105 protein-coding genes and 2 pseudogenes (1 of these 107 only partly in view) are annotated in these 114,180 nt (G+C 72.3%); 53 read left to right on the plus strand and 54 right to left on the minus strand.

From position 1 onward, the window contains the following. Nucleotides 1–425: 425 nt before the first annotated feature. From VFZ92_RS31015 to VFZ92_RS31035, 5 genes are read right to left on the minus strand one after another with little or no spacing between them, the layout of a single operon-like run. Nucleotides 426–1,460, minus strand: coding sequence for a pyridoxal-phosphate dependent enzyme (locus tag VFZ92_RS31015; RefSeq protein WP_330879621.1), 1,035 nt, complete (start codon nucleotides 1,458–1,460; stop codon nucleotides 426–428). A 16-nt stretch (nucleotides 1,461–1,476) separates the two neighbouring features. Beyond that, nucleotides 1,477–2,286: a Rossmann-like domain-containing protein gene (locus tag VFZ92_RS31020; RefSeq protein ID WP_330879622.1), complete on the minus strand. Its 810-nt coding sequence runs from the start codon at nucleotides 2,284–2,286 to the stop codon at nucleotides 1,477–1,479. A 52-nt stretch (nucleotides 2,287–2,338) separates the two neighbouring features. Beyond that, a complete protein-coding gene (locus VFZ92_RS31025) occupies nucleotides 2,339–3,106 on the minus strand; it encodes an ABC transporter ATP-binding protein (RefSeq protein ID WP_330879623.1) in 768 nt (255 codons plus the stop codon). Further along, complete coding sequence (locus VFZ92_RS31030) at nucleotides 3,103–4,194, minus strand: iron ABC transporter permease (RefSeq protein ID WP_330879624.1); 1,092 nt, start codon at nucleotides 4,192–4,194, stop codon at nucleotides 3,103–3,105. The genes VFZ92_RS31025 and VFZ92_RS31030 overlap by 4 nt, the downstream gene beginning before the upstream one ends. Next, nucleotides 4,187–5,182, minus strand: coding sequence for a helical backbone metal receptor (locus VFZ92_RS31035; protein ID WP_330879625.1), 996 nt, complete (start codon nucleotides 5,180–5,182; stop codon nucleotides 4,187–4,189). The genes VFZ92_RS31030 and VFZ92_RS31035 overlap by 8 nt, the downstream gene beginning before the upstream one ends. A 125-nt stretch (nucleotides 5,183–5,307) precedes the next feature. On the opposite strand from VFZ92_RS31035, the gene VFZ92_RS31040 reads away from it, so the two are divergent. After that, the gene (locus VFZ92_RS31040; protein WP_330879626.1) at nucleotides 5,308–6,495 is read left to right on the plus strand and encodes an MFS transporter; all 1,188 of its coding nucleotides are present in this window, start codon (nucleotides 5,308–5,310) and stop codon (nucleotides 6,493–6,495) included. Here VFZ92_RS31040 and VFZ92_RS31045 read toward each other — a convergent pair. Further along, nucleotides 6,469–7,863 (minus strand): MFS transporter, encoded by a 1,395-nt coding sequence (locus VFZ92_RS31045; RefSeq protein WP_330879627.1) that lies wholly within the window; start codon nucleotides 7,861–7,863, stop codon nucleotides 6,469–6,471. The genes VFZ92_RS31040 and VFZ92_RS31045 overlap by 27 nt on opposite strands. 191 nt (nucleotides 7,864–8,054) lie before the next feature. Between VFZ92_RS31045 and VFZ92_RS31050 the strand changes: the two genes are divergently transcribed. Beyond that, a complete protein-coding gene (locus VFZ92_RS31050) occupies nucleotides 8,055–8,669 on the plus strand; it encodes a TetR/AcrR family transcriptional regulator (protein WP_330879628.1) in 615 nt (204 codons plus the stop codon). Nucleotides 8,670–8,687: 18 nt separating this feature from the next. Here the strand turns inward: VFZ92_RS31050 and VFZ92_RS31055 are convergent, their stop codons facing one another. After that, nucleotides 8,688–8,903: a hypothetical protein gene (locus VFZ92_RS31055; protein ID WP_330879629.1), complete on the minus strand. Its 216-nt coding sequence runs from the start codon at nucleotides 8,901–8,903 to the stop codon at nucleotides 8,688–8,690. 67 nt (nucleotides 8,904–8,970) lie between these two features. Continuing rightward, the gene (locus VFZ92_RS31060; RefSeq protein WP_330879630.1) at nucleotides 8,971–9,951 is read right to left on the minus strand and encodes a helix-turn-helix transcriptional regulator; all 981 of its coding nucleotides are present in this window, start codon (nucleotides 9,949–9,951) and stop codon (nucleotides 8,971–8,973) included. 91 nt (nucleotides 9,952–10,042) lie between these two features. Between VFZ92_RS31060 and VFZ92_RS31065 the strand changes: the two genes are divergently transcribed. Beyond that, nucleotides 10,043–10,465, plus strand: coding sequence for a VOC family protein (locus tag VFZ92_RS31065; RefSeq protein WP_330879631.1), 423 nt, complete (start codon nucleotides 10,043–10,045; stop codon nucleotides 10,463–10,465). A 42-nt stretch (nucleotides 10,466–10,507) separates the two neighbouring features. Here the strand turns inward: VFZ92_RS31065 and VFZ92_RS31070 are convergent, their stop codons facing one another. After that, nucleotides 10,508–11,476 (minus strand): NmrA/HSCARG family protein, encoded by a 969-nt coding sequence (locus VFZ92_RS31070; RefSeq protein WP_330879632.1) that lies wholly within the window; start codon nucleotides 11,474–11,476, stop codon nucleotides 10,508–10,510. A 123-nt stretch (nucleotides 11,477–11,599) separates the two neighbouring features. Here VFZ92_RS31070 and VFZ92_RS31075 point away from each other — a divergent pair, with 123 nt between their 5' ends. After that, nucleotides 11,600–12,583, plus strand: coding sequence for a GlxA family transcriptional regulator (locus VFZ92_RS31075; protein WP_330879633.1), 984 nt, complete (start codon nucleotides 11,600–11,602; stop codon nucleotides 12,581–12,583). A gap of 6 nt (nucleotides 12,584–12,589) precedes the next feature. On the opposite strand, the gene VFZ92_RS31080 is transcribed toward VFZ92_RS31075, so the two are convergent. Further along, nucleotides 12,590–13,180 carry a TetR family transcriptional regulator gene (locus tag VFZ92_RS31080; RefSeq protein WP_330879634.1) on the minus strand — a complete coding sequence of 197 codons (591 nt, stop codon included), beginning with the start codon at nucleotides 13,178–13,180 and terminating at the stop codon, nucleotides 12,590–12,592. A 93-nt stretch (nucleotides 13,181–13,273) separates the two neighbouring features. Here VFZ92_RS31080 and VFZ92_RS31085 point away from each other — a divergent pair, with 93 nt between their 5' ends. Continuing rightward, nucleotides 13,274–14,314 (plus strand): NAD(P)-dependent alcohol dehydrogenase, encoded by a 1,041-nt coding sequence (locus VFZ92_RS31085; RefSeq protein ID WP_330879635.1) that lies wholly within the window; start codon nucleotides 13,274–13,276, stop codon nucleotides 14,312–14,314. Here the strand turns inward: VFZ92_RS31085 and VFZ92_RS31090 are convergent. After that, nucleotides 14,278–15,177 (minus strand): GNAT family N-acetyltransferase, encoded by a 900-nt coding sequence (locus tag VFZ92_RS31090; RefSeq protein WP_330879636.1) that lies wholly within the window; start codon nucleotides 15,175–15,177, stop codon nucleotides 14,278–14,280. The genes VFZ92_RS31085 and VFZ92_RS31090 overlap by 37 nt on opposite strands. 149 nt (nucleotides 15,178–15,326) lie before the next feature. After that, nucleotides 15,327–15,959: a class I SAM-dependent methyltransferase gene (locus VFZ92_RS31095; RefSeq protein WP_330879637.1), complete on the minus strand. Its 633-nt coding sequence runs from the start codon at nucleotides 15,957–15,959 to the stop codon at nucleotides 15,327–15,329. A gap of 45 nt (nucleotides 15,960–16,004) precedes the next feature. On the opposite strand from VFZ92_RS31095, the gene VFZ92_RS31100 reads away from it, so the two are divergent. From VFZ92_RS31100 to VFZ92_RS31145, 10 genes are all read left to right on the plus strand, one after another. Next, entirely contained in the window at nucleotides 16,005–16,568 is a 564-nt protein-coding gene (locus VFZ92_RS31100; protein WP_330879638.1) for a GNAT family N-acetyltransferase, read from the plus strand. A 67-nt stretch (nucleotides 16,569–16,635) separates the two neighbouring features. Beyond that, entirely contained in the window at nucleotides 16,636–17,217 is a 582-nt protein-coding gene (locus tag VFZ92_RS31105; RefSeq protein WP_330879639.1) for a pyridoxamine 5'-phosphate oxidase family protein, read from the plus strand. Further along, complete coding sequence (locus VFZ92_RS31110) at nucleotides 17,217–17,768, plus strand: NADAR family protein (RefSeq protein WP_330879640.1); 552 nt, start codon at nucleotides 17,217–17,219, stop codon at nucleotides 17,766–17,768. The genes VFZ92_RS31105 and VFZ92_RS31110 overlap by 1 nt, the downstream gene beginning before the upstream one ends. 261 nt (nucleotides 17,769–18,029) lie before the next feature. Further along, the gene (locus tag VFZ92_RS31115; protein WP_330879641.1) at nucleotides 18,030–19,322 is read left to right on the plus strand and encodes a hypothetical protein; all 1,293 of its coding nucleotides are present in this window, start codon (nucleotides 18,030–18,032) and stop codon (nucleotides 19,320–19,322) included. Continuing rightward, on the plus strand, nucleotides 19,319–20,287 hold the full coding sequence (locus VFZ92_RS31120) for a glutamate ABC transporter substrate-binding protein (protein WP_330879642.1): 969 nt from the start codon (nucleotides 19,319–19,321) through the stop codon (nucleotides 20,285–20,287). Before VFZ92_RS31115 ends, VFZ92_RS31120 begins: the two co-directional genes overlap by 4 nt. 6 nt (nucleotides 20,288–20,293) lie before the next feature. Continuing rightward, nucleotides 20,294–21,076, plus strand: coding sequence for a hypothetical protein (locus VFZ92_RS31125; protein ID WP_330879643.1), 783 nt, complete (start codon nucleotides 20,294–20,296; stop codon nucleotides 21,074–21,076). Continuing rightward, nucleotides 21,073–23,478, plus strand: a complete 2,406-nt coding sequence (locus tag VFZ92_RS31130; RefSeq protein ID WP_330879644.1) for a serine/threonine-protein kinase — start codon at nucleotides 21,073–21,075, stop codon at nucleotides 23,476–23,478. The genes VFZ92_RS31125 and VFZ92_RS31130 overlap by 4 nt, the downstream gene beginning before the upstream one ends. A 2-nt stretch (nucleotides 23,479–23,480) precedes the next feature. Next, entirely contained in the window at nucleotides 23,481–24,461 is a 981-nt protein-coding gene (locus tag VFZ92_RS31135) for a PP2C family serine/threonine-protein phosphatase (protein ID WP_330879645.1), read from the plus strand. Further along, nucleotides 24,451–25,731 carry a vWA domain-containing protein gene (locus VFZ92_RS31140; RefSeq protein ID WP_330879646.1) on the plus strand — a complete coding sequence of 427 codons (1,281 nt, stop codon included), beginning with the start codon at nucleotides 24,451–24,453 and terminating at the stop codon, nucleotides 25,729–25,731. The genes VFZ92_RS31135 and VFZ92_RS31140 overlap by 11 nt, the downstream gene beginning before the upstream one ends. After that, the gene (locus VFZ92_RS31145; protein WP_330879647.1) at nucleotides 25,731–26,333 is read left to right on the plus strand and encodes an FHA domain-containing protein; all 603 of its coding nucleotides are present in this window, start codon (nucleotides 25,731–25,733) and stop codon (nucleotides 26,331–26,333) included. Before VFZ92_RS31140 ends, VFZ92_RS31145 begins: the two co-directional genes overlap by 1 nt. Before the next feature lie 259 nt (nucleotides 26,334–26,592). Here the strand turns inward: VFZ92_RS31145 and VFZ92_RS31150 are convergent, their stop codons facing one another. After that, entirely contained in the window at nucleotides 26,593–28,530 is a 1,938-nt protein-coding gene (locus tag VFZ92_RS31150) for a glycoside hydrolase family 44 protein (RefSeq protein ID WP_330879648.1), read from the minus strand. A 325-nt stretch (nucleotides 28,531–28,855) separates the two neighbouring features. After that, a complete protein-coding gene (hrpA, locus tag VFZ92_RS31155; RefSeq protein ID WP_330879649.1) occupies nucleotides 28,856–32,785 on the minus strand; it encodes an ATP-dependent RNA helicase HrpA in 3,930 nt (1,309 codons plus the stop codon). 102 nt (nucleotides 32,786–32,887) lie between these two features. Between hrpA and VFZ92_RS31160 the strand changes: the two genes are divergently transcribed. Further along, nucleotides 32,888–33,469, plus strand: coding sequence for a DUF4240 domain-containing protein (locus VFZ92_RS31160; protein ID WP_330879650.1), 582 nt, complete (start codon nucleotides 32,888–32,890; stop codon nucleotides 33,467–33,469). A 387-nt stretch (nucleotides 33,470–33,856) separates the two neighbouring features. Then, a complete protein-coding gene (locus VFZ92_RS31165) occupies nucleotides 33,857–35,434 on the plus strand; it encodes a M4 family metallopeptidase (RefSeq protein WP_330879651.1) in 1,578 nt (525 codons plus the stop codon). Nucleotides 35,435–35,495: 61 nt separating this feature from the next. Here the strand turns inward: VFZ92_RS31165 and VFZ92_RS31170 are convergent, their stop codons facing one another. From VFZ92_RS31170 to VFZ92_RS31185, 4 genes are all read right to left on the minus strand, one after another. Then, the gene (locus tag VFZ92_RS31170; RefSeq protein ID WP_330879652.1) at nucleotides 35,496–36,005 is read right to left on the minus strand and encodes a GNAT family N-acetyltransferase; all 510 of its coding nucleotides are present in this window, start codon (nucleotides 36,003–36,005) and stop codon (nucleotides 35,496–35,498) included. Nucleotides 36,006–36,071: 66 nt separating this feature from the next. Further along, complete coding sequence (locus tag VFZ92_RS31175) at nucleotides 36,072–36,761, minus strand: histidine phosphatase family protein (protein ID WP_330879653.1); 690 nt, start codon at nucleotides 36,759–36,761, stop codon at nucleotides 36,072–36,074. A gap of 65 nt (nucleotides 36,762–36,826) precedes the next feature. Then, on the minus strand, nucleotides 36,827–37,648 hold the full coding sequence (locus VFZ92_RS31180; protein ID WP_330879654.1) for an undecaprenyl-diphosphate phosphatase: 822 nt from the start codon (nucleotides 37,646–37,648) through the stop codon (nucleotides 36,827–36,829). Beyond that, entirely contained in the window at nucleotides 37,645–38,694 is a 1,050-nt protein-coding gene (locus VFZ92_RS31185; protein WP_330879655.1) for an LLM class F420-dependent oxidoreductase, read from the minus strand. Before VFZ92_RS31185 ends, VFZ92_RS31180 begins: the two co-directional genes overlap by 4 nt. A 130-nt stretch (nucleotides 38,695–38,824) precedes the next feature. Between VFZ92_RS31185 and VFZ92_RS31190 the strand changes: the two genes are divergently transcribed. Next, entirely contained in the window at nucleotides 38,825–39,802 is a 978-nt protein-coding gene (locus VFZ92_RS31190) for an aldo/keto reductase (protein ID WP_330879656.1), read from the plus strand. 61 nt (nucleotides 39,803–39,863) lie between these two features. Here the strand turns inward: VFZ92_RS31190 and VFZ92_RS31195 are convergent, their stop codons facing one another. Next, complete coding sequence (locus VFZ92_RS31195; RefSeq protein WP_330879657.1) at nucleotides 39,864–40,928, minus strand: M48 family metalloprotease; 1,065 nt, start codon at nucleotides 40,926–40,928, stop codon at nucleotides 39,864–39,866. Nucleotides 40,929–41,123: 195 nt separating this feature from the next. Between VFZ92_RS31195 and VFZ92_RS31200 the strand changes: the two genes are divergently transcribed. Next, the gene (locus tag VFZ92_RS31200) at nucleotides 41,124–42,095 is read left to right on the plus strand and encodes a hypothetical protein (RefSeq protein ID WP_330879658.1); all 972 of its coding nucleotides are present in this window, start codon (nucleotides 41,124–41,126) and stop codon (nucleotides 42,093–42,095) included. Beyond that, a complete protein-coding gene (locus tag VFZ92_RS31205) occupies nucleotides 42,092–42,304 on the plus strand; it encodes a DUF5703 family protein (RefSeq protein WP_330879659.1) in 213 nt (70 codons plus the stop codon). Before VFZ92_RS31200 ends, VFZ92_RS31205 begins: the two co-directional genes overlap by 4 nt. A 303-nt stretch (nucleotides 42,305–42,607) precedes the next feature. Here VFZ92_RS31205 and VFZ92_RS42590 read toward each other — a convergent pair. The 4 genes and pseudogenes from VFZ92_RS42590 to VFZ92_RS31220 all read right to left on the minus strand — a co-directional run bounded on the left by VFZ92_RS42590 (nucleotide 42,608) and on the right by VFZ92_RS31220 (nucleotide 48,896). Further along, nucleotides 42,608–43,489 (minus strand): annotated as a pseudogene (locus VFZ92_RS42590) (IS982 family transposase). 661 nt (nucleotides 43,490–44,150) lie between these two features. Then, entirely contained in the window at nucleotides 44,151–45,296 is a 1,146-nt protein-coding gene (locus VFZ92_RS31210) for an SWIM zinc finger family protein (RefSeq protein ID WP_330879660.1), read from the minus strand. Further along, nucleotides 45,293–48,037, minus strand: coding sequence for a DEAD/DEAH box helicase (locus VFZ92_RS31215; RefSeq protein WP_330879755.1), 2,745 nt, complete (start codon nucleotides 48,035–48,037; stop codon nucleotides 45,293–45,295). The genes VFZ92_RS31210 and VFZ92_RS31215 overlap by 4 nt, the downstream gene beginning before the upstream one ends. Nucleotides 48,038–48,305: 268 nt before the next feature. Then, on the minus strand, nucleotides 48,306–48,896 hold the full coding sequence (locus VFZ92_RS31220) for a PadR family transcriptional regulator (protein ID WP_330879661.1): 591 nt from the start codon (nucleotides 48,894–48,896) through the stop codon (nucleotides 48,306–48,308). A 100-nt stretch (nucleotides 48,897–48,996) separates the two neighbouring features. On the opposite strand from VFZ92_RS31220, the gene VFZ92_RS31225 reads away from it, so the two are divergent. The 3 genes and pseudogenes from VFZ92_RS31225 (at nucleotide 48,997) to VFZ92_RS31235 (ending at nucleotide 51,539) form a co-directional block, all read left to right on the plus strand. After that, nucleotides 48,997–50,172, plus strand: coding sequence for a winged helix DNA-binding domain-containing protein (locus VFZ92_RS31225; protein ID WP_330879662.1), 1,176 nt, complete (start codon nucleotides 48,997–48,999; stop codon nucleotides 50,170–50,172). Nucleotides 50,173–50,181: 9 nt separating this feature from the next. Continuing rightward, on the plus strand, nucleotides 50,182–50,589 hold the full coding sequence (locus VFZ92_RS31230) for a PPOX class F420-dependent oxidoreductase (RefSeq protein ID WP_330879663.1): 408 nt from the start codon (nucleotides 50,182–50,184) through the stop codon (nucleotides 50,587–50,589). Nucleotides 50,590–50,645: 56 nt separating this feature from the next. Continuing rightward, a pseudogene (locus tag VFZ92_RS31235) lies at nucleotides 50,646–51,539 on the plus strand (IS5 family transposase). A gap of 23 nt (nucleotides 51,540–51,562) precedes the next feature. Here the strand turns inward: VFZ92_RS31235 and VFZ92_RS31240 are convergent. Continuing rightward, a complete protein-coding gene (locus VFZ92_RS31240; RefSeq protein ID WP_330879664.1) occupies nucleotides 51,563–52,417 on the minus strand; it encodes a CPBP family intramembrane glutamic endopeptidase in 855 nt (284 codons plus the stop codon). A gap of 44 nt (nucleotides 52,418–52,461) precedes the next feature. Between VFZ92_RS31240 and VFZ92_RS31245 the strand changes: the two genes are divergently transcribed. After that, the gene (locus VFZ92_RS31245; protein ID WP_330879665.1) at nucleotides 52,462–53,130 is read left to right on the plus strand and encodes a TetR/AcrR family transcriptional regulator; all 669 of its coding nucleotides are present in this window, start codon (nucleotides 52,462–52,464) and stop codon (nucleotides 53,128–53,130) included. Here VFZ92_RS31245 and VFZ92_RS31250 read toward each other — a convergent pair. Together VFZ92_RS31250 and VFZ92_RS31255 are read right to left on the minus strand one after the other, a co-directional pair. Continuing rightward, the gene (locus VFZ92_RS31250; protein WP_330879666.1) at nucleotides 53,102–53,821 is read right to left on the minus strand and encodes a hypothetical protein; all 720 of its coding nucleotides are present in this window, start codon (nucleotides 53,819–53,821) and stop codon (nucleotides 53,102–53,104) included. The two genes, VFZ92_RS31245 and VFZ92_RS31250, sit on opposite strands and share 29 nt — an antisense overlap. Before the next feature lie 4 nt (nucleotides 53,822–53,825). Continuing rightward, nucleotides 53,826–54,170, minus strand: a complete 345-nt coding sequence (locus VFZ92_RS31255; protein WP_330879667.1) for a hypothetical protein — start codon at nucleotides 54,168–54,170, stop codon at nucleotides 53,826–53,828. A 129-nt stretch (nucleotides 54,171–54,299) separates the two neighbouring features. On the opposite strand from VFZ92_RS31255, the gene VFZ92_RS31260 reads away from it, so the two are divergent. The 8 genes from VFZ92_RS31260 to VFZ92_RS31295 all read left to right on the plus strand — a co-directional run bounded on the left by VFZ92_RS31260 (nucleotide 54,300) and on the right by VFZ92_RS31295 (nucleotide 61,239). Beyond that, a complete protein-coding gene (locus VFZ92_RS31260; RefSeq protein WP_330879668.1) occupies nucleotides 54,300–54,743 on the plus strand; it encodes a helix-turn-helix transcriptional regulator in 444 nt (147 codons plus the stop codon). Between the two features lie 10 nt (nucleotides 54,744–54,753). Further along, the gene (locus tag VFZ92_RS31265) at nucleotides 54,754–55,164 is read left to right on the plus strand and encodes a VOC family protein (protein WP_330879669.1); all 411 of its coding nucleotides are present in this window, start codon (nucleotides 54,754–54,756) and stop codon (nucleotides 55,162–55,164) included. 132 nt (nucleotides 55,165–55,296) lie between these two features. Continuing rightward, nucleotides 55,297–57,684, plus strand: a complete 2,388-nt coding sequence (locus VFZ92_RS31270) for an excinuclease ABC subunit UvrA (protein ID WP_330879670.1) — start codon at nucleotides 55,297–55,299, stop codon at nucleotides 57,682–57,684. Between the two features lie 62 nt (nucleotides 57,685–57,746). Beyond that, entirely contained in the window at nucleotides 57,747–58,508 is a 762-nt protein-coding gene (locus VFZ92_RS31275) for a helix-turn-helix transcriptional regulator (protein WP_330879671.1), read from the plus strand. 236 nt (nucleotides 58,509–58,744) lie between these two features. Beyond that, nucleotides 58,745–59,302, plus strand: coding sequence for a hypothetical protein (locus VFZ92_RS31280; RefSeq protein ID WP_330879672.1), 558 nt, complete (start codon nucleotides 58,745–58,747; stop codon nucleotides 59,300–59,302). A gap of 122 nt (nucleotides 59,303–59,424) precedes the next feature. Then, nucleotides 59,425–59,802, plus strand: a complete 378-nt coding sequence (locus VFZ92_RS31285; protein ID WP_330879673.1) for a hypothetical protein — start codon at nucleotides 59,425–59,427, stop codon at nucleotides 59,800–59,802. Nucleotides 59,803–59,813: 11 nt separating this feature from the next. Further along, nucleotides 59,814–60,770, plus strand: coding sequence for an EamA family transporter (locus VFZ92_RS31290; protein WP_330879674.1), 957 nt, complete (start codon nucleotides 59,814–59,816; stop codon nucleotides 60,768–60,770). A gap of 55 nt (nucleotides 60,771–60,825) precedes the next feature. Continuing rightward, nucleotides 60,826–61,239, plus strand: coding sequence for a hypothetical protein (locus VFZ92_RS31295; RefSeq protein WP_330879675.1), 414 nt, complete (start codon nucleotides 60,826–60,828; stop codon nucleotides 61,237–61,239). On the opposite strand, the gene VFZ92_RS31300 is transcribed toward VFZ92_RS31295, so the two are convergent. From VFZ92_RS31300 to VFZ92_RS31310, 3 genes are all read right to left on the minus strand, one after another. Further along, nucleotides 61,226–62,227, minus strand: a complete 1,002-nt coding sequence (locus tag VFZ92_RS31300; RefSeq protein ID WP_330879676.1) for a PQQ-binding-like beta-propeller repeat protein — start codon at nucleotides 62,225–62,227, stop codon at nucleotides 61,226–61,228. The two genes, VFZ92_RS31295 and VFZ92_RS31300, sit on opposite strands and share 14 nt — an antisense overlap. A 32-nt stretch (nucleotides 62,228–62,259) precedes the next feature. Further along, nucleotides 62,260–67,332: a phosphotransferase gene (locus VFZ92_RS31305; RefSeq protein ID WP_330879677.1), complete on the minus strand. Its 5,073-nt coding sequence runs from the start codon at nucleotides 67,330–67,332 to the stop codon at nucleotides 62,260–62,262. A gap of 143 nt (nucleotides 67,333–67,475) precedes the next feature. Further along, on the minus strand, nucleotides 67,476–68,411 hold the full coding sequence (locus tag VFZ92_RS31310; protein WP_330879678.1) for a HEAT repeat domain-containing protein: 936 nt from the start codon (nucleotides 68,409–68,411) through the stop codon (nucleotides 67,476–67,478). Nucleotides 68,412–68,711: 300 nt separating this feature from the next. On the opposite strand from VFZ92_RS31310, the gene VFZ92_RS31315 reads away from it, so the two are divergent. Further along, nucleotides 68,712–69,515 (plus strand): fibronectin type III domain-containing protein, encoded by an 804-nt coding sequence (locus tag VFZ92_RS31315; protein WP_330879679.1) that lies wholly within the window; start codon nucleotides 68,712–68,714, stop codon nucleotides 69,513–69,515. 176 nt (nucleotides 69,516–69,691) lie between these two features. Here the strand turns inward: VFZ92_RS31315 and VFZ92_RS31320 are convergent, their stop codons facing one another. After that, entirely contained in the window at nucleotides 69,692–70,288 is a 597-nt protein-coding gene (locus VFZ92_RS31320; protein ID WP_330879680.1) for a TetR/AcrR family transcriptional regulator, read from the minus strand. A 57-nt stretch (nucleotides 70,289–70,345) separates the two neighbouring features. Between VFZ92_RS31320 and VFZ92_RS31325 the strand changes: the two genes are divergently transcribed. The 6 genes from VFZ92_RS31325 to VFZ92_RS31350 all read left to right on the plus strand — a co-directional run bounded on the left by VFZ92_RS31325 (nucleotide 70,346) and on the right by VFZ92_RS31350 (nucleotide 77,102). Then, the gene (locus VFZ92_RS31325; RefSeq protein ID WP_330879681.1) at nucleotides 70,346–71,569 is read left to right on the plus strand and encodes an amidohydrolase family protein; all 1,224 of its coding nucleotides are present in this window, start codon (nucleotides 70,346–70,348) and stop codon (nucleotides 71,567–71,569) included. Then, the gene (locus tag VFZ92_RS31330; protein WP_330879682.1) at nucleotides 71,566–72,420 is read left to right on the plus strand and encodes an alpha/beta hydrolase; all 855 of its coding nucleotides are present in this window, start codon (nucleotides 71,566–71,568) and stop codon (nucleotides 72,418–72,420) included. The genes VFZ92_RS31325 and VFZ92_RS31330 overlap by 4 nt, the downstream gene beginning before the upstream one ends. Nucleotides 72,421–72,436: 16 nt before the next feature. Next, nucleotides 72,437–73,720 carry an FAD-dependent oxidoreductase gene (locus tag VFZ92_RS31335; protein ID WP_330879683.1) on the plus strand — a complete coding sequence of 428 codons (1,284 nt, stop codon included), beginning with the start codon at nucleotides 72,437–72,439 and terminating at the stop codon, nucleotides 73,718–73,720. Nucleotides 73,721–73,848: 128 nt separating this feature from the next. Next, nucleotides 73,849–74,364 carry a DinB family protein gene (locus VFZ92_RS31340; RefSeq protein ID WP_330879684.1) on the plus strand — a complete coding sequence of 172 codons (516 nt, stop codon included), beginning with the start codon at nucleotides 73,849–73,851 and terminating at the stop codon, nucleotides 74,362–74,364. 652 nt (nucleotides 74,365–75,016) lie between these two features. Then, nucleotides 75,017–76,504 carry an MFS transporter gene (locus tag VFZ92_RS31345; protein WP_330879685.1) on the plus strand — a complete coding sequence of 496 codons (1,488 nt, stop codon included), beginning with the start codon at nucleotides 75,017–75,019 and terminating at the stop codon, nucleotides 76,502–76,504. Further along, nucleotides 76,491–77,102: a class I SAM-dependent methyltransferase gene (locus VFZ92_RS31350; protein ID WP_330879686.1), complete on the plus strand. Its 612-nt coding sequence runs from the start codon at nucleotides 76,491–76,493 to the stop codon at nucleotides 77,100–77,102. The genes VFZ92_RS31345 and VFZ92_RS31350 overlap by 14 nt, the downstream gene beginning before the upstream one ends. A gap of 134 nt (nucleotides 77,103–77,236) precedes the next feature. Here VFZ92_RS31350 and VFZ92_RS31355 read toward each other — a convergent pair whose 3' ends face one another. The 10 genes from VFZ92_RS31355 to VFZ92_RS31400 all read right to left on the minus strand — a co-directional run bounded on the left by VFZ92_RS31355 (nucleotide 77,237) and on the right by VFZ92_RS31400 (nucleotide 86,462). Further along, nucleotides 77,237–78,757, minus strand: coding sequence for an RICIN domain-containing protein (locus VFZ92_RS31355; protein ID WP_330879687.1), 1,521 nt, complete (start codon nucleotides 78,755–78,757; stop codon nucleotides 77,237–77,239). 368 nt (nucleotides 78,758–79,125) lie between these two features. Next, entirely contained in the window at nucleotides 79,126–79,269 is a 144-nt protein-coding gene (locus VFZ92_RS31360) for a hypothetical protein (RefSeq protein ID WP_330879688.1), read from the minus strand. Next, nucleotides 79,257–79,517, minus strand: coding sequence for a hypothetical protein (locus VFZ92_RS31365; protein ID WP_330879689.1), 261 nt, complete (start codon nucleotides 79,515–79,517; stop codon nucleotides 79,257–79,259). Before VFZ92_RS31365 ends, VFZ92_RS31360 begins: the two co-directional genes overlap by 13 nt. Before the next feature lie 58 nt (nucleotides 79,518–79,575). Beyond that, nucleotides 79,576–80,430 carry a TauD/TfdA family dioxygenase gene (locus VFZ92_RS31370; protein ID WP_330879690.1) on the minus strand — a complete coding sequence of 285 codons (855 nt, stop codon included), beginning with the start codon at nucleotides 80,428–80,430 and terminating at the stop codon, nucleotides 79,576–79,578. A gap of 650 nt (nucleotides 80,431–81,080) precedes the next feature. Next, the gene (locus VFZ92_RS31375) at nucleotides 81,081–82,073 is read right to left on the minus strand and encodes a hypothetical protein (RefSeq protein WP_330879691.1); all 993 of its coding nucleotides are present in this window, start codon (nucleotides 82,071–82,073) and stop codon (nucleotides 81,081–81,083) included. Between the two features lie 96 nt (nucleotides 82,074–82,169). After that, nucleotides 82,170–82,778 carry a DedA family protein gene (locus tag VFZ92_RS31380; RefSeq protein ID WP_330879692.1) on the minus strand — a complete coding sequence of 203 codons (609 nt, stop codon included), beginning with the start codon at nucleotides 82,776–82,778 and terminating at the stop codon, nucleotides 82,170–82,172. 73 nt (nucleotides 82,779–82,851) lie between these two features. After that, the gene (locus VFZ92_RS31385) at nucleotides 82,852–83,160 is read right to left on the minus strand and encodes an NIPSNAP family protein (RefSeq protein WP_330879693.1); all 309 of its coding nucleotides are present in this window, start codon (nucleotides 83,158–83,160) and stop codon (nucleotides 82,852–82,854) included. A gap of 10 nt (nucleotides 83,161–83,170) precedes the next feature. After that, complete coding sequence (locus tag VFZ92_RS31390) at nucleotides 83,171–83,632, minus strand: nuclear transport factor 2 family protein (RefSeq protein ID WP_330879694.1); 462 nt, start codon at nucleotides 83,630–83,632, stop codon at nucleotides 83,171–83,173. Continuing rightward, the gene (locus VFZ92_RS31395) at nucleotides 83,629–85,347 is read right to left on the minus strand and encodes a CocE/NonD family hydrolase (protein ID WP_330879695.1); all 1,719 of its coding nucleotides are present in this window, start codon (nucleotides 85,345–85,347) and stop codon (nucleotides 83,629–83,631) included. The genes VFZ92_RS31390 and VFZ92_RS31395 overlap by 4 nt, the downstream gene beginning before the upstream one ends. Then, nucleotides 85,344–86,462 carry an FAD-dependent oxidoreductase gene (locus VFZ92_RS31400; protein ID WP_330879696.1) on the minus strand — a complete coding sequence of 373 codons (1,119 nt, stop codon included), beginning with the start codon at nucleotides 86,460–86,462 and terminating at the stop codon, nucleotides 85,344–85,346. Before VFZ92_RS31400 ends, VFZ92_RS31395 begins: the two co-directional genes overlap by 4 nt. A 164-nt stretch (nucleotides 86,463–86,626) precedes the next feature. Between VFZ92_RS31400 and VFZ92_RS31405 the strand changes: the two genes are divergently transcribed. Then, nucleotides 86,627–87,529: a LysR family transcriptional regulator gene (locus tag VFZ92_RS31405; protein ID WP_330879697.1), complete on the plus strand. Its 903-nt coding sequence runs from the start codon at nucleotides 86,627–86,629 to the stop codon at nucleotides 87,527–87,529. Between the two features lie 12 nt (nucleotides 87,530–87,541). Here the strand turns inward: VFZ92_RS31405 and VFZ92_RS31410 are convergent, their stop codons facing one another. The 3 genes from VFZ92_RS31410 to VFZ92_RS31420 all read right to left on the minus strand — a co-directional run bounded on the left by VFZ92_RS31410 (nucleotide 87,542) and on the right by VFZ92_RS31420 (nucleotide 90,613). Then, nucleotides 87,542–88,759, minus strand: coding sequence for a GAF domain-containing SpoIIE family protein phosphatase (locus VFZ92_RS31410; RefSeq protein WP_330879698.1), 1,218 nt, complete (start codon nucleotides 88,757–88,759; stop codon nucleotides 87,542–87,544). Nucleotides 88,760–88,925: 166 nt separating this feature from the next. Next, complete coding sequence (locus tag VFZ92_RS31415) at nucleotides 88,926–89,378, minus strand: MarR family winged helix-turn-helix transcriptional regulator (RefSeq protein ID WP_330879699.1); 453 nt, start codon at nucleotides 89,376–89,378, stop codon at nucleotides 88,926–88,928. Then, complete coding sequence (locus VFZ92_RS31420) at nucleotides 89,375–90,613, minus strand: FAD-dependent oxidoreductase (RefSeq protein WP_330879700.1); 1,239 nt, start codon at nucleotides 90,611–90,613, stop codon at nucleotides 89,375–89,377. Before VFZ92_RS31420 ends, VFZ92_RS31415 begins: the two co-directional genes overlap by 4 nt. Nucleotides 90,614–90,723: 110 nt before the next feature. Between VFZ92_RS31420 and VFZ92_RS31425 the strand changes: the two genes are divergently transcribed. Then, the gene (locus tag VFZ92_RS31425) at nucleotides 90,724–91,368 is read left to right on the plus strand and encodes a dihydrofolate reductase family protein (RefSeq protein ID WP_330879701.1); all 645 of its coding nucleotides are present in this window, start codon (nucleotides 90,724–90,726) and stop codon (nucleotides 91,366–91,368) included. A 130-nt stretch (nucleotides 91,369–91,498) separates the two neighbouring features. Here the strand turns inward: VFZ92_RS31425 and VFZ92_RS31430 are convergent, their stop codons facing one another. Continuing rightward, a complete protein-coding gene (locus VFZ92_RS31430; protein ID WP_330879702.1) occupies nucleotides 91,499–92,167 on the minus strand; it encodes a GntR family transcriptional regulator in 669 nt (222 codons plus the stop codon). Between the two features lie 93 nt (nucleotides 92,168–92,260). On the opposite strand from VFZ92_RS31430, the gene VFZ92_RS31435 reads away from it, so the two are divergent. Continuing rightward, a complete protein-coding gene (locus tag VFZ92_RS31435; protein ID WP_330879703.1) occupies nucleotides 92,261–92,692 on the plus strand; it encodes a VOC family protein in 432 nt (143 codons plus the stop codon). A 57-nt stretch (nucleotides 92,693–92,749) separates the two neighbouring features. Here VFZ92_RS31435 and VFZ92_RS31440 read toward each other — a convergent pair whose 3' ends face one another. Both VFZ92_RS31440 and VFZ92_RS31445 read right to left on the minus strand, forming a co-directional pair. Continuing rightward, nucleotides 92,750–92,944 (minus strand): DUF397 domain-containing protein, encoded by a 195-nt coding sequence (locus VFZ92_RS31440; protein ID WP_330879756.1) that lies wholly within the window; start codon nucleotides 92,942–92,944, stop codon nucleotides 92,750–92,752. An 11-nt stretch (nucleotides 92,945–92,955) separates the two neighbouring features. Continuing rightward, nucleotides 92,956–93,840 (minus strand): Scr1 family TA system antitoxin-like transcriptional regulator, encoded by an 885-nt coding sequence (locus VFZ92_RS31445; RefSeq protein WP_330879704.1) that lies wholly within the window; start codon nucleotides 93,838–93,840, stop codon nucleotides 92,956–92,958. A 194-nt stretch (nucleotides 93,841–94,034) separates the two neighbouring features. Here VFZ92_RS31445 and VFZ92_RS31450 point away from each other — a divergent pair, with 194 nt between their 5' ends. Both VFZ92_RS31450 and VFZ92_RS31455 read left to right on the plus strand, forming a co-directional pair. Then, a complete protein-coding gene (locus tag VFZ92_RS31450; protein ID WP_330879705.1) occupies nucleotides 94,035–94,853 on the plus strand; it encodes a hypothetical protein in 819 nt (272 codons plus the stop codon). Between the two features lie 124 nt (nucleotides 94,854–94,977). Further along, nucleotides 94,978–95,694 carry an SDR family oxidoreductase gene (locus VFZ92_RS31455; protein WP_330879706.1) on the plus strand — a complete coding sequence of 239 codons (717 nt, stop codon included), beginning with the start codon at nucleotides 94,978–94,980 and terminating at the stop codon, nucleotides 95,692–95,694. A gap of 144 nt (nucleotides 95,695–95,838) precedes the next feature. On the opposite strand, the gene VFZ92_RS31460 is transcribed toward VFZ92_RS31455, so the two are convergent. Then, nucleotides 95,839–97,941, minus strand: coding sequence for a M6 family metalloprotease domain-containing protein (locus VFZ92_RS31460; RefSeq protein WP_330879707.1), 2,103 nt, complete (start codon nucleotides 97,939–97,941; stop codon nucleotides 95,839–95,841). A 73-nt stretch (nucleotides 97,942–98,014) separates the two neighbouring features. Between VFZ92_RS31460 and VFZ92_RS31465 the strand changes: the two genes are divergently transcribed. From VFZ92_RS31465 to VFZ92_RS31475, 3 genes are all read left to right on the plus strand, one after another. Then, nucleotides 98,015–98,203 (plus strand): hypothetical protein, encoded by a 189-nt coding sequence (locus tag VFZ92_RS31465; protein WP_330879708.1) that lies wholly within the window; start codon nucleotides 98,015–98,017, stop codon nucleotides 98,201–98,203. Between the two features lie 475 nt (nucleotides 98,204–98,678). Next, nucleotides 98,679–99,395: a MerR family transcriptional regulator gene (locus tag VFZ92_RS31470; RefSeq protein ID WP_330879709.1), complete on the plus strand. Its 717-nt coding sequence runs from the start codon at nucleotides 98,679–98,681 to the stop codon at nucleotides 99,393–99,395. 51 nt (nucleotides 99,396–99,446) lie between these two features. Then, nucleotides 99,447–100,931 (plus strand): alpha/beta hydrolase, encoded by a 1,485-nt coding sequence (locus VFZ92_RS31475; protein WP_330879710.1) that lies wholly within the window; start codon nucleotides 99,447–99,449, stop codon nucleotides 100,929–100,931. A 67-nt stretch (nucleotides 100,932–100,998) separates the two neighbouring features. On the opposite strand, the gene VFZ92_RS31480 is transcribed toward VFZ92_RS31475, so the two are convergent. Together VFZ92_RS31480 and VFZ92_RS31485 are read right to left on the minus strand one after the other, a co-directional pair. Continuing rightward, entirely contained in the window at nucleotides 100,999–101,622 is a 624-nt protein-coding gene (locus VFZ92_RS31480; protein ID WP_330879711.1) for an SRPBCC domain-containing protein, read from the minus strand. Between the two features lie 79 nt (nucleotides 101,623–101,701). Next, entirely contained in the window at nucleotides 101,702–102,220 is a 519-nt protein-coding gene (locus VFZ92_RS31485; protein ID WP_330879712.1) for a MarR family winged helix-turn-helix transcriptional regulator, read from the minus strand. Nucleotides 102,221–102,325: 105 nt separating this feature from the next. Here VFZ92_RS31485 and VFZ92_RS31490 point away from each other — a divergent pair, with 105 nt between their 5' ends. Together VFZ92_RS31490 and VFZ92_RS31495 are read left to right on the plus strand one after the other, a co-directional pair. Continuing rightward, complete coding sequence (locus tag VFZ92_RS31490) at nucleotides 102,326–102,967, plus strand: hemerythrin domain-containing protein (RefSeq protein WP_330879713.1); 642 nt, start codon at nucleotides 102,326–102,328, stop codon at nucleotides 102,965–102,967. Between the two features lie 31 nt (nucleotides 102,968–102,998). Then, the gene (locus VFZ92_RS31495) at nucleotides 102,999–104,069 is read left to right on the plus strand and encodes an alkene reductase (RefSeq protein WP_330879714.1); all 1,071 of its coding nucleotides are present in this window, start codon (nucleotides 102,999–103,001) and stop codon (nucleotides 104,067–104,069) included. A gap of 123 nt (nucleotides 104,070–104,192) precedes the next feature. Here the strand turns inward: VFZ92_RS31495 and VFZ92_RS31500 are convergent, their stop codons facing one another. Then, a complete protein-coding gene (locus VFZ92_RS31500; RefSeq protein ID WP_330879715.1) occupies nucleotides 104,193–104,606 on the minus strand; it encodes an Imm1 family immunity protein in 414 nt (137 codons plus the stop codon). A 20-nt stretch (nucleotides 104,607–104,626) separates the two neighbouring features. Next, on the minus strand, nucleotides 104,627–105,481 hold the full coding sequence (locus VFZ92_RS31505; protein ID WP_330879716.1) for an alpha/beta hydrolase: 855 nt from the start codon (nucleotides 105,479–105,481) through the stop codon (nucleotides 104,627–104,629). A gap of 139 nt (nucleotides 105,482–105,620) precedes the next feature. On the opposite strand from VFZ92_RS31505, the gene VFZ92_RS31510 reads away from it, so the two are divergent. Further along, nucleotides 105,621–106,241 (plus strand): DUF998 domain-containing protein, encoded by a 621-nt coding sequence (locus VFZ92_RS31510; RefSeq protein ID WP_330879717.1) that lies wholly within the window; start codon nucleotides 105,621–105,623, stop codon nucleotides 106,239–106,241. Here the strand turns inward: VFZ92_RS31510 and VFZ92_RS31515 are convergent. Beyond that, the gene (locus tag VFZ92_RS31515; protein ID WP_330879718.1) at nucleotides 106,238–106,723 is read right to left on the minus strand and encodes an XdhC family protein; all 486 of its coding nucleotides are present in this window, start codon (nucleotides 106,721–106,723) and stop codon (nucleotides 106,238–106,240) included. The genes VFZ92_RS31510 and VFZ92_RS31515 overlap by 4 nt on opposite strands. Nucleotides 106,724–106,936: 213 nt before the next feature. Between VFZ92_RS31515 and VFZ92_RS31520 the strand changes: the two genes are divergently transcribed. Then, the gene (locus tag VFZ92_RS31520; RefSeq protein WP_330879719.1) at nucleotides 106,937–108,133 is read left to right on the plus strand and encodes a beta-1,3-glucanase family protein; all 1,197 of its coding nucleotides are present in this window, start codon (nucleotides 106,937–106,939) and stop codon (nucleotides 108,131–108,133) included. Nucleotides 108,134–108,528: 395 nt separating this feature from the next. Continuing rightward, nucleotides 108,529–111,102 carry a chitobiase/beta-hexosaminidase C-terminal domain-containing protein gene (locus VFZ92_RS31525; RefSeq protein ID WP_330879720.1) on the plus strand — a complete coding sequence of 858 codons (2,574 nt, stop codon included), beginning with the start codon at nucleotides 108,529–108,531 and terminating at the stop codon, nucleotides 111,100–111,102. Nucleotides 111,103–111,176: 74 nt separating this feature from the next. Here VFZ92_RS31525 and VFZ92_RS31530 read toward each other — a convergent pair whose 3' ends face one another. Next, nucleotides 111,177–112,028 carry an endo alpha-1,4 polygalactosaminidase gene (locus VFZ92_RS31530; RefSeq protein WP_330879721.1) on the minus strand — a complete coding sequence of 284 codons (852 nt, stop codon included), beginning with the start codon at nucleotides 112,026–112,028 and terminating at the stop codon, nucleotides 111,177–111,179. Nucleotides 112,029–112,148: 120 nt separating this feature from the next. On the opposite strand from VFZ92_RS31530, the gene VFZ92_RS31535 reads away from it, so the two are divergent. Further along, complete coding sequence (locus VFZ92_RS31535) at nucleotides 112,149–112,532, plus strand: VOC family protein (RefSeq protein WP_330879722.1); 384 nt, start codon at nucleotides 112,149–112,151, stop codon at nucleotides 112,530–112,532. Nucleotides 112,533–112,563: 31 nt separating this feature from the next. Here VFZ92_RS31535 and VFZ92_RS31540 read toward each other — a convergent pair whose 3' ends face one another. After that, a protein-coding gene (locus tag VFZ92_RS31540) for a glycoside hydrolase family 76 protein (protein WP_330879723.1) crosses the window boundary here: on the minus strand, nucleotides 112,564–114,180 show its 3' portion. It continues 201 nt past the right edge of the window; 1,617 of the gene's 1,818 nt are visible here — the last part of the coding sequence; the start codon falls outside the window, past its right edge — the gene reads right to left on this strand; its stop codon occupies nucleotides 112,564–112,566.

Here is a 114,180-nt window from a genome sequence, read left to right on the forward strand (position 1 = left end):
GTGGGCGCCTCGTCCGAGCCGGACGCGATGACGCCGAAGGCGCCCGCGCGGGTGATGTCCCGGGCGACGTGCGGACCGATCGGGAACCACGGCGACCGGGTCGCGACGGAGGACGACCCCGCGCATCGCGGCGAACAGCACCCCCGGCAGGACGGAGATCCTGGACCGGCGGAGCCGACGCCTGCCCCGTGGCGGGGGTCGTGGGCGTCCAGGGTGCCGGGGTCGTCCACCGGAAACCCGACCCCGGCCGCGGCCTGCCGGGGTCGAGCCGCGAGTGCGGCAGCGCGCGCGGCTCGACGCCGGTGGGTGGCCCGCGCGCGTTCAGGACGGGTGCTGGACGTGGTGCTCCCCCTCGTGACTGGTCTGATCCGGTCCCACCGAACGGCGCCGCCGTCGCGTCGGCGAAACCTCTGTGGACCGCCTGTTCACGAGGCCGCCGGGACCACCCGCGACGCGACGGCCGCCGGTGGTGCGGGCGCACGGTTCCACGGCATCCGGGACCACGGCAGGGCCATGTCGCCCAGGTCGCCGATCTGGTGGGGCCGCAACCGGCCGAGCGGTTCGGCCTGCCGGTGCCGGGAGTAGGCGGCGTCGACGTAGCGGTGCCCGGTGTCGGGGGCGAGGAACACGACGTGCCGCTCGGGGGCCGACCGCCGTTCCCAGCGGGCCGCCAGGTAGGCCGCGCCCGCCGACAGGCCCGCGAAGACGGCGTGGTCGCGCAGCAGCGCGACGCTGCCCGCCAGCGCGGCGTCGAACCCGACCCAGTGCAGGGTGTCGTAGAGCGCGTGGTCCACGTTGGCGAACGGGATCGAGCTGCCGATGCCCGCGATGATGATCTCGGGGTCCCGCACGTGCTCGCTGCCGAACGTGACGCTGTCGAACGGCTGCACCCCGACCAGCGTGGTGTCGGGATCGGTCTCGCGGAGGAAGCGGGCGAGCGCGCCGGTCGAGGCGCCCGTGCCGACGCCGCCGACGAGGGTCAGCGCGGCGGTGCCCAGCTCGTGTCGCAGGAGGTCCGCGATCGGCCGGTAGCCGAGGTAGTGGGTGTCGTCGTGGTACTGCCGCATCCAGTGGTGGCGCGGGTTGTCGCGCAGGATCTCCCGCACGCGCGCCACGCGGCGGCTCTGGTCGAGCTTGAGGTCGGGTGTGGGCGGCATCGGTTCCACGGTGGCGCCCAGGACCTCGAGCTGCACGCGCAGCGTCGTGTCCACCGTGGTGGAGGCGACGATGTGGCACTTGAGGCCGTGGCGGTGGCACGCCAGGGCGAGGGCGTGGGCGTAGATGCCGCTGGAGCTGTCCACGAGGGTGTCGCCCCGCGCGACCTCGCCCCGGTCGAGCAGGTGCCGCACGGCGGTGAGCGCCGAGGCGACCTTCATGGTCTCGAAGCGCACGCAGGTGGTGCGCTCGTCCAGGCGCAGCAGCGCGGGGCGGCTGAGCGCGTCGGTGATGTGGTGGTCCACGTCGTACCTCGGTCCGTCAGGAGTGGGCGCGGTAGCGGTACAGGACTGTTTCCTCGGCGCTGAACTGGGAGAACGGGAACGGTTCCGCGGACAGCGCGGTCACGCCCGCGCCGAGGAAGTGGCGGGCGACGGCGCTGCCGGTCTGGGCGTAGACCACCAGCGGGACGCCCCGGTCGCGGCAGGTCGCCAGGATCTCGTCGAAGGTGCCGTTGCCGATGGTCATCCCGGTGGCCACGACGGCGTCGGCGACGTCGAGCACCTGCCGCATGTCGGTGGTCACCGGGTCGCCCCACTGGGTGGTGCGCAGCACCAGGTCGCACGGCAGGCACTCGGCTCCGCGCTCGCGGATGGCCGCGACGAGGGGGTTGACCACGCCGATGAGGGCCACCTTCGCGCCGGGCGGCACGTCGAGCAGCCCGGCCACGGCGGCGTCCCTGGCCGCGGCCCTGGTCTCCGGTGTCCCGGCGGGCAGGACCACGCGCTCGGCGCCGGAGTCGCGGTGGGGGCGGGCGTGGGCGAGGTAGGCGTCGAGCACGGCGACGCGCACGGGAGCGGGCGCGTCGGCGAGCAGGTCGGCCACGGAGGCGCCGGAGGCCTCGGCGCACAGGGCGGGGTCGACCTCGCCGTCGGCGAACGCGCAGCCGCCGATCGCGGTGCCGACGCGGGCCAGCACGTACTGGTTGCGGTAGGTGGTGCCGCCGCCCGCGAGCCTGGTGCCGTGGTGCACCCAGAACACGCTGGTGGCGGCGGTCGTCCTCGGATCGGGTCCGTGGACGCCCGCGCGCACGGATGCGACGAGTTCGTCCACTGCGGTCGTTGCGGTCACGCTGTCCCCCTGGTGGGTCCGAACGGGAATGTGGTGGGCACGGGCGGTGCGGTCAGCGCGCGGGGCCGCGGTAGGCGACGGCGAGGCGGCCCGCGTCGTCGCGGTCGACGTCGGCGTCCACCTCGAACACCTCCCGCAGCAGTTCGCGCGTGAGCACCCGCTCCGCGGAGCCGTCGGCGACGACGGTCCCGCCGTGGAGCAGCACGAGCCGGTCGCAGTAGCGCGCGGCCAGTGCGAGGTCGTGCAGGGCGATGACCACCGTCTGCCGCGTCGAGGCGACCAGCTCCAGCAGTTCGAGCTGGTGGCGCACGTCGAGGTGGTTGGTGGGCTCGTCGAGCAGCAGGCCCCACGTGCGCTGCGCCAGCGCGCGGGCGAGGTGGGTGCGCTGCCGTTCGCCGCCGGAGAGCCGGGTCCACGGCCGGTCGGCCAACCCCGTCAGGTCGAGGCGGTCGAGCGCGGCGGCGGTGATCGCGCGGTCGGTGGCGTCGGGCGCCCGCCACGGCGAACCGTGCGCGGTGCGGCCCAGCACCACGACCTCGCCGACGGTGAGGTCGCTGTCGGTGTCGGCGGTCTGCTCGACGAACGCCACGTGGCGGGCCCTGGTGCGCGCGGACCACCCGGCGATGTCGGTGCCGTCGTAGCGGACCCCTCCCCCGGTCGGCGCGCGCAGTCCGGCCAGGCAGCGCAGCAGCGAGGACTTGCCCGATCCGTTGGGGCCGATGAGCCCCACCGTCTCGCCCGGCTCCACCACCAGGTCGACGTCGCGCACGATGGTGCGGCCCGGCACGCCCCAGCTCAGGTGCCGCGCCTCGATCCTCACAGCTCACCCCGCTTGCGCAGGATCAGCAGGAACAGCGGGACGCCGAGCAGCGCGGTGAACACGCCCACCGGCACCTCCAGCGGAGCGAACGCCACGCGCGCCAGCGCGTCGGTCCACACCAGGAACGTCGCGCCCACCACCGCGGACAGCGGCAGCAGGACCCGGTGCAGGGGCCCGACCAGGAAGCGGACGCCGTGCGGCACGATCAGCCCCACGAACCCGATGGCGCCCACCGCCGCGACGGCGACGGCGGTCAGCAGCGAGGTCGTCACCAGCAGGACCATCCGCACGGTGCGCACGTCCACGCCCAGCGACGTGGCGGTGTCCGCGCCGAAGGCGAACCCGTCCAGGGCGGGCGAGTGCAGCCACACGACGAGGAGGCCGACGGCGCAGGCGAGCGCGCACAGCACGACCGACTGCCAGCGGGCCGGTGCCAGCGAGCCGAGCAGCCAGTGGGTCAGGGCGCGGGTGCTGTCGGCGTCACCGGAGGACATCAGGATCAGCGAGGTGATGGCGGTGAACAGCTGCCCGACCACGACGCCGGTCAGCACGATGCGCACCGAGTCCAGGCCGCGGCGGCGCAGCAGGAACACCAGCAGCGCGAACGACACCAGTGCCCCGAGGAACGCGCCGCCGGTCATCCCCAGGTGCGAACCGGCGAACCCGAGGAGCACCACGACCACCGCCCCGGTGGACGCGCCGGAGGACACGCCCAGCAGGTACGGGTCGGCCAGGGCGTTGCGCGTCACGCTCTGGAGCGCCGCGCCGCAGACCGCCAGCGCGGCCCCGACGAGGGCGGCCAGCAGCACCCTGGGCACCCGCAGGTCCCAGATCAGCGAGTCGGCCAGCCTGGGCAGCGGCGGCACGGGCAGGCCGAGCCGGGCGCCGACCGCGCGGCCGATCTCGTCCCACCCCATCCCGCCGCCGAGGCCGACGCGCACGGCGGCCACCAGCGACACCGCCAGGACGAGCAGGGACAGCAGCAGCACGGCCACCCGGCGGCCACCGCCGGAACCCGGTGCGGCCACGGAGGACGGCGTGACCTCCGGCTCCACGGCGGGGTCGAGGAGCCCCGCGCGATCAGCCACGGGAGGTGATCTCGTCGAGCCGGGTGGTGAAGGTGCGCAGGGCGTTCACCGTGCGCACGGAGGGGTCCATCTCGATGCCGGGCAGTTCGACGACCTTCCCGTCGCGCAGGGCGGGCAGCTGCGACACCGCGGGGTGCTCGCGCATCATCGCGAGCTTCTCCGCCGCGCTGTCACCGGGGTTGCCGCGCTCGGACAGGTCGCCGATCACGACGACGTCGGGCCCGCGCGCGGCGATCTCGTCCCACGAGACCTCCGGCCACTCCTGGTCGACGTCGTCGAAGACGTTGTCGACCCCGGCCAGCGCGCTCATGTGGCTGGCCATGCCGCTCTTGCCCGCCACGTAGGGGATTCCGTTGTAGACGGAGTACACCCACACGACCTTGAGCCCGGCCGGGCGCTCCTCCCCCGCGGCACGGGCCTGGTCCACGACCGCGCGCTGGTCGGCCACCAGCTTCCCCGCCTGCTCGGAGACCCCCAGTGCCCTGCCCAGGTCGGTGAAGTCGCGGAACATCCGCTCGAACGGCTCGGTCTCACCGTCCGGGCAGTTGACCGCGCTGACGAACGTGGGCACGCCGAGCTGCTCCAGCTCGTCGCGCGTGCCCGCGCGGTCGGCGGTGAACAGCTCCTTGAACGACGCCACGACCAGGTCGGGATTGGCCGCCCGCAACGGTTCCGCGGTCAGGACCTTCGGCGACAGCACCGGGATCCTCCCGTACGCCTCGGCGTACTGCGGCGACACCCTGGTCTTGAGGTTGGCGGTGCCGACGACGCGGTCCCCCACTCCCAGCGCCAGCAGCGTTTCCGTGGACGACTGGTCCAGGGCGACCACGCGTTCCGGCGCGCCGTCGAAGGTGAGCCGCTTCCCGCAGCTCTCGACCTCGACCGCCCCGGAGGACGCGGCGGTGCTCGGGGCGTTCTCCGGTGTGGCGCACGCGGCGGCCAGCACCGCTGCGGCGAAGACGGACATCAACCGGGCAGAACGTGACATGGACCCCTCCGCTGCTCAACATCGACTCCGCTACCCTGAATGATAATCATTTCCAAATCAAGCCCCAGCGAAGAGGAGTCCGTGTGGCGCACGACGCAGTCCCGACCGAGGCGAGGTCCGCATCGGTGTTGCGAAGCCCGTCCTTCCTCCGGCTCTGGACGGGCACCACGGCGTCCGGCATCGCCACGTGGGCGCTGCCGTTCATCCTCGGCCTGGCGGTGCTCGACCGGTCGATCACCGCGGTGGAACTGGGCGTCGTGCTCGCCGCCCGCACCCTCGGCTTCCTCGCCGCCGTCCCCGTCGCGGGCGTGCTGGCCGACCGGCACGACCGGCGGCGGGTGGTGCTGTGGGCGGGCCTGGTCGCCGGGCTCGCGGCACCGGTGATCGCCGCGGGCGTGGGCCGGTCGGTCGTGCTGATGGCCGTGGCCGCCGCGGTCGTCGGCGCCGGGCAGGGCGCCTGCCGACCCGCGTTCCAGGCCCTGACCGCCGAGGTCGTCGCCGAGGACCAGCGGCAGCAGGCCAACGCGGCGCTCACCCTCTCCGTGCGGGTCACCACGCTCGTGGCCCCAGGGCTCACCGCGCTGCTGGCCGTCTTCGTCGACACGCGGGTGCTGCTGCTCGCCACCGGCGTGCTGTGGCTGGGCGCCGCGCTCATCCCCCCGGCGGGCACGGGCAGGCCGCGGACCGAGCCGGACGGCGCCGGAACGCGCTTCACCGCCGACTTCCTCGACGGCATCGCGGAAGCCCGCAGGCACCCGTGGTTCCTGGCCGGGCTGGGCGCGCTCACCGCCGTGATCGCCACCGGCTACTCCGCGACCGGCGTGGTGCTGCCCCTGGTGAGCCGGGACCGCTACGGCACCGAGGCCGTGCTCGCCTCCGCCCTCACCGCCTACACCCTCGGCGCGCTCGTCGGCGCGGTCCTCGTGGCCCGCTGGAAGCCCCGCGCGCAGGGGTGGGCCGCCCTCGCGGGCCTGGCCTGCTACGGGTTCGCGCCGCTGAGCCTGCTGCTGCCCGTCCCGGCCGCGGTGGTCGTCGCCGCCTACGTCCTGGCGGGCCTGGGGATCGAGCTGTTCAACGTGCCGTGGTTCACCGCCACGCAGCGCGAGGTCGACCCCCGGATGCTGGCGCGGGTGTCCTCATTGGACTTCCTGATGTCCTACGGCCTGGCCCCCGTCGGCCTGGCCCTGATCGCCCCCGCCATCGCCCACTTCGGCCCGGAACCGGTGCTCGCGGTGTGCGCGGTCATCTGCTTCGCCGCACCGGCCGCGGCGGCACTCGTGCCGTCCTCACGCGGTTTCCGCGCGGTGCGGTGACCGCCGCGCGCGGACCGTCCCCCAGGCGACGAGCGCCGCGGCGGCGGTCGCGAGCAGCAGGCTCGCGACCGTGACCGCCTCGCGGAACTCCGCGGTCTGGCGAGGACTCCAGTCCGACGCGGCGATGTCGCCGGTGAACAGGGCCGCGAGAACGGTGCCCGTGACGGCGATGGCGACGCCGGAGGTGACCTGGGAGGCGGTGTCGACGAGCGCCGCGCCGATCGTGGTGCGGTTCTCCGGCAGGCCGCGGAGCACGGTGACGCCCGCGACGACACCGACCACGCGCATCCCGGCGGCCACGAGCACGAGCGAGAGGGCGACCCACGCGTACCCGAACCTGCCCAGCAGGCCGTGGACGACGAGCCCGGACACGACCGCCGCGGCGCTGAGCCACGCCGCGCGGTCGAGTCCGACCCGCCGCACGACCGGACCGACGACCGCCCCGCCCGCGATGAGGACGACGACCTGCGGCAGCATCCCGAGCGCGGCGAGCGCGGGCGTCCACCCCCAGTCGAGCTGGAGCTGGAGCGTCACCACGTAGCCGAGGCAGGCGGTGGCCAGCCCGGCCGCGGCCTTGAACGCCAGGCCGCTGGAGACCAGGGGATGGGCGACGAGGGCGAGGTCGAGCATCGGGTGGCGCACCGTGCGCTCGCGCAGGACGAAGAGCACCGCCGCCACGACGGCCGCCGCCGCGACCGCCCACGGGGCCGCGGATCCGGCGCCGTCGTCGACGAACAGCGTCGGCGCGACGAGCGCGAGCACGACCGCCGCCGTGCCCAGCAGCGCGCCGACGCCGTCCACCGGGTCGCGGTGGAGGTCGGCGGCGGCGTCCGGGGCGATGCCCGCCCGGACGCCGACGATCGCCAGCAGGGCGATCGGGACGTTCACCAGCAGCAGGGCCTGCCACGGCGCGACGGTGAGCACGAACCCGCCCGCGGTCGGGCCGAGCGCGAGCCCGACCAGCCCCACCGTCGAGATCAGGGTCGTCGCCCGGACGCGGAGGCCGTCGTCGGTGAACAGCCGGAACGCCAGCGCCAGCGACCCCGGCGTCGTCATGGCGGCGGCGACCCCCATCGCGACCCGGACGGCGATGAGCTGGTCCGCGGTGGCGACGAAGGCGGTCGCCGACGAGGCCGCGGCCAGCAGGACGAGTCCGACGAGCATCGTCCGGCGCCTGCCGAACCGGTCGGACAGGGCGCCGAACGCGAGCATCAGGCCGCCGAACACGACGGCGTACGCGCCCGTGACCCACTGGAGCGCGGTCGTCGAGGCGTGCAGCTCGCGTCCGATCGTGGGCAGCGCGACGGTGAGGATCGAGTTGTCGAGCATCTCGACGAGGAAGACCGCGGACAGCCCCGTCAGGGCCACCCACGCCTCTCCGAGTGAACGCGGGGACCGACCCGCGACCTGGTTGGGCACAGGGGACTTCCCGTCTGGTCGCGGGCGAGGGCCGCCGCTCCGGGGCGGCCCTCGCCGGATGAGAATGGCCCTGGTCCGATCCGAGGGCCCGCCACGTAAGTTACGTGACTAAGTTTATTCACACAAGGAAGTGGGGCCTCATGCCCAGGACCGGGAAGCGGGGTGGGCCGCAGACGCGCGCCCGGATCTCCGAGGTCGCGACGCGGGTGTTCCTGGAGCGCGGGTTCGACGCGGTCACGGTCGCCGAGGTCGCGCGGGAGGCCGGGGTGTCGAGCGTGACGGTCTTCAACCACTTCCCGCGCAAGGAGGACCTCCTCCTGGACCGCGTGGGCGACGCCGTCGACCTCCTGCGCTCGGCGGTGCGCGACCGCGCCCCCGGCACCGACGTGCTGACGGCCCTGCGCGCGACGACCGTCGACCTCGTCGACACCCGGCACGCGCTGTCCGGCGTCAAGGACGGGTCGGCCCCGTTCTACCGGACCGTGGCGGCCTCGCCCGCGCTCCTCGCGCGAACCAGGGAGATCGCCGCCGAACTCCAGGCCGTCCTCGCCGAGGAGCTGGAGCGCGACGAGGCCTTCGACGGCGACGGCACCCTGCTCGCCGCCTTCTTCACCGCCGGCTACGGCACCGTGGTGGTGGGGACCGCGCGCCGCCTCATCGCGGGCGAACCGCCTGCCGCCGTGGTGGACGACCACCGCGCACGCCTCGCCCGGCTGTTCGACGCCCTGCGCGACGGGCTCGGCCCCCGAGCCTGAGAGCGGGGGCCGAGCCGCTCAGACGTGCGCGCGCAGCAGCGGAACGCGGCGGTCGCGGGCGTAGGAGACGACCTCGCGGACCTCGTCCGTGGTGTGGATGCGCACCGACACCGTGTCGAACTCGCGCGCGGCCACCTTGAGCGGCCAGCCCCGCATTCCCGGTGCGGGGACGTGGAGGAACCACTGCCCCTCGCCCAGCTCTTCCGCCGCCACCGTGGACTCGTTCTCGATCATCCGCGCACGCTAGCAACGAGCACCGACAGAAACCGCTTCCCCCGCTCACGGTCGACGTTCGCCGAGGTCAGGGGCTTTCGGTGAACGTCGCGGCCGTTCTGGCGAACCGCTCGGCCAGGCGCGCGCAGGCCCGCGCCAGCTCCGGCGGGCCGACCACCTCGACGTCGGCGTCGAAGCGGGCGACGGCGGCGGCCAGGCTCGGCCACGACCAGGAGCCGAGGGTGAGCGCGCAGCGGTCGGGGCCGATCTCCTCCACGACGCCGTCGCGGGTGTGGAGCGCCACCGTGGCGGCGGGCAGGTCGAGCACGACCGTCCCCCGGCACGGCCAGTCGCCGGAGTCGTCGGCGGAGCCCCGGAAGCGGCTGGTGACGAAGGTGGTCACGTCGCCTCCCGGCAGCGCCCTGGGGGTGAAGCGGGGCCCGTTGGGCGTGCGCGGGACCATGCGGTCGACGCGGAACGTGCGCCAGTCCGCGCGGTCGAGGTCCCACGCCACCACGTACCACCGGCCTGCCAGGGTGACGACGTGGTGCGGCTCGGCCCGGCGCGGCGGACCGTCCTCGGTGCCGTAGTCGAAGCGCAGCACCTCGTGCGCACGGGCCGCGGCGCTGATCGCCAGCAGCGCGCCCCCGTCGACCGGCCCGGCGGGCCTGCTGCCCGGTTGGTCGACCGAGCTGACCCGCAGGGCGTCGACCCGGTTGCGCAGCCGGGCGGGCAGGACCTGGCGGATGGTGTTCAGCGCCCGAGCGGCGGCGTCCGCGAGGCCGTCGCCGGGCCTGGTGGCGGCGACCTGGAGCGCGACGGTGAGGGCGACGGCCTGCTCGTCGTCGAACAGCAGCGGCGGCAGTTCGGTGCCCGCGCCGAGCCGGTAGCCGCCGTCGGGCCCCTTGACCGCGGCGATGGGGTAGCCGAGTTCGCGCAGCCGGTCGACGTCGCGGCGCACGGTGCGCAGGCTGATGTCGAGCCGGTCGGCCAGCAGGGTGCCCGGCCAGTCGCGGCGGGTCTGCAACAGCGACAGCAGGGCCAGCAGGCGGGCGGAGGTCTTCGGCATGAATCCCAGTGTGCCGCGGTAGGTGCCACAACCTGTCACCTACCGCTGCGAGCCTTGCTCCTGTCACCGAAGAACACCGACAGGAGTCATCGTGAGCATCACCACCACCGTCCACCTGAACTTCCAGGACGAGGCCCGCGCGGCGCTGGAGTTCTACCAGTCCGTCTTCGGTGGGCGGCTCGTCGCGTTCACCAACGCCCAGGCGGGTCACGTCCAGCACCCGGCGGACGCCGACCGGATCACGTGGGGCGAGGTCCGGGCGGACAACGGCTTCCACGTCATGGCCTACGACGTGCGCGAGGGGCAGTCGCACGACGTGGGTGACCGGTCGTTCTTCGTGTCCGTGCGCGGCCAGGACGTCGACGAGGTCACCGGCTACTGGAAGGGCCTGTCCGACGGCGCCACCGTCGTCGAGGACCTCGGCCCGGCGGGCTGGTCCCCGCTCTACGGGATGCTGACGGACCGCTTCGGCGTCACCTGGGTCCTCGACGTGGCCGTCGAGCGGGCGGGCTGATCCGCGCGGGTGCGCGGCACGCGTGCCGCGCACCCGCGACGGCTACCCGTCCCGGCGGGTGCCGTCCCAGCCGGACGTCCGCAGCCAGTCCTCGAAGGACAGCAGGCCGGGGTGCAGGTCGCGCAGGGCGGGCAGGTCCCGGTCCAGCCCGACGAGGTCGCGGGTCGCGAAGAACTCGAACATCGCCGCGAAGTCGTGGCCGAAGTCCGGGTCGCCCGCCCGCACCGCGTCGAGCGGAACCGGGACGTACGCCGCGGGCGTCCCGGTGACCCGCTCGAACGCGGCGGCGATCTGCTCGCCCGTCAGGCTGTCGGCCGCCACGGCCAGGTCCCGCCCGCCCCACGTCTCCCACCGGTCGAGGACGTGGACCGCGAACCAGGCGATGTCGTCGAGCCCGATCAGCGGGTACCTCCCGCTGCCGAGCGGGATCTCGAACAGCAGCCCCTCGCGGCCGTCGGGCAGCCGACCGGGCCGCGGGGCGAGCCGCGACGGGAAGTTCTCGAAGTAGGGCGCCGTGGTCAGCACGGACACGTGCCGCGAGTACCAGCCGTCGGTCTCCCGCCTCATCACCTCGTCCGAGCGCCGCAGGCCGATGTGCGCCGCGACGGCGCCCTTGCCGTCGTAGTGCGGCACCGGCAGCCTGCCGCCGGTGAGCACGGCGGCGTGGTCGAGGGAGGACCAGACGAAGCGGTCGACGTTCGCCGCGCGCGCCGCGTCGAGGATCGCGAGGCCCTGCTCGTACTCGCCCACCACGGAGCCGGTGGAGAAGAAGTCGGTGTTGCAGAACACCGCGTCGACCAGCTCCAGTCCCTCGTGGAGGGTCGCGGGGTCGCCGACGTCGCCGCGGAGCAGCCGGACCCGGCCGCCGCCCAGGTCCGCCAGGCGTTCCGCCCTCGGCGAGTCGGGGTCGCGGGTGAGGACGAGGACGTCGTCGGAGGTGGCCTCCAGCAGGCGGAGCACCACACTGCCGCCCATCGCCCCGGTGCCGCCGATGACAAGCGCTTCGCTCATGGTGCTGTTCGATTCCCCTCTGGTGGTCGCGAGGGCCCCGTGGCCCGGTCGCACCGCCCATCCTGGCGATCGTCGACACCGGCCGACATTGGCCGGGAAGACAACCGTGGTAAAAATCCGGCCATGCCCCATCGCGTCGCCGTCCTCGCGCTGGACGGCGCCAAGCCGTTCGACCTCGGCATCCCCGCGCAGGTGCTCGGACACGCCTTCGCCCCGTCGGGCGCGCCGCTGTACGAGGTCACGACCTGCTCCCTCGGCGGCAGACCCGTCACCACGAGCCAGGACTTCGTCCTCGACGTCCGCAACGACGAGTCGGCGCTGACCACCGCGGACACCGTCGTCATCGCGACGCAGGACCGCGACCGGGACCTGCCGGGGCCGGGCGGGCTGAGCGACGAGCTGGCCGCCGCGCTGGTGGGCATCGCCCCGACGACGAGGGTGATCAGCCTGTGCACCTCGGCGTTCGTGCTCGCCGCGTCCGGGATGCTCGACGGGCAGGGCGCGACCACGCACTGGGCGCTGTGCGAGGAGTTCGCCCGCCGCTTCCCGCTGGTCGACGTGAACCCCGGCGTGCTGTTCGTCGACAACGGCCGCGTCCTGACCTCGGCGGGCGCGGCGGCGGGCATCGACCTGTGCCTGCACGTCGTGCGCCGCGACCACGGGGCGGCCGTCGCCAACGCCACCGCGCGCCGGTGCGTCGTCGCCCCCTGGCGCGAGGGCGGACAGGCCCAGTTCATCGAGCGCCCGCTGCCCGCGCACGGCGACGCCTCGACGTCGGCCACCCGCCGGTGGGCCCTCGACCGGCTCGCCGAGCCGCTGGCCCTGGCCGACCTCGCCCGGCACGCGAACATGAGCGTCCGCACCCTGACCCGGCGGTTCCGGACCGAGGTCGGGCTGTCCCCGCAGCAGTGGGTGGTCCAGCGGCGGGTCGACCACGCCCGCCTGCTGCTGGAGTCGACCCGGTTGAGCGTCACCGAGATCGCCCACGCCTCGGGCTTCGCCGACCCCGTGCTGCTGCGCAAGCACCTGCGGACGGCGGTCGGCCTCACCCCGAACGCCTACCGGCGGGCGTACTCGTCCACCCCGCCCGCCCCCGAGAACACCTGACGGTCCTCAGCCCGCGGGCGCGACGGCCGCCCGGACGCACTCGCGCAACAGCGCCCGACGACGGTCGTGCGCCTCGGCGGGCTCGTCGGCGGTGGCCGCGTAGACGTTGCTCACCGGCGACCACGCCATCGACATCGCGATCACCACCGCCATCAGGTCGAACGGATCCCCCGCACGCACCAACCCCGCCGCCTGCGCCTCCGCGATGGCCCGCAGCTTGCCGTCGTCGAGGCGGTCGACGTGCTCGACGAGGTGGCCGGTGGGCCGACGCTCCAGACGCGCCCACGTGGCGAGCCGGATGAGGTCCGGGCGACGCAGGTACTCGTCGTAGAGGCGCACGGCCCAGTCCGCGAGGTCGGTGGCGTCGATGGGGACGACGTTGACGATCCGCTCCAGCGAGCCGTGGAAGATCGCGTCGAACAGCCCTTCCTTGCTGCCGAAGTAGGCGTAGAGCTGGGCCTTGTTGGTGTTCGCCGCGACGACGACCCGCTCGATGCGGGCCCCGGCGATGCCGTGCTCGGCGAACTCGCGGGTGGCGACGTCGACGATGCGCTGCCGCGTGGCCGCGCCGCGGGCGGTCAGGTGCCGGTCGGACATGGCCACACCCTACAGACAGAACAGTTGGTTTGCTTTTCCCCCGAACCTGACCTAGCTTCTGAACAAACCGAACAGTCTGTTTGAGGAGAGCTCATGAGGAGCACCACCGGCTGGCGGGCGAACGGCCCGACGACCGACCTGCACCGGGTCTCGATCCCCCGCCGCGACCTCAGGCGCGACGACGTGGCGGTGCGCGTGGACTTCTGCGGCGTCTGCCACAGCGACCTGCACGCCGTCCGCTCGCTGCCCGAGGACGGGCCGGGGCTCGTGCCCGGCCACGAGTTCACCGGCGTGGTGACCGAGACCGGCCCGGACGTGACCCGCTTCCGCGTCGGCGACCCCGTCGCCGTCGGCAACATCGTCGACTCCTGCGGCGCGTGCCCGATGTGCGAGGCGGGCCAGGAGAACTTCTGCCGCGACTTCCCCACGCTGACCTACGGCGGCACCGACCGCCACGACGGGTCGACGACGCTGGGCGGCTACGCCCGCGAGTACGTGGTCCGCGACCGGTTCACCCACCCCCTGCCCGCCGGGCTGGACCCGGCCGCCGCGGCGCCCCTGCTGTGCGCCGGGATCACGGTGTGGGAGCCGCTGCGCGCGCTCGGCGTGGGGCCGGGCACCCGCGTCGCGGTGAGCGGCCTCGGCGGGCTGGGCCACCTCGCGGTCAAGTTCGCCGCGGCGCTGGGCGCCGAGGTGGCGGTGATCAGCCGGTCGGCGGACCGCACGGCCGAGGCTGCCCGGCTCGGCGCCCACGACCTCGTCGTCTCCTCCGACCCCGGCCGGATGGCCGCGGCCCGCGACCGGTTCGACGTCGTGATCGACACCATCCCCGTCCCCCACGACGTCAAGCCCTACCTGGGACTGCTCGCCCTGGACGGCACCCTCAGCCACCTGGGCAACCTCGGCCCCGTCACCGTGGAGGCGCTCGACCTGCTCATCGGCCGCAAGAAGCTCAGCTCGGCGGGCAGCGGCGGCCTGCCCGCCACCGCCGAGATGCTCGACTTCTGCGCGGCCCGCGGCATCACCGCCGACGTCGAGGTGCTCCCGTCCGCGCGGGTGGCCGACGCCCTCGACCGCCTCGACCGCAACGACGTCCGCTACCGCTTCGTCCTCGACCTGTCCGACCTGTCCTGAGCGGAGCGCTCAGGCGGCCGGCCGCGGTCGCGCAGCTCCGGGAGCCGCTCGAAGCCCGCCGACCGGTAGGTGGCGACGGCGCCTGCGTTGGCGCTCGGGGTGCAGACGACCGCGCTCGACGACCCCAGTTCGCGCAGCGCCGCCGCCGCGGCGACGGTGATCGCGCGGCCGTGACCGCGGCCCCGGTGGTCGCGGTGCACGCCCATCGGCTCCAGCAGGCCCGGCCTGCCGGGACCGGCCGACCACACCGTCACCGCGGCCACCGCGTCGCCCCGCTCGTCGAGGGCGATCAGGCACCGGGCGTCGGCGTAGAGCGGCCCGGCCGCCATCGCGCGCCAGCTCGCGTCGGTGAACGTCGACCCGTCGAACGACGCCCGCTGCACGGCGGTCCGCTCGGCCACCCGCTCCGGCCCGACCACCTCGATCCGCACGCCGGGGTCCTCCACCGGCTCCGCGAGGTCCCGGCGCAGCGGCGTCCACGGCTCGGCGGCCGTCCAGCCCTCCAGGGCCAGCAGGTCCCGGACCAGGGCGTTCCTCGGCGCTTCGACGGCCTCGGGCACACCGCACCCCTGGCCGGTCAGGTCCTCGGCCAGCCGCCGCGCCAGCTCCTCGTCCCGCTGGACGTCGGGTGCGGTCGTCAGCCGCACCAGCCCCGGCCCGTCGAGCAGCCCGACGGCGACGACCCGCCCGTCGCGGCTCCAGGTCCGGACCGCCGCGGCCGTCGCCCCCGGGCCGAACCGCCAGAACCAGCCCAGGTCCCCAGGGTGCAGCTGCACCGGCGTCCCCTCGTGCTGCCACTCCCGCAGCGCGTCCACGACCGCGCCCAGCCCGTCGACCCCCGGCTCACCCACCACGATCGCCACGCCCGCGATCACACACCACCGCCCCGACGGTCCGCACGCGGTTTTCCGGCGGCCTCACCTCACCGCGGCGGTGGACGCGTGGGCCCCGGAGGCGGTCCCGCGGACCGCGTACCCGGCTTCCGCGCACCCGACCGCCCCGTGCCCCGCCGTCACTTCCGCACCAGCAGGTAGGCCTGCGGCGTCTTCTCCGAGGCCTCCGGCTCGCGCACCAGGCGGGCGTTCAGGGTGAACCCCGCCTCCACCAGCAGCTCCTCGACCACCGCGGGCGGGAGCCGGTGGGCGTTCAGGTCGACGTCGTGGCCGTAGCCGCGGGTGACGTGCACGGTCTCGTCGCCGACCTGGAACGCGAGCAGGAGGTGACCGCCGGGCGCGAGGACGCGGTGGAACTCGGCGAACACCGCGGGCAGCAGGTCCCTCGGCACGTGGATGATCGAGTACCACGCCACGAGCCCGCCCAGGCCGTCGGCGGGCAGGTCCAGCTCCAGCATCGAGCCGACCTCGAACCGCAGGTGCGGGTACGCCCGCCGGGCCACCTCGACCATCCCCGGCGACAGGTCCACGCCGAACGCGTCCAGGCCGAGGCCGTGCAGGTGCTCGGTGACCCGGCCGGGACCGCAGCCGATGTCGCCCACCGGACCGCCGGTGACGTGCTCGGCGAACACGCCGAGCATCGCGCGGTCCACCGGGCCGCGCTCCGCCAGGTCGCCGACCAGCTCGGCGTAGTCGACGGCGACGGTGTCGTAGGAGGTCCTGGTGTCGCGGAGGAAGTCCGGTTCGGTCACGGGCCAGCACCCTAGGCCACCGCCGGATGGACCAGGATCACGGTCATGGCACCCGCGATCGACCCGGTGGAGCTGACCGTCGGCGGCCTCCTGCTGCGACCGCCCGACGCGCGCGAGGCCGCCGACGCGCTGGCGATGGCCCGCGACCCGGAGACGGCCCGCTGGAACCCCGTGTCCTCGGTGGTGGACCTGGCGAGCGCGCGGGAGTGGTGCGAGCGGCTCGCGGACTGGTCGAGCGGCGACCACGCGACGTTCTCGGTGCTCGACGCGGGCACCGGGCGGCTGCTGGGCAACGTGTCGCTGCACGAGCTCGACCTCGGCAGGTCGAGCGGGGAGATGGGCTACCGGGTCGCGCCGTGGGCCCGTGGGCGCGGCGTCGCGACGGCGTCGGTGCGGGTGGTGACGGACTGGGCGTTCGCGGCGCTGGGGCTGCGCCGGGTGCAGCTGTTCCACGCGGTCGCGAACGGGGCGTCGTGCCGGGTGGCGGTGAAGGCGGGCTACCCGACCGAGGGAACGCTGCGGTCGGGATCGGTGTACGGGGACGGCCTGCGCCACGACGAGCACCTGCACGCGCGGGTGGCGGAGGAGCCCGGCCGGGGCGAGTGCTGACGGCGTTATGCCCACGCTGTGGAAAAACCGGGGTTCAGAGCGGGCACCCCGGACCATAATCGGGGGTATGGGAAAGATCTACGACCGGATCGACGGCAGGCTGCGGGAGTTCATCGAGGCGCAGCCGGTCTTCTTCACCGGCACCGCTCCGCTGACCGGCGACGGGTTCGTCAACGTCTCCCCCAAGGGCAGGTCGGGGTCGCTGCGGGTGCTCGACGAGCAGACGGTGGCCTACCTGGACTTCGGCGGCAGCCACGCCGAGACCATCGCCCACCTGCGGGAGAACGGTCGGATCACGCTCATGTGGTGCGCGTTCACCGGGCCGCCGAACATCGTGCGGGTGCACGGCACGGGGGTGCCGGTGTTCCGCGACGACCCGCGCTTCGCCGAACTGGTCGCCGGGTTCGGCGACGCGGACGCGCCGGGGCTGCGGGCGGTCGTCGTGGTGACCGCGCGGCAGATCAGCGACACGTGCGGGTTCGCGGTGCCGTTCATGGACTACCGCGAGGAGCGGACGCTGCACGCGGAGTACTTCGGCCGCAAGTCCGACGAGGAGTTCCGCGCCTACTGCGAGGGCAAGGACTTCAACGGCGTGAGCATGGACGGGCTGCCCGCCCTGCCGCTGCCCGTACCGCCGAGGGCCCCGTGATGACGATCCGCGACCTGGACAGCGCCCGCCGCGCCGAGCACAACGGCGTGCCCATGGCGTTCGTGTTCTTCTGGGGGCCGAAGTCGGCGGGCGACCTGGGCTCGGAGTGCCTGAGCCAGTGGTTCGAGTCGCCGTTCGACGTCGAGGGCACGACGTACGCGACCGCCGAGCACTTCATGATGGCGGGCAAGGCGCGGCTGTTCGGCGACGAGCAGGCCGCCGAGCGCGTGATGACCGCGCGCACGCCCGCCGAGGCGAAGAACATCGGCAGGCAGGTGCGCGGGTTCGACAGCGCCGTGTGGGACGCCCACCGGGTGGGGATCGTGGTGGCGGGGAACGTCGCGAAGTTCGGCGCGGACCCGGCGCTGCGGGACTTCCTGCTGCGCACGGGCGAGCGCGTGCTGGTCGAGGCCAGTCCGCTGGACCGGATCTGGGGCATCGGGCTGCGCGACGACGACGAGCGCGCGCTGACCCCGTCCACGTGGCGCGGCCTGAACCTGCTGGGGTTCGCGTTGATGACGGCGCGCGACGAACTCAGGGCCGCGCGCTAGACCGGTCGGGTTCATCCGTTCGTCCCACCGGACCTCACCCGGTCGGCCGCGTCCGGTTCCGACGGCGGCACGAGGGGGCCCGCGTCCCCTGAACGCGTGTCTCAGCGGGGTGAATCCGGAGATCTCCGGCCCGCTGGGGGTGGTGGACCGCGTCCGCCCAGTGGATCATCACGTTTGGGCCCCACGGTGACCAGGCTGTATCTACGCTTGTGGGACAGCCCGCGGGTGGTGAGGACGTGGTTGCGGCGGAAGGGGACCCCGATGACGGCCGTGGTCACCGCACCGACCTCGCGCCGGGTCACGGGGTTGGTGAAGAGCACACCGGGGCGGCTGAGCCTGATCGCCCTGCTGCTGGTCGCGGTCACCGTCGTCGTGGGCGCCCTCACCGCGTGGAGCGTGCAGACCCGCTCGGCCGCGCTGGAGGAGCTCGCGAACCGCAGCGAGCCGCTGAGCTTCGCCGCTCAGGAGGTCTACCGGTCGATGGCCGACGCCGACGCCACGGCGGCGTCGGCGTTCCTCTCGGGCGGCGTCGAGTCGCCCGCCCTGCGGTCCCGCTACGAGGCGGACATCGCGAAGGCCGCCGCGGCGCTGTCGACCGCGACCGGTGAGACGTCCCGCTCCCCCGAGGTCGGCACCGCGCTGTCGACCCTGGCGGGCCAGCTCCCGGTGTACACCGGGCTGGTCGAGACCGCGCGCACGCACAACCGGCAGGGCAACCCCGTCGGCGCCGCCTACCTGCGCGAGGCGTCCAGCCTGATGCGCGCCCAGCTGCTGCCCGCCGCGCAGGGCCTCTACCGCGCCGAGACGGCGAACGTGGTCCGCGACCAGGACAGCGCGGGCGGCGGCCCGTGGTCGGAGCTGCTGCTCGGCCTCGTCGCGCTCGCCTCGCTCGGCTTCGCCCAGTGGTACGTCACCCGCCGCTCCAACCGGGTGTTCAACGTCGGTCTGGTGGTCGCGACCGGGCTGGTGCTGGTGTCGCTGCTGTGGGTGAGCATCGCGAGCGCGGTCGTCGCGACCACCGTGTCCGACAGCCGGGAGAACGGGTCGGCCCAGGTCGACGTGCTGGCACGGGCCCGCATCGCCACGCTGACCGCGCGCGGCGACGAGACGCTGACGCTGGTGGCGCGCGGCAGCGGCGCGGCCTACGAGAAGCGCTACGGCGAGGTCTCGGGCGAGCTGGGCGAGCTGCTCGCCCGAGGCAGGTCGCTGGCCACCGCGCCCGCGGTGCGCGACGCGGTCACGTCCGCGGAGAAGAACTTCCAGGCCTGGCAGGAGGCCCACCGCCGGATCAGGGAGGCCGACGACAGCGGCGACTACACCACGGCGCTGGGCGCGGCGATCGGTCCCGACCAGGGCGGCGCGGCGGTGGCGTTCGACAACCTCGACCGCGACCTGGTCACCGCGATCACGCAGGCCCGCACCGCGTTCACCGGGTCGGTCGCCACCGCGCGGGGTGCGCTGACCGGCACGGTCGCCGTGGTGGCGCTGCTCGCGCTGGGCGCGGCGGCGGCGTCGGTGATGGGCGTGTGGCAGCGCCTGAAGGAGTACCGATGAGACGACTGGTGGTCCTGCTGCTGCTCCTGCTGTCGGCCGCGTGCGCGCCGGTGCCCAGTTCCGCGCCGGACATCACGGTCGGGTCGGCGGGCGCCCCCACGCCGGGGGACGCGGCCGAGGTCGGCGGGCCGCCGAGCAGCGCCGCGGCGGTGCCCCCGTGCGACGCGACGGCGAGCCTGCGGCCCTCCGGTCCGCTGCCGCAGCCGGGGGCGATGCCGCCGGGCTCGACGATGGAGAGGATCGCGGCGCGGGGCAGGCTCATCGCGGGCGTGGACCAGAACACCTACCTGATGGGGTTCCGCAACCCCGAGTCCGGCGCGATCGAGGGGTTCGACGTCGACATGGCCCGCGAGGTCGCGAAGGCGGTCTTCGGGGACCCGAACCGGATCCAGTTCAAGGTGCTGACCTCCGACCAGCGCATCCCGGCGCTGGAGCAGGGCGAGGTCGACGTCGTGGTGCGCACGATGACGATCAACTGCGAGCGGGCCCAGAAGGTCGCGTTCTCCAGCGTCTACTACCAGGCCGGGCAGCGGGTGCTGGCCGCGCGCGGGTCCGGCATCACCGGTCCGGACTCGCTCGGCGGCCGGAAGGTGTGCGCCACGAAGGGGTCCAGCTCGCTGGCGAACGTCGCGAACATCGCCTCGAAGCCGGTCGTGGTGGCCGTGGCGAACTGGACGGACTGCCTGGTGATGCTCCAGCAGGGGCAGGTGGACGCGGTGTCCACCGACGACACGATCCTCGCCGGGCTGGCCGCGCAGGACCCGTACACGGAGATGGTCGGCCCGCAGTTCACCCAGGAGCCGTACGGGATGGGCATCCCCAAGGCGAACGAGGACTTCGTCCGGTTCGTCAACGGGGTCCTGGAGCGCATCCGCTCCGACGGCACGTGGGCGGGGATCCACCAGCGGTGGCTGGGCGCGCTGGACCGCGGCGCCGCGCCACCCGCGGCGAAGTACCGGGACTGAGCGGCCGTGGACCGCGACGAGGTGGACGAGGTGCTGGCGCGGCGGGTCGCGGAGAGCGACCGGATCGCGCAGTCGCTGCTGGCCATGGACGACCACCCCGGTCACGCGCTGCTCGTCGGCGCCGAGCGCGAGGCCGTGGCGGGCCTGTGGGCGCAGTTCGACGCCTACCGGCGGCTGCTGGACGAGGTGCGGGAGGTGCGCGCCCGCACCGAGAGGCCGTCGCCCGCCGACCTGGCCGAGCTGACCGAACTGCTGACCGGGCGGGCCGTCGAGCTGGACAGCCGCTCGGTGCCGCTGTCGCGGCGCGGTCTGACCGGGCCCGCGGTCATCGCGGAGCGGGTCGCGCTGGACGACCTGGTCACGCGGATGCGGGAGGGGTACGCGCACGTCGTCGACCTCCTGGCGCGGGCCGTGGACCGGCGGACCGCGACCGAGGACGACCAGCGGGAACTGGTGCGGGTGCGGGAGCAGGCGCACCGGCTGCGGGCGCTGGTCGCGGAGAAGATCGCCGTCGGCGCCCTGCCCGAGGTGCCGGACGCGCTGCCGGAGTGCCGCGCGCTGGTGGCGAACCTGACCGGGCTGCTGGACCGCCGCACCGAGCTGCGCGGACGGCTGGAGGCCTACCGGGCGAAGGCGACCCGCCTGGGGCACGCCGAGGACGCGGCCCTGGCCGCGGTGCACCGCGCGGCGCACGACGTCCTGTTCACCGCACCGTGCGACCTGCCGGAGGCGACCCGCGCGGTCGGCCGCTACCAGCAGGCCGTGCTCGACCTGGCGGAGGCGAGATGAGCGCGTGTCGACGATCGGGGTGCGGGGGGACCATCGACCCCGACGGGTTCTGCGACCACTGCGGGCTGGAGGCGCCGTCGGTGCTGCCCGCGAGCGGGGGCGCGTTCACCACGACGCGGCCCGCCGAGGCCACGGCCGACTCCGGGACCACGGGCACGCGGGGCTCGGAGCCGCCGAGCGCACGGGGACCAGGCACGCGGTCGCAGAGCACCCAGGGGCAGAGCACCCAGGGGCAGAGCACGGGCGCGTTCACCGGCCCGTCGACCGGACCGGGCACGGCGCCGTGGACGAGCACCGTGAGCCCGTCCGGCCGCAGCCGCCGCGCGTCCACCCGGTCCACGGCCCGCGGCAGGCTCGGCGCCGGGCTGGTGGAGGTGCCGCGCGTGCCCTACCGCGACCCGAAGTCCGCGGTGCTGGCGAACCCCGAGGTGCCGGAGGCGAAGCGGTTCTGCAGCGCGTGCGGCAAGGAGGTCGGGCGCAGCCGCGAGGGCAGGCCGGGCCGCGTGGAGGGGTTCTGCCCGCAGTGCGGCCACCACTACTCCTACACGCCGAAGCTGGAGCCGGGCGAGGTCCTGCACGGCCAGTACGAGGTGCTGGGCTGCCTGGCCCACGGCGGCCTCGGCTGGATCTACCTGGCACTGGACCACGCGGTCAGCGACCGGTGGGTGGTGCTCAAGGGCCTGCTCGACTCCGGTGACGCGGACGCGATGGCCGCGGCGATGGCCGAACGCCGGTTCCTCGCCGAGGTCGAGCACCCGAACATCGTGAAGATCCACAACTTCGTGCAGCACGCGGACCGCACGACCGGCGACCTCGTCGACTACATCGTCATGGAGTACGTCGGCGGCCAGTCGGTCAAGGACATGATCAAGGAGCTGCGCGGCCGGGGCGGCGGCACGGAGTCGCTGCCGCTCGCGCAGGCCATCGCCTACGCGCTGGAGGTCCTGCCCGCGCTGGGCTACCTGCACGGCGTCGGCCTGCTGTACTGCGACTTCAAGCCGGACAACGTGATCCAGACCGAGGAGCAGCTCAAGCTGATCGACCTGGGCGCGGTGCGGCGCATCGGCGACAACCGCAGCGCCATCTACGGCACGATCGGCTACCAGGCGCCGGAGATCGGCACGATCGGCCCGTCGGTGGCCTCCGACCTGTACACCGTGGGCCGCGCGCTCGCCGTCATGAGCTTCTCGTTCGACTTCCGCCGCAAGTACCGGGCCAGTCTGCCCAGCCCGGCGGTGGAGCCGCTGCTGGCGCGGTTCGAGTCCTACCGGCGGTTCCTGCACCGGGCGACCGACCCCAACCCGGAGCTGCGGTTCACCTCGGCCGAGGAGATGGCCGAGCAGCTCACCGGCGTGCTGCGCGAGGTGCTGGCCGCCGAGGACGGCAACCCGCGCCCCGGCCTGTCGCGCCAGTTCACGCCGGAACGGCGGTGCTTCGGTGCCGAGCGCGACCCGGACCTGCCGACCGCCGCGGCGGCGCTGCCGGTCCCCCAGGTCGACGCCACCGACCCGGCCGCCGGGTTCCTCGCCACCGCCACGACCGGTGAGGCCGCCGAGCGGATCGCCGCGCTGCGCGCCGCCCCCGTGACGACCGCCGAGGTGCGGCTGCAACTGGTGCGCGCCCTGATCGACTCCGGCCAGTCGGAGGAGGCGACCCGCGAGCTGTACGGGCTGACGGCGACCTCGATGTTCGACCCGGACGACCCGTCCCTGGTGGACTCCGACGACTGGCGGCCCATCTGGTACCGCGGGCTCGCGGCACTGGTGGAGGGCAGCCCGACCGACGCGCGGGCGGCGTTCGAGACCGTCTACGACGTGCTGCCCGGCGAGGCCGCGCCGAAGCTCGGCATCGCGCTGTGCGCCGAGGCGACCGGCAACCTCGACGAGGCCGCGCACTACTACGAGCTGGTGTGGCGCACGGACCGCTCCTCGGTGTCGGCCGCGTTCGGCCTGGCCCGCGTGCTGCTGGCGGCGGGGACGCCCGACCGGGCCGTGGCGGTGCTGCACACCGTTCCGGAGACCTCCAGCCACCACGTGGCCGCGCAGGTGTCCGCGATCCGGGCGCAGACCGACAAGGCGCACCACCGGGCGGGTGGCGACCCGGCGATCGCGTCGATCTCGGGGGCGGCGGAGCGGTTGGCCGCGCTGGAGCTGGACGTGGCCCGCAGGGCGAGGCTGAGCGTCGAGGTGCTCCAGGCGGCGTTCGACTGGCTCGCGAGCGGTGGTGGCGGAACGTCGGTCAACGGGCACGGGGAGCTGCTGGGGTGCGAACTGACGGACCGGGGCCTGAGGCTTGGTTTGGAGCGCCACTACCGGACCCTCGCGCGGCTCGCCGACACGCCAGAGGAGCGCTTCGCCCTCGTGGACCGGGCCAACGCCGTGCGACCGCGGACACTGGTGTGACCATGACCAACTGCCCCGAGTGCGACGCGCCCGTCGGCGCCCAGGACCGGTTCTGCGAGGAGTGCGGCCGCAACCTGCTGGTGCGCACGACCCCCGTCGGCGGCCCGGACGGGTCCGCGGCCGCGCAGTGCGCGTGCGGCAGCGAGGACATCGACTCCGACGGCTTCTGCGAGCTGTGCGGCCGGTCCCAGCCGACCGGGCGGGACCGGATGGAGTTCGTGCTGCCCACGCTCGCCGGGATCAGCGACCGGGGCAGGCGCCGGGCGCGCAACGAGGACTCGATGGCGTTCGGCCAGGTCCACGCGCGCGGGGTCGCGGCGATCGTGTGCGACGGGGTCGCGTCCTCCGAGCGGTCCGACGAGGCGTCGCAGGCCGCCGTGGACGCGGCGAACGCCGTCCTGGTCGACGCGCTGGTCGAGGGTTCCGACCCGGAGCGGGCGACCGTGCTGGCGGTGGCGTCGGCCAACCGCGCGGCAGGCGAGCTGGCCCGTCCGGAGGCGCCGGACGTGGCGCCGTCGTGCACCTACGTGTCGGCGATGCGGACCGAGAGCGGCGTGGTGGTGGGCTGGGTCGGCGACAGCCGCGCGTACTGGCTGGCCGACGACGGCGCGAAGACCCCGTCGCGGCGGCTCACCAAGGACGACACGTGGGCGGCGCAGCTCGTCGCCGACGGGGTGCTCACCGAGGCCGAGGCGGTCAACGACCGCCGCTCGCACGTGCTGTCGCGCTGGCTGGGCGGCGACTCCGGGCAGGTCAGCCCGCACGTGGTGACGCTCGTCCCTGAGGAGACGGGGATCGTGCTGCTGTGCAGCGACGGCCTGTGGAACTACCTTCCGGAGGTGGAGGACCTCGACGCGGTCCGCCCCCGCGGCGCGGCCCCGCTGGAGGTCGCGCGGCACCTGGTCGACACCGCCCTGGAGGCGGGTGGGCACGACAACATCACCGTGGTCGTCATCGAGGTGGGGGGTGCGGATGACCGCTGAGTTCGCCGTGGAGGTCTTCCAGAACGAGTACCTGCCGGAGGGCGCGCGCGAGGTCGACGCGATCGTCACGGTGTCGGCGAGCGGCGGCTCCTCGGCCCCGGTCTCGTCCACCGACGTCGCCCAGGTGATCATCGTCGACTGCTCGGGGTCGATGCGCTACCCGCCCGCGAAGCTCAACGCCGCCAAGCACGCGACCGTCACCGCGATCGACGCGCTGCGCGACGGCGTGTCGTTCGCCGTCGTCGAGGGCACCGACACCGCCCGCATGGTCTACCCGCGCGAGGAGGGCCTCGCGGTCGTCAACGACCGCACGCGGCTGGAGGCCAAGCGGCTCGTGCGCGGCCTCACCGCCGACGGGGGCACCGCCATGGGCCGGTGGCTCACGCTCGCCGACCGGGTCCTGGCCCGGCACCGCGGCGGTCTCAAGCACGCGATCCTGCTGACCGACGGCCAGAACCAGCACGAGACGCCCGCCCAGCTCTCCCGCACGCTCGCGTCCGTCAGCGGCCGCTTCACCTGCGACTGCCGGGGCGTCGGCACGGACTGGCAGGTCGAGGAGCTGCGCAAGGTCGCCGAGGCGATGCTCGGCTCCGTCGACATCGTCGCCGACCCGCAGGGGCTGGCCGACGACTTCCGCGCCATGACCGCGACCGCGATGGGCAAGGCCGTCGGCGGGGTGTCGCTGCGGCTGTGGACGCCGGAGGGCGCGACGGTCGCGTTCGTGAAGCAGGTGTCCCCCACCGTCCTGGACCTGACCGACCGGCGCACCGAGTCAGGGCCGCGCACCGGCGACTACCCGATCGGCGCGTGGGGCTCGGAGAGCCGCGACTACCACGTGTGCGTGCGGGTGAAGGCCGCCGGCGTGGGCGACCGGATGCTCGCGGGCCGGGTCAGCCTGCTCACCTCGACCGGCGACGTCCTCGGGCAGGGCAGGGTGCTGGCGGTGTGGACCGACGACAGCGCCCTGTCCACGCGCATCAACCGCGAGGTCGCCCACTACACCGGGCAGGCCGAGCTGGCGGAGGCCATCCAGGACGGCCTGGAGGCCCGCAAGTCCGGCGACGTCGAGACGGCGACCGCGAAGCTCGGGCGCGCGGTCGCGCTCGCGACCTCGTCCGGCAACACCGACACCGCGAAGCTGCTGGCCAAGGTCGTCGACGTGGTCGACCCGGTCACCGGGACGGTCAAGCTGCGGCCCAAGGTCGAGGACGCCGACGAGATGACCCTCGACACGCGGTCGACCGTGACCAAGCGGGTCGGGAGACCCTGATGCCGACCTGCTCCTCGGGCCACGACAGCGCCACCGACGACTACTGCGACGTCTGCGGCACACCGCTGGCGGCCCCGGACGAGCCCGCCCCGCCACGGGTGTGCGGCTCGTGCGGCACACCGCAGGTCGGCCGGTTCTGCGAGGAGTGCGGCCACGACTCGCTCGACACGGCCACCGCGGCCCCGGCACCGCCGACACCCGCGGCGTGGCACGCCGTCGTCACGGCCGACCGCGACTACTTCGAGCGGGTCGTCGCCGCGGGCGGCCCGGACTCCGCCGCGATGGAGTTCCCGCTCTACTGCCCGGAACGCCGCTTCGTGCTGCACGACGACCGGATCAGCATCGGCCGCCGCAGCCGCTCGCGCGGCATCTTCCCCGACATCGACCTGATCGGGCCGCCGGAGGACCCCGGTGTCTCCGCGAGCCACGCGATGCTCGTGCGGACCGCGGGCGCGTGGGCGGTGGTCGACCTGGACTCCACCAACGGCACCACGGTCAACGGCGCCACGAACCCGCTGCCCCCGAACGCCCCGCGTCCGCTGTCCGACGGCGACCGCGTGCACCTGGGCGCGTGGACCACGCTGACCATCCGCCTGGCGTGACTCGGTCGAACCCCGATCGCGCCGTCGTCTCCATGAGGAGCGCGAACAATCGGGGTCCGGCCGGGGAAAGGGTTGGGAAGGGCGGAGAGGGCTGGTCGGTCACGGGGATGGATGGGTGTGGGCCGGGGGCCGGTCGGGTCCAGGTCGGTCGGGTCCCAGGACCGCGAAGGACCCGCGTCTGGTACGCCGACAACCAGGTCGAACTGGTCGGCCAAGGCTTCATGGCACCAGAGCGCACTGGACGGACTGGCGGCCCTGCTCAGGTGGGCGTGCAGGTCAACCGTGGTGTCGCTGCCCCGCCGGTGGCCTGGAACCCGAACGTGGTGGAGCCGCCCGCACCGATCGAGCCGTTCCACCCGGCGTCGGTGGCGACCACGCCGGCCGCGTCCTGGTTGAGGGCGGCGTTCCAGGAGTTGCCGACCTGCTGACCGGCAGGCCACGTCCAGTTGACCCGCCACCCGGTCAGCGCCGTGGCGCGGTTGTTGGTGACGGTCACCGTCGCGACGTGTCCCGTGCCCCAGTCACCGTTGACCTGGAGGCGGGCCGAGCACCCGGCGGGCGGCAGGACCAGCAGGGTGATCGAGTTCGCCGGGTACGTCGCCTCGACCCGGTCGTCGCCGACCTGGAGATCGGCTCCGCGCACGATGGCGCCCAGGTTCGCCGGGCCGTAGGTGAACCGCTGTGCCGCACCAGCGCTGTCGAACCCGGACAGGGACAACGGCGAGGTCAGGTCGTCCGCGGTCTTGTTGACGACCACGACGGTCAGCGCCTTGTCGGAGGTGCGCTCCGCGGCGTACACCGCCAGCCGGTCCTGGTCGGCGGAGTTCGCCGACACGCTGACGTCGCCGAACCGGCCGCCGGCACCGTCGTAGTTGCGGTACATCCGGAACGCGTACGCGCCGGGATCGCTCGGCTTGGGCTCGCCCCACATCGTGGCGAGGTCCAGGCCCTCACGGCCGAAGACGCCCAGGACGTCGGCCTGCGCGAGTGCGCCGTTGATGTCGTCCAGCGCGCCCCAGTTGTACTCCGTGATCGCGGTCTTGGTGCCGGGGTAGTACTGGGCGATCCACGACTTCATCGTGCGGATGAACTGCAACGGCGGCGCGTTGACCCCACCGGGGCCGATCCACGACTCCTCGACGTACGTCGGGTCCCACAGCGACCGGACGGACCGCAGCCGCCAGGCGTTGGTCGCGGGATCCTTGCCACTGCTGATCTGCGGGTAGAAGTGCTGGTCGAAGTAGTCCAGGTAGCGCCTGCCGCCGTGGGCGTCGCCGTAGTCCTTCATGTTCTTCAGGTACCACTGCGACAGGTTGAGGCCGCCGTGCGCGGCCGAGTCGGCACCCGGCCCGCAGCCGTCCACCCCGGACGCGACCCACTCGCAGTACCCCCACCCGGACGGGCCCAGCACGGCCGCGCTCGGGTCGGCGGCCTTGATCGCCGCGGCGGTCGCCGTGCCCTTGCCGCCCAGCTCGTCGTAGCCGACCAGTTCGGGATGCACATCGCGGTGCGTGTGGGCCCACAGCACCGGCTCGTTGTCGAGTTCGTAGATCGGCACACCACCCCGTGCCGCCGTGCCGAACCTGTCCACCAGGTGAGCCACCATCTCGCCCGCGAACGCCGCGTCCGCCCTGACCGAGGTGTCCTCGGGCACGCCGATGAGGTTCTTCCCGTCCTGCTGACCGTTGCCGCAGTTGGGATCCCACGTGTCGAACCCGTCCTGCACCGGGAACCGGGTCGCCGGAAAGCCGCACGCGAACGGGTGCGAGGAGGGCGAGTCCTTGGCCACCCAGCCGACCATGGGCACGGTGACGACCGGCTTGATCCCGCGGCCGAGGTTTGAGCCGACCACTCCTTCGAGGGAGCGCTCCTCGGCGGCGACGATGTTCTCGAAGAACCAGTCGCTGCCGGTGTTGTAGGTGCGGTTCTTGAAGTTGTACCGGCTGCTCGCGTTGCCTCCCCACCGCGCCACCGACTGGCCGATCTCGGCGCTGAACGCCGGGTCACCGCCGTTCAGCCCGTAGATGTCCGGGCTGATCGCGTGCCGGGCGGCCGAGAAGTCCACCGACAGCGCGGGTCCGTCGGTCACCGCCGCGGCGCCCGCGGCCGGTTGGCCCGTGAACACGGCCGCCACGAGGGAGGCCGCCGTGGCGCCTGCCGCGACCGACCGCGCCTTCCGCTGTCGCCGACTGCCCATCACAGACGCCCCCGCCCGAGTCAGTGCCTCACCAGTTGTCCACGACGCTCGCGCCGGACGGGGGCACGAGTCAAGTGCGCCGGGTGGATTCGACGGGCGTTCGAGTGGATTCGACGGGTGTTCGAGTCGCAGCGGGAGACTCGGAGGAGCCCGTCGCCCTCGCGGCGCAGCGCCGCGAGGGCGGCCTCGATCCCGCAGGTCGGCGGGAACACCACCTCGACCCGGTTGCCCGCGGCCCAGTCCGGTGAAGGTGGATCGCCTGGTCGTCGCCGGTGGTCCGCGCCAGTTTCCGGCCGTCCCCCACCGACGACGGCCGGACGAGCACCTACGGCAGCACCACCGCGTCCAACGCCTTGAAGATCCGCTTGTCCGACACCGAGTACCGGGTGCCGATGGTCTGCGCGAAGTAGCTCAACCGCAGCTCCTCGATCATCCACCGCACCTCGTCCAGCGCCTCGTTCGGCTCGTCGGCGGGCACCTGCGCCCGCAGCTCGCGGTACTCCTGGTGCACCTGGTGGACGCGGTCCATCCACTCCTGGTCGCGCGCCGCGTTCTCGACCAGCTTCTCCAGCCGCCGTTCGATCCCGCGCAGGTAGCGGACCACGTCCGGCAGCCGCGCAGCGCCGACCCGCGTGACGAACCCCTTGTGCACCAGGCCCGCGAGCTGCGCCTTCACGTCCGCCACCGACGGACCGAACACCGGGGCCTTGATGCCGGACAGCCGCAGCTCGACGTCGTGCGCGGCGACCAGCACCTTGCGCACGTCGCCGACGACGGCGAACACGGCCGCGTTGAGGTTGGTGCGGACGTGCTTGAGCAGCCGTTCGTACCCGGCCTCCGTCCACGCGGGACCGCCCGCCTCGGCCATCAGCCGGTCGACGGCCGCGGAGATGCAGTCCGCGAGCAGCGCGGCGACACCGCCGTGCGGGTTGCGGGTCAGCGCGAGCTTCGCCGCGTTGTCGAGGGTCCGCTGGAGCACCTTCACCGGCGACGGCACGGCGAGCAGCAGCAGCCGCCGGGTGCCGCGCCACATCGCGAACGCCTGCCGGCCGGGGGTGTCGACCACCCGGATCGCCACGGTCTCGCCCTCGTCCACCAGCGTCGGGTACGCCGTCACCACGATCCCGGACTGGCTCTGCTCCATCGTCCTGGGCAGCTTGCCGAAGCTCCACGACGTCAGCCCGGACTTCTCCACGTCCACCGCGGCGGCGGTCAGCGTGGCCCGGACCTCCTTCACGAGCTGCTTCTTCAGCACCCCCAGGTCCTTGCCCAGCGCCAGCTCGCGGTTGTTCTCGTCCACGACCCGGTAGGTGAGCTTCAGGTGGTCCGGCACCTGGTCGAGCTGCCACGCCTCGCGCGGCACGACCACACCGGTCAGTGCGCGCAGCTCCCGTTCCAGCGCGGGCAGCAGCGGATCGTCGGTGGAGATCCGCTCCAGCACCGCCTTCGCCACGTCCGGCACCGGCACGAAGTTCCGCCGGACCGGCTTGGGCAGCGACCGGATCAGCGCGATCACCAGGTCGAGCCGCAGGCCGGGGATCTGCCACGAGAACGCCTCGTCGCCCAGGGTCGTCAGCGCGGGCAGCGGGAGCTGCACCGTCACGCCGTCCGTGCCCGCGCCCGGTTCGAAGTGGTAGGACAGCGGCAGCGACAGCCCGTTCTGCTGCCAGGAGTCCGGGTAGGCCTGCTCGCTGACCTCCGCGCGCTCGTTGATCAGCATCGACTTGGTGAACGTCAGCAGGTCCGGCTGCTTCTGCCGGGTCTTCTTCCACCACGTGTCGAAGTGCCGCACCGACACGACCTCGGCCCCGACGCGCTGCTCGTAGAACTCGTAGAGCGTCTCGTCGTCCACCACGATGTCGCGGCGGCGGGCCCGGTTCTCCAGCTCCTCGACCTCGGCGAGCAGCGCGCGGTTGGCGTGGAAGAACCTGTGGTGCGTGGTCCACTCGCCCTGCACGAGGGCGTGGCGGATGAACAGCTCCCGCGACAGCTCCGGGTCGATCCGCCCGTAGTTGACCTTGCGGGCCGCCACGATCGGCACCCCGTAGAGCGTCACCTTCTCCAGTGCCACCACGGAGCCGCGCTTGATCTCCCAGTGCGGTTCGCTGTAGTTGCGCTTCACCAGGTGCGGTGCGAGCTGCTCGGCCCACTCCGGCTCGATCCGCGCCACGATCCGGCCCCACAGCCGCGAGGTCTCCACGAGTTCGGCGACCATCACCCACTGCGGCGGCTTCTTGAACAGCGCCGAGCCGGGGAACACCGCGAACCGCGCGCCGCGGGCGCCCACGTACTCGGTCGAGGCGCGCTTGCCGGGGTCCTTCTTCGGGACGTCCTTCACGCCGATGTGCGACAGCAGACCAGACAGCAGCGAGATGTGCACGCGCTGCGGGTCGGCCACGTCCTCGCCGACGGTGAGCCCCAGCGTCTTGGCCACCTGCCGCAGCTGCGAGTAGATGTCCTGCCACTCCCGCACCCGCAGGTAGTTCAGGAACTCGGTGCGGCACATCCGGCGGAACTGGTTGGAGGACAGCTCCTTCTGCTTGTCCTTGAGGTACGTCCACAGGTTCACGAACGACAGGAAGTCCGAGGTGGGGTCGGCGAACCGCGCGTGCTGCTCGGTGGCCGCCTGCTGCTTGTCCTGCGGACGTTCCCTCGGGTCCTGGATGGACAGCGCCGCCGCGATGATCATGACCTCGCGGACGCACCCGTTGCGGTCGGCCTCGATCACCATCCGGGCCAGCCGCGGGTCGACGGGCAGCTGCGCGAGCTTGCGCCCCAACGGCGTGAGCCGCTTGCGCACGTCCGTCTCGGCCGGGTCGATCGCGCCCAGCTCGTGCAGCAGCTGCACGCCGTCGGCGATGTTGCGCGAGTCAGGCCCGTCGATGAACGGGAACGCGGCGATGTCGCCCAACCCGATCGACGTCATCTGGAGGATGACCGACGCCAGGTTCGTCCGCAGGATCTCCGGATCGGTGAACTCCGGCCGCGACTCGAAGTCGTCCTCGGTGTACAGCCGGATGCAGATGCCCTCGGACACGCGCCCGCAGCGGCCCTTGCGCTGGTTCGCCGACGCCTGCGACACCGGCTCGATCGGCAGCCGCTGCACCTTCAGCCGGTGGCTGTAGCGCGAGATGCGGGCCGTTCCGGGGTCGATGACGTACTTGATGCCCGGCACCGTCAGCGACGTCTCCGCCACGTTCGTCGCCAGCACCACCCGGCTCCCCGAGTGCGCCTGGAAGACCCGGTGCTGCTCGGCGAACGACAGCCGCGCGTACAGCGGCAGGATCTCGGTGTTCCGCAGCTCCAGCTGGGTGAGCGCGTCGGCGGTGTCGCGGATCTCCCGCTCGCCCGACAGGAACACCAGGATGTCGCCCGGCCCCTCGGCCTGGAGTTCCACCACGGCCTCGGCGATGGCCGAGGTCTGGTCGCGGTCCGGGTCGACGAACTCGTCGTCCGGGTCCACGATCGGGCGGTACCGCACCTCCACCGGGTACGTCCGCCCCGACACCTCGATCACCGGCGCGTCGGAGAAGTGCCGGGAGAAGCGCTGCGGGTCGATCGTCGCCGAGGTGATGACGACCTTGAGGTCGGGGCGGCGCGGCAGCAGCTGCTTGAGGTACCCGAGCAGGAAGTCGACGTTCAGGCTGCGCTCGTGGGCCTCGTCGATGATCAGCGTGTCGTAGCGGCTCAGGTCGCGGTCCGACTGGATCTCCGCGAGCAGGATGCCGTCCGTCATCAGCTTGACCAGCGTGTCCTCGCCGGACTGGTCGCTGAACCGCACCTTGTAGCCCACCGCGGACCCCAGCGGTGTCTTCATCTCCTCGGCGACCCGCTCGGCGACCGTCCGCGCCGCGAGCCGCCGGGGCTGCGTGTGCCCGATCTGCCCCCGCACCCCGCGGCCCAGCTCCAGGCAGATCTTCGGCAGCTGGGTCGTCTTGCCCGACCCCGTCTCGCCCGCCACGATCACGACCTGGTGGTCGCGGATCAGCGCGAGGATCTCGTCCTTGTGCTTGCTGACCGGCAGCTCTTCGGGGTAGGAGAGCGTCGGCACGCCCTCGCGCCGCAGCGCGAGCCGCAGCTCGGCGTCGTCGATCTCCCCCGCGATCTCCGCGGCTATGGCGCGCTTGGACAGCGGGTCCTTCACCCTGCGGGCACCATCGAGACGGCGTTGCAGCCTGCGCTGGTCGCGAAGCATCAACTCGGGCAGGCGTTTGTGCAGGTCAGCAAGTGGTGACCCGGCGAGCGGCGTGTCCATACTGCGTCCAGGATAGATCCCCGCGCGCGGGCGAGCCCGCCATTAAAGCCCCGCACCCGATAGCAAGATCAACTGTCGGACCCGACGCCTACCGTCGACGCCATGGACGAAGCCTCCTTCTGGGCCCTCATCGAGCGCTCCGCCGCCGCGACCCGCACCCCGGCCGAGCGGCTGACGTGGCTCACCACGCACCTGGCGAGCCTGCCCCCGCCCGACATCACCGACTTCCAGGTCCTGCTCGACCACGTCCGGGGCCGGGCCGACACCTGGCGGCACTGGGGAGCGGCGAACCTCGTCCTGGGCGGCTGCTCCGACGACGGCTTCTTCTACTTCCTCGCCTGGCTCGTCGGCCTCGGCCGCGCGGGCTTCACCGCGGTCGCCGCCGATCCGGACGCGCTCGCCGACCTCGCCCCGGTCCAGCGGCTCGCCACCACCGACCCCGACGCGTGGCCCACCGACGAGCCGCTCGACTGGGAGGGCCTCGACTACGTCGCCCGCGAGGCCCACCGGCGGCGCACCGGCGACCACGACGGCCTGGACGCCGACCTCGCCGCCCGCCGCCACGCGTCCATGGTCAGCCCCGAGCCCGACGGCGAGCCCTGGGACTTCGACGCGCTCCCGGAGCTCCTGAGCAGACTGCCCCGGCTGAGCGCGCTCTTCGCCGACCGCGTCGCCCACGGCTAGCACCCGTCCGGTCACCGCGATCGTGCGTGACCGAACGACCACGGCCGGTCATTAACTCTCAACACGTCCCAGACCAACGGACGCCACCGAAAGGCCCAGCGCGATTCATTCCCCTGCCCGCTTGCGCGCTTTGTTCCGCCGTCGTTTCCGGCCCCGCTGAGCTGGCCTTTCATCCGCAATCCGGATTAGTCGGACAGCCCTGACCAGCAGGATCGCTCGAAATCTGAGACTTTCCCACGATGTGGGAGACGATTTACCTCCGCAGAGGCAGCCATAACATCGATTTCCTGGTCAACGCGCTGTTGGCCGAGATGTTCCTCGGTGTTCGTCTCATTCGCGGATTTCGTGGACGAGCCGAACTCCCCCTGCACCGGAACAGGAGCGTCCATGAAGCGCACCACCCTGGGCTACGCGGCGCTGGTCTCCGCCGCGCTGGTGACCGTCAGCGGCCTCACCGCCACCGCGGCGCCGCCCACCTCCACACCCTCCGCCGCGCCCGACCGCGAGAGCACCCTGAGCCTCGCGGCGTCGCAGGCCGGAGCGGTGAGGTCGGCACTGGGCCTGAGCGGCCAGGAGCAGCTCGTGGTCAAGGACGTCGTCACCGACCCCGACGGCACCCGGCACGTCCGCTACGACCGCACCCTCGACGGCCTGCGGGTCGTCGGCGGCGACATGGTCGTGCACCGGTCCGGCACCGGCGCGATCAGCTCCGTCGACCGCGCCACCGACGCGGCGCTGACCGTGTCCACGACGCCCGCGATCCCCGCCGCCACCGCGGCGTCCTCGGCACGGGTGGCCGAGGCCGGCGCGACCTGGACGAAGGCCGAACCCCAGCTCGTGGTGTTCGCGATCGACCGGGCCCCGACGCTGGCGTGGGAGGTCGTGCTCACCGGGACCAAGGCCGACCGGTCGCCCAGCGAGCTGCACGTCTACACCGACGCCGCCACCGGCGAGGTGCTGATGAGCGAGGACCGCGTGATGCACGTCGAGGGCTCCGGCGTGAGCCAGTACAGCGGCACGGTGAAGCTGGAGACGACCAGGTCCGGGTCGACGTTCCAGCTCAAGGACCCGCTGCGCGGCAACCAGACGGTCACCAACGCCAACAACACCTCCGGCACGGGCACGCTGTTCACCGACGCCGACAACAAGTGGGGCAACGGCGCGATCAGCGACAAGGCCACGGCCGGTGTCGACGCGGCCTACGGCGCCGCGGTCACGTGGGACTACTACAAGAACGTCCACAACCGCAGCGGCATCAAGAACAACGGCGTCGGCGCGACGAGCCGCGTGCACTACGGCAACGCCTACAACAACGCGAACTGGAGCGACAGCTGCTTCTGCATGACCTACGGCGACGGCGTGGGCAACCAGAAGCCGCTGACCGAGCTGGACGTCGCGGGCCACGAGATGTCGCACGGCGTCACGTCGGCCACGGGCAACATGGTGTACTCCGGTGAGCCCGGCGGTCTCAACGAGGCCACCAGCGACATCTTCGGCACCACGGTCGAGTTCAGCGCGAACAACAGCAGCGACGTCGGCGACTACCTCATCGGCGAGAAGATCGACATCCGCGGCACGAGCGCTCCCCTGCGCTACATGGACAAGCCGTCCAGGGACGGCAAGTCCGCGGACTACTGGTCCTCCACGGTCGGCAACCTGGACGTGCACCACTCGTCCGGCATCGCCAACCACTTCTTCTACCTGCTCTCGGAGGGCAGCGGCCCCAAGACGATCAACGGGGTCGCCTACGACAGCCCGACCTACGACGGCCTGCCCGTCACCGGCATCACCAGGGCCAAGGCCGAGAAGGTCTGGTACCGGGCGCTGACCACGAGGTTCACCTCCAGCACCAAGTACGCCGCCGCGCGCACCGGCACCATCGCCGCCGCCACCGAGCTCTACGGAGCGGGCAGCGCCGAGGTCGCCGCGGTGACGAGGGCGTGGGCGGCGGTCAACGTCAAGTAGGCCCCGCCCGGTACTCCGGGGCCCGGACCGCCCCCCTGCACGGTCCGGGCCCCGGCACGTCTCACCCCAGCGGCACCCACCAGTCCTCGCACCGCGTCCAGGTGCCCGCCGGGTACTCGATGTCGTGCTCCCCGCGCAGCGCGAACCCGGCCTTGCGGCACACGCCGACCGACGCCGTGTTGGCCACCGGCGGGAACGCGTGCAGCTCCTCGTGGTCGCCCTCGGCGGCGGCGATCCGAGCAACGGCGACCGCGGCCCGCGTCGCCACCCCGCGCCCCTGGAACTCAGGCAGGACGTGCCAGCCGGTCTCGTAGACCGACGCGCCGTCCCACTCCTTCTCCCAGAACCCGATCGACCCCGCGACCACCGAGTCGGGCCCGAGCAGCACCACGTACATCCGCCCAGTCCCGCTCGCGGACAGCTCGACGTACCGGCGGTGCCGGTCGAGCACGGCCTCCTCGGACTCCGGCCCGCCCAGGTGGACCAGCATCTCGGGCGTGTTCTGCGCGCGCAGCAGCCCCAGGTCGCCCTCGGCCCACGGCCGCAGGCAGATCGCGTCGACCTCCGTCATGGCCGAGACCCTAGAACGGCGGTCCGACAATTCGGCCGTACCGCCGTTCGGGTGCCCGCCGTCGGACTACGCGGCGCCCGCGCCGCCGCCGACCACGGCGTCGGAGGACGGCTCGTGCTCCGGCGGCGGCACGATGCCCGCCAGGTCCCCACCGTTGTCGTTGGAGCGCAGCACGAAGGGCCTGGTCTCGGTGTACTGGACGACCGACACCGAGGCGGGGTCGACGACGATGCGCTGGAACCCGTCGAGGTGCAGGCCGAGCGCGTCGGCGAGCACGGCCTTGATGACGTCGCCGTGGCTGCACGCGATCCAGACGGCACGGGGGCCGAACTCGGCCGTGACGCGGGCGTCGTGGGCGCGGATCGCGGCGACGGCCCTGGCCTGCACGGCCGCCAGGCCCTCGCCGTCGGGGAACACGGCGGCGGACGGGTGCTGCTGCACGACCGTCCACAGGGGCTCCTTGAGGAGGTCCTTGATGGCGCGGTTGGTCCAGCTGCCGTAGTCGACCTCGGCGAGGTCGGGTTCGGTGACGGCGGTGAGGCCGCGGTCGGCGAGGAACGGCGCCACGGTCTGCAGGCAGCGATCCATGGGCGAGGCCACGACGGCGTCCACGGGGACGCCCTTGAGGCGGTCGACCAGCCCGAGCGCCTGCGCCTCGCCCTTCTCGCACAGGGACACGCCCGGTGTGCGGCCGGCGAGCACGCCGGAGCCGTTGGCGGTCGAACGGGCATGTCGCAGGAGGATCACGGTGGCCACGGGACCACCCTAGATGCCGTGAGGGCCACCACGCGGACGTGGTGGCCCTCACGGGTGACGGGGGTTCAGTTCGCGGGGAGCAGGTTCATCGACAGCAGGCCCATGAGGACGATGCCGAGCATGACCCGGTACCAGACGAACGCCGAGTAGCTGTGCTTCGAGACGTACTTGAGCAGCCACGCGATGGTGGCGTACCCGACCGCGAACGCGATGATCGTGGCCACGACCATCTGCGGGACCGAGGCGTCGTTCGGGCCCCGGTCCAGCACGTCCGGGATGCTGAAGATGCCCGCGCCGAAGACGGCGGGGATCGCCAGCAGGAACGAGTAGCGCGCCGCGGCCGCCCGGTCGAGCCCGAGGAACAGGCCCGCGGTGAGCGTGCCGCCGGAGCGGGAGACGCCGGGGATCAGCGCGAGGGCCTGGGCGAGGCCCATGCCGACGGCGTCCTTCATCGTCAGCTCCGACCGCGAGTGCTTGGCGAGCTGGTCGGCGAGGCCGAGCAGCAGGCCGAACACGATCAGCATCGTGGCCGTGATCCACAGGTTCCTCGCGGAGGTGCGGATCTCGTCCTTGAGCAGGTAGCCCAGCACGCTGATCGGGATCGACCCGATGATCACGTACCAGGCCAGCCGGTAGTCCTTCTCCTTGCGCGCCTCCGCGCTGAAGAGGCCGCGGAACCAGGCGGAGACGAACCGCCCGATGTCCTTGGCGAAGTAGATCAACACCGCCAGCTCGGTACCGAGCTGGATGACCGCCGTGAACGACGCGCCCGCGTCGTTGCCGAAGAACAACGTCGACGTGATCCGCACGTGCGCCGACGAAGACACGGGTAGGAATTCGGTAAGCCCCTGAACCAGTCCGAGGACCAGAGCCTGCAACCAGCTCAACTACCCACTCCTGCCAGATCCAGAGCTTCCACCGCGGTGCGCAGCGCCGCGACTCCCTGCTCCAGATCTTGCAGCATCGGCGTGATGGTCAACGTGGTGACCCCGGCTTGCGCCAGGACCTGCATCTTCTCGGCGATCCGCTCCTTGGTGCCGAGCAGCGACGTGGCGTCGAGGAACTCGACCGGGAGCGCGGCCATCGCGCCCGCGTAGTCGCGGTCCAGGTACTTGTCCTGGACCTCCTGGGCCTCCTTCTCGAAGCCCATCCGGCCGGCGAGGTCCTTGTAGAAGTTCTGCTTGCGGCTGCCCATGCCGCCGACGTAGAGCGCCGCGTACGGGCGCACCTGGTCGGCCAGCGTGCGCCAGTCCTCGCCGACGAACAGCGGCACGGTCGGCACGACGTCGAAGCCGTCCATGGTCTTGCCCGCCTTCTCGCGCCCGGCCTTGACCGCCGCGAGGGACTCGGTCGAGTGCTCGGGGGAGAAGAAGATCGCGAGCCAGCCGTCGGCGATCTCACCCGCGAGTTCGAGGTTCTTCGGGCCGACGGCGGCGAGGTAGATCGGGATCTCCTCGCGGACGGGGTGCACGGTCAGCGTGAGCGCCTTGCCGGGGCCGTCGGGCAGCGGCAGCGTGTAGTGCCGACCGTCGTAGCGCAGCTTCTCGCGGCGCAGCGCCGTCCTGACGATGTCCACGTACTCCCGCGTGCGGGCCAGCGGCTTGTCGAAGCGCACGCCGTGCCAGCCCTCGGACACCTGCGGCCCGGACACGCCGAGCCCCATCCGGAAGCGGCCGCCGGACAGGGTGTCCAGCGTCGCGGCGGTCATCGCGGCCATCGCGGGCGTCCGCGCGGGGATCTGGAGGATGGCGCTGCCGACGTCGATGCGCTCGGTGTGCGCGGCGACCCACGACAGCACCGTGGGCGCGTCCGAGCCGTAGGCTTCGGCCGCCCACGCCACCGAGAAGCCGAGCCGGTCGGCCTCCTTGGCGAGTTCGAGGTTGTCGGCGTCGTTGCCGGCGCCCCAGTATCCGAGGTTCAGTCCCAATCGCACGCGCTGACCGTACCGATCAGTAACAACATTCGGCGCAGCGGGCACCCGTGACGCCGGTCACACCCGGCGCGACCGGCCAAGATCCACGACGTTCCCAGCTCAGCGCCGTCGTTGCCCTTAGTCTCGACCGGTGGAACACCGACAGCTCGGCCGCAGCGGCCTGCGCGTCTCCCGGATGGCGCTGGGCACGATGACCTGGGGCCGCGACACCGACGCCGACGAGGCCGCCACCCAGCTCATGGCCTTCACCGAGGCGGGCGGCACGCTCGTGGACACCGCGGACGTCTACGTCGAGGGCGAGAGCGAACGCATCCTCGGCGGGCTGCTCGGCGAAGTGGTCCCCCGCGACGACCTCGTCATCACCACCAAGGCCGTGGCCCGCCGCAACGACGGCCCGTTCGGCGGCGGCGCCTCCCGCGGCGCGCTCCTCGGAGCCCTCGACGGCTCCCTGCGCCGCCTCGGCGTCGACCACGTCGACCTGTGGCAGCTCCACGCGTGGGACAACTCGGTCCCCCTCGAGGAGACCCTCGGCGCGCTCGACTCGGCCGTCACCAGCGGCAAGGTCCGCTACGTCGGCGTCTCCAACTACTCCGGCTGGCAGCTCGGCACCGCCGCCGCCCTCCAGCGCGCCCTCCCCGGCCGCACCCCGCTCATCTCCACCCAGGTCGAGTACTCGCTGCTGGAACGCGGCGTCGAACGCGAGGTCGTGCCCGCGGCCGCACACCACGGCCTCGGCCTGCTCCCCTGGGCCCCGCTCGGCCGCGGCGTGCTGACCGGCAAGTACCGCAACGGCACCCCGCCGGACTCCCGCGGCGCCTCGGCCCACATGGCGGGCTACGTCGAGCAGCACCGCACCGATCGCGCCTCCCGCATCGTCCAGGCGGTCGTGACGGCGGCCGACGGCCTCGGCACCTCACCGCTGTGCGTCGCCCTCGCGTGGGTCCGCGACCGACCCGGCGTCGTGTCCCCCGTCGTCGGCGCGCGCGACACGAACCAGCTGCTGGGCGCGCTGGTGGCCGAGAGCCTCACGCTGCCGCCCGCCATCCGCTCCGCGCTGGACGACGTGAGCGCGGTCGAACTGGCCTACCCCGAGCGCCCGATGGGGTAGAGCGCGACGGGCCCGGTGGCCGAGCGCCGGGCCGTTCGCCGCCCAGCCGAGCGGGCCCCGTTCACGCTTCGACGTCGACCATGCGGAACCACTCGAGCACCCCCGGCACCCGGTCGTCCAGCCAGGTCGCGACGTCGGCGGCGACGGCGATGGACTCCGACGTCCGGAGGTGCGCGGCGAGGTGCCCCACCAGCGACTGGATGCGCAGCAGCGGCGGCGGGTGGCTGCCCGCGAACGGCAGGCTCCGGCCGGTCGCCTCGGCCAGCACCGCCACCACCTCGTGCAGGGCCAGCACCAGCAGGACCGACCCGACCAGGTAGGGCTCGATCGTGTCGCGCTCCCACGGGCTCACCTCGGCCAGGCTCGCCAGCATGATCCCCGCCGCCACCTGGTCGGCCTCGTACTCGCGCGGCCACCCGACCGCCTGCGTGTCCAGCGCGCCGACCGGGGTGTTCGGGTCGGTCTGCCGCCACGACGCGAGCAGGTGGCCCGCGTGCACGTGCGCCATCTCGTGCGCGACGACGAACTGCACCGCCCGCCTGCTCATCAGCCTCAGCAGGTCGCGCCGCTGCCCCGCCAGCTCCGGCAGCACCCGCGCGCCCGCCGCGCCGTTGCCGAACAGGTGGGCGTTGAACACCTCCGCCAGGGCGGGCGCGGCCACCGACGGCTCCAGCAGCGGCTCCTGCCCGAACGCCGACCGCGACACGATCATGATCTTCAACACGTCCGGCACCAGGTGCAGCAGCCCGGTGTCCACGAGCACCAGCACCCCCGCGCCCGGCATCGGACGGCACAGCGCGTTCATCGACCCGGTCGGGAACACCCCCGCGAAGAACGGCGTGCGCACCGCCCGCCCCGCCAACTCGGCGAAGTCCACCAGCTCGGCCGACTGCGCGTCGAGCAGCTCCTGCGACGCGCACAGCTCCGCGACCGAGTACGCGTCAGGACGCAGCCGCAGGGCGCTCAACCGGTGCAACCTCGCAGGTGAGGGCTCCGCGGCCACCTGCGACCACGTGTAGTAGCGGTCGCCGCGGTCGAGCTTGCGCCGTCCGCGCACCAACCCGTCGGCGACCCGGTGCTGCCGGAGCAACTCGACGTGCCTCTCCCGCAACGCCCCGACCGTCATAGCGCACCTCGTCTCACCCACGTCGATGGTCGCGCTCCGGCCTCCGGCGGTGCGGCGGACGGCCCGACTATCACCTTCAAGGACCAACGGGTACACCCGCCCCCCGGCGTGACCACGGCGGTTTCGTCGTGGATGCTGGAGGGGCGTTTCGCGAATGGGGTACCGGGGTCACCCGGCCGCTTGGGAGGTTCCACGTTGCGTCGACTGGCCGCTGCACTGCTCGCCGGGGCGGTGATGGTCGGTGGCTGCGCCACGAGCGAGGAGCCCAACGACCCGCTCCAGGTCGCGGCCACCCTCGTGGCGGCGACTCCCCCGCCCTCGCCGGACCAGTCGGCCACCCCCGCGGGCACCGTGCTCCCCCTGACGGGCAGGGCCACCGCCGTGGCCTTCGCGGCGGGCACGCTGGCCGTCGCCGTGCAGGACCCGCCGTCCGTGCTGCTCTACGCGCTGCCCGACCCGACACCCAAGACCGTCGCCCTCCCCGGCCCCGCCGCCCGGCTCGTCGTCGCCGGTGACCGCGTCGAGGCGCCGGTCCCGACCAGCGGCGTCATCGTCAGCATCTCCCCGGCCGACGCCACGACCACCAGCACCGCGGTCGACGGCGGCCCGGTCGACGTCGCCACCCTCGGCGACAAGACCCTCGTCGCCCGGCGCGACGCCCGCTCCGTCAGCGTCGGCGACCACCGGGTGGGCCCCATCACCAGTCCCGACCAGGTCCTCGTCACCGACGGCCACATCGTCGTCCTCGACAGGCTCCGCAGCGCCGTCTTCGACGTGGACCCGACCACCGACACCCTCGGCGCGGGCCTGCGCGCGGGCGACGGCGCCACCAGCGCCGTCACCGACCGCTTCGGCCGCGTCCTGGTGACCGACACCCGCGGCGGCGAACTCCTCGCCTTCTCCGCGGACCCGCTGATCATGCGTCAGCGCTACCCCGTGCCGGGCGGCCCCTACGGGCTCGCCTACGACCCGCGCACCGATCTGGCGTGGGTGACGCTCACCGAGAAGAACGAAGTGGTCGCCTACCACGTCGCAGGCGGCGAACCGGTCGAGAAGTTCCGGTTCCCCACCGTCCGCCAGCCCGATTCGGTGGCGGTCGATCCAGCTGGTGGTCGGGTGTTCATCGCATCCGCGAACGGCCAAGGGATACAGGTGATCTCGCCGTGAACGAAGGAGTGACCGACGGGGACTGGGAGTACAGGCCGTTGCGGCTGCCTCCCGGCGTCTCCCGTCGCACCGCAACGACCCAACTAGGCACCCTCGCCGAGTTCGCGGGCTGGGAACTCTCCCGCGTCCTCCTCTACGGCGACGGAACCCGCAAGATCTGGCTGCGCCGCCGCCGCACGGCGGCAACCGTGCCAGGTCTGAGCATCTAGCCTCCCGAGGCCACCCACGCTCAGGTAGCCCGACCTGAGCGCCCCACCCACGCGCCCACCACGACGTGCCGCCGGACCGCCATGGAGCGCGACCAGCTGAGCCTCGGCCGCGCCCGACCGGCGACCGCTCCTGCCGCAATCCCAGGACGGCGCCAAGACCGTCGACGACACGGCGGCGGCCGACATCCGGGCGCAGCGACATCGAGCAGCGACATCAGGTACCGAGAGCGGCAGCGACCGGTGGCCGCCACCGGCTACTGCAAGGTCACCGACTTCCGGCTAGACGAGTAGTTCCTAACTCGGTCAGTGGTCGTAGGCGGTCAGGGACCGGTGACGGGCCGGCCGGTGGCCCGGTTGTGCCAGATGGCCGCGGTGAGGGCCAGGAGTCGTTGGGCGATGCGGACTCCGACTCCCTCGATGGTGCGTGCAGCGTGTTGTTCGAGGTTCCACTGGCCTTCGAGGGTGTCGTTGACCGATCGATGAGCGGGCGGACCGACTTGAGCAGCGGCTCACCGGGGTGCGGGGTCCGGTTGCGGGAGGACGGTCCGATCAACCGGACGCCGCGTTGGGTGAGGTAGGGGTCCAGTTCGCGGGAGACGTATCCCCTTGTCGGCGATGATCAGCAGACCGGGGCGGTCGGCGAGCAGTCGGGATCCGTGGCCGCGCAGGGCCATGAGCACCTGCCGCTCGTCGATCTTCGGGTCCGCCAGGGCCCAGGTGACCGGCAGTCCGGCCGGGGTACGGGCGCAAGCCCCAGAACCAGCGGGAGTGCGAGCGGCAGCAACCGTATTTCGCCCAGCAGGCCAGCTCCGACCGTTTGACGGTGGACCGGGATCGGCCGCATTCCACCGGGGTGGAGTCGACGATCCAGGTGGTGTCGGTCCACAGGTCGGTGTCGGTGGCCACCAGTCTCACGACCTGTTTGACCAGGGGTCGCGCGGCGCGCGGGCGGCGGTTGTAGCCGGACCGGCCGGGCAGGTGCGGGAAGGCGCCGGGCACCCGGACGGGCAGGAATCGCAGCCAGACGGGCCTCGGAGGTGACCCCGAGCAGTGCTCGGGCCACGGCGGGGGTGGCCGGCTCCGCGTCGGTGAGTTGGGACGGTCTGCCGATGCGGCTCCTGCCCGCCAGGTGGTCGTCGATCTGACGTGGAGTGCGGTGGGAAGGGTGTTCAGGTCGGTCGTCACACACTGATCTCGGACACCCTTCGTCCGTCTCCGGCTACCGCCTCGACTTACGCATCACTCGTCCAGGGCTGACCGAACGCGGTCCGACCTCCGCGCAGGCCGTCAGCCCGACCACCCCGCCCACGCGGTGCCGACCACCACGGCCCGGACCGCGCTGTCCCGACAAGCCGACCGATCTCCAGGCACGGGCCAGCACCGCCGGACGCTCGGCTGGCCGTTCGTGCTCTGGCTGCACACGACCCGGAAGTCCCAGGCACTCCGACCACGAGCCTGCGGGAAGCTGACCGAACCCTCGTTCGGGCCGCCGACCGGAGCCTGTCCGACCGCCGGCTGCCAGTCGGATGGCCGTCCGGCACGACTGACCCCACCGCCTACCGGCTCTCGACCGGGCACGCCGGCATCCGGCTGCGGGATGCGACAGGCCAAGATCCGCCGGCGGATCAAGCAGACCAGCGAACTCGACGACGGGCCCGGTCCGAGCCACCGCGAGGGCCGTTCCCCGCTCTCCCCGCCTGGACGGGCGTCCGCCACACCTGACGACACCCCGTCCGGACCCGGCCAGGTACGTCCGGAGCTGCCCACCCCAAGCCCGACCAAGCCCACGACCGCCGGACGATCGGCCTCCGATCCACCACACGTGTGGTACCACGGGCGTGGTGGATCAGCCCATCAGCTCGGACAACGCCGCGGCCGGGTCGCGGTCCGGTGGACCTGCGGGCCACCAATCACCCCCTTCCTCGCGGTAGGGGTACCAGCGGCCGTCACGGCCGAAGCGGAGCTGCAACCCCTCGGCCTCCACGGTCCAGCGGTTCCGCCACACGGTCGCGACCGGCAGTTCCTCGCCCTCCCACGCCCGTCTGGCCCTGGCCGTCTCGGCCTTCGACGGCGACCACGGGGTGTCGAGCACGGCCAACGCAGCCGACCCGCCGTAGCTCCACGCGCACATCGCCCGCGGCAGTCCGGGACCGACGGCGGCGAGTCTGGCGGTCAGGCGGGGATCGGCGACGGTGCACGCCATCCGCACCCGGTCGTGCCACTCGTCCAACACCGGCAGCTCACCGGTCACCAGCAGCTCCCTGGCCCGCGCCGCCGCGTCGGCCACCAGCCACCGCAGCGCCTCCACGTCGACGCCCGGCACGGGGTCGAACACCGGCAGCGGCCCCAGCTCGACGAGCGGTGGAGGCTCGGGCAGCGGCACCGGGGGCGCGGCGAACACCTCCGTCGCCAGGTGCCCGACCGTCGGGCTCTCCTCGGCGTCGCTGAGCCGCAGCTCCGCCAGGACCTCGGCCTGCTCACGGCCGCGCAGGAGCAGCAGCACCCACGGGTCGGCGTCGAGCAGCCACGACGCCTGCGTGCACAGCGCCGCCGCGTGCCTGCACGGCAGCTCCCAGCCGGGGCAGGTGCACTCCGGGTCCAGGTCGCCGATGCCCGGCAGCAGCTGCACGCCCGCGTCGTCGGCGGCCGCGACCAGGTCGTGCGGCACGTCCCCGTCGATGAGCGCGGCGATGTGCCCCGCCTTGGCCGCCACCTGAGCCAGGAACCTCCCCCACTCGGCGTCCGACAGCGGTGTGAGCGACACCGACGTCTGGTAGGTGTCCTCGGCGTCGTAGACCGCCGCCGCCAGCCTTCCGGGGCTCACGGTGATGGTGCCGACGACGCCCGCGACCGAGAACTTCCGCCCCAGCCGCATCTGCCCCTGGTCGAGGGAGGTGTCCTCGACCGCCTGCAACCACGCCTTCCCCCACCACGTGCGGGCCCGCCGCGGCCCCTTCGGGAACGCCGGATAACCCCTCACCCGATCGGTCATCGCCCACTCCTCAGCTCGACCAGGTCGGCCAGTTCGGCGTCGGACAGCTCGGTCAGCGCGGCCTCGCCACCCGCGAGGACCGCGTCGGCCAGCTGCCGCTTCGCCGCCAGCATCTCCGCGATCCGGTCCTCGACGGTGCCCTCGGCGATCAGCCGGTGCACCTGCACCGGCCTCGTCTGCCCGATCCGGTAGGCGCGGTCGGTCGCCTGGTCCTCCACCGCCGGGTTCCACCAGCGGTCGTAGTGCACGACGTGGTCCGCGCGCGTCAGGTTGAGCCCCGTGCCCGCCGCCTTCAGCGACAGCAGGAACACCGGCACCTCCCCGTCCTGGAACCGCCGCACCAGGTCCTCCCGCTTCGCCACGGGCGTGCCGCCGTGCAGGAACTGCGTCGCCACGCCCCGATCGGCGAGGTGGCGTTCGATCAGCCGCGCCATCGTCACGTACTGGGTGAACACCAGCACCGCGCCGCCCTCGGCCAGGATCGTGTCCAGCAGCTCGTCGAGCAGCTCCAGCTTCCCGGACCGACCGACCAGCCGCGGACCGCTCTCCTTCAGGTACTGCGCCGGGTGGTTGCAGATCTGCTTGAGCCCGGTCAGCAGCTTCACGATCAGCCCGCGCCGGGCCATGTCGCTGCCGCTGCTGCCCGCGATCTCGGCCATCAGCTCCCGCACCGTCGCCTCGTACAACGCCGCCTGCTCACGGGTCAGCGCGACCGGCTGGTCCGTCTCCGTCTTCGGCGGCAGCTCCGGCGCGATACCGGGATCGGACTTCTTCCGGCGCAGCAGGAACGGGCGCACCAACCGGCCGAGCCGGTCGGCGGCCTCGCTGTCCGAACCACCCTCGATGGGCTTCGCCCACCGCGACCGGAACGACGCCAGCGAGCCCAGCAGCCCCGGCGTGGTCCAGTCGAGGATCGCCCACAGCTCGGACAGGTTGTTCTCCACCGGCGTGCCCGTCAACGCCACCCGCGCCCGAGCCTGGATCTTCCGCAGCGCCTTGGCCGTCCCCGACCTCGGGTTCTTCACGTGCTGCGCCTCGTCTGCGACCAGCAGCCCCCAGTCGACCTCGCCCAGCCGGGCCGCGTCCAGCCGCATCGTGCCGTAGGTCGTCAGCACGAACCCCGACTCCACGCCCTCGACGGTCCGCGCGCCTCCGTGGAACCGCCGCACCGGGACGCCGGGTGCGAACCGCGTGATCTCGCGCTCCCAGTTTCCCAGCAGCGACGCCGGGCACACCACCAGCGTCGGACCGCTCGCCCGGTGCAGGTGCAGGGCGATCAACGTGATCGTCTTGCCCAACCCCATGTCGTCGGCCAGGCAGCCGCCCAGCCCGAGCGACGTCATCCGCGCCAGCCACCGCAGCCCGCGCAGCTGGTAGTCGCGCAACACCGCCCGCAGCGCGGGCGGCTGCTCCACGGCCTCCACGCCCTCGTCCGGCGTCTCGATCCGCTCGCGCAAGGCTTCCAGCCAGCCGCTCGTCGCCACCGGCACCAGCTCGCCGTCGACCTCGGCCGTGCCCGTCAGCACCGCGCCCAGCGCGTCGATCGCCGTCAACGGCTTGATCGACCGCTCCCGAGCCCGCCGCGCCAGCTCCGGGTCGACCAGCAGCCACTGGTCGCGCAGCCGCACCACCGGCCGGTGCGCCTCCGCCAGCTGGTCCATCTCGGCCTCGCTCAGCGGGTCGCCGCCCAGCGCCAACTGCCAGTCGAAGCCCAGCAGCCGCCCACCGCCGAAGAACGACGGCACGTCCGACGGCGGGCCCTGCCCCTCCACGACCGCCCTCGACGTCAGGTCGCGCACGAGGTCCTTCGGCCAGTGCAGGTCGACACCGACGCCCGCGAGCCTGATCGCACCCCGCACCAGCAGGTCGGCCACGTCCTCGTCGCCCAGCTCGACCTCCGCGGGCACCGACGCGTCCAGCAGCTGCTCCAGCGGCGCCCACGCCCGCGCCGCCCGCCGCACCGCCACCGCGGCGTCCAACCGCGCCCGGCCAGCCGCCCGGTCGGCCCACAGCCGGTCGGCGTCCACCACCAGCGACGGGTCGGCCAGGCTGTGCACCTGCACCACCGCCCGGAACCGGCCGGTCACGAAGTCGCCCTCGATCCGCAGCGAGATCCGCACGCCCTGGTCGGCCCACGACCTCAGGTGCGGCACCCTCTGCGGCGCGGCGGCCGCGAACACCGGCGCACCCGCGGCGTGCACGGCCGCCGCGCCCCGCGGCATCCCGTCCGCCACCGCGTCGATGAACCCCCGCACCAGCGCCTCGGCGTCGGCCAGCTCGGCGGGCTCGCGCCCCGGCAGCGGCACCGCCCTGGCCTGCGGCGGCATCGCGGCGGCCAACGCGCGCACGACCTCGACGTCCATCGTCTCCAGCGGCCCGACGCGCCACGCGTCGAACTCGCCCTCCGTCACCGACGGCAGCAACCGACCCCGTGCCACCAGTTGCATCGCCACCACGACGGCCGCCCCCCAGAACGAGGCCGCCGGGTGCGCGTCGCCCGCGCGGCGCGCCCGGCTCAACACCGGCACCGCCTCGGCGACCGGTACGCGCACCGCGGGCACCGTCCGCACCCAGCCGTCCGCGTCCGCGATCGTGACCTCGCCGTACTCCCCCTCCGGCAGGTCGGCCCCGTAGAACGCCACGGTCGACGTCCTCGGCGGGTCAGCCGCCTCGAACACCGCCGCACACCGTTCCAGTCCCACGACAAGCCCCTCCCACGCGATTCGGACGGTGCCGACCATCAGCCCCACCACGGCGAGCACCATCCCGAACAGGTCCGACAGTTCTGCCCCTCGAACGGCCGGAACCGACGCCGAGCGCACCCCTGATGTCACCCGACCGGGAGACAGGTGAGTCGCACCGTCCCAGGTGGAGGCCCCGCCTCCACCTCCAACGGGTGAAACGTCCGGGCCGCTCCCCTCGCGGCCCCACGAGTGTGCCCGAAACGGCCACACTATTCAAACTTGAGTAAGGCACAGGGGGACGATCAGGTCAACGACAAGAGGACAACTACGGGTGGCGGCCCAGGGACGGGTCGTGCCAGCTCCCCGCGGGTCCGGGCGAGCCGGGCTCCCCCATCATGGGGTACTCGCCCGACTCCAGGCGTTCGACCAGCCCGCGCGTCCACGCGGCGTCACCGGCGGCGGTGTGCTCCCACAGCCCGAACAGCTCCTTCACGTGCGTCGGGCGGCCCCAGGACTCGCGCAGCCCGCGCGCCGAATCGCGCTTGCCCTCCAGCGCCTCCAGCCGCTGCCGCAGCAGCCCGATCGCCTCCGCGCGCGTCAGCGAGGGCAGCAGGGCGAGTCCGGCCCCGAGCGTGTCCGGCCGCACGTCGGGCAGCCTCAGCGCGTCCCGCAGCAGCCTCAGGTACTCGACCTCGCCCTTGTCGGTCAGCCGGTAGTCCGTCCTGGCGGGCGGCACGAGCGACTCGGACAGGCAGCCCTCCTTGGTCAACTGCTTGAGCGCGTGGTAGATCGACCCCCACTTGACGTTCGCCCACTCGTCCGCGCCCCACGACACGAGGTCGGTGCCCACCAGGTAACCGTGCGCGCTGCCGTAGCCGCGCACCACGCCGAGCACCAAGAGCCGCGTCGCCGACATCGAAGTCCCACCCGTTCGCACCGTGCCTGTCGGGCGCCAGCGTAGATCCACCCGGCGCGGTGGCCCGACGCCCACTCCGCGCGGCTGGTTGGATGACCCGGTGGCACCTCCCCGGATCGACGTGCGCCAGCGCCGGGCCCGGCTGGGCACGCGGCACCTCCTCGCACCGTCGGCGCACGTGGACCGTGTCGAGGAGGTCGCGGACGCCCTCGTCGCCGTGCACGCCACCGACCCGGCCACCGTGTTCCTGTCCATCGCGGCCAGGCTGCGGACGCCGGGTCACGAGCCCGTCGAACGCGCGCTGTACGACGACGTGACGCTGCACCGCCTGCTCGCCATGCGCCGCACCATGTTCGTCGTGCCCGCCGACCTCGCTCCCCTGGTGCACGGCTCCACCGGAGTCACGATCTCGGCGCGGGAACGCGCGAAGCTGCTCACCTACCTCAGCGAGGGCGTCGGCTGGGACGCGCGGCGGCTCGCCGAGGTCCAGCAGGCCGTCCTGGCCGCCCTGCGCGCCAGGGGCGAGGCGACCGCGGCGCAGCTCGGCCAGGACGTGCCCGCGCTGCGCGAGCAGGTCGTCGTCGCCGCGGGCAAGCCCTACGAGACCAAGCAGAACGTGTCCAGCCGGATCATCCGCACGCTCGCCTGCGACGGCCACATCCGCCGCGCCCGACCGCGCGGTTCCTGGATCAGCAGCCAGTTCCGCTGGACCACCGCGACCCCGTGGCAGGAGGTGCCCCTCGCCGACGCCCAGGCCGAGTTGGCCCGCCGGTGGCTCGCCTCCCACGGCCCGGCGACGGTGGCGGACCTGAGGTGGTGGACAGGCTGGTCGCTCACCGCGACCCGGAAAGCGCTGGCGGGCATGGAGGAGGTCGTGATCGACGAGGGCACGGGGTACGTCGTGCCCGGCGACGCGGGCCCGGTCGCCGAGCCCGAGCCCTGGGTGGCGCTGCTGCCGGGGCTGGACTCGACGACGATGGGGTGGCGCGACCGGGACTGGTACCTCTCCCCCGCGCACGTGCCGTCGTTGTTCGACACCACGGGCAACGCCGGGCCGACGGTCTGGTGCGACGGGCGGGTGGTCGGCGCGTGGGCGCAGCGGGCGGACGGCGAGATCGTCTGGAGCCTCCTGGAGGACGTGGGCACGGAGGCCGAGGCGCTGATCGCCCGCGAGGCGGCGACGGTGGCCGGGTGGCTGGGGGCGGTGCGGGTGCGGCCGCGGTTCCGCACCCCGCTGGAGCGCGAACTCTCCCGCCACCGCGGAGTCGGCCGATAACGTGCCTGCATGGCCTTCACCGATGAGGAGATCGCGTACCTGCGGGCACAGCACCTCGGTCGGCTGGCGACCCTGGGCGGCGGCGGGCAGCCCGACGTCGTCCCCGTGGCCGTCGAGTTCGACGGGACGCACCTGTGGATCGGCGGCGGTGCGACCGTGCGCGGTACCCGGAAGTTCCGCAACGTCGCGTCAGGACACCACAAGGTCGCGCTGGTGGTCGACGACCTCGTGTCGCTCGAACCGTTCGTCGCTCGGGGCATCCGCGTGTACGGCACCGCCGAGCAGCCGTTCGAACGGGTCGGTCTGGTCGGGCCGGGCACCTACCTGCGCATCACGCCCACCGTGTCCTGGAGTTGGAACCTCGCGGGTGAACCCGCCGGTGACACGTGGTACCCGTCGCACAAGACGCTCCACTAGGAGCTGTGTGGAGTTCGGATCTAGGTAGAAGCCGCTAGGGCTGGTAGAACCCGGATGTGGCGCGTTGTGATCTGACCGATGCCGAGTGGGCACTGATCGAGCCGCATGTGCCGGTGGCGGCCACGGGGCCGTTGCCGCGGCGGGTGCGGGACCAGTTCAACGGGATTTTGTGGCGGTTCCGTACCGGATCGGGTTGGCGTGATGTCCCTGAACGGTATGGGCCTTGGTCCACCGTCTGCTCCCGGTTCAACGCCTGGGTCAGGCCGGGGTGTTCCAGGTGTTGGTGGACGAGCTGATCGCCGGAGCCGCGTCTCGTGGGCAGGTCGGGTGGGAACTGGTCAGCCTGGACTCCACGATCGTGCGGGCCCACCACGGATCGGCCGGGCTCGCGGTTGCCGGTGAGACCCTCGATGCGCTGGAACAGGCGCTGGCCGAGGAAGAGAGGGCTCCGTTGCCTGCTCGGCCGGTCCCGAGGCGGGCTGAGCAGCAGGATCCACGCCGTGGTCGACGCGGGCGCAATGCCGTTGGCGTTCGCGCTCACGCCTGGTCAAGCTGGGGACTCACCGCGGTTTCAGGCCGTGCTGAACAAGATCCGGGTCCCGGGCGAGGTCGGTCGGCCCCGTACCCGTCCGGGCGCGGTGGCCGCGGACAAGGCCTACTCCTCCAAGACTAATCGGGCTTGTCTGCGTCGTCGTCGGATCACGGCGGTAATCCCGGAGAAGACCGACCAGCAGGCCAACCGGAAGAGGAGAGGTTCGGCCGGCGGACGCCCGGTCTCGTTCGATCCCGTGCGCTACAGGCAGCGCAACACCGTCGAACGCTGCTTTCAGAAGATCACGACATGGCGTGGCTTGGCCACTCGCTACGACAAGTCAGCGGAAAGCTACGAGGCCGGGTTACGTCTACGAGCTGCGGTCATGTGGTTGAAGGCCCTGACCTCGACCACATGATCTAAACCCCAAACAGCTCCTAGCTACAGCAGTGCGAGCAGGGTCGGTGCGACGTTCATCGCGCCGTGGACGGTCAGGATCGGCCACAGAGTGCGGTACCGGCTCCACAGGTAGCCGAGGAAGAGCCCCTGAACGCCCTGGTTGACCACGGCCGAGGCGAGATCGGCGGGCAGGGCGCCGCTGCCCTGGATGCCGACGTGCCACACCGCCCACAGCAGGGAGGCCACGACGATGCCCGGCCACGCTCCCAGGAGGACTTCCCAGCGGGTCTGGAGCCAGCGGCGGTAGAAGACCTCCTCCAGCAGGCTGTTGACGGCGAAGACGATGACGACGGTGAGCACCAGGGTCAGGGCGTCGTCACCGCCGACCGCACCCCTGGTGGGAACGGCGACCGGACTGGCGTGCGCCAGCACCAGCCACGCCGCCACGGGCACGGTCGGCCCCCAGCGGCGCCACGCCCCGGTGACGTCGGGGACGCCGATCGGGGCGGCTCCGCCGCGCCGCCGCGTCACGCGGAACACGACCAGCGGGACCGCGAGCAGCAGCGGCAGCTTGAGCGCCGTGTGGGCTGGTTCGCCGCCACCGGCGAGCCACAACCCCACCGCGAACAGCACGGCCGTGGCCGCGAGGACCAGCGCCTCACCGCGCACGGTGCCGGCGGGCTCGGTGACGGCCCGACGGCTGGTTCGCGGAGGCACCAGCCGGACGAGGGCGATGCCGACGAGGGCCGGGACCCACCGGTGCCAGAACGGGATGGTGTCGGTGTGGTCGGCCGAGTACCGCACCTCCCCGGTGCCGGTCAGCGTGAGCGCCAGTGCGGACACGGCGATCGTGGCCAACCCGCCGACGGTGACGAGGAACGACAGTTTATTCCGCACGCTTGTACGGTAACAGGACCGCACAAGCGTGCTATAACGGTGGTGTGCCCAAGGTGGTCGACCACGACAAGCGTCGCGCCGAGATCGTCCGCGCCGTGTGGGACGTCATCGGACGACACGGCATCGAGGGCGCCACGGTGCGGCGGGTCGCCGAGCACGCGGGCATCTCCATGGGCGGTCTCCGGCACTACTTCGAGAGCCAGCACGGCCTCCTGCACTTCGCCGCCCTCGCCATCGGCACCAACGTCAGCGCCCGCGTCGAGGCACAGCTCCACTCCACGGCCGACGCCGCGGACCGCGCTTCGCTGCTCCTGGAAGCGATGCTGCCGCTGGACGACGAACGCCGGGGCGAGGCGGACGTGTGGCTGGCCTTCCTCGTCCGGTCCCACGTCGACGACACGCTGCGAGACCTGCGGAGCCAGGCGTGGACCGGCACCCGGCACGTCTGCCGCCTCGCGGTCGGTCTGGTCCGCGACGTCGCCGCGCCGGAGACGGTCGGAGGTGAACTGCCCGACGTCCACCTCGAACAGTGGGCCGAGCACCTGCACGTGGTCATCGACGGACTGACCCTCCAGGCGACCAGCTACCCCGACCGGTTCTCGGCCGACGACCTGCGCGCGACGGTGCGCAGGCACCTGAGCCTCGTGGCAGGCGCGAACCTCGCCCCTGACCGAGGGCGCGACTCTAGGACAGCGCCGCGTCCAGCTCCGTGAAGAGTCCGACCGGGACGGGACAGCCGAGGGCGAGCCACAGCTCCCGCCCGACCCGCCAGGCCGCCGCCGGGCTCGTGACGTCCAGGCGCGCCAGCAGGTCGGGTGACAGCTCGGCCTCGGCGAGCCTGGACGGTGTGAGCCAGTGCTCGATCGACCCCTCGGCCAGCCGCCCCATCCACAGCAGGTGGCGGCGGACGTGCGCCATCGCGTCGGCCGCGCGCAGCACCTCTCCCCTGGCCTGGACGTGGTGGGCGAGCACCAGCCAGTTCACGAATCGACCGCACAGCTCACCCGCCTCGGGCAGCACGGGCCGCAGCGGCACCCGTTCCAGCGCGGCCCGCAGCGCACCGCGGCGGTCGACGACGACCATCGCGTCCACGGAGGCGCCGCGAGCGGGCCACTCCGCGACCACCGCAACGTCGTGGGCGAAGTGGAACTCGCCGCGCACCAACCCCTCGAAGAACACGACGTCGGCGCCGAACTCGTTGCGCACGTGGTGGGTGATCGGCGCGATCCGGGCGCACCACGCCTCGGCGTCGATCTCCACCTCGGAGAAGAGCCAGAACTCGACGTCGCTGTGCTCGTCGCCGCTTCCCTGGGCGAACGAGCCGTAGCGCAGCACCGCGTCGAACCGCTCGTCGGCGCGACACAGCGCGACGACCCTGGTGATGAGGCGTTCCTGGGGCAGCACCCGATCATTGTCGCCTCCGGCGCGACGACAGCGGCAGCCACAGGCTCGACGGGCTCGCCCTCGCCAGCGTCGGCGCACCCGGCTCGCCCGGTTTCGGCAGTTCGAGCAGAGCCAGGGCCGTGTCGACCGCGCTGCCCTCGTAGCTCCACACCACGTTCCCGCTGAACGGTCGGTGATCGCTCCGCTCCCGTGCGGCGACGGCCTCGTCCTCGCCCCACACGTGGATCCGGTCGAAGTACCCGTGCCAGCCGTACGAGCCGACGACGACCTCGATCTCCCCCCGTTCGTCCGACAACGCCTGGAAGAAGAAGCCGCGGTTCACCAGCGCCGCCAACGATTCCATGCTCACGTGTTCATGACATCCCAATCCCGGTGGTCACACAATTGCCATATGTCCTCCCATCGAGCGATCTAGCAGCGACAACGCCCTCGGAGCCGACGGCGTGAGAGCACGTCGGGCGTGTGGCACGATCTCGGGGTGAGCAGCAGATCGGCCGAGTCCCAGCGCCTGGGCGACCTCGCGCGGCTGCGGCGCGTCCGCGACCGGATCGACCGGGAGCACGCCCAGCCGCTGGACGTCGAGGCTCTCGCCCGCGGCGTCAACATGTCCGCCGGGCACCTCAGCCGCGAGTTCCGGCGCGCCTACGGCGAATCGCCCTACTCCTACCTGATGACCCGGCGCATCGAGCGCGCGATGGCGATGCTGCGCCGCGGCGGCACGAGCGTCACCGAGGTCTGCTTCGCGGTCGGCTGCTCGTCGCTCGGGACCTTCAGCACCCGCTTCAGCGAACTGGTCGGGGTGTCGCCCAGCGCCTACCGCGCACAGATGGCCCCGGCCGCTCCGGAGATGCCGCCGTGCGTGACGAAACAGGTGACCAGACCGGTCAGGAATCGAGAAGCGCGGTCCCCCAGCCGGACCTAGTCTCACCGGCATGGACATCGTGATTCACTCGAGCTTCCTCCCCCACGACGACCCGGACGCCGCCCTGGCCTTCTACCGCGACACCCTCGGTTTCGAGGTCCGCGGCGACGTCGGCCACAACGGGATGCGCTGGATCACGGTCGGCCCCGTCGACCAGCCCGGCACGTCCATCGTCCTGCACCCGCCCGCCGTCGACCCCGGCATCACCGAGGACGAGCGCCGCACCATCGTCGAGATGATGGCCAAGGGCACCTACGGCGGCATCAACCTGGCCACCAAGGACCTCGACGCCACGTTCGCGAAGCTCCAGGCGAGCGGCGCCGACGTGGTCCAGGAGCCGACCGACCAGCCGTACGGCGTTCGCGACTCCGCGTTCCGCGACCCCGCGGGCAACCTCATCCGCATCCAGGAACTGCGCTGACGACCGGATCCGGTCGGGCGCGCCGCGTGGCCGCGGCCCGCCCGATCGGGTAGACACCGGACCGGCGCCGACCAGCACGAGCCAGGCGACGACGGGCCGCGGGAGCGGCCCCGCCCGACAGAGGGAGAAACGATGAGCAAGAGGACGGACACGCAGTCGCCTGCGCCGCACGAAGCCGACACGCACGACCTGATCCGCGTGCACGGCGCGCGGGTGAACAACCTCAAGGACGTCAGCGTCGAGATCCCCAAGCGCAGGCTGACGGTGTTCACCGGCGTCTCCGGGTCGGGCAAGAGCTCGCTGGTGTTCGGCACGATCGCCGCGGAGTCCCAGCGGATGATCAACGAGACGTACAGCGCCTTCGTGCAGGGCTTCATGCCGACGCTGGCGCGGCCCGAGGTCGACGTGCTCGAGGGGCTGACGACGGCGATCATCGTCGACCAGCAGCGGATGGGCGCCGACCCGCGCTCCACGGTCGGCACCGCGACCGACGCCAACGCGATGCTGCGCATCCTCTTCAGCAGGCTCGGCGAGCCGCACATCGGGTCGCCCCAGGCGTTCTCGTTCAACGTCGCGTCGATCAGCGGGGCGGGCGCCGTCGTCGTGGAACGCGCGGGCCGGACCGTGAAGGAGCGGCGCGAGTTCAGCATCACCGGCGGCATGTGCCCTCGCTGCGAGGGCAGGGGCGCGGTGTCCGACATCGACCTCACGCAGCTCTACGACGACTCCAGGTCGATCGCCGAGGGCGCGTTCACCATCCCCGGCTGGAAGTCCGACAGCTTCTGGACGGTGCGGACCTACGCCGAGTCCGGCTTCCTCGACCCGCACAAGCCGATCCGGAAGTTCACCAAGAAGGAGATGAACGACTTCCTCTACCGCGAGCCGGTCAAGGTGAAGGTCGAGGGGGTGAACCTCACCTACGAGGGGCTGATCCCGAAGATCCAGAAGTCGTTCCTGTCCAAGGACAAGGAGGCGCTCCAGCCGCACATCCGGGCGTTCGTGGACCGGGCGGTCACCTTCACCACCTGCCCCGAGTGCGACGGCACCCGGCTCAGCGAGGCGGCGCGGTCGTCCAGGATCGAGAAGCTCAACATCGCCGACGCGTGCTCGATGCAGATCAGCGACCTGGCCGAGTGGGTGCGGGGGCTCAGCGAGCCGTCCGTCGCGCCGCTGCTGGAGAAGCTGGCGCACACCCTCGACTCGTTCGTGGAGATCGGCTTGGGCTACCTCTCGCTCGACCGGCCCGCGGGCACGCTGTCTGGTGGCGAGTCGCAGCGCGTCAAGATGATCCGCCACCTCGGTTCCTCGCTCACCGACACCACCTACGTGTTCGACGAGCCCACGATCGGTCTGCACCCCCACGACATCCAGCGGATGAACACCCTGCTGCTGCGATTGCGGAACAAGGGCAACACCGTGCTGGTGGTGGAGCACAAGCCGGAGACGATCGTGATCGCCGACCACGTGGTCGACCTCGGTCCCGGCGCGGGCACCGCGGGCGGCACCGTCTGCTTCGAGGGCACCGTCGAGGGGCTCCGGTCCAGCGGCACGATCACCGGGCGCCACTTCGACGACCGGGCGGCGCTGAAGAAGTCCGTGCGGACGCCCACGGGCGCGCTGGAGATCCGCGGCGCGTCGACGCACAACCTGCGGAACGTCGACGTGGACGTCCCGCTCGGCGTGCTCGTCGTCGTCACGGGTGTCGCGGGGTCCGGCAAGAGTTCGCTCGTGCACGGGTCGATCCCCGCCGGGCAGGACGTGGTGTCGATCGACCAGGGCGCGATCCGCGGCTCGCGGCGGAGCAACCCGGCGACCTACACGGGCCTGCTCGAACCGATCCGCAAGGCCTTCGCCAAGGCCAACGGGGTGAAGCCCGCCCTGTTCAGCGCCAACTCCGAGGGGGCGTGCCCGGCGTGCAACGGCGCGGGCGTGATCTTCACCGACCTGGCCATGATGGCGGGCGTCGCCACGACGTGCGAGGAGTGCGAGGGGAAGCGGTTCGACTCGTCCGTCCTGGAGTACCGCTTCGGCGGCCGTGACATCAGCGAGGTGCTCGCGATGTCGGTGACCGAGGCCGAGGCGTTCTTCGGCGACGGCGAGGCCCGCACCCCCGCCGCGCACGCCGTGCTCACCCGGCTCGCCGACGTCGGGCTGGGCTACCTGAGCCTGGGGCAGCCGCTCACGACGCTGTCCGGCGGTGAGCGGCAGCGGCTGAAGCTGGCGACCCACATGGCCGAGAAGGGCGGCGTCTACGTCCTCGACGAGCCGACCGCGGGTCTGCACCTCGCCGACGTCGAACACCTGCTCGGTCTGCTCGACCGGCTCGTCGACTCCGGCAAGTCGGTCATCGTCGTCGAGCACCACCAGGCGGTCATGGCGCACGCCGACTGGATCATCGACCTCGGTCCCGGCGCGGGCAACGACGGCGGCCGGATCGTCTTCGAGGGCACCCCCGCCGACCTCGTCGCCACCCACTCCACCCTCACGGGCAAGCACCTGTCGGCCTACGTCGGCGGCTGACCCCGGTTCTTGTCGGTGGTCGCCGATACAGTCCTCCCGAGCGGCACGAGAAGGGGGGCGGTATGTCCGAACAGGATCCGAGGCGGGAGTCGACGACGCGCAGTCGCGGGCTCGGCGGCGAGTTGCGGCAGAAGCGGCTCGCGGCCGGGTGGAGCAGCGGTGTGCTCGCCGCCGCGCTCGGCTGGAGCCTCGGCAAGGTGTCGAAGCTGGAGGCGGGTGTGCGCGGCGCGTCGGCGACCGACGTGGCGGCGTACTTGGCGCTGTGCAAGGTGAAGGGCGCCGAGTTCGCGCGGCTGGTGGAGCTGTGCCGTGAGTCCGGGAAGGACACGTGGGTCCGCCCGTTCGGGGGCGACGGGCGGACCGCGGTGGCCGAGCACGAGCGGGCGACGGCGATCACGTGCTACGCGTGCACGGTGATCCCCGGTCCACTTCGGACACCGGACTACGCGCGGGCGCTCCGGTGCGGCGAGGTGCCTGGTCGGGCGGGAGCCGTGTTCTACCTGGAGGAGCAGGCTCTGCGCAGACCTGTCGGCGGGCCCGCGGTGATGCACGACCAGCTGATGCACCTGCTGCTGGTGCCCGCCGTGGTGCGGGTCGTGCCGACCGGCGCGGGTGGGCACGCGGGGGTGCCGGGGCCGTTCGCGCTGCTCGACGCGGCTGGCGGGCGATCGGTGGTGCACCTGGAGAGCATGGTGGCCGACGTGTTCCTGGAGAACCCCGAACACGTCGCCGGGTACCGGGCGGCGCTGGAGGGGATCTCGGCCGTGGCGCTCGACGTGGCGGGGTCGCGGGAGGTGATCAGCGGGTTGGCGGGGTGCGGGTGAGGTGCGGTCGCCGGCGGCCGGGCGAGTGGAGGGGTAGGTCTCGTGGGGAAGCAGCGGGGGTGGCCGGGTAGTGCCGGTAGGGTCGCTCACCCAACCGCCGCTTCACCGTGACCGGAGCGGTCGTGGATGCGAGGAGGTCGTGGATGCGCCTGCATCCGGGTGAGGTTCTCGGCACGGGGTGGCGGGTTGAGGCGTTGGTCGACGTTGTGCGGCGGCTGCGTGAGGCGGCGCCTGACGTGACCGGACGTCCGCTGGTCATCGCGGTCGACGGGCGTGGTGGTGCTGGGAAGTCGACGCTCGTCGAGCGGCTGCGGCGCGTCGTGCCCGCGTCCGGCATCGTGCACACCGACGACGTCGCCTGGAACCACGCGTGCTTCGACTGGGCGGCGCTGATCATCGAGCACGTCCTGCGGCCCCTGCACCGGGGTGAGGCCGTGGCGTTCCGGCCGTCGGCCTGGGTGGAGCACCAGCGGCCCGGTGTGATCGAGGTGCCCGCCGGGGCGGAGGTCGTGTGGGTCGAGGGCACCGGGAGCATTCGCGAGGAACTCGCTCCGTGGACCGACGCGTCGATCTGGGTCCAGGGCGACCTCGACGAGCAGGGGCGCCGCCTGGTGGCGCGCGACGGTGATTCCGCCGCCCAACGGCGGCACGTCACGGCCTGGCTGGCCGAGGAACTACCGTTCATGCTCCGCGAACAGCCCTGGAGGAACGCGACGATCGTCGTGGCGGGCACGACCGGACTGGCCCACGACCCCGTCACCGAGCTCGTCACCGCCGATCCGGTGAGTTCCTGAACGCCATCCGTGATCGCACCACGAACAACCTCCAACTCGGCCTGGGTTTTCCCACTACGCCCAAGCACTTGACCAGCGGAAATCGTCTCAGATCACCGACTGCTGAGCACTACCGTGTCAACGTGTGCAAGGAAGAGCCGGTCGCCATCCGCGATCAGCGCGAGCATCTCGACACGCCAAGCCCAGGCGGACTGCTCTACCGGAATTGGTGGACGGCTCTCACCTGGCTCGCACCTTCGCCGCCGGCTACGACCGGCCGTTCGACGGCGTGCCGTGGCACCCGAGCCATGGTCACCACCTGCCAATGCCCCGCTGACCACGTGCGCGGTACTGCGGAATGCGTGCTGCACAGCTCAATGACGGTGCGCGACCCCACGGTCCTCATCGGCGAGGTGGTGTGGATCGCGGAACAGGAACGGCAGGCCGAGGCTCCACTTCTGCACGGCTTCTCCGAGTTCGCCGTATGGCGGTCAGGGCTGGCGACGCGGGACGAAATGTAGTGTACCGAGCCATGGTCAGCCGTACGAAGCCTCAGCTCGGCCGGGTGGTGGTGGCCTTACTGCTGGTCTACCTGCTCTGGGGCTCCACCTACGCCGCGAACGAGATCATGCTCGAAACCATCCCACCGCTGCTGGGTACCTCTTCGCGGTTCTTGGTCGCCGGAGTCGTCCTGTGCGCATTCCTGCTACCCGGTCATGGGTGGAAACGATTCCGCATGCCGTCGACGTGGCTGGGAAGTGCCGCGGTCGCCGGACTGTTCACGTTGGCCGCCGCGCGCGGGTTGGTGACCTACGGACAGCAGTTCACCAGTTCCGGCCTGGCCGCACTGATCGTAGCGACTGTTCCACTGTGGATAGTCCTGTACCGGGCGCTCAGCGGTGACCGGGCTCGCCCAGTGGTGCTGCTCGGCGTCGCGGTCGGTTTCGTCGGCATCGCGCTCCTGTGCCTGTCCTCCGGCCTGGACACCGCTGGGGTGTCCGCGGTCGGCATCGCCGCGCTGTTGACGGCTGCGCTCTGCGAGGCCGGAGGCACGTTCGGAACCGCGCGACTGGCAATGCCCAGCGACCCGCTCGTCACGGTGACCATTCAGATGTCCACCGCCGGAACGGCCCTGCTCGTCCTGTCCTTCGTGACCGGCGAGGTTCACACCGGTGTCATCAGCGACGCCTCCTCCGCCTCCTCGCTCGCGGTGCTGTACCTCGCCATCCCGGGCGGGGTGGTGCCGTTCGCGTGTCTGGTCTGGCTGCTCAGGAACGCCCCGATGTCCATCGCCTCCACCTACGCCTACGTCAACCCGGTGATCGCCCTGCTCCTGGGCTGGCTGCTGCTCGGCGAGCGCCTACCACCGGTCGCTCTCGCCGGCAGTGTGCTGGTGCTTGTCGCCGTCATCACGGTCATTCGCTACGACAGCCGGAAAATGGGGAACCCGGACGACCAGGAACACCGCACTGGTCGGACAACACCATGATCGGCGCTGTTTGGAGCTGACTGATCCCCACCCCGTTCGACGGCACCGCCTGTACGTGTTCACGGTCGTCGAACGCACCAGCCGCCGGATCAGGATCCTGGGCGCCGCGGCACACCCGACCGCAGCCCGGGTCACCCAAGCCGCGAAGAACCTCGTCGTGGACCTCGAACTCCTCAACCGCACCCTGCTCCGGAACCAGCGGCACCTGCCGCCCGCCCTGCGGGAGCACGGGCAGTTCTACCACTCGCATCGCCCCCGCCAAGGCATCGCCAACGCACGACCGTCGCAGGCGCTGCCACCACCGATCACCGGCCGAGTCCGGATCATCGACTTGGTCATCCGCCGACGACAACGGTTGGGCGGTATCCCCAACGAGTACCACCAACCCCCTGGTCCGCTCGTTCGTCCAGACCGCCGCGGCCGTCCACCGCGCCTCCCCGCCGCTGGTCTGGAACTCAGCCCAGGCTGACGAGTTCTCCCGACACGGGTACCAGCAGGTCGCCGTTCGCGGCGACGGCGAGCGGGCCGGTGATGGGCGTGTTCGCCAGCCACTCGCCACGCGCGCCGTGCGCGTCGAGGAACAGCACGTAGCAGTCGTCCTCCAGGTCGTAGCCGGGCCACCCGTGGTACTTCGCCCAGTAGTCCCAGGCCGGACTGCCGGCCACGGCGACCAGTCCGTTGGCGCCCGCCACCGCGCCGTGGGCCTCGGCGGGCACGCGGTGTCGCCGCACGACGACTCCCGTGCCGCTGTCGACGACGGTCACCACCGCATGCGGCTCGCCGAGGTCGTCCGGCTCCGGCCAGCCGGGCAGCACGAGCAGGCCGGTCCCGGGAACCGGCACCACCAGGTCACCGGGCGGCAGGTGTGCGGGCACCGGGCGGACCCCGCCGTGCGGATCGACCACGACGAACCCGATGTGGTCGTCGCCCCGGACCGGCACCAGCACGTGACCGCCGGGCAGGCCGACGAGCGATCCGTCCACCTCCCCCGACAGCTCGACCCTCCACAGCGGACCGCCGTCCGCGCGGAGGGCGCGCACCGCCGTGTCCTCGGCGACGACCACGGTGTCGCGCCGCACGAGCGGCGGGTACAGCGCGGGAACGTCGACCTCCCACCGCACCTCCCCGGTCACCGTGGTCGCGCGGAGCGCCTGCCCCGCCAGGAACACCAGGAGCTCGCCCAGCGACACCGGCCCGGACGTGGGCGTCGCCTCGACCGCGCCGACGACCGCCCCCGTCCGCTGCTCGCGCACCACGAACCCGTCGGCCCCGCCCGTGACCAGCAGGCCGTCGCCGAACAGCAGGCAGCCCCAGTGCGCGGCGGTGTCGGCGGACCACCGCGGCTCGGGTCCGTCCAGCGCGAGCACGCCGCTACCCGTCGCCACGAAGCACATCCCGTCCGCGGCGACCGACACCCCGATGACGTGGCGGTCGGGCAGAGCGGTCCGCCACCGCACGCGTCCCCCGGCCGACAAGGGGAATGGTGATGTCACAGACCGAAAGCCTCCTTCGCCAACCTGATGTGACGCCGCTGCACGGGGTCGATCGCGGGCGGCACGCCGGGACGTGCGGTCGCGCGCAGGGTGCTCATCGCCCGCATCAACCAGCCGAGCGACGCCCTGGCGCGGAAGAACGCGTCCGCCTCGGGTGTGGTGCCGGTGCCACCGGCGGAGGCGTACGCGGCGCGGAACACGGACTGGAGCGTAGCCACCTCGGCGCGGGTCAGCTTCAGGGTGACGCTGTAGTGGGCCAGCTGCTGCGCGAAGTTGGCCACGTCCCGGGACGGCGCGCCGATGGGCGTTCCGCGCGCGTCGATCGAGAAGTGCAGCGTGGTGGTGTCGATGATCGTGACCCCGGCGGCGGCGTCGAAGAAGTAGTTGCCGGGGTGCGAGTCCCCGTGCACCAGGGCCGATCCGCCGGGGTTGGCGCGGAACCGGGCCACCAGCCGGTCGATCCGCGACTGCAACTCGGTCACGTCGATGCCGGCGATGGCCAGCTCGTCGCGGAAGCCGGTCAGCCTGTCCCGGCGGTCGACCATGTCGTCGACGTGCCGTCGCAGGAACGCGGACGCGACCGGGCCGCCCGAGCCCCTCGGTGTGGTGTGCAGCTGGGCGAGCGTGCGCCCGATCCCCGCGACGGCCGCGCTCAGCTGCCCGAACATCCGCGCGCGGGCCGGACCGGTCGGCGTGGCGCCGGTGTCCCTCATCATCCCCTCGACGTCGCTGCCGCGGGCCGCGGTCGAGACCACCATGCCCGCCGCCCCCGGCCGTCGGGACGTCCGCGCGACGCCCAGAGCGGCCACCGCCCGCCCGCCGACGATCTTCACGCGTCCCAGCCGGGCCAGTGCCGACAGCTCCATCGCGAACTGCTCCTGGCTCGGGAAGATCTTCAGCACGCCGAGCAGCCTGGTGGTCGCGTCGACGATCCGCAGCACCGGCGCGCCGGAGAACCCGCCCCCGACCGGCACCAGCCGGACGTCCCCCGGCGCGTTGACGGACATCCGGGCGAACCGCCGCATCGCGGGTTCCACGTGCGGCACCACCGGGAGCGACTCCATCAACCGTCGCAACGCGTTCGGCTCGACGTCCCCCGACGGCGTCCTGGTCCCCGCCGCCCGCTTCGACGCCTGGCTCGTCCGGAACCGGTTGCGCGCCTGCGCGGTCGCGGAGCCGGCGCCCTTCTCGTCGAGAACCTGCTGCTGCCCCTGGTCGAGCGGCGTGCCGTCGGCCAGCAGTTCGCGCCAGTACCTCGGCACCGGTTCCCGCAGCACCTTCGTCGGGTCGTCGCCCCAGTCCATGCCGTGGAACCTCAGCCCGATGGGCCTGCCCAGGGCCCGCACGGTCCTGCGCACGGCGGGCAGTTCGATGTCGACCAGCACCGAGCCGGACACGAGCTGCCGCACGAAGATGTGGATCTCCCTGCGGAGCTGACGCGCGTAGCGCTCGGAGAACGCCTGCCACACCGGACGGACGATGGACCAGTTGTCGAGCAGCACGAGGCCTTCGGTGACGTTGTAGAACTCCTGCCTCTCCAGCGTGACGAACCCGAGGCTCGCCGCGTAGTCGCTGAGGTCGACGCCCTTCGACCAGAGCGCGCCCTTGCCCGGCGAGACCCGCATCCCGCGCATCAGCGTGTCCGCGACTATCTCGAAGTTGTCCGGCTTGCCGTCGCGCATGCCCGCGATGAGCTGGTACCAGAGGCGGGCCGCCGTCGTGGACGACAGGTGGATCCTCGCCGCGCCCGCCATCCACCTGTCGCGCTCGGGGTGGTCGTAGGGCACTCGGAGGCTGTCGGCCGTCAGGTGCACGAAGCTGTAGACGACCCGGCCGCGAGCCGTGACCGTCCTGGTCAGCCTGCCTTCCGCGACCCACTTCTCGGCGTACCTGCGCGCCTGGGTCTCGCCGAGCCGGATGACCTTCTTCAGCCCCGGCACGGTGGCGCCCATCCGGCCCGGCATGTCGTCGATCGCGAAGTCGAGGCTGTCGGCGGGATCCGGCCTCTTGTAGGCCCGCTTCGCCTCGTCGAAGTAGGTGTCGTGCGCCAGGTGCTCGACCGTGGCACGCGGGTTGATCGCCCCGTCGAAGATGAACAGCACCGCGTCACCGGTCCCCTGGCGCGTGACCGCGGTCAACAGCGTCAAGCGGTAGCGGGACTTGATCGCGGGCAGCCCGCGCCGCACGGCGTCCTGGTCGCCGGAGACGCGGTCGGCCAGCCTGCCTGCCTCGCGCAGCGCTGCCATGAGCTTCCGGCGCTGCCGGGCGTCGTCCTTCGGGCGGCGCGGGTCGCGCCGGCGGCGGTCGACGGGTCGTGTCCTGCGCGGCCCGACCGGTGCGCGGCCGTCCGGACGGCGCGCAGGCCTCCTGCGCGGCGGCTTCGGCTTGATCCTCGCCCAGAGCTTCTTGACCAGTCCGGCGATCTTGTCGATCACCAGGTCGATGGCGCGGTTGACCGGTCGGGACAGCTTCTGGAAGATCTGGCGGACCTTGCCCGCGATGCCACCGACGCCCAGCAGAGCCGCGAGGGCGCCGATGAGCACGGGGATGGCGCGGGCCAGCGCGCGTTCGACCAGGGCGGGCACACCGCCCGTGCCGCCGCGGGCGATCGCGATGACCGCGTCGAGCACGGCGTTGACGAAGTCGATGATCTGCCGGGCGTTGGTGACGATGAAGCGGATGATGTCGATGATCATCTTGCAGGCGCGGATGAACGCCGACGCCGGGTTGAACAGCGACAGGATCCAGGTGATGCCCGCGATGACGATCGTCGGCAGCAGGTAGGACTTGAGGTCCTCGACGAGGGTCTTCTTCAGGTCCCCGACACGGGGTGCGACGTCGTCGACCATGCCGCGGACGCCCTGCCGCTTGACCTGGGCGACCACCGGCACCGCGGTCTCCGCCGCGAGGACGGCCTTCTCCGGCACCTTGCGGACCAGGCGGGACCGGATGTTCAGCCAGGAGATGCCGAGCAGCCCGGCGATCATCAGCAGGATGCCGACGACGTCGAACGTGGTCGGGATCTGGAGACCGGCCGTGGCCGCGGTGCCGAGCAGCCAGGCCAGGACGCCCTGCTCCAGGTGGCGGCCCGCGTTGCGGATGAACAGCTTCAGCCCGCCGCCGACGCCCGTGACCAGGTTTCCCAGGAAGCCGATCGGGTCCTCCAGGATCGCGCCGATCGCGGTGACGGCCTTGCGGAGGACCCCCATCAGCATGCGGCCCAGCTCGATGACGGCCTTGATGGCGCCACCGATCGCCTCGGCCGCCTTGGCGACGAGGCCCTTGTTCTTCTCCTTCTCCGCCGCGATCTCGTCGTCGACCGCCTTGACGGCGTCGGTGTACTTCGTGGCGAGGGTGTCGACGAGCTCGGTGCCCTTGTCGTTGACGGTGTCCTTCAGCTCGTCGAACCTGCCTGCGAACTCCGTGGCCGCCTCGCGACCGATCGCCTTGAGGTCCGCGGGCAGCTTGTCCACGGCGGCCTGGAGTTCACCGCGGCCGGTGGCGATGCGGTCCTTGGCGCGGCGCAGCTCCCGATCGACCAGGTCCGCGATGTCGGAGATGATCCGGTCCATCTCCGCCAGGTAGTGGTCCTTCGCCCGCTCGTAGATGCGGTTGGCCTCCTCCGGCAGGCCCGCGAACAGGTCCCGGCCCCACTTGATCCAGCCGTCCCAGCCGCCGTACCGCTCGTCCTTGTAGCGGCGCATCCCGTCTTCGTGCTCGGTGGTGAACCGGTCCCGTGCGCGCTTCTCCTTGGTGGTGAACTCGTCGTCGACCTTCCCGTCCAGGTCGGTGAGGATCTTCTCGACGTCGCACTTGGTCTGGTCGAAGACCTCCTGAAGGAGGGTGGTGACCTCCGTCCGCTTGTCCTCGTCGGTCTTCTTGGTCCTGCCCTTGCCGGTGCCGACCTGCTGGCCGGTGGCGACGCGGGTGGCGTGGAGACCGCCCATGGCCGCGGAACCACGAGCGGCCGCACCGGCCTTCACCTCGCCGATCCTGCGGGACTCGTCGGCGCGGAGCCTCTTCGGTGCCGCCGACGAGTGCGCCTCCACGGTCTTCTTGTCCCGCACCGCCTTGTCGAACCCCGGCTCGCGGGAGTTCTTGAACGACAGCTGCTTCTCGGTGACGTTCGCCGCGGCCATCTGCTCGTCGACCTGCCGCGGGCCCTCCGACATGTCGGTGGCGGACGGCGGCAGCGTGTCGGGGGCGGCCAGGTTCGGGTTCGGGGTTCCGGGTTTGGCGGGCACCTTGTCCGACGCCAGGGGCACGACCCGCTTGGCGTCCGGCGCGGGTCGCGGCGGTGCGGCGGTGGTGTCGGCGATCTCCTTGGCCGACGCGTCCTTGCCCGCCCCGACCTCGCCCTGGACCTCCGTCTTGATCTCGTCGGCCTTGCCTGACCCACCGAACTTGTCGGCCTCGTCGAGGTTCTTGGGGGCCCTGTCGGCGACCGCCTTCCTCACCGCGTCGACGAACGCCTTCTTGTCGAACTCCTTGGGCTGCGCGGCGTCCATGTCCTCGGCGTGGGCCGCCTTGCCCCGTGCCTCCTGGTCGTCGGACGGCGCCACCGCGGCCGCCTGCGCCGCACCGGCCTCGGCCGTCGCGGGCGGGTGGCTCGAACCGATGGTCCTCTTCTTGGTGGTGACGTCCTTCGTCAGCGCCTGGAACTTCGGATCCGCGCCAGGTGTTCGTGGTCCGGTCTTCTCCTTGGGCGGCACCTTGTCCGTACGCACCGCAGTGGACGAGTCCCGCGCGTCCTTCCGGTCGGGAACGTCGGCCGCGGGTGGCTTCGCCTTCGACTCGACGGGCCGCGCGGGCGTCGCCCGCCGACCGACCGGCGGCACCCGCGGCGCCACCGCCGGGGCTCCCATCGCGACGGCCTGGTTGCCGACCATCCGCTGGCCGGCCAACAACATCCGCGCGGTCCACGACTCCCGCTTCGGCTCGGTCCCGCGCGGCAGGCCACCCATGGCCGCGGAGACGGCCGCGTTGCCCACCAGCGCCTGGGCACGAACCAGGTCCGCGGGTCCGGGGTCCACCGCACCGCGGGCATCCCCACCGCGCGGGAGCACCACGGGCGACACCACCGCGGGTGGCCGCGGAGCACGGGCTTTCACGGGCACCGGCATTCAGCACCTTCACCGACCAGGTACGGACGCCCCAGGATGTCAGCGGGTGCGCGGCCGGGACGTCACCACGACGTCACCACGGCGTTCGCCTAGGTCAGGCCCTCCACCACGGACTCGATCTCCGCCAGCGCGTGCCCTTCCGCCGACCCGCGCAGTTCCCGCAGCGGCTCGACCGCCCGGCTCACCCCCAGCCTGCCCGCCGCCCGGACCGCACGACGATCCGCGTGCAGGCGCAACAGGACGAGGTTCTCCACGAGCGTCCGTTCACGACCGGTCAACGCCTCCAGCCCGTCGACGGAGAAGTCCGCCCTGTCGCTGTCGACGCTCTCGACGAACCGCCGCAACGGCGTGGCCTCCCGGTCGGCCCGCCAGGTCAGCCCCAGGTCCTCGACCGACTCCCCCGCGTCCCACCTGGCCAGGATCTCCCGCAGCTCGGCCAGCGCCTCGGCCCTCACGGTCGACAACGACGACAGCAGCCGCCCGCTCACGCTCAGCAGCACCTCTCCCCACAGCACCTCGTCGTCGTCCAGCCCGACCGCGGTCAGCAACGCCTGGACCGCCTCGGACCGCGCCGTCCCATCCGGGTCGGTGGACGCCACGTCGAGCAGGAGTTCCCGATCCGGCTCGGGGAACTCGGTCAGCGACCGCGCCGCGGCGCCCCGGTCGAAACCACTGCCCTCGTGCCGGCGCAGCAGCCGAACCAGGGCGGGCAACCCCGAGTGGTCGCCCAACCTGAGCAGCGCCCGCGCGGCGAACACCCGCATCGTCGGCGCCGCCCTCTCGGAAGTCGCCTCGACGAGCGCCGGAATGGCTCGAACGCAGTCGGCGTCGGCGAGCGCGGCGGCCACCCGCCCGTCGTTCGTGGCGAGCTTCGCGATGAGGACGTCCTCCGCCTCGACCCGTTCCTCGCCGACCAGGTCGTACAACGCCCCGATGCCGGGGATCTCGTCGAGCGAGTCGCCCGTCAGCTCGACGGACGCGTTCACCGCCGCCAGGAACTCCTCGAACGCCGCCGATCGAGCCACCCACCACACGCTAGTCACCGCCCGACCGGACGTCACCCACCGGTGATGAGCCGCCGCGCGAGTTCGACGATGGGCCCGACGGTCGTGATGGTTCGGCCGCACGGCCCGTCGTTCCCGGCCTTGAACCCGCTCGCCACGTCCAGCACCGCGATGATCGCGGTGCACGTCGCGACCCGCGCCCTCGGGAACCCTTACGCCGGTTGACGGTGTCCCGTCCCCACCCGGCGCGGCCACACTGGAGCGCGGCAAGGGAAACCGGAGGGGAAACAGATGATGATTCCTGCTCGTCCTGCTTTGATCGTGGCCGCCACGTTGGCGCTGTCCGGCGCCGCCGCGGGTACCGCGACCGCCGCGGGTGTCGACGTGGTCAGCTCCTACACCTGCGTCACCTCGACCGGGCTGAGCGTGCCGGTCGGCGTTCACTTCGGCGGAGGCCTGCCCGACGACGTCGGCACCAACGGCGTGTCCTACTCGCAGTACTCCTACGTCGACCTGGACCTCGACATCACCAGCCTGGTGAGCGGGCGGGTCGACGGCGACAGCACCGCGGTGGTCCAGGCCTCGGCCGTCGGCCCGACCACGAAGCAGGTCCAGGGCAACCTGAGGTTCGCGGCCACGCAGGACACGCCGTGGCTGCACGCGGCAGGCGGGCTGGCCCCGCTGTACCTCAACACCACCGGCACCTACCAGATCCGCCTCGGCACCGTGTCGATGTCGTTGCGCCCCAAGGCCTCCGACGGCTCGCCGCTGCCCAGGGTCGACGCCCAGTGCACCCCGAACACGGGTGACTCGGTGTTGCTGGGGTCCATCCAGTCGTTCGGACTGATCGCCGACCGACCGCTGCGGCCCACCGACCTGACGGTCACCGCGGCCACGGCGACCACGGCGACGCTGACGTGGCAGGCCAACAGCTGGTGGTTCCCGACCGCCTACTACCAGGTCTACATCAACGACACCGTGGTGGCCACACCAGTGGACAAACAGGTGACCCTGACCGGGCTCGTCCCCGACGGCCAGTACCGGGTGAAGGTCGTGACACGCGACACGACCGGCAGCACCTCGCTCAAGAGCGAGGGCCTGGTCTTCAACACCGCCCCGGCCTAGCCGGTCGTCACGGCGGCGAGGTGGCCGACCGGGGGCGGCGTCTCGTCCGCGACGCGCTGTTCCCGGTCGTGCCGCACGGTTCGCAGGGCGGCACCGCCGTGCCTGCCGAGGTGTCGGCTGCTGGTGCGGACGTGTCACCTCCGCGCCCTGGACTTCCCGGCCGGGCGCGTGCGAGTTCACTCCTCTGAGCGTGTCCGTGGACCGGACCGCTCCTCGCTCATGCCCAGGATCAGCGCGACCGCGTCGCGCGAACACGCCCCCGGCGTCAGAACCTCCTGCAGCAGCAGGCCACGGATCGCGGCGACGGCGACGGTGGCCCTGGTCAGGGCTTTGCCTGCGTCGAGCCCTTCGCGCTCCGCCAACGTGGCGAGCCTCCTGGTGAGGTCGTCCAGCGAGGAGACGAACTCGCGGAAGTCGTCCGGGCTGTACACGGCCAGCCCCACGACGTGGAAGAACCCGCGGACGCGCGACAGCTGCTCCGGGCGGGTGTAGGTCCGCCAGATCGCCAGGACGAGGTCGTCGAAGGTGCCCTGCCCGGCGTCCCGGAACAGCGCCTCGTTGTCGAGGGCCCGCTGTGCCCCGAGCATGGCCGCCAGGACCCCCGCGAGCGACCCGAAGTGGTACCGCAGGAGCGCGTGGCTGGTCCGGGTCCGGGCCGCGATCTCGCGGAGTGAGGTCTCCGGCGGCGGAAGACCGTCGTCGAAGACCTCGAGGAGACGCGCCAGGAGGCGCTCGCGTGCGTCGCCGGTGCGTGCCGTGCTTGACAGGGCCATGTCCGTAGTTTATCCATTGGAAGAGATTTATCCATTGGAAAACCGATCGGAGGGTCCGTGGGACGTTTCCAGGTGGTGGGCGCGACGGTCGTGGACGGGTCGGGTCGCGATCCGTGCGATGTCGCCGTCACGGTCGAGGACGGGCGCTTCTCCGAGCTCGGTGGCTCCAGCGCGAACGGTGAGCGGCTCGACGCCGGTGGGCTGACCATGACGCCCGGCCTGATCGACGCCCACGTGCACCTCGGGCTGTCGAGCCTGGTCCAGCCGCAGTTCTCGTTCCAGATCAGTGCCGCCGAGATCGCGGCGGACATCTTCGCCGCGGCGGGCGCGACGCTCGACGCCGGCTTCACGACCGTCCGGGACACCGGCGGGATCGACGGGGGTGTCGTCACCGCGATCGCGAAGGGCAGGGTCAGGGGGCCGCGCGTGGTGTCGTGCGGGCCTGTTCAGTGCCAGACCGGTGGCCACGGCTACTACGGGGCCGAGTGGGAGCCCACCGAGTTGTGGAGCAGCCACCACGTTCCCGGCCTGTGCGCCCTGTCCATGATGGCGGGCAACGCGGACGAGCTGCGGCGCAACGTGCGCGAGGCGTTCCGGCGCGGGGCGTCGTTCCTGAAGCTCTGCGTGACCGGCGGGGTGGTGGGCGGCAAGGACCGGCTGACCGACACCCAGTTCACCGTCGAGGAGATCGCCGTCGCCGTGCAGGAAGCCGCGGCGCGGGGCACCTACGTGACGGTGCACGCCCACAACAACGAGGGCATCCGGAACGCGGTCGAGGCCGGGGCGCGCTGCGTCGAGCACGGCACGGACCTCGACGAACCCACGGCCGCGCTGATGGCGGCCCACGGGGTTGCCCTGGTGCCCACGTTCGCCGTCGTCGAGCGGCTGCTGCACGATCCTGCCGCGGCCGGCCTGGACGACTCGGTCCGCGATCGCCTCGCGGGGGCGCGGGAGAGGATGGCCGGAGCGCTCGCCGTCGCCAAGGAGGCCGGGGTGCGGATCGGGCTGGGTTCCGACCTCATCGGCCCCGCCCAGGACCGCCGCGGCGAGGAACTCCGGTTGCGCGCACGGCTCGAGACGCCGATGGACGCTCTCGTGGCGGCCACGAAGACCAACGCCGAGATCATCGGTCTGGCCGAGGTGGGCGTCATCGCTCCCGGCAAGCAGGCGGACCTCGTGCTCTGGAACGGCAACCCGCTCGACGACCCGGACATCTTCGCCGACCCCGCCAACGCCGTACTCGTCGTCCAGAACGGACGTGTTGTGAAGGACCTCCGATGAGCACCATGTGGCACGGCTGCCTCGCCGACACCGACTACTTCGAGCTGCGTTCCAGCGGTGGGCGCGACTACGGCGTCTGGGTCACCACGCCGCCGGGCTACGACCCCACCACAGCGCCGGCACCCGTCGTGTACGTGCTCGACGGCAACTGGACGGTGGGCCTGACGGCCCCGCTCATCGTCACCCAGCAGGACCCCATGCAGAAGATCAAGCCGTACATCCAGGTCAGCGTGGGCTACGCGGGCGAGGAGGCGGAGCACTGGACCAGGCTGCGCAACAGGGACCTCGTGCCACCCGGCGAGCCCGTCGCCCAGGAGTTCCTCGACGCCGTGGAGACGGGTGTCCAGGCGGGCGTGACGACCCGTGAGCAAGCCGACGCCTACACCGCCGAGCTGCGAGACACCCGGGGTGACGCTTTCCTGAGCTTCCTCACCTCGGAACTGCACCCCCGGATCCACCGCGACCACGGCACGGCCACGAGCGGCCACGGCCTCTTCGGCTACTCCTACGGCGGACTCTTCAGCCTCTACGCCTGGCTCACCGGCACCGCGCTCTTCGAGAGCGTCGGAGCGGGCAGCCCCGGCGTCGTCGGTGAGGACAGCCAGGTTTTCGCCCAGCTGGACAAGATGGGCGACAGCCTGCCCTCCGCCCAGATCCACCTGACCGTCAACGACCGAGAGCTGCTCGGAGACCTGCCCGTCTACCAGAACCTCGCGAAGAACGCGGCCACCGTCCTGCACCGCCTCACCGCCTCCGGCGCGAACGTCACCAGCGAGGTGTTGCGCGAGACGCACCTGACCGGCCTGCAGGCCTCGTTCCTCAGCTACCTCAGGACCTGCCGTGCCCTCTGAGAGCAGAGGGCGACGTGTGGGCACCGATGTGGTCGTGGTCGGGGCGGGGGTGATCGGCTCGTCGATCGCCCTCGAGCTCGCGCGGGCGGGGCACCGGGTGGTCGTGCTCGATCGGGCCCCAGGGGCCGGACAGGGGTCGACCTCGGCATCGAGTGCGATCGTCCGGTTCAACTTCTCCACCACCGCGGGGGTGGCGACGGCGTGGGAAGCACATTCCGGCTGGCTCGACTGGGCGGACCACCTCGGGCACGACGTCGGCGACCTCGCGGTGTTCCGCAGGAGCGGGCTGGTCATGCTGGACGTCGAGGCGGCTCCGCGCACGTCGTGGCTCCCGCTGTTCGACGAGATCGGCGTTCCCTACGAGGAGTGGGACAGCGGGACGGTGGCCGAGCGCGTTCCCGGCATCGACACCGGCCGCTACTGGCCGCCGAAGCGGCTCGACGACGAGCGGTTCTGGGAGGATGCGAGGCACTCGCTCGGCGGCGTGTACACCCCGGACGCCGGTTACGTCCCAGACCCGAGCCTCGCCGCCGTGAACCTCGCCGCCGCGGCCTCGGCGCGCGGGGCGGAGTTCCGCTTCCGCAGCACGGTGACAGCGGTGGAGAGGGCCGGGGGGCGCGTGAGGTCGGTGCGGCTGTCGGACGGCACCCGGATTCCCTGCGCCGTCGTGGTCAACGCGGCCGGTCCGTGGTCGGGCGCGGTGAACCGGTTGGCCGGCGTGGGGTCCGACTTCACGGTCGGCGTGCGCCCGATGAGGCAGGAAGTGGCGCACGTGCCGGTCCCGGCGGGCTACGTGGGGCCCGTGGTGGCGGACATGGACCTGGGCACCTACTTCCGCGGTGACGTGGGAGGCGGTCTGCTCATCGGCGGAACCGAACCGGAGTGTGATCCGATGCAGTGGACCGACGACCCGGACGCCGTCGACATCCGTCCGACGGCCGCGGTCTTCGACGCTCAGGTCACGCGGGCCGCGCGGCGGTTGCCCGACCTGGCGGTGCCCAACCGGGCGCGCGGTGTGGTGGGTGTCTACGACGTCGCCGACGATTGGACTCCGATCTACGACCGCAGCGAGCTCGACGGCTACTACCTCGCGATCGGAACGAGCGGCAACCAGTTCAAGAACGCGCCGGTCGTGGGGCAGCTGATGGCGGAACTGATCAACCGGGTGGAGAGCGGCGCCGACCACGACGCGTCGCCCGTCCGGTTCCGGGCCCCGCGCACCGGTGTGGAGATCGACCTCGGCGCGTTCTCCCGCAGGCGCAACCGGAACGGCGCGAACTCGGGCACGGTGATGGGCTGAGCCGGGACCCGGACGAGGCGCTGCGTCCGGGTGTTCCGCCATCGCGTGCCCGACGACGTCGACAGCACCGCGACACTCGGCGCGCACACCACCTGAACGCCGCCGGGGCACCGCGTTATCGTCGAGCGATGGACCAGTGCTTGGAGTGCGGTTTCACCTACGACCCCGATGACGCCCCCGCGGCCGGTCCGGCGATCACGCAGGGGGCCGCCGCCGTCGACGAGATCCTGCGCGGCCACGCTCCTGACGACCTCGCGAAGCGGCGGCGACCGGACACGTGGTCACCCCTGGAGTACGCCTGCCACCTGCGCGACGTGCTGCTCGTGCAGCGCGAGCGGGTCCTGACCGCGCGGTGGGCCGATCGGCCCGTCTGCGCGCCGATGGGCAGGGACGAGCGGGTCGAGCACGACGGCTACGCGAAGCAGGACCCCGTCGACGTCGCTCGCCAGCTCACCGACGCCGCGCGGCTGTTCACCAACGTGCTCGACCAGGTCGATCCCCCCGGCTGGTCGCGCGTGCTCGTGTACCCCTTCCCCGAACCGGTCGAACGGTCCTTGCGGTGGGTCGCGGTGCACACCGTGCACGAGGTGCGCCACCACCTCCTGGACATCCGCCGTCAGGTGCAGGACGGCAGGACGCCGTGACGGTCTCGCCGTGAACTCACCCGCTCCTGTCCAGGATGGTTCGAGCAGCTCGGGGATCCACATCGCGGGCCACCCGGTCAAGCACCTCGGAGCAGGAGCGGAACGCCTCCTCAAGAGCGTGTTGCCGTCGACCGTGCACCTGATCTCGACAGGAGAATTGGCGGCCGAGCTACGCCAGGAATGGGAAGATCGCGAAATTTTTCAGCCACTGGTCTTGCAGATCCCGCGCGTCGCGGGCATCGACCCGGCACCACGCCGCGGTGGCCCGACCTGGCTGCCGGACCGTCGAAGGGGCGGCGCGGTGGCGAGCCTGGCCGGTTCGCCGCGGGTACGGTGGTGTCCACACCGGGAGTTCTCTCGCAAGCCGCACCACGAGCGTCGTGATCGTTGCCCGTGCCGGTGGGCGTCCGGCGCCTCGATGTGCGGTGTGGTCCCGGCGACGACCGCTGGTCGAGCGACACCGTCGACAACCGACTCCAGCCCCCTGGCCCGACACGGTTCAGCCAGGTGGTCATGAACCCTACGACCACAGGATGATCCGCGAACACCCGAAGTATGAGGTGCCGCAGACCGAGATCAGCCACAATGGATGTCCGCATCCGCGCTTACGTGAGGCCAACCCGTTGTGACGATCCCCCCTCCCAGGGTGCTGGTGAGCAGGCGCTGGCTCGTGCTGGCGATCTTGTGCGCCAGTCTGCTGCTGGTGTCCGTGGACGCGACCGTGCTCCACATGGCGTTGCCCGCGTTGGCGGAGGACTTGCGGCCCACCGCGGGTGGTCAGCTGTGGATCATCGCGATCTACTCGCTGGTCGCGGCGCCCCTGCTGCTCGCGTTCGGCACGCTGGGCGATCGTTATGGTCGGCGCCGGATCCTGGTGCTCGGGTACGTCGTGTTCGGACTGGCCTCCCTCGCCTGCGCGTGGGCACCCAACGTCGCGGTGCTGCTCGCCGCGCGGGCCGCGCTCGGCGTCGGCGGCGCGATGATCATGCCTGCCACGCTGTCGCTGTTGCGCCAGGCGTTTCCCGATCGCGCCGAACGCCAGAAGGCCATCGGCATCTGGAGCGGGGTGGCGGGCTCGGGCGCGGTGCTCGGGCCGTTGCTCGGCGGTTTCCTGGTGGAGACCTTCTCGTGGCACGCCGCGTTCCTGATCAACGTGCCGGTGATGGTCGTGGCCATCCCGTTGACCTACTGGCTGATCCCGGAGTCCGCAGACCCGCCGGACGGACCGTGGGACGTGCTCAGCGCACTACTGGCCGCTTCGGGCGTCATCGGCATCGCCTTCGCGATCAAGCAGACCCCGCACGGCGGCACGATGTTCCTCCTCGGCCCGGTCGCCGGACTGCTCGGATGCCTGTTGCTCGTCGCCTTCGTCCGACGGCAACGAAGGCTTCCCGTCCCGCTGCTGGACGTCACGCTGTTCCACGACCGGGCGTTCAGCGTCGCGGTCAGCAGTGTCCTGCTGGTCCTGACGTCCTTGGTCGGCCTGGGTCTGCTGTTCGCCCAGTACCTCCAACTGGTGCTCGCGCTGGAGCCGATGCCTGCCGCGTTGCGACTGCTGTTCGTCATGGCCTCGGCGGTCATCGGCAGCGTCATCGCCGGGCCGTTGTTGCAGCGGTTCGGGAACCGCCTGACGACCGTCGCCGGTTTCGCGGTCAGCGCGGTGGCCCTGGCGATCTGCGCCGCGGGTCTGACGGCGACCGAGAACCTGTGGCTGCTCGGGCCGGTCCTGACCGCGACCGGGTTCGGCGTCTCGATCTCGCTCACCGCCGCCTCCGACGCCCTGCTCGCCGCGGCCCCGGCCGAACAGGCGGGCGCGGCTGCCGCCGTCGAGGAGACCGCCTACGAACTCGGCGCCGGACTCGGCGTCACGGTGCTGGGCAGCATCGCCACCCTGATCTACACGACCAGCCTTCCCGGTGCGGCGACACAGGCCCGAGACGGCCTCACCGAGGCGACGATCGCCGCCGCCGAACTCCCACCCGAAGCAGGCTCCCGGTTGCTCGAAGCGGCTCGCGCCGCCTTCGTGACCGGCCTGCGGGGCGCGCTGGTGGTCGGCGCCGTCCTGTTCGCCCTCGCCGTGATCGCCGCCGCACGCGCGCTGCCCAAAACAAAGGAATCACACGACGATGACCGACCTTGACCTCAAGACCAGCACGACGCACCCGGCCCCGCCGGGTGTCCGCGGCGGCTGGCGCACACCCGACCGCCTGTACCGGCTGATCAGCAGTCCGCTGCTGCGCATGATCCTCGGGTGGGATCTCCCCCGGCGCGACCTGCGCGTGATCAGCCGCCGCACGGGCAGCGTCAGCCTGGAGGTCGGGAGCGGGGGCGGCTTCTACACCGCGGCGCTCAAGACCCACCTGGGCAGCGAGAACGACCTGATCGCGCTCGACCCGTCACCGTCGGCCATGCACTCGCTGAAGCACCAGCTGGACGGCAGGCCCGGCGCCCGAATGTCCTACGTGGCCGGAGACGGCTGCAAGCTGCCGTTGGCGGACGACCACGCCGACACCCTGTTCTACGGTTACAGCCTCGAGGAGATGCCGGATCCGCTGACGGCCATCCGCGAGGCGCACCGGGTGCTCCGACCAGGCGGAGAACTCGTCCTGTTCCTCTGGCGCCCGGTGTTCACCCGCCACCGCCGCCGTCCGGTCATCGCCCTGCTGGACGAACTCTTCGAACGCCGCCGCACCTCGGCGGGCCCGCAGAACATCCGCCTGGTCTACCGGAAGCACTGACCGGCCCTCACGAAATGATCAACGTGGTGGCACCGGTCGAGCCTGGCGCAGGTCGTGTTCGGCCGTGAGAACGGGTGACGGGGGCGCGGCGCTCCTCGACGCAGAAGGGCCGCGCCCTGGCGGGGACACGTCGGTCACCAGTCGGCGTCGCTGATCGGGTCGATGCCGAAGCGCTGGTTGGGGCCGCCGTGCAGGGGCCATTGGATGAGCGGCTGGCCGTCGTCGGTCCTGCCGTCGCGGATGTCGAGGACCTGGCCCGAGTGCGCGGCGGTGAAGACGTGGTCGCCCTCGCCGAACGGCTCGATCCGGTAGCGCTGGTTGGGGCCGCCAGCCCAGTCCCACTGGATGACCTGCTGGCCGTTCTCGGTCTTGCCGTCCTTGACGTCCAGCGCCTTGCCCGAGACCTTGGGAGTGATGCGGTAGGAGCCGCCACCGGCCCAGGTCAGGGTGAACTTCTGCGCGTCGTCGTCGGTGGACGGCTGCTGGACGATCGCGGTGCCGTTGTCGGTTTTGCCCGCCTCGACCTGCAACCGCTTGCCGGAGTGCCTGGCGGTGATCCACACGTGCTCGGGCAGCAGCGGCTCGACGTACTGCTCGTGGACGTGCTCGGGGCCGCGGGTGGTCCATTCGTAGAAGGGGGTGCCGTCCAGGTACTCCAGGACGTACCGGTCGGCGCGCGACCACACCACGTCCGCACGGCGGCGCTGGTCGCCGGGGTAGGAGATCTCACGCACGGTCGCCGGCTTGCTGCCCGGCTGGGTGCCGTCGGGGGCGCGGGTCAGCTTGAGCGCCTGGCAGATGCCCTCGGCCAGGACGCCTGCCTGCCCGAAGACCGCTTCGCCGTCGGCGGTGACGCTCCACCCGGCGCGGTCGAGCACCTGCGCGGGATCAGGGCTGACCAGTCCTACCGCGGTCTGCACCTGACGGGTCCGCGCGGTGTCTCCCAGATCATCGTGGAAGTCGGTCTGCTCCCAGAACCCGTACCGCTTGAGCAGGAAGTACGGTGAGCGCGCCGAGGCCTCGGCGTTGGTCAGCGGCGACACGACCAGCGGGAACGGGACCGCGATCTGGCCGATCAGCACCGGCGCCGTCTCCGTCGGTGGCCGCTCGAACCCGGTCAGGTGCGTCACCTCACCGATGTCGTCGGCCTGCCGGTCGATCACCGACAGGCCCGTCACCCGCGGATCCTCCCGCACCTGTTCCAGCGTCCACACCTGGCTGTCGTCCTCTTTGCGGGGGTATTCGGCCGCCACCGCGGTGCTGTTGGGCTGAGGCGTCATCAGACCTTCGAGAAAGGCCCCGCAGCCGCGGTGCTGGATGCGCGTCAGTCCTTGCTCGGCGGTGGTCAGCGTCCAGACCAGGTGCTCGGCCAGGTCACGGCCGTCGTGGCGGTGCGGCCGGGCCACCAGGATCGGAGTGTTGTGGTCGTCCTCCATGTTGGCGGCCGCCCACCCTCGCTGGGCGTTGACCAGCAGGTAGCCCTGCCCGTCCACGGGGAAGACGTGCCACTGCTGCACCCCGGGGTTACGGGTGTTGACCGGTGACAGCACGAACCACTTGAGTTCGGCCGTGTCCTGCCACGGGTCCAGGTTCAGATAGCGCCCGAGCGCCCTGTTCCTGAGCCGGTGGATTCGGCCCGCTTCGATCTGCGCCACACGTTCCTCCTCAACCAGGAGAATGAGAAGCACAGGGCGTCGAACCCTGAAGGGACGCGCCCTCCTGCCGGTCTGCTGCGGATAAGTCGAATGCGAACCCCCGAGGCCGGCAACAGGCACGACGGGCACACCCTGCTTCTCACCACAATCGGATCGTCGAACACGACTTTAGAGGCCGCTGTTGTCACCACAAGTCCGCAACGAGACGAATCCGCACACGCCGCCTAACAGGTGACGATCAATCCACCGGTGCGGCCAGCCGCATTTCTCGGGCTTCGGTTGACCAGGTGAACGGCAGAAGGACGAACAATCCGCAGATTTGCCGAAACACGTACCGAAGCGGGCCGACCTGCTCTTCCGGCACAGGTTCACGCCTCTCCGCGGGCGAACTGGGGACGCTGCTGATCGGCACGGCGCAGCACCACCTGGCAGGCCAGCGCCGACAACACGATCACCGCCCCCCAGCAGAAGATCACCGTGCGGACCGCCACCACCAGGGTCAGGGCGCCCACCCCGCCGAGACGACCAGCCACAGGGCCGACACGGCCAGTTGCGAGGTCGCCAGCACCCGCCCCGCGTACTCGTCGGGGGTCTCGGCCTGGAGGTAGGCGCGGAACAGCACCAGCCCGCCCGCGACCGCGGCGGTCTCCACAGCCGCGGTCGTGTCGTCCAGCGCGAGCCACGAGGTCGGACGTCGCCTGCCGACCGCATCGGTGGCGGCGAACTGCCGGAAGCGCCCGCCGACGCCTGCGGCCAGCACGTCCAGGGTTCCGGGCCACCGCGACGGGCGCGGGCGCGGGTGCGGGCATCACCACGGCTCAGCCGCTCCGGCGGATCCACGTGCGCAGCAGCAGCAGCAGCCGTGAGCGGTCCGGTTCGTCCTGGAATTCGGTGCGGCCGTGCAGCAGGGACAGGTTGTCGAACAGAGCGAGTTCGCCGGGGCGCAATTTTCCCGTCCTCGGGTGTTCGTCAGAGGCGATCACGGCGTCCAGGGTGTCCAGCGCGTGCAGTTGCGCAGCCGACAGGTCGGGGACCGGAGGGTGTGCATGTCCCTTTTCGATGTAGCTGCGGAGATGGGTGATGGCCGCCCGCCCACCCTGTTCGAAGATCACGGGCTTCCGCACGGTCGGCGATTCGCCTTCCGGTTGATCTCCGCGGCGGTCGAAGTGGAAGTGCGCGCGCAGGGTGTCGAGCACGTCCGGTTGGTCGGAAAGCGCGGCGACGATGTCCCTGAGGTGGATGAGTTCCAACGCCCCGCCCACGTCGGCTTGGCGGGTGCACAGCAGGGTGAACAGCTCCGGCGCGGGCAACGGCGCTTCCGCGCCGTCGGTGTGCAGGTTGCCGCCGAACCGCGAGTCGGAGTACCGGGCCCGCGCGCCCTCGCCGATGGCCGTGCCCCGGTCGCGCACCACTCTGACCTGCGTACCCTCGTTGTCCTGCGGCAACATCTCGCCCAGCAGCCGCGAGAACCCGACGAGCACCCCGGAACCGGCGTCGACGTGTTCGTCGACCAGCGCCATCAATTCGCGGCGTGCGTCTTCCGGCGCGGTGGAACCGGCGCCGAGAAAGTCGCCCAAGGCACCGGAAAGCGGGATTCGTGACGCGTTGAAAGCATCAGGTGAAAGATCATGCTCCATGATTCCCCCTGGCAGCCCGGAACGAAGGTTGTTCATCTTCGACGTTCCGGAAGGTCATCCCCAGTTCAACTGGCTGCAAAGCCTGGGTAGAGCCTGCCGAGGGCGTCAAGGGCATTGTCCGTGACAGCATGATTTTACACCTAGAATACTCGCGGTGTCATTGTTCCGAGGACCGCGGATGAATAGCCTGTAGGGTTTGCCGTGTCGCGCCGTCGGATCCGAGTGGCCGCCACGTCGGCCTCGACCGCGCGCCTGGCGAGAAGCTCATCCACGCAGGTGGCGGAGGGCCTCTCCCCACCGGGCCGCGATGAGGGCGAGACCACTTCCCGCCGGGAACACCGGGGCAGCCCGTGCCGTCGCAGAGGACGGTCGGTGCGGTCCGTGTCCCCCGGGCCTCACCCACGAGCCTTCGCGGAACACCGTTCGGCTGGAGCCGCGTCGAGCCACTCGCCGAGAGGCGACCGCCGCACCGACCTCGTGAACCAGTCCCCGGTCGCCGCCTTCCCCTCCGCGCGGCCGGGGGCCGCCCCGCAGGCCATCGACTGTCCTCAGTGGACAGGAGACCTGTCAGGCCCACTCAGGTGGGACGGGCGCGCCCGACCTCACCGACGGTGGTCGCCACCGCCGGTGAGGCACCGCGATCAGCAGAACCGGGCAGAAGGGGGAGCAGCGGGCGCGGAAGGCGGTCAGGAGCAGCGGTAGTGCGCGGGTCGTCTCAGTTCGACACCGACGATCGTGCGCTCGTCGTCGCTGAACCCGGCCAGTGCGAACTGGGACGGGATGGGTGTGTCCACGACCACCCCGTCGCGCCACAGCACCACGCGCTGCACCGAACCCGCGAACGCGTAGCCCGCGACCGTGCCGCTGCCACCGATCGACCGCCCTTCGACGGCACCGCCGCCGGTGGTGCGCGCGAGCCTGCCCTGCGCGTCCCACTCGGCCGCCGCGTAGCCGTTGCCGCTGATGCCGCCGACGACGCGGCCGTCACGGATGTCCCACGGCGTTCCGGAAGCGCCCGCACCGGGCGCGGCCAGCACGTTCCACTGGCCGGAGGGGCTGACCACGTAGCCGCCGCCCGGACTGGTCTGGACGATGATCCGCCCCTGCTCGTCGACGTCGGTGAGGAAGTTCGCCGAGAACGACGGGGTGGGCAGCTCGCGGTACGTGCCCGGCGCGTTGCCTGGCCACACCACGAGGATCGTCCTCGTGCCGACGGAGGCCCACCCGACGACGTCCCCGGCGTTGTTGACCTCCCAGGCCGAGTAGCCGGTCCACGCGGGGTTCGCGGGCAGTGCGGTGGTCCGGCCGTCGTGGCCGACGGTGACCGCCACGAACCGGTCGTCGACGACCGTGTCACCGACCACCAGGCCCGCGGCGTTCACGTCGCGCAAGTGGGGTACCTCGCCCGCGACCCGCAGCACGACCTTGCCGCCGTCCCACAGCGTTCCCCTGGGGCTGACGATCCCCCCGCCCGAGACCGGGCTCCGTCCGGTGACGCCCACCGCGTACCGGCCGCCGTCGTAGCCCGCGACCTGCCCGACCGCGGCCCCCTCCGGCAGGTCCCACACGGTCTTCTGCCACGTGCAGGCCGCCGCGGCGGCCTGACCCGCCTGGGGCACCACCAGCGCCGTGCCGAGCACGAAGGCGGTGAGCAGGCGTCTCATCTTCCGGTGTGGCACGGGGGTTCTCCTCTGCTCGTGAAGGTCTCGACCAGCGCCCGAGTCTGGCAGCGATCACGGGCCGGGCGGTGCGGATCACGAGCCGGCGCTTCGGGCTCACGCGCTCTCGGCCCTCCGGCGCGCCCGGAGGTGGCGCGCCCCTTCGAGGGCGGCGGTCACGACGAGCGCGAGCCCGACGCCGACGGAGATCCCGAGCAGCGCGTTCCCCTGGAACACGACGCCGCCGAGGTACCCGGTGAGCGCGGTGTAGGCGCTCCAGGTGCTGGTGGCGAACGCGATGAACAGCAGGTACCGGCCGAGCGGGTAGCCGACGATCCCGGTGGACAGGGTGGCCAGGTAGCGCCCCACCGGGATGAACCGCGTGGTCACGAGGATGAAGCCGCCTCGGGAGTCGAGTTCGCGGGTGAACCAGTCGTGCGCCGCCCGCCGCTTGCCGCCGGGTGGCAGCCGCTTCAGCGCCCGCGGGCCCAGCAGTCGCCCCGCGGTGTACGGGACGAGGTCGCCGAGGAAGGCGCCGAGCGTGGTGGCGGCGACGACCAGCACGATGTTCGTCTGGCCGGTGGCGGCGTGGACGCCCGCGATGATCACGACGGGTTCGCTCGGGATCAGCGGGAGGAAGGAGTCGAGGAGGGACACGGCGATGAGCACCGCGTACAGCCACGGGGAGGTGATGACCGATTCGGCGAGGTCCAGCCAGTCGATCACGGGCCGCCGCCCGCCGTCGTGGGCCGCGGGTGGGTCGTCACGGGGGATCTCCTCAGGGGTAGGTGGTTCGGGTTCAGCGCAGGTCGGAACGGGTGGTGGGCAGCAGGGTCGTCGTGGTGGAGCCCGCGAGCAGCTCCCGGATCGCGGGTCCGACGCCGTCCCGCCAGCGCGGGTCGCGGTGCACGGCGTCGACCACGGCCTCGCGCTCCGCGTCGTCGGCGAACCGGCGCAGCCACACGAAGCCGTCCTCGGCGTCCACGAACGTGCCCACGACGGTCATGCCCTTCTCCCGGTGCAGCGGGACCACCAGCTCGTCCATGCGGGCGACCAGGTCGTCGAGGCACCCCGGCCTCGCCTGCTCGCGCCTCATCTCGTAGTGCACAGCGGGCTCCTCACGTGGTCCTGCGGGCGGCGGCGACGCGGTACACGTCGGGTGAGCCCTCCCAGGGGGCGGTGCGCACGACGGCCCACCGGTGCACGAGCCAGCGGTCGCGGTCGCGACGCAGTCCCAGCTCCCACCGGCCGCGCATGGTGCAGAAGTCGACGCCGTCGGTCGGAACGTGGTGGTAGGCCACGACGTGCACCCGGCAGGTGGCCCGCTCCCCGTCGACCTCGACGAGCGGGACGGAGGGCGCGTGGTGCACGCAGTCGAAGCCCTCCAGCACCGAGCGGGCCTCGGCGACCAGTTCCCCGGCCGTGAGGTCGACCGGTGCGGCACCGGACTGCCCGGACAGGTCCAGGCGCACCCGGTCGGCGAACAGCTCCCGCAGCGCGGCCCAGTCCCGGTCGTCCTGCGCGTGGGCCAGGCGGGCGACGACGTCCGCCACGGCCACCCGGTCCTCGACCGGGCTCACCGGTCCACCACCGGGAGCACGAGGCGGCTCGGCCTCGACGGTCCGTGGTGGACGGTGTTCACCGCCACCACCACGTCGTCCTCCCCGTCGAACGCGACGGCGCGGCCGGTGCCGGTGTTGCGGTCGTAGCGGGGGAAGTTGCTGCTCGCCACCTCCAGCCCGATCCGGTGGCCGGGCAGGAACACGTTCGACGTGGCGCTCAGGTCGACCACCAGCTCGACGAGTTCGTCCGGCCGCAGCGGCGCGGGTTCGTCCAGGCCGGACCGGTACCGCGCCCGCGAGATCCCCTCGCACAGCAGGATCGCCCGCCCGTCGGGGTGGACGTCGACCAGCTTGCCGGTGAGGTCGGTGTCCACGGCCGACGACGACACGTGCAGCACGAGCCGAACGTGACCGGTGACCTCGACGGCCGCGTCGAGCGCGGGTGTGGTGAAGCAGAGCACGTCGGGCCGGTCGCGCACGGGGCGCTGGTCGGCCGGGCCCGCCCAGGCGCCGGGTCCGGGGATCACCGGACCGCCGAGGGTCGGCACGGGGTCGAGCGGGTCGTGCACGACCGAGTCGCGGCCGTCGTCCTCCGGCACGGTGGTGAGCAGCGCGCCGTCCGTGCCGGTGGTGCCCGCCCGCCCGCCGCTCGTCAGGAAGTAGTCGACGTGGCGCGTGCCCGGCAGCGGCCAGTCGGCCTCGTCCCGCCAGCGGTCGATCCCCATCACGAAGATCCGCACGGGTGCGGCGTCGTCGAGGGCGTCGCGCCTGCCTCGCACCCACCGGTCGAAGAACCGCAGGTGCGCCTCGGTCAGGTCCGCGGCCTGGACGCCGCCCTCGCGGCCGAACGACCGGTCGGGGAACTCGCCGAGGTCCGCGCCGTCGGCGTGCCCCCACGGCCCGATGACCAGCCGCTGGCCGTCACGGGCGTCAGGGCTGCCGCCGTGGAGCCGCATCCCGACGTAGGAGTCGATCGTCCCGGCCAGGAACGGGTCGTACCAGCCGCCGACGTTGAGCGCGGGCGCGGTGATCGCGCCGAAGTGCTCGGCCGGCGTCCCGGCCCGCCACCACTCGTCGCGCGACGGGTGGTCGAGCACGTCGGCGGCCCACGGCAGGTGGTCGCGCAGGTCGGGCCGGTCGGCGACGGGCAGCCGGTCGAGCGGCGCGCTCGTCAGCCTCGCGGCCGTCCCCTCGTCGGCGGGCGAGGCGCGGCGCACCGCCGCGAGCGCGACCCGGCTCGCCCACGTGACGAACGTGTCCAGGCACAGGGCTCCGCCGGGCGAGTACCACGGCGCCCGGTACGGGTCGGCCGACGCCATCAGCGGCGCCATCGCCAGCAGGGCCGGGGGTGCCGCCGCGGCGGCGTGCCACTGGGCCATGCCCTGGTAGGAGCCTCCCCAGGTGCCGATCCTGCCGTCGCACCACGGTTGCGCCGCCAGCCAGGCGATCGTGTCGGCGCCGTCGTCCGCCTCCGCCGCGTGCGGGACGAGCACGCCCGGCGAGCGGGACGTGCCGCGCACGTCCTGGGCCACCACCGCGTAGCCGGCCCGGAGCAGCGCCAGCACGTCGGGCGCCTTGGAGTTGCCGTACAGGCCGATGCCGTCCTTGCCGTAGGGCGTCCGCACCAGGAGCGCGGGGAACGCGCCGGTGCCCGCGGGCCGCCAGACGGTGGTGGCGAGCCGCACGCCGTCGCGCATCGGCACGGCCACGTCGTCGTCCATCGTCACGATCACCGCCGAGCCCCCACCCCGGACGCGGAGCGCTCGCGCGTCATCATCCAGTGGCTGAACCCGACGTAGGCCGCGGCGAACTCGTCCGGTGTCGCGGAGTGCTCCACGGCCGCGGACAGGCGTGCGACCTCCCGGTAGTGCGGGACGCGCTCGGCCTCGTAGTCGGCGAGCGCGGTCGGCACGTCCCCGTGGGCGGTCAGGCGGCCGGCCAGGACGGCGGCGTCCTCGACGCCGAGCGTCGCGCCCGCGGTGATGTGCGGCGACATGGCGTGGGCGGCGTCGCCCGCCAGCGCGACCCGCGCCGAGACCCACCGCCGCGGCGGGGGCACCACCATGACCTGGTTGTGCAGGATGCGGTCGTCCGGAGTGGACTCGATCAGCCGGGCCAGCGTGGAGTTCCAGCCGCCGTCGTCGAGGTTCCGGGCGACCTCCAGGCACTGGTCCTTCACGGTTCCGGTCATCGCGGGAGTGTCGAACTGCGCCAGCAGCCAGAAGGCGCCGCCGTCGTGGGTGCGCGCGTAGCCACCCCGTGCCCGGCGGTGGCCGACGACCAGCACGTCCGAGTCCAGCGGCGCCTCCCCCGCCGGGACCACCGCGCGCCAGGCGTGGTGGCCGACGTGCTCGCGGGCCTCGCCACCGGGAACGAGCTGCGACCGCACCACCGAGTAGGTGCCGTCGGCGCCGACGAGGAGATCGGCCTGTTCGGCGCTGCCGTCGGCGAAGTGCGCCACGACGCCGTCCGGCCCCTCGTCGTAGCCGGTGAACCGCGCGCCCAACCGGATGTTGTCGCGCCCCACGGCGTCGGCCAGCAGGTCGTTCAGCTTCGCGCGGTGCACCAGCAGGTAGCGGTGGTCGGCCTCGGAGAAACCGGGCGTCTCGATGCGCCGACCCGTCGGGTCGTGGAACCACATCTCGCTCGGCTTGCCGATGGCGGCGATCCGGTCACCGACCCCGAGGCGGTCGTAGACCGCGAGCGCGTTCCGCCACACGCCCAGCGACGCCCCGGCGGCCCTGATCTCGGGCGCCCTCTCGCAGACCAGGACCTCGAACCCGGCGTCGCGCAGCGCCAGCCCGGTGGTCAGGCCGATGATCCCGGCGCCCACCACGACCGCCCGCATCAGCGGTTCCCCCCTCTGCGGAAATCGGCACCGTGAATAGAACGGCAGTTGTGCATGGGAATTTCCTCCTGAGGTGTCGGATCTGATTTCGACATTAGGAGAAAATGTGGCCTATCACCAGTGCAATATCGACATCATGTTATTTCACGTGTGATAATCGGGGAATGGAATCCCTGGACATGAACCTCGTCGTGGCGCTCGACGCCCTGCTGACCGAGAGCAGCGTCACGGCCGCCGCCGAACGCCTGCACACCTCGGCCCCCACGATGAGCCGGACGCTGGCCAGGCTCCGGCGGATCCTCGACGACCCGCTGCTCGTCCGGGCGGGCCGCGACCTCGTGCCGACGCCGCGCGCGCTGGAGCTGCGCGGCGAGGTGCGGGCCGTCACCGAACGGGCCAGGGCGCTGTTCGCCCCGGCACCCGCCGCGGACCCGGCCTCCATCGTGCGGACGTTCGACCTCCAGGTCTCCGACATGTTCGCCACGACGGTGATGGCGCGGCTGGTCGACGACGTGCGCGCGCAGGCTCCGGGGATCACGCTGCGGTTCCGCCCCGACACCCTGGAGGACACCCCCGCGCTGCGGGAGGGCCTGGTCGACCTGGAGGTCGGCGTCCTGGGCCGCGCCGACCCCGAGATCCGCGGCGAGACCCTGCTCACCGAGTCGCTCGTCGGCGTGGTCCGGGCGGGGCACCCCCTCGCGTCCGCCCGCACCGTCACCGCGCGCGCGTTCGCCGCGGCCGACCACGTCGCGGTGTCGCGCCGCGGACGTCCGCGCGGGCCGATCGACGAGGTGCTCGCCGACCTCGGCCTGCACCGGCGGGTCACCGCCGTGGTCCCGACGTACGCGGCCTCGCTGTTCCTCGCGCGGGAGACCGACGTCGTGTGCCTCGTCCCGGCCACGACCGGGCGCGGCACGCTGGACGTGCTCGGCCTCCGGGCGTTCGACCTGCCGTTCCCGTTCCCGCCGCTGGCGCTCGGCATGGCCTGGCACCCGCGCAACGACCGCGACCGGCCCCACCGCTGGCTCCGCGACCGGGTCCGCGACGTGTTCGCCGGGCGGGCCTGACGACCGGCGCGGTCAGTGGTCGCGCAGGCCGTGCCGGACGGTGAGCAGGGCGATGTCGTCGGTCGCGGGCCGGTCGCCGACCAGCGCGGCCATGATCCGGGTGCACGCGCTCTCGGCGGACGCGGGGAGGACGGTCCGGCGCAGCAGCTCCAGCCTGCCGTCCAGGTCCTCGTCGCGGCGCTCCACGAGTCCGTCGGTGTAGAGGGCGACCAGCGTTCCGGGCGGCAGGTCGACCCGCGCGCCGCGCCGACCGGTGACGGCGAGGTGGTAGCCGATGGGCGGGCCGACCGGGGCGTCGACGAACGCGGTCTCCCGCCCCGGCACGGCCAGCACCGGCGGCAGGTGCCCCGCCAGGGCGACGCTCATGGCCCCGGTCGTGGTGTCGACGACCGCGTAGGCGATCGTGGCCATGGTCTGGCTCTCGAAGTGGCTGGCCTTGCGGTCGAGCTTGCCCAGCACCTCGGCGGGGTCGGCGAACTCCAGCGCGTAGGCCCGCAGGGCGCTGCGCAGTCGGCCCATGACGATCGCGGCGGGCAGCCCCTTGCCGACCACGTCGCCGATCACGAGCCCGATCCGGTCACCGGGGAGGTGGAACACGTCGTACCAGTCGCCGCCGACACCGCTGTCGGTGCCGGGGACGTAGCGGGCGGCGAGTTCCCAGTCGTCGCTGGTGGGCAGGCTCGCCGGCAGCAGGCTGTCCTGGAGCACGGCGGCGGCGGCCCGCGCGGAGCGCGACCGGTGCGCGTGCGCCGCCGTCGCGAGCCGGTCGCCCACGAAACGGAGCAGGTCGACCTCCTCGTCGGTGAACCGGCGGGCCGTCGTGGTGCCGACGTGCAGCACCCCGGTCAGATCGCCCTGGGCCACCATCGGCACACCGACCAGTGACTTCAGGCCCCGTTCCCACAGCAGGGGGTTGACCACCGTCGACCGGTCCACGTGGTCGAGCCGCACCGGCTCCCGGAAGCGGGCCACGCGGCCTGCGAAACCGGTGCCCACGGGGATGCGGACGCCCTGGAAGACCTCCTCCTCCAGCCCGATGGTCGCCTTGGCGACCAACTGCCTGCCGCTCGCGTCGACCAGCAGGACGGTGGCGGTGTCGACGGCGAACAACTCGTGCACCCGCCGCAGCAGGGCCTCGAACAGCTTCTCCAGGTCGAGTTCCCGCAGCGTGCTGTCCGTGACCGCCTCCAACACGCGAAGCCTCAGCCCCGAACCCCGAGCGTCGCTCATCTACCAACCTCGTCCCGCACCGACCGCGCACACGACGTGAACACTACGAGGAGGAGGCGGTGCGACGCACGCCCGACCGTGCCGCGGAGGATCTTGGCCGCGGACGAACCAGCAGGCGGCACCGGATCGTCCCGGTGCGGCGCGCGCGACCCCGACGAGCGGGCGGTCACCCTCCGAGCCTGGCGCGGATCGCGCGGAGCTGGGCGACCAGCAGGGGCACCTGGTCCGGCTCGACACCGAGCCGGTCCGGCCGGTTGAGCTCGCCGACGGCCGGGCGGACGCGGGCGAGCTTCTCGACGCCCGCGGCGGTGATGCCGATCCCGGCGGCCCGACCTCGGCGCGCCGGCCCGTCCCGCTCGACCAGCCCGGCGGCCAGCAGCGCCTCGATGAGGGGGTCCATGCTCTGCGGCCGGACCATAAGAGCTCGCGCCAGCTCGGCCTTCGTGAAGTCGTCGCCGTCGGCGAGGCAGGCCAGCACGCCGAACTGGGTCGACGTGAGCCCCTCGGTGGCGAAGAGTGCGCGGAACTCCCTGTCGGCCAGGTGGGCCGTCTGGACCAGCTCCCACAGCACGAGCGCGTCCTCCTCCGGGGACCCGTCCGGACCGGTGGCCGGGTTCACCGGCGCCTCCCCGCCAGCGCGCGGACGGCGGCGGAGCCCGCGGCGACCACCGGCAGGACACCTCGGGCGAGCAGCGCGCCCTGCGGGGTCGCGGTGGCCCGGATCCAGCTCAGCGGCTGGAGGGATTCCCGGACGGCCGGAGCGGCGTGGCGGCGCAGGGCGGTCTCGTAGTCGCTGACGGCCATGACCGCGGTGACCTCTCCCCGCCGCGCGCCGCGCAGCCGGTCCACCAGCGCCTCGGCGTCGAGGATCGCGGTGGCGGCCCCCTTGCCCCCGGTCGGCGGCATCGCGTGGACCGCGTCACCCAGTGCCGTGACCCGGCTCGACGGCCACGGCGCGAGGTGGTCCGGGTCGGACGCGCGCAGCCGGAAGGCCGCGGCCGTCCGCGGGCCGTCCGCCCGGACCAGGTCCACCAGCGGGGTCGCCCACCGCTCGCGGCCGAGCAGCCCGACGACCAGGTCCACCAGGTCCTCGTGCGCCGGGGGCGGGCGCGGCGGGAGGGCGTCCTCGACGGCGACGAGGCCCCAGATCGCCGACGCGCCCGCGGTGGCCGTCAGGCTCCGCTCCGAACGCACCGCCGCCCCGCCCGCCGGGTCGTGCGCGGTCGCGAACAGCCCGGTGCCACCGGGTCCCACGGCGAGCAGCGGCTCGGCCAGGAGCGCGCGGGCGGCGCCCGGCACCGCGTCCCAGTGGACGCGCCCGGCCACGCCGACCAACCCCGAGGGCACCGAGGTCGGCAGGCCCGCCAGCCGCTCGGCCAGTGCGGAACCGGCCCCGTCGGCGATGACCAGGAGGTCGCCCGCCTCCTCCCGCCCGTCGTCGAGCTCGGCCACGACGGTGTCGCCCTCGCGGCGCCAGCCGCCGCAGGTCGTGCCGAGCCGCAGGCGGTCGCCGAGCCCTTCGGCCAGCACGGCCCGCAGCGTCACCCGGTCGACGTCGAGGGACAGCTCGGCCGACGGTTCCACCACCCGCACGAGCACCCGGCCCCGGTGGTCGCGCACGGCGAGGCTGAACCCGCGCGTCCCGACCGCCGAGGCGTGCAGCACCTCGACCAGGTCGGCGGGCAGCAGGGCGCGCAGCGCCGCCACCGCGGGCGGCCCCAGGTGCAGCTTGTACCCGGCCGTCCGCGCCAGGTCGGAGTCGCGCTCCACCACCACCACGTCGAACCCGCCGCGCACCAACCCCTGCGCACACGCGAGCCCGCCGATCCCCGCGCCCACCACGACCACCCGCACGACGCCTCCCCCACCATCAGTCACCTGATACTAGGGGTCGCGATGAGTTCACGGGCTCCCGCGGGTCTACCCCCCGTTCGGCACACCGCACCTCATCCGGGAGTTCGGACATGGGCCTCATCCACATCGCACTGTTCACGACCCTCGACCTCGTCGGGCAGGCGCCCGGCGGCCCCGACGAGGACCCGGCGGGGTTCCCGTTCGGCGGCTGGCAGGCGCCCCTGCTGGACGAGGCCACCGGGGCTCGGATCACCGCCGCCTACGAGGGCACGGACGCGCTGCTGCTCGGCAGGCGGACGTACGACATCTTCGCCGCCCACTGGCCGCACCAGGAGGGCGGCGAGGACGACGGGATCGCCAGGCTCTTCAACGCCGTCCCGAAGTACGTCGCCACCCGCGGCACGCCCGACCTGCCGTGGGCCGGGTCCACCGCGCTCGGCCCCGACCTGGCGGGCGCGGTGCGCGGGATCCGCGACCGGCACGAGCACGTGAAGGTCGTCGGCAGCCTGGACCTGGTGCGGACGCTCCTGCGCGAGAAGCTCTTCGACCGCCTCGACCTCTGGGTGCACCCGGTCGTCCTCGGTGTCGGCAAGAAGGTGTTCGACGGTGGCGAGGTGCCCACGAACCTCACGCTCCTCGCACCGCCTACGGCCGGTCCGAAGGGCGCCGTCCACCTGCACTACGGGCTCGCCGACGGCACTCCGCGAACGGGCGACATGAGCGCCCCCGGCCGCGGTGTCGGGAGCGCGGGCTGACGCGGTGGACGCGGGGCACGTCCACCGCGCGTCGAGTCCGGTGCGGGCGGTGGGGACGCGCCGCCGCGTGCCGCGAACCGGTGGTGGGGGTGGCGACCTCCCGCACGCGGGCGGGCAGCGCTCCAGCGGGTCAGTCGGGGTCGGGGGTGCCCGCGATGACGTCGACGGCGAGGCGGCGGTGCGCGGCGAACAGGTCGAGAGCGGTCTCGGCGTCACGTGCCCGCAGGGCGGCGACGAGTTCGCGGTGCTCGCTGGGGATGCGGGTGAGGTAGCCCTCCGTGCTGCGGCCGATCCTGATCAGCAGGAACAGGTGCACCTGGCGGCGGATGCCGCTCCACGCCTCGTACAGGCGCCGGTGGCGGGCGGCGGCGAACACGGCGTCGTGGAAGTCGATGTCGGAGCGCACCATCTCGTGCACGTCCGTGGCGCGCTCCATCAGGTCGGCCGCCTTCTCCAAGGCCGCGATGTCCTCGTCCGAGGCGTGGGCGACCACCTCCCGCACGGCAAGCCCTTCCAGCGCGCCGCGCAGGCTGACGAGTTCGGCGACGTCCTCGGGTGACAGCGTCGTGACCGTGGCGCCGCGGTGCCACGCGCTGCGGACCAGGCCCTCGCGCTCCAGGTGCAGCAGCGCTTCGCGCACCGGACCCCGGCTGACCTCCAGCGCCTCGGACAGCTCCACCTCCCGCAGCTGCGCGCCCGGCGCGTAGGCGCCGCTGAAGACCGCCTCCCGGATGCGGTCCGCGACCTCCTCGGCCAAGCCCCGCCGACGGGCGGGGGCCACCCTGCCCCGGTCGTCCATGACACCACCCTCCACTGGTTGTCGTCATGTTAACATTGCCTCTGTTGTAGGAATGTTGACATTGCCTGATGACCACCCAGGAGGGTCCGAGCCATGACCGTTCTCGATTCGCCGATCCCGAGGTTCCACCTGGCCGTGCCGGTCGACGACCTGGCCGCCGCCCGCCGCTTCTACGGCGAGGTGCTCGGTCTGGAACAGGGCCGCAGCGCGGACACCTGGGTGGACTGGAACCTGCACGGCCACCAGTTCGTCACGCACCTGGCGGCCGGTCGCACGCCGCAGTTCCACAACCCGGTCGACGGCCACGACGTCCCGGTGCCGCACTTCGGCCTGGTCCTGACGGTCCCGGCGTTCCAGGCGCTCGCCGACCGGCTGCGCGCGGCGGGCACCCGGTTCGTCATCGAGCCGTACGTCCGCTTCGAGGGGCAGACCGGCGAGCAGTGGACCATGTTCCTGCTCGACCCGGCGGGCAACGCCCTGGAGTTCAAGGCCTTCGCCGACGACTCGCAGGTGTTCGCCGCCTGACGGCCCGCGCTCCCCCGGCTCGGCGCGGATCGCGACCCGCGCCGAGCCGGGGGGTGATCAGTCGACGACGAAGTTCAGGAAAGAACTCCACCCGGCCGCTGAGACCTGGATGACCGAGTGACGGTCATCGCGAGCCTTGCTGTCACGCACCGACACAGCGCGCTGGGAGAACCTGACTTCGACGCAGCTCCCTCCGGCGTTGGAGTAGCTGCTCGTGAACCACCCACCCTGGTCACGCGGCGACGGTGGCACTACCTTGCTGGTCAACTAATCTCCTTGATGCGCCGGTGGATCATCTTCACGGAATCACTGGTACTGAGAGCACGCCCGAGCGCCTCCCGGTACGTCATGACGATGTCCCGCACCTGCACGGGATCATCGACAACACCCCAGGTCGTGACCGTTTCCTGCCAGAAGACGGTCGGCAGCCTGGGACTCTCGAAATCGATCAGGTGAACGGTCGCGGCGCCGAACAGCCCGCACGCCGTGACCGTGAACGGGAGCACCCGCACCTCGATGGTGTCCGGGTGCTCCTCGACCATGTTCACGATGTGAGCCAGCTGCCGCTTCAGCACGGCGGGGCCGCCGAGTTCCTGCCGCAACACCGCTTCGCTGATGATGGCCGTCATCTGCAGAGGATCGTCATCGGTGAGCCGGCTCTGCCTCCGCAGGCGGACCTCGACCCGCTGGTCGACCTCGACCTGGCGCATGGTGACGTCGGGGGTCATGATCGCCCTGGCGTAGTCCGCCGTTTGGAGCAGGCCGGGGACCAGGAGGCTTTCGTAGTCGCGAACGCTCTGCGCCCCGTACTCCAAACCCATCAAGCGCTGGAGTTCGCCGTCGAGCAGCGCCGCGTAGCGCGTCCACCAACCGTGCTCCTTGGCGAACCTGCGGAGTTCGAGGAGTTCGTTCCGCTCTTCCTGGTCGAACTCGAACAACTCCAGGAGCTTGATCAAGCTCTCCTCGGACAGGATCTTGCGCTCGTTCTCCACCGCGGACCAGTAGTTGCGGGAGAAGCCCAGCGCTTGCGTGATGGTCTTGACCTCGACGCCCATGTGGTCACGCCGCTGGCGCAGCCGGAGAGCGAGTTCCCACGCCGCGACCACGGGTGACATCGGCAACGCCACGACTTCCCCTTCCACGGCCACTACCCCGGAAAAGCACAAGAACCTGCACGTGCACGGTTACTGTAACCAAACGGTTGAACCGTAGCTGTAGTGGTACAGGGTACCCTTCGGTTAACACGTGACTAGCCAGTCAACGGAACGCGTGCTGCTCTGAAACCTGGTCTTGAATCGAACCCCGCAGCCCGCGTCACAGTTCGCCGTCCGTTGGAACCCGGTTGCTGGCTCGCCGCCTGGCAAGGGCAAGACCTGCATGCCACCGGGGAGGAACGATGGTGTCGACCGCGAACTGGAAGGGGCTCAATCCCGTACCGAAACCGCGCGACCCGAACAGAAGAGTTCACCAAAAAGGATTACCGCAGCCCTCACGTTCGACGAACGGGCAAAGCACGAAGCCCGCCACCGCGCAGCGCGGCAAGCGTCGAACCGACGCCGCGGATCCGGACGCCATCACCCTGACCACGGTGCACCGCACGATCATCGCCGCGGACATCGAGGGATTCGGTCGGCACAGCCGGAACAACACCAATCAGGTGCGGATCCGGCACGGCATGTACCGGGCGATGCAGCAGGCGTTCGAGGCCGTCGGCATCCCGTGGCACTCCTGCCGGCGGGAGGACCGGGGAGACGGCGTGCTCGTCCTCGCCTCCGCCGAGGTGTCCAAGGCCCTGTTCGTCGACGACCTGCCGATCGTCCTCGTCGACGAGTTGACCCGGCACAACAAGAGCCATCCCCCCGCGGAGCGGATTCGCCTCAAGCTCGCCCTGCACGCGGGGGAAGTCAACTACGACCAGCACGGTGTGACGGGCTCGTCGATAACCCACACGTTCCGGCTCGTCGACGCCGACGTGCTCAAGAGCGCGCTGACCGAGTCCTCCGCGGTCCTCGCGATCATCAGCTCGGCCTGGTTCTTCGAGGAGGTGGTCCGGCACAGCGAAGGCAGCTGTTCCAGGTCGTACCGGCAGGCAGAGGTCGCGAACAAGGAAACCACGGCACGAGCGTGGATCCGACTGGTCAGGTCGCCCCGCCGGGTGTGACCGCGGCCGCGCGTCCGAAGGTCGGCTCCTCGGCGACGGCGGGGCGTGGCTGATACCCGCCGGGTATCACGTCGCACTCGATCAGTCTTGGACACCCGTGCCCGGCGAGCCGACGATCGGTCGGGTGAACGACAAGAGGATCGCGCTGGTCACCGGCGCCAACAAGGGAATCGGTCTCGCCATCGCCCGCGGGCTCGGGGCGGTCGGCTTCGCGGTCGCGGTGGGAGCGCGGGACGAGGGCAGGAGGGAGGCGGCCGTCGAGCGCCTGCGCGCCGAGGGCGTCGACGCGGTCGGGGTCGCGCTCGACGTCACCTCCGACGAGAGCGTCGCCGCGGCGGCGAAGGTCGTCGAGCAGGTGGCGGGGCGGCTCGACGTGCTCGTCAACAACGCCGGTATCGCGGGCCGGGTCGACGAGGGTGCGCAGGACCCGACGACGCTGGACCTCGACGTCGTCCGCACGGTCCTCGACACCAACGTGTTCGGGGCCGTGCGGGTGACGAACGCGATGCTCCCGCTGCTCCGCCGCGCGAGGTCGCCGCGCATCGTCAACATGTCCAGCACCATGGGCTCGCTCGTGCTCCGCACCGGTCCGGTCATGGCGGCGTACGCGCCGTCGAAGACGATGCTCAACAGCGTCACGGCGCAGTACGCCCGTGCTCTCGCCGGCACGAACGTCATCGTGAACGCCGCCTGCCCCGGCTACGTCGCGACCGACTTCACCGGTTTCGCCGCGCCGCGAACGCCGGAGCAGGGGGCCGCCATCGCGATCCGGCTCGCCACGCTGCCGGACGACGGACCTCGCGGCGGCTTCTTCGACGACGCGGGTGCCGTCCCCTGGTGACCCGCGCGGCCGGGACCGCGTCCCACTGGCCCTGGTGCCCACGCGCTGCCGGGAGACGTCGAGGGCGAGGTCCGCTCACCTCCGGCTGACGGCGGGGCGTCGGCGCGACCACGCGGGTCGCGCCGACGTCCGTCGTGGACCGGGCTACCTCCCCACCACCGTGCAGGAGGCGGTCGCGACCTTGGTCGGGTCGCTCTCCGACGTGGCCGTGAGGGTCACCTTCGACATGAGCGCACCGCCGTCCCGCTTCGCGTGCACCGGCACCTCCACCCGCCCGCCGAACTTCGCCGTCGCGAGGGTGTTGGGCACCGACACGGACCAGCCGCGGCCCTCCGCCCTCGCCGACACCCGGTACACGTCGCCGTCGAGGTACTGGGCGACGGGCTCCGGGTGCTCCCCGGCCGGGGCGGCGGTGCGGCCGGTGTTGAGCAGCGGGAAGCGGCACGTCGCCACGCCGTCCGTGCTCGCACGGGCGGCGGCGGGCAGGACCCGTGCGCCGCGCTGCTGCGGGCCCGCGCCGTCCAGCGACCGGACGGCCACCGTGTAGGACAGGACGCCCCGGCCGTCGCGTTCGACGTCCAGCACGTAGAAGTGCAGCCGGTTGGCCTGGTCGACGTACTCGTGCTCGCTGCCCGAGTTCGTGCCCGCGTGGAACAGCGCGTCCGCCAGCTGCCGGTAGTCGCCGACCGTGATGGGCACCCGCGTCCCGTCCGGCAGGACGTAGTCGGTCATGCCGATGTCCTGCGGGTTGGCGTCGACCACCCACGCGAACGGCGCCTGGTCGGCGTTCTTGGTCTTGGCCAGCAGCACGCCCGCGTCCGGCGTGAACGAGTCCACGCCCATCCGGTCCACGACCTCGACGGTGTAGTTCTGGTACCCGCGGCCGTCGCAGAACGGGTCGGTCCGGACGTCGCAGGGCGGAGCCAGGTCACCGGTGCCGAGCACGACGTTGATCCCCGACAACCCGGTCGGCCCCGGCTGGACCGTGCGGGCGGTGACCTTCGCGACGACCGGCCCGGACTCGGCCAGCGCCTCCCTGGACAGCCGCAGCACGTTGCGCTCGTCGACGATGCCGAGCTTCATCTTGTTGCGCAGCATGTGCTGCGCGCCCATCGACCCGCCCGCCGTCGCCGGGACGACCCAGCGCGAGTGCGGACCGCCGGGACCGTTGAACGACCCGCGCGACAGCATGTCCCAGATGCCGTTGTAGTCGCGGCGCGGCGGGGTGCCGTACGGGTTGTTGTAGTTGTCGCCGATGCCGAGCAGGTGGCTCAGCTCGTGCGCGTACACGCCCTGGCCGGAGCTCTCCGCCTGCGTGGACGAACCACCGCCCGCGTTGGGCCAGATGCTGGAGCCCGCGGCCCACGACGTCCAGTCGACGTAGCGGGTGCGCGACCAGTTCGGCAGGGCCGGGTCGGGCGGGCCGAACTCGTCGGTCACGGCCTCCTTCGTCGGGAACTTCATCATCCCGAACTCCTGCCACGTCCCGGACTCGTCCTGGCCCGCGGACAGGAAGTACACGAAGTCGTACCCCTTCGGCACCTCCGCCCCGACGTCGGCGATCCACGCGGCCCGGCCGTCGGTGCGGATGTCGCGGTTGCACGTGTCGCCCGCGGGGCAGGCGGTGCCGCCCTGGAACTCCATGGCGTACTCGTGGTCCTTGCCCGGCATCGTGTACGGGCCGAACGCCGTCAGGTCGACGCCGTAGCGCCCGCCGGAGTCCTCCATCCAGTACTCGTGCACGGTGTGGCCGCGGTTGAGGGCGTTCGGCTGGTTCAGGAAGTCCTGGTAGAACCGGGCGACCTGGTCGCGCGGGACACCGCTCGCCTCCGCGCTGGGGTTGCCGAACACCGTCGAGTTCTTCGGCTGCGTCACGACGAACGGCTGGTTCGGGTAGTCGAGCAGGACCAGCGCGCCCCTGAAGTCGCGCACCGATCCCCTGACCGACGGGTCGGCCCAGGTGGTGCCGGGGATCGCCCGGTAGTCCCGTTCCCACGTCATGTGGTCGGGGTTGACCCAGTTCTGCGGGTCGACCGGGCCGGGGAACCCGGCCGCCGCCGCCGCGCGGGCGGAGTCGCGGGGCTCCTGCCACGGCTGCTGCCGCGGCCAGTGGTCGAACTGCCAGTGGTGCGGGGGCTCGTCGAGGGGAGCGGCGGTCACGCCGGTGGTGCCCGCGGTGAGCGCGGCGACCGAGAGCAGCGCGGTGATCAGCAGGGCGGGGCGTCGCCGGACACGTGTGTGGTCCATGCCACCTCCGTGGTAGGTCCGCCCACGCTATCGACGACTCCTCCCCCGGTGAGGTCGCGCGGACCGTTGTCAGTTGACGGAAATCAGCGTCGGGAGGACGCCGCTCGCGCGGCGGGAGCGCCTGGAGGCCGAGCTGGACGGCGGCCCCGGTCCGCACGCGATCCGGATGCTGGTGGCGATGCTCGCACCGCGCCGCGCGGCGACCTCGCCGTTGCGGCTGATGACCGTGAGCTGCGGGGAGGTCCGGGAGCAGGTGGTCTGACCGTGGAAGTGGTCGATCTCGTGGGGACGGTGCGCGTGAGTTCGACGGCTCCGCACACCGCTCACGTGCCCCACCGGCGACCGGGTCCCGCTGCGGAACCGGTTGGCCGGTCGCGGAGCCGCCTGCGGGCCGCGCGGCACCGGCGGTCCGGGCGGTCACCGCGCGGAGGACGGCGACGACCAGCCGGACGGCGACGACCAGAACCAGTCCGCGCATCGCCGCACGCTCCGCATCGGTGTCCGTCGGCAGGTGCCAGCGGTCACCAGCAGGAGTCGCCGCCCACCCCCGTCCCGTTGCCGAGCCGGTCGGCGCGGTCGGGCGAGACCATCCGCGGACCCGCGCGGGACGAAGGTGAACACCCAGCTCATACCTTGGTCGGAAAGTTTCCACCACGCTTGACCGTGCCGCAACGGCATGGTTTCCACTTGCCGTGTCGACGCGACCGCGTCGAGGACCACCGAGGGGGGGCGACGTCGTGGGGTGGAGCACCAGTCAGCTGGCCGAGCTCGCGGGCACGACGCTGCGCACGATCCGGCACTACCACGAGGTCGGGCTGCTGGCCGAGCCCGAGCGTCGGGCCAACGGCTACAAGAGCTACGGGGTGACCCACCTCGTGCGCGTGCTGCGGGTCAAGCGGCTCACCGGGCTGGGGCTGTCGCTCACGCGGATCGCCGAGCTGGGGGACGAGGACGAGCACCCCGGCGAGGCGCTGCGCCGGTTGGACGCCGAGCTGGCGGCCACGGTCGAGCGGCTGCGACGGGTGCGGGGCGAGCTGGCGCTGATCCTGCGCCGGGAGGTGCCGACGGACCTGCCGTTCGACATCGCCGCGACGATCGCGGGCGCGGACATGTCGCCGAAGGACCGCTCGGTCACCGTCGTGCTGGCCCAGCTCATGTCGCCGGAGGCGCTGGCCACCTACGCCGAGGTGCTGGACGGGAAGGCGAAGGACCCGGTGGGGCTGGAGTTCGACGCCCTGCCTGCCGACGCGGACGAGCAGACCCGCCAGGACCTGGCCGACCGCATGAGCGCGCTGCCGATCGTGCGGGAGCTGCGTGCCAGGTTCCCCGCTCCGGCGGGGATCTACGCGGGCGCGCCTCGCGGTGAGGAGTTCGCGATGCGGACGATGGGCAAGGTCGTCGTCGAGCTCTACAACGAGGCGCAGATCGACGTCCTGGTGCGCATGAACGGCTGAGGAACCCCGGTTCGACCCACGGCGGGCCCACCAACGAAAGGGTATTTGCAAATGCGAAGGTATGTGACGGCGGTCTTGGCCGCCGCGGCGACGATGGCGGTGGCGCCGGGGGTGTCCGCGGCGACGCCCGCCCCGACCGTGACGTGGGCCGAGTGCCCGGCCGACGTCGCGGCTCCCGACGTGGAGTGCGGGACGCTCCGGGTGCCGCTGGACTACCGGGATCCGGGAGGCCGGACGATCGAACTGGCGATCTCGCGCATCGCCAGCAAGAACCCGGAGAAGCGCCGCGGCGTCCTGCTCACCAACCCCGGTGGCCCGAGCGAGGGCCTGACGTTCCCGGCGACCCTGCGGCTGGCCGGTCTGCCGCAGGAGGTGCGGGACTCCTACGACGTGATCGGGATCGACCCGCGGGGGCTGGGCCGCAGCACGCCCGCGACGTGCGACCTGACGCTGGAGCAGCAGTACGCGGGCAGCGTCCCGCCGTACGCCGTGACGCCGCAGGACGTGCTCACGAGGGCGGAGGCGGTGAAGAAGATCGCGCAGCAGTGCACCACGTCGTCGACGGCGTACCTGCTGCCGCACAACACGACCGCGAACATCGCCCGCGACCTCGACCGGATCCGCGCCGCGCTCGGCGAGCGGAGGGCGTCGTTCCTCGGGTACTCCTACGGCTCGTACCTGGGCGCGGTGTACGCCACGCTGTTCCCCCGCACCTCCGACCGCGTCGTGATCGACAGCAACCTCGGTGCGGGCGGCTGGGACGTCGAGGCGGGCAGGCTGTACGGCCGCGGCGTGGAGGACACGTTCCCGGACTTCGCGAAGTGGGCGGCGGCCCGTCCCGAGTTCGGCCTCGGCGGCACGCCCGAGGCGGTGCGCGCCAAGTACTTCGACATCGCGGGCCGTCTCGACGGGACGCCGTCGCCCGAGGGCGTCACCGGCCCGCTGTTCCGCGCGCTCACCTTCGGCGGGCTCTACAGCACCACCGACAGGTCGTTCACCGCGCTGGCCGAGGTATGGAGGTCGCTGGACACCGGTGCCCCGCTGCCGCCGAACGACACGCCCGCTCCCCCTCGGCTCGACAGCCTGATCTCGGGCCGCAACTACGTGGTGTGCGGCGACTCGCGCTGGCCGACGTCGGTGGCGACCTACCAGCACAACGTCGCCGTGGACCGCGTCCGCCACCCGATGTTCGGCGCTGCGGCGGCCAACGTGTACCCGTGCGCCTTCTGGCCGGACGCCGCGGAGAAGCCGGTGCGGATCTCCGACCGCGGGCCGCGCAACGTGCTGATGGCGCAGAACGACCGGGACCCCGCCACGCCGCTGGCGGGCGCGCTCTCGACGCGGCGCGCCCTCGGTGACCGGGCCGCGCTGCTGACCGTGGACCAGGGCGGGCACGGCACCTACCTCTTCGGCACCAACGCGTGCGCCGACGACCGGGTGACCGAGTACCTGGTCGGCGGGCAGCGCCCGGCGCACGACGTCCGGTGCGCCGCCGAGGCCCCGAGGTCCGAGGGCCCGACGCTGTCCATCGGGTAGTCCCCGGCCCACCGCGCCGCGGGTCGGCTCGCCCCAGCGGGGTGGGCCCGCCCGCGGCGCGGTCGCGTCAGTCGGTGACGTCCGGGGCGAACTGGGCCAGCGACACCTCGGTGGCGGCGGCGATCTCGTCGGCCGTCGCGGTGCCGGACGACTCGACGACGGCGACCCACGCGCGCACCGACCGGCGGGAGAACTCCTGGGCCTCCGGGGAGTTCGCGGCCGCCGCCGGGTCCTCGGCGGTCTCACCCGCCAGGAACAGCGCCAGCGCCAGGAACGCGCCGTCCCAGCCGGGGCCGACGTAGAGGGCGCCCGCGCCGCTGCCCGCCATCTCGATCGGCACGGTGTGTTCGAGCTCCAGGGCGGTCCCCTCGTCGCCGATGGCGGTGAGGCGCAGCTCCACGACGCTGGTCGGGCCGCCGAAGGTGACCTTCAGCGTCGTCGGCGGCAGGCAGGTGAGGATGTCGCCCCCCGCGTTGCCCTCCAGCTGGAACGTGCCGCCCTCCCGCAGGTCGCCGCTGACCGGGAGGAACCAGCGCTTGACCCGGTCCGGGTCGGTCAGCGCGTCCCAGACGTCGGCGACGTGCGCGTCGTACTCGCGGCGCAGCAGGACGCTGACCACCTCGCCGCTCGCGGCCTGGCCCCTGCCCACCTCGCGGTGGATCGCCTTCAGGTGGTTGGCGATGTCGATCATGTGTAGCCCCTCTGCCGTCATCCGGTGCCGCGTGCGCGGCCCAGTATGACAGACGAGGCTTATATAAGTAAAAGCTGACCTATCCGGCGTGGTCGGCGGCGGCGATGTCGCGGACCACGTTGCACGGGGCCGTCGGGTCGAGCGAGTCGAGCCGGACCGCGGAGCGCTGGAGGAGGCACCGCAGCACGTGCCGGTCCTCCTCGTCGAGTTCCTGGAGCACGAAGTCCTGGGCGCGCACGATGAGTTCGCGCAGCCTCTCCAGCCGCTCGACGCCCTTCTCGGTGGCGACGACCTGGCGGCTGCGCCGGTCGGCCGGGTCGGGGCGGCGGGTGAGCAGGCCCTCGCGCTCCAGGTCGTCGAGCAGGTAGGTCATGACGGTGCGGTCGCAGCCGATCTCCTGCGCGATGACGCTCTGGCTCACCGGGGGCCGCCTGGTCGCCGCCTCCAGCACCTGGTGACCGCGCGGGCCGCCGGGCAGCGAGCCCGTGGCCTCGTTCGCGGCCTTGAGGTAGGCGCGGAAGACGACCCCGAGCGCCCAGCCGAAGTCGCGGCGCAGGGTGTCCCCCTCCGCCAGTTCGTGACACCGCTCCGTGGCCATAGCCGCAGCTTACACCGCCTTTGTTCGTCCGGGCATATTTTCTAGTTGACAGATGTTCTGCCGGACAGACTATATTTGAGGTAACGCACTTGAGGAGGTCAGGACGTGTCGGACGACAGGGGCGGATGGGTCACCCGCCGGACCGGACTGGTCCCCAGCACCGCTCCGAGCACACGGCTCGGCGCCACGTCGGTGCTGAGCGAGCACGACCGGCCGACCGCGCCGGAACCGGACGACGACGTGCGGTTCACCAGGCGAGGGCTGAGCGCGGGGCACCACCTGATCGCCGTGCACGACCACTACCGCGCGGAACTCGCGAAGGTGCGCGAGATCCTGCGGCGGGTCAGGGACGGCGGCACCGGGATCGGCCAGGCGCGGGGCGAGCTGAACGGGCTCGCCCTCCGCACCGTCGACTGGCGCCTGCACGGCGCGTGCCAGGCCCAGTGCGCCTCCCTCACCCAGCACCACGGCATGGAGACCGAGCAGGTCTTCCCGCACCTCCGGCGCAGCCAGCGGGACCTGGCCGAGGTCCTCGACCGGCTGACCGAGGAGCACCACGCGATCCACACCGTGCTGGAGGGCGTCGACGGGGCGCTCATCCGCCTGGCGGACGACCCGACGGACTTCGGACCCATCACCGAGGCCGTCGACCTGCTCACCGACACGGTGCTGTCGCACTTCGCCTACGAGGAGCGCGAACTCGTCGCGCCCCTCTCCCGTCACGGGTTCTTCCCCGGCCAGCTCTGACGGCCGAGGTCACACAACAGGAGCGGAAGACATGAGCAGGCTGTTCGAAGAGACCACCGTCGGCACCGTCAAGACCGCCAACAGGATCGCGATGGCGCCCATGACGCGGAGCCGCGCCACCCGCGAGGGCCACGCGACCGACCTGATGGCGGAGTACTACGGCCAGCGCTCCACGGCCGCGCTGATCATCACCGAGGGCATCCAGCCGAGCCTGTCCGGCCAGGGCTACACGAACACGCCGGGCCTGCACACCGAGGAGCAGGTCGAGAGCTGGAAGCCGGTCGTCAAGGCCGCGCAGGCCAACGGCGCGGCGTTCTTCGCCCAGATCATGCACGCCGGCCGCATCGGCCACCCGGAGATCGCCGGGTTCCAGCCGGTCGCGCCGTCCGCGGTGCGCCCGGAGGGCCAGGTCTTCACCTACACCGGCCCGCAGGACTACGTGACGCCCCGCGCGCTCACGCACGACGAGATCGTGGAGATCATCGCCGACCACGTCGCCGCGGCCCGCAACGCCGTGGCCGCCGGGTTCGACGGCGTCGAGATCCACGGCGCCAACGGCTACCTGGCGCAGCAGTTCCTGTCGGTCAGCGTGAACCAGCGGACCGACGAGTGGGGCGGCTCGGTGCAGGGCCGCATCAAGTACGCGGTCGAGGTCGTCCGCGCGGTGGCCGACGCCATCGGGCCGGAGCGGACCGCGCTGCGCATCTCCCCCGCGAACCTGATCCAGGGCATCGAGGAGGGCGACTCCCGCGAGCTGTACCTCGCGCTGCTGGAGGCGCTGCGCGACCTGCCGCTGGCCTACCTGCACATCATGGAGGTCGCGGGCAACCGCGAGCTGACCAAGGAGCTGCGGGCCGCGTGGCCGCACACGCTCGTGCTCAACCCGCACCGCGACGCCGACCCGCTGGCGCCGCACGAGGCGGGCCACGACGCGCTGGAGGACGTCGGAGCCGACCTCGTCGCGTTCGGATCGTCCTACCTGGCCAACCCGGACCTCCCGGCCCGGCTCGCCGCGCAGGGCCCGTACGAGGCGCCGGACCCCTCCACCTTCTTCGGCGGCGACCACACGGGCTACCTGGACTACCCGACGCTGAAGGCCTGACGCCGCGGCACGGCGGAGCCCCTCGACACCTCGTCGAGGGGCTCCGCCGTGCACGTGGACCGTCTCAACCGGTCACGGGGGTGGGTCCGGACGGTGGGCACCGTCCGGAGTGGACGGGGTGGGTCAGTCGGCGGGCGAGACGGTGACCTGCCACCGCACGCACGTCGGGCGGGCTCCCTCGGTGCGCAGGAAGTCGTGCGCGGCCTGGCGGACGCTGGCCGCCGGGACCTCCGCGTTGGACGGCAGCGGGTGCGGCTCCCCCCGGTGGTCGTAGGTGAGTTCGGCGCCGGTGGGCGCAGTGCCGTCGGTGCTGATGACGGCACCGGTCTTGTCGGTGTGCCCGACGACGCCGCGGTCGTGGTTCAGTCCGATGTGCAGGATCGCCCAGGACCCCCGCTCTCTCCTGGAGATCTGGAGCAGCGGAGGGGCTTGGGCTGCCGCGTGTTCGCGGGTCATCCGGTCGAGCAACACTTCCAGGTCGTCAGCACCACGAAGGCTGATCAACTCGTCGCCGTACCAGGCGTTCAGGGCCACCATGGCAAAACCCTAGCTGGCGATCAGCGCACGCGGGACTCCGAGTTCACGAGTTTCGCAACGCAGGCGACAATTTCCTCGGGACGTTCGAGCGGGAGCATGTGGCCCGCGTCCGGGACGACCAGCGCTTCCCCGCCCGCGGCCTCGGCCAGTGCCAGCGCGTTCGACTCCGGGCACAGCCTGTCCTCGTCCCCGACGATCGCGACGACGGGCTTCTCCCGCGCCACCGTCAGCGCCGCCTCGCGGTCGTAGCGGTCGACGGCGGGGCGGAACAGGGCCACGGTCGAGGGCCAGTGCGCCCAGACCATCTCGGCGGTCAGCTCGACGTCCTCGGCGCGCGGCTGGTCGCCGAACAGCCACCAGCGCAGACCCGCCGTCTTGGCGGGCTCGATCTTCTCGCGGACGGCCCGCACGATCGGCCCGAAGGCCCGTTCGAGCTCGCGCACGAGCTTGCCGACGGCCTTGGGCCACGCCAGCGACGTCTCGGCCAGCCCGGTGGTCGCGGTCGACACGAACACGACACCGGCGACGCGCTGCCGGTAGAGCCGGGGACGGCGTTCGGCCATGGCCATCGCGGCCATCCCTCCCATGGAGTGCCCGACCACGACGACCGGGCCGTCCGGGACACCGTGCTCGATGAGTTCGCCCAGGTCGTCGGCCAGCCGCTCGATGGTGGCCGTGTCCTTTGTGGCCGGGTCGGACCTGCCGTGTCCTCTGTGGTCGTAGGCCACCACCCGGTGGTCCCGGCCGAGCCCCTCGACCACCCGCCACCACGTGCGGTGGTCCAGGGCGTAGCCGTGCGCCAGCACCACGGTCACGGCGGCGTCCGGGTCGCCGGAGCGCACCACGTGCAGCTCGGTGCCGTCCTCGAGCAGCATTCCAGCCCCTCTCGCGTCGGATCTGCCCTGTCCAACGACGCGGTCGCGGGAACGTTATGCGCGGGAACACCCCGATGGCGGCTCGTGGCCGGTCCGTACCCTGCCGATCTACCCGGTAGCGGCACTCGCGGAGGTGGCCATGAGCCAGCAGGACTCGCTCGTCCACTCGTACCTGTTCCTGCGGCGCGCGATCGGCTTCGTGGGCGTGCTGCTGCCCGTGGTGCTGGTGGTGGGGGTGCTGCTGACCAGGGGCGAGTTCCTCGACTCGATCAGCGGCTACTACTACAGCCCGATGCGGGACGTGTTCATCGGCGCCATGTGCGCGGTCGGGGCGTTCCTGCTGTCCTACCGGGGCTACGACGGGCTCGACAACGCGACGGCGTCGGCCGCGGGCGTGGCGGCGGTCGGGTTGGCGCTGTTCCCCACGACGCCGCGCGACGGCCACTCGCCGACCCAGGGCGTCGTCGGCGTGGTGCACCTGGTGTTCGCGTCGGTGTTCTTCCTCGCGCTGGCGTACTTCTGCCTGGTGCTGTTCACGAAGTCCGACCAGACCCGGCCGACGCCGCGCAAGGTCCAGCGCAACCGCGTGTACGTGGTGTGCGGCTGGGTGATCCTGGTCTGCCTGGCCCTGATCGTGGTGGCCAACGTCCTCCCCCACACCGACCTGCACCTCGCCCTCTGGCTGGAGTCGGCGGCGATCCTGGCGTTCGGCTTCGCGTGGCTGACCAAGGGCGAGGCGATCCTCGGCGACGTGCGCTAGAACTCGAAACCGCCAGGTCGGCCCGCGCGTTCGGCGATGAGGCCCGCCAGGGTGGCGATGGCGATCTCGGGCGGGGTCCGCGAGCCGATGTTCAGGCCGACGGGCCGGTGCACGCGGGCGACGTCGGCCTCGGCGACGCCGAGCGCGGCCAGCGCCTCGACGTGGGGGCCGGGGTGGCGCGGGTTGCCGAGCACGCCGATCCAGCGGGACTCCCCCGCGAGCGCGTCGCGCAGGACCTCGCCCAGTTCGGGCCGGTGGTGGTCGGTGACCACGACGTCGGTGCGGTCGTCGAGGTCGGGGAACGCGTCGGCGCCGTCGCGCGCGGGGTCGGGGTCGACGAGCAGCGTGCGGTAGCCGAGGTCGGCGCCGTAGGCGAGCAGGTAGCGGGCGACGGGCGAGGCGAAGACGGCGACGAGCGTGCGGTCGGCGGGCTCGGCCGGTGCGTCGCCGTGCGCGACCGCGCAGGCCTCTGAGGGGGTCATGGGACACAGTCTCGCCGCACCAATCCCGGACGTCCAGAACCACCCCCAAGTCCGCGATCTGCGCGGATAAACACTTTTCGGTCCACAGGTTCCAGACCACAGGACCAAGCGGTCGCTCTTGACCTTGGACGTGCGGCGCTCCAACCATGGGAACGCCTCCTCAGGAGAGCGCTCTCATGCACCACACCCGGTCACCGGGGATTGGAGTGGCTTGTGCGCACCCGGAAATTGCTCCACCTGCTCACCGCGCTGGCGGTGAGCGTTCCCGTGGTCCTCGGCGTGGCTGCGACGGCCCAGGCCGCGCAACCGCCGAACCTGCTGCCGTTGAGCGTCGCGAACAACTCGGGGCGTTCGGAAGAGGTGTTCCTGTACGTGCTGGGCACCGACCTGGCCAGCGGGAAGCTCGGCTACGTCGACGAGGCGGGCGCGTTCACCGCGTGGAGCGGTGGCGCGAACCCACCGGCGCCCGCCCCCGACGTGTCGATCGCGGGACCGGGCACCGGGTCGTCGAAGACGATCCAGCTGCCCCGCGGGATCTCCGGTCGGATGTACATGTCGTTCGGGCAGAAGCTGACGTTCCTGCTGGCGCAGGACGGCGGTCTCGTGCAGCCCGCTCCGTGGGCGGGCGGCGACCCGAACCGCGACGTGCTGTTCGACTGGAGCGAGTTCACCTACAACGACGCGGGCCTGTGGCTCAACAGCTCGCAGGTCGACATGTTCAGCGTGCCCCACTCGGTGTCGGTGACCGGTGAGCGCGGCACGAGCACCAGGGGCGAGCTGAAGCCCGGTGGACGGGACGCGATCCTCGACGCCCTGGAGGACGAGCCGGGCGACTGGGGCAAGCTGATCCACACCCGCGCCGACGGGACGAGGCTGCGGGCGCTGGCGCCGCGGCTGGCGATGGAGGGCGACGGCGGCTTCGACGCCACCTACCTCGACGGCTACCTGAGCGACACCTGGAACACCTACCGCGACACCGACCTCACGGTCGTGCCGTTCGAGTTCCAGCCGAACCTCAAGTACACCGGTCGCACCGACGGCAACGGGGTCCTGCAGTTCAAGGACTCCACGGGCAAGCAGGTCGCGTCGTTCCCGCAGCCCTCCACGAAGGACGTGTTCGGCTGCGACGGCAAGCTCGCCGCGCCGAACGACGACGTGGTCGGCCCGCTGGCCCGCACCCTGTGCGCGTCGCTGCACCGCTCGACGCTGGGCTTCCTGCACACCCAGCCGACCTACAAGGGCGAGGAGTTCTACACCAAGCCGATCACCGACCACTACTCGAAGGTGATCCACGCCAACATGGTCGACGGCAAGGCCTACGGGTTCGCCTTCGACGACGTCGGCAACTTCGAGTCGCTGGTGTTCGACGGCGTGCCGAGCTCGGTCACCATCACCCTGACGTCCTTCTGAGGACCCGCGAAATCCCCGCACCCGGTGGGGCGCGTTCTCGAACGCGCCCCACCGGGCTTTTTCGCGCATCACGGAATCCTCATTGTCGGCAGGTGCCGAAATTGGTCCGGAAGCCGGTGGAGAACGCACCCGCTCGGCGCGACCGCTCTTCCGCCGGGCACGTCGGGGCGATCGGGCGGGCAGCACGTCCGCCCAGTTCAGCGCGAGCGTCGAGTGGCTGGGACCGATCGGCTCCCCGACGCGAGAAGGCCCGCCGCCCGTGTATTTCCCACTGTCGGGCTTGTTTCTTCGGTGTAACCCTTCCGTGTCCGCCTGAATCGGTTTACTGTCCCGATGTGAGAGCGCTCTCACCCCGTTGTCCCCCTCGGTTTTCCCTGCTTGGAGGTGGCGCCCCCGTGAATCGGAGCCCGCAGAAAACCGTCCGGCGCCGGTCGCGCTGGCGTGCGGCCGTCGTCGCGCTCGCACTGGCCCTGTCCTCGACCGTCACGGGGGCGTCCGTCGCCGCCGCGGCCGACGACTACACGCAGTCGGCCGCGTCGGTGAACGCGACCCAGGCGCAGGTCTCGTTCACCCCGACCACCGCCGCGCTCTACGTCGACATCCACTACGTCGTCGCGGGGCAGGGCCAGCAGAACTTCCGCATGGACCTCAGCGGAGGCACGTGGCGGCGCACCATCAGCGGCCTGTCCACCGGCAGCGCGGTCGACTACTGGTTCACCTACGAGAAGGGCGGCCCGCAGTACGACACGCCGCACTTCTCCTACACCCACGGCGGCGGGTCCACGACGGTCGCCACGCCGACCTTCTCCCCCGCGGCGGGCACCTACCCGTCGGCGCAGTCGGTGACGATCTCCACCGCCACCTCCGGCGCGACCATCCGCTACACCACCGACGGGTCCACCCCCTCGGCGTCCTCGACGGTCTACGGCGGCCCGATCACCGTCTCGTCGAACACCACGGTGAAGGCGATCGGCCTGAAGTCCGGGTCGACGACGTCCGCGGTGGCGACGGCGGCGTACGTCATCGGCACGCCGGTCGCGACGCCGACGTTCAGCCCGGCGGGCGGCCAGTACTCGTCCGCGCAGACGGTGACGATCTCCACGTCCACCTCCGGTGCGGCCATCCGCTACACCACCGACGGGTCCACGCCCACGGCGTCCTCGACGCTGTACAGCGGCCCGATCACGGTCTCGTCGTCGCGGACGGTCAACGCCATCGGCGTCAAGTCCGGTCTCGCGAACTCCGCGGTGGCGAGCGCGACCTACACGATCGGCACCTCCGCGGGCTGCCCGACGCAGCCCGACGTGCCGAACTTCGGCCCGAACACCCGGATCTTCGACCCGAGCATGTCGGCCACGTCCATCCAGGCGCAGCTCGACGCGGACTTCAACGCGCAGAAGGACACCCTCGCCCACCAGATGGGCAACGGCCGGATCGCGCACCTGTTCAAGCCCGGCGCCTACAGCGTCCACGACGACGTCGGCTACTACACCTCGGTCGCGGGCCTCGGCCAGAACCCCGGTGACGTGGTCATCAACGGCGCCATCACCGTCGACGCGTTCAACGAGTCCGACAAGGGCGTGGCGCTCCAGAACTTCTGGCGCTCCGCGGAGAACATGGCCGTGAACCCGATCGGCGGCTCCAACCGCTGGGCCGTCGCGCAGGCCGCGCCGTTCCGCCGCATGGACATCCGCGGCAACCTCCAGCTCTACCCGGCGAGCTACGGTTTCGCCAGCGGCGGCTACATCGCCGACTCGAAGGTGTCCGGCGAGACCGCGTCGATCTCCCAGCAGCAGTGGTACACCCGCGACAGCAACCTCGGCAGCTGGGCGGGCGGCGTGTGGAACATGGTCTTCTCGGGCACCCCCGGCGCCCCGCCGACCACGTTCCCGAACCCGCCGGAGACCACCCTGGCGACCACGCCGGTCTCCCGCGACGTGCCCTACCTGTACCTCGACAACACCGGCAAGTACCGGGTGTTCACGCCCGCGCTGCGCACCAACGCCTCCGGCGCGAGCTGGGCGAACGGCTCCACCCCCGGCACGTCGATCCCGATGAGCCAGTTCTACGTGGTGAAGGCGGGCGACACCGCGTCGTCCATCAACTCCGCGCTGTCGGCGGGCTGCAACCTGTTCTTCACCCCCGGCATCTACCACCTGAACCAGACGCTCAACGTCACGCGGCCCAACACCGTCGTGCTGGGCATCGGCTACCCGACGCTGATCCCGGACAACGGGGTCAACGCCATGCAGGTCGCCGACGTCGACGGCGTCCGGATCAAGGGCGTCCTGTTCGACGCCGGCCTGACGAACTCGGCGGCGCTGCTGACCGTCGGCCCGTCCGGGTCCTCGGCGAACCACGCGAGCAACCCGACGACGTTGCAGGACGTGTTCTTCCGCATCGGCGGGTCGATCGCGGGCAACGCGACGACCAGCCTGGTCGTCAACAGCCACAACACGATCATCGACCACATCTGGGCCTGGCGCGCCGACCACGGCAACGCGGGCACGTGGGGGTGGACCCAGGCCAAGGGCGACACCGGCCTGATCGTCAACGGCAACAACGTGCTGGCGACCGGCCTGTTCGTGGAGCACTACCAGAAGACGCAGGTCATCTGGAACGGCCAGGGCGGCAAGACGATCTTCTTCCAGAACGAGATGCCCTACGACGTGCCCAACCAGGCGAGCTGGAACCGGCCGAGCGGCCGCAACGGGTACGCGGCCTACAAGGTCGCGGACAACGTCACCTCCCACGAGGCGTGGGGGCTGGGCAGCTACAACTTCTTCAACGTCAACCCCTCGGTGAGCGCGTACAACGCCTTCGAGGTGCCGAACAACCCGAACGTGCGCTTCCACAGCCTGTGCACGGTCTCGCTGAACTACCAGGGCACGATCACCCACGTCATCAACGACACCGGCGGGGTGACGCCTCCGGGCACCGTGCCGGTGAACGTGGTGAGCTACCCGTGACGTGACCGCGCCGCGGTAGGGCCGACCACGCCGGTCGGGCAGGCCCTCGGGCCCGCCCGGCCGGCGTTCGCACGTCAGCAGCGGTGGTAGGAGTAGCCGCGCTCGCCGGGCCGCACCAGGCCGCGGTCGCGGACGACGGTCGAGCGCGGGCGCTCCGGCGCCGCGCACGCCCCGCCCGGCGGGAGGTTGTCGGTGTACTCCACGGCCAGCACCCGCTTCCCGTGGACGGCGGTGTACCGCTCGCACTCCTCGAACGCCACGCACTCCTCGGCGACGGCGAAGTCGAACCCGACCTCGTCCTTGCCGCGCTCCCCCAGCTCGGCGGCGTTCTTCTGCCCGGCGAGCAGCCCCTTGTCGTGGGCCGACTCGACGAGCAGCGCCGCGAGGGCCAGGTTGTTCTCGGCGGTGACCGCCCCGGAGGAGCGGGTGTGGGAGTCGAGGTTGTCGAACTCCACGGCGTCGAAGCCCGCGCCGGCGCACCTGCCGACGGTGGTGCCGACGATCACGGCGAGCCGGGCGCGCTTCTCGACGGTGGAGGTGTCGAGGACCATCTCGTCCGGCCAGTCCGGGTCGACGACCGGCCTGCCGTCCCGCCCGCGCAGGACGAGGTCGGCGTGCTCGCCCAGCCACAGGTCGCGGTCGGCGGGCTGGGTCTGGAACGCGTTGACGTAGCACACGTTGTAGAGCCCCTCGGCGGGCTCGGCGGTGCTGTCGCGCACCACCACCGTGACGCCCGCGGGTGGCGGGTAGGCGCCGCCGAGCTGGTAGTCGGCCGCCGCGCCCTCGGGGAACGTCCGCACCGCGACCGACGACGACGTGGGCACCGACACCTCCCCGACCTGGGCGGGCCGCGCCCGCACCGAGCAGGCGGTGACCGCCAGCGCGGCGGTGACCACTCCCAACGACTGCCGCAGCGGTGGAACCACGTCTCTCCCCGGTGAGGTCTCGAACGGACTGGCGAGACCTTACTGACCGCCGTGGACCCGCGAGGGGTGTTTCACCCGAGCAGCGGGTCCGACGGCGGTCTTCGACGTAGCCTCGTCGGCATGGCCACGCACTGGACGCTCGGCTGCGACGCCGCCGATCCCCACCGCCTCGCCGCCTTCTGGGCCTTCGCGCTCGGCTACGTGGACGAACCCGGTTACGACGCACCGGACGGCGCGTCGATCGTCGACCCCGACGGCGTGGGGCCCGCGATCGGGTTCCTCCGGGTGCCCGAGCCGAAGTCGGCCAAGAACCGGGTGCACGTCGACGTCCGGGTGGCGGGCGAGCCGCCGTGGGACCTGGCGCAGCGGGAGCGGTTGATCAGGGCGAAGGTGGTGGAGCTGGTCGGGGCCGGGGCGACGGTCGTGGGCGAGGAGCTCTACGACGGGCGCCTCGGCCACGTCGTGATGAACGACCCCGAGGGCAACGAGTTCTGCGTCGCCTGACCCGTGCGCGCCGGGCCGGGCGACGCCGGGGTCACCCGGTCAGCGCCTCAAGGCCGCTGGCCTGGGTTCGCCAGTCGACCTGGTTGGGGCTGCCGCCCGCCCACCGCTGCCCCAGCCGGTTGAGCGGGTCGCGGTCGGCGGTCCAGATCGAGTCGGACTGCGCCTCGCCGAACCGCTGGTAGGCCGCCGACCCCGTGACCTGCGCGAGGTCGGCCAGGTAGCGGGCGAAGACGCCCTTGAACTGCTTCTGGTTGTCGTCGCACGCCCGCGTTCCGGTGTCGCACGACTCCGTGAGCACACCCGCGACCACGAGCACCGGGCTGGTGGTGCCCGCGTCGGCCAGCCGGCGGGCCTCGGCGAGGTAGCGCGCGTCACCGGTCGCGCGCCAGGTCTCCAGGAGTCCGCCGATGCCCAGCCCCTGGTTGTACGTCCAGACCGTCTGCCCGTTGTTGCGGCAGTCGGCGGTGAGGCCGTCGTTGACCAGGCCGGAGGCGTTGACCATCCCGCTGGCCAGGTACCAGTCCGCCGCCGTCCTCGACCGCCGCGCCCACAGGGTGTCGCCCGGCGTCCGGTTGTGCAGCGCCGCCGCGAGCCGCAGGTACAGGCCCGCGGTGACCGCGTTCTTGTAGGTGCGCTCGCGGTCCCACCACACGCCGCCGCCGCACGTGCCGGTGTCCCAGAACCGGTGGACGTAGGCGGCGATGGTGGTGGCCATCGACAGGTACCGGGTGTCGCGGGTCAGGTCGTACGCCCCGATCCACGCGAGCCCCCACCAGGCCGTGTCGTCGATCGACCGGCTGATGAAGTCGCCCTCGACGGGGTCGGAGCCGCGCTGGCCCGCGGCGAACGGGCCGCGGTTGACGTCGAAGGTGCGGGCGATCATCCAGTCGTACCGGTGGTCGCCCGTGCGGGCGGCGTAGGCGGTCAGCGCGGTGAGGGTCGCCGCCGAGTTCCACCAGCTGCTCGGCCACCACGCCGTGTACGGGTCGTAGGAGTAGGCCAGCGCGTCGGCCGCCGCCGCCGTGCGGGTCGGCGTCGGGCGTGCCCAGGCGGTGCAGCTCCCCTGCGCGTGCGCGGCCTCCCGGCCGCACGCCCGGACCGCGCCGCCGTAGTGCCTGCCGCGCGGGTCGCGGGTGGCGAACATCGCGGTGCGGGTGCCCGCCCCCGCCGTGACGCCGATGCGGCCGAGCGAGGAGCCGCCCGGCCAGGTGGCGCCGGAGTCCCACGACCGGTCGAGCCAGACCTCGTCACCGGGTCCGCCTGCCTCGATCGTGCCCCAGGCCATGGCGTTCCGGTCGACGTGCAGCCGGATCACCCGGCCGAACAGCGTGGTCGACGGCACCGGCTGCGTGTCGCCGTCGGCCTGGCCCGCGTCGGTGCGGTCGCAGGTCACGTCGCACACGGTCGGGTAGATCCAGTCCGTGCACACCACGCCCGCGCCGTCGCCGCAGGCCCTCAGCAGGCCGCGCTGGTGGGCCACCGGATCGGTCACGTTGTACATGAGCGTCCTGGTCCCGGTCCACGAGCCGGGGACGGTCGCCCGGCCGAGCAGCCCCTCCCAGGTGGCGCCGCCGTCCCAGGACCGGTCCAGCCAGACCCCGTCGCCGGTGACGCCGCCGTCGACGGACGCCCAGCCCATCCCGTCGGC

The sequence above is a fragment of the Umezawaea sp. genome (genome assembly GCF_036375055.1).
Classification (GTDB): domain Bacteria; phylum Actinomycetota; class Actinomycetes; order Mycobacteriales; family Pseudonocardiaceae; genus Umezawaea.

Bases quoted from the DNA above. Each gene is read 5' to 3' on its own strand.
- VFZ92_RS31035 (WP_330879625.1), bottom strand. From the start codon at position 5,182: ATGTCACGTTCTGCCCGGTTGATGTCCGTCTTCGCCGCAGCGGTGCTG.
- VFZ92_RS31050 (WP_330879628.1), top strand. From the start codon at position 8,055: ATGCCCAGGACCGGGAAGCGGGGTGGGCCGCAGACGCGCGCCCGGATC.
- VFZ92_RS31055 (WP_330879629.1), bottom strand. From the start codon at position 8,903: ATGATCGAGAACGAGTCCACGGTGGCGGCGGAAGAGCTGGGCGAGGGG.
- VFZ92_RS31060 (WP_330879630.1), bottom strand. From the start codon at position 9,951: ATGCCGAAGACCTCCGCCCGCCTGCTGGCCCTGCTGTCGCTGTTGCAG.
- VFZ92_RS31070 (WP_330879632.1), bottom strand. From the start codon at position 11,476: ATGAGCGAAGCGCTTGTCATCGGCGGCACCGGGGCGATGGGCGGCAGT.
- VFZ92_RS31075 (WP_330879633.1), top strand. From the start codon at position 11,600: ATGCCCCATCGCGTCGCCGTCCTCGCGCTGGACGGCGCCAAGCCGTTC.
- VFZ92_RS31080 (WP_330879634.1), bottom strand. From the start codon at position 13,180: ATGTCCGACCGGCACCTGACCGCCCGCGGCGCGGCCACGCGGCAGCGC.
- VFZ92_RS31085 (WP_330879635.1), top strand. From the start codon at position 13,274: ATGAGGAGCACCACCGGCTGGCGGGCGAACGGCCCGACGACCGACCTG.
- VFZ92_RS31100 (WP_330879638.1), top strand. From the start codon at position 16,005: ATGGCACCCGCGATCGACCCGGTGGAGCTGACCGTCGGCGGCCTCCTG.
- VFZ92_RS31105 (WP_330879639.1), top strand. From the start codon at position 16,636: ATGGGAAAGATCTACGACCGGATCGACGGCAGGCTGCGGGAGTTCATC.
- VFZ92_RS31110 (WP_330879640.1), top strand. From the start codon at position 17,217: ATGACGATCCGCGACCTGGACAGCGCCCGCCGCGCCGAGCACAACGGC.
- VFZ92_RS31115 (WP_330879641.1), top strand. From the start codon at position 18,030: ATGACGGCCGTGGTCACCGCACCGACCTCGCGCCGGGTCACGGGGTTG.
- VFZ92_RS31120 (WP_330879642.1), top strand. From the start codon at position 19,319: ATGAGACGACTGGTGGTCCTGCTGCTGCTCCTGCTGTCGGCCGCGTGC.
- VFZ92_RS31130 (WP_330879644.1), top strand. From the start codon at position 21,073: ATGAGCGCGTGTCGACGATCGGGGTGCGGGGGGACCATCGACCCCGAC.
- VFZ92_RS31135 (WP_330879645.1), top strand. From the start codon at position 23,481: ATGACCAACTGCCCCGAGTGCGACGCGCCCGTCGGCGCCCAGGACCGG.
- VFZ92_RS31140 (WP_330879646.1), top strand. From the start codon at position 24,451: ATGACCGCTGAGTTCGCCGTGGAGGTCTTCCAGAACGAGTACCTGCCG.
- VFZ92_RS31145 (WP_330879647.1), top strand. From the start codon at position 25,731: ATGCCGACCTGCTCCTCGGGCCACGACAGCGCCACCGACGACTACTGC.
- VFZ92_RS31150 (WP_330879648.1), bottom strand. From the start codon at position 28,530: ATGGGCAGTCGGCGACAGCGGAAGGCGCGGTCGGTCGCGGCAGGCGCC.
- hrpA (WP_330879649.1), bottom strand. From the start codon at position 32,785: ATGGACACGCCGCTCGCCGGGTCACCACTTGCTGACCTGCACAAACGC.
- VFZ92_RS31160 (WP_330879650.1), top strand. From the start codon at position 32,888: ATGGACGAAGCCTCCTTCTGGGCCCTCATCGAGCGCTCCGCCGCCGCG.
- VFZ92_RS31165 (WP_330879651.1), top strand. From the start codon at position 33,857: ATGAAGCGCACCACCCTGGGCTACGCGGCGCTGGTCTCCGCCGCGCTG.
- VFZ92_RS31170 (WP_330879652.1), bottom strand. From the start codon at position 36,005: ATGACGGAGGTCGACGCGATCTGCCTGCGGCCGTGGGCCGAGGGCGAC.
- VFZ92_RS31195 (WP_330879657.1), bottom strand. From the start codon at position 40,928: ATGACGGTCGGGGCGTTGCGGGAGAGGCACGTCGAGTTGCTCCGGCAG.
- VFZ92_RS31210 (WP_330879660.1), bottom strand. From the start codon at position 45,296: ATGACCGATCGGGTGAGGGGTTATCCGGCGTTCCCGAAGGGGCCGCGG.
- VFZ92_RS31215 (WP_330879755.1), bottom strand. From the start codon at position 48,037: ATGGTCGGCACCGTCCGAATCGCGTGGGAGGGGCTTGTCGTGGGACTG.
- VFZ92_RS31220 (WP_330879661.1), bottom strand. From the start codon at position 48,896: ATGTCGGCGACGCGGCTCTTGGTGCTCGGCGTGGTGCGCGGCTACGGC.
- VFZ92_RS31230 (WP_330879663.1), top strand. From the start codon at position 50,182: ATGGCCTTCACCGATGAGGAGATCGCGTACCTGCGGGCACAGCACCTC.
- VFZ92_RS31265 (WP_330879669.1), top strand. From the start codon at position 54,754: ATGGACATCGTGATTCACTCGAGCTTCCTCCCCCACGACGACCCGGAC.
- VFZ92_RS31270 (WP_330879670.1), top strand. From the start codon at position 55,297: ATGAGCAAGAGGACGGACACGCAGTCGCCTGCGCCGCACGAAGCCGAC.
- VFZ92_RS31275 (WP_330879671.1), top strand. From the start codon at position 57,747: ATGTCCGAACAGGATCCGAGGCGGGAGTCGACGACGCGCAGTCGCGGG.
- VFZ92_RS31290 (WP_330879674.1), top strand. From the start codon at position 59,814: ATGGTCAGCCGTACGAAGCCTCAGCTCGGCCGGGTGGTGGTGGCCTTA.
- VFZ92_RS31320 (WP_330879680.1), bottom strand. From the start codon at position 70,288: ATGGCCCTGTCAAGCACGGCACGCACCGGCGACGCACGCGAGCGCCTC.
- VFZ92_RS31330 (WP_330879682.1), top strand. From the start codon at position 71,566: ATGAGCACCATGTGGCACGGCTGCCTCGCCGACACCGACTACTTCGAG.
- VFZ92_RS31340 (WP_330879684.1), top strand. From the start codon at position 73,849: ATGGACCAGTGCTTGGAGTGCGGTTTCACCTACGACCCCGATGACGCC.
- VFZ92_RS31350 (WP_330879686.1), top strand. From the start codon at position 76,491: ATGACCGACCTTGACCTCAAGACCAGCACGACGCACCCGGCCCCGCCG.
- VFZ92_RS31370 (WP_330879690.1), bottom strand. From the start codon at position 80,430: ATGAACAACCTTCGTTCCGGGCTGCCAGGGGGAATCATGGAGCATGAT.
- VFZ92_RS31400 (WP_330879696.1), bottom strand. From the start codon at position 86,462: ATGCGGGCGGTCGTGGTGGGCGCCGGGATCATCGGCCTGACCACCGGG.
- VFZ92_RS31405 (WP_330879697.1), top strand. From the start codon at position 86,627: ATGGAATCCCTGGACATGAACCTCGTCGTGGCGCTCGACGCCCTGCTG.
- VFZ92_RS31410 (WP_330879698.1), bottom strand. From the start codon at position 88,759: ATGAGCGACGCTCGGGGTTCGGGGCTGAGGCTTCGCGTGTTGGAGGCG.
- VFZ92_RS31425 (WP_330879701.1), top strand. From the start codon at position 90,724: ATGGGCCTCATCCACATCGCACTGTTCACGACCCTCGACCTCGTCGGG.
- VFZ92_RS31430 (WP_330879702.1), bottom strand. From the start codon at position 92,167: ATGGACGACCGGGGCAGGGTGGCCCCCGCCCGTCGGCGGGGCTTGGCC.
- VFZ92_RS31435 (WP_330879703.1), top strand. From the start codon at position 92,261: ATGACCGTTCTCGATTCGCCGATCCCGAGGTTCCACCTGGCCGTGCCG.
- VFZ92_RS31460 (WP_330879707.1), bottom strand. From the start codon at position 97,941: ATGGACCACACACGTGTCCGGCGACGCCCCGCCCTGCTGATCACCGCG.
- VFZ92_RS31475 (WP_330879710.1), top strand. From the start codon at position 99,447: ATGCGAAGGTATGTGACGGCGGTCTTGGCCGCCGCGGCGACGATGGCG.
- VFZ92_RS31480 (WP_330879711.1), bottom strand. From the start codon at position 101,622: ATGATCGACATCGCCAACCACCTGAAGGCGATCCACCGCGAGGTGGGC.
- VFZ92_RS31485 (WP_330879712.1), bottom strand. From the start codon at position 102,220: ATGGCCACGGAGCGGTGTCACGAACTGGCGGAGGGGGACACCCTGCGC.
- VFZ92_RS31495 (WP_330879714.1), top strand. From the start codon at position 102,999: ATGAGCAGGCTGTTCGAAGAGACCACCGTCGGCACCGTCAAGACCGCC.
- VFZ92_RS31500 (WP_330879715.1), bottom strand. From the start codon at position 104,606: ATGGTGGCCCTGAACGCCTGGTACGGCGACGAGTTGATCAGCCTTCGT.
- VFZ92_RS31505 (WP_330879716.1), bottom strand. From the start codon at position 105,481: ATGCTGCTCGAGGACGGCACCGAGCTGCACGTGGTGCGCTCCGGCGAC.
- VFZ92_RS31510 (WP_330879717.1), top strand. From the start codon at position 105,621: ATGAGCCAGCAGGACTCGCTCGTCCACTCGTACCTGTTCCTGCGGCGC.
- VFZ92_RS31515 (WP_330879718.1), bottom strand. From the start codon at position 106,723: ATGACCCCCTCAGAGGCCTGCGCGGTCGCGCACGGCGACGCACCGGCC.
- VFZ92_RS31535 (WP_330879722.1), top strand. From the start codon at position 112,149: ATGGCCACGCACTGGACGCTCGGCTGCGACGCCGCCGATCCCCACCGC.